The organism is Clostridium sp. M62/1 (assembly GCF_020736365.1).
Lineage (GTDB): Bacteria > Bacillota > Clostridia > Lachnospirales > Lachnospiraceae > Otoolea > Otoolea saccharolyticum_A.
This window is the reverse complement of the sequence record NZ_CP085988.1, coordinates 3,111,382-3,226,724: the sequence shown is the minus strand read 5'-3', so window position 1 is coordinate 3,226,724 and position 115,343 is coordinate 3,111,382. Positions and strand designations below refer to the sequence as shown.

General features: G+C 46.6%; 123 protein-coding genes and 1 pseudogene (2 of these 124 only partly in view). 67 read left to right on the top strand and 57 right to left on the bottom strand.

What is annotated here, in order from left to right; translation table 11 throughout:
• The 34 genes from LK436_RS15060 to LK436_RS14895 all read left to right on the top strand — a co-directional run.
• Nucleotides 1-1,314, top strand: partial view of a SpaA isopeptide-forming pilin-related protein gene (locus tag LK436_RS15060; RefSeq protein WP_008395347.1) — the end only. It extends 4,065 nt beyond the left edge of the window; 1,314 of the gene's 5,379 nt are visible here — the last part of the coding sequence; its start codon lies beyond the left edge, outside the window; the stop codon is at nt 1,312-1,314.
• Nucleotides 1,315-1,387: 73 nt separating this feature from the next.
• Nucleotides 1,388-2,383: a DUF5688 family protein gene (locus LK436_RS15055; protein ID WP_008395346.1), complete on the top strand. Its 996-nt coding sequence runs from the start codon at nt 1,388-1,390 to the stop codon at nt 2,381-2,383.
• 109 nt (nt 2,384-2,492) lie between these two features.
• Nucleotides 2,493-3,032, top strand: a complete 540-nt coding sequence (locus tag LK436_RS15050; RefSeq protein WP_004611525.1) for a JAB domain-containing protein — start codon at nt 2,493-2,495, stop codon at nt 3,030-3,032.
• Between the two features lie 4 nt (nt 3,033-3,036).
• Nucleotides 3,037-4,014: a DUF3991 and TOPRIM domain-containing protein gene (locus tag LK436_RS15045; RefSeq protein ID WP_008395344.1), complete on the top strand. Its 978-nt coding sequence runs from the start codon at nt 3,037-3,039 to the stop codon at nt 4,012-4,014.
• 393 nt (nt 4,015-4,407) lie between these two features.
• Nucleotides 4,408-4,929 (top strand): hypothetical protein, encoded by a 522-nt coding sequence (locus LK436_RS15040; protein WP_008120631.1) that lies wholly within the window; start codon nt 4,408-4,410, stop codon nt 4,927-4,929.
• 4 nt (nt 4,930-4,933) lie between these two features.
• Nucleotides 4,934-5,266 (top strand): plasmid mobilization protein, encoded by a 333-nt coding sequence (locus LK436_RS15035; RefSeq protein WP_008395341.1) that lies wholly within the window; start codon nt 4,934-4,936, stop codon nt 5,264-5,266.
• A 10-nt stretch (nt 5,267-5,276) separates the two neighbouring features.
• A complete protein-coding gene (locus LK436_RS15030; protein ID WP_008395340.1) occupies nt 5,277-6,716 on the top strand; it encodes a relaxase/mobilization nuclease domain-containing protein in 1,440 nt (479 codons plus the stop codon).
• Between the two features lie 9 nt (nt 6,717-6,725).
• Entirely contained in the window at nt 6,726-7,910 is a 1,185-nt protein-coding gene (locus tag LK436_RS15025; protein WP_008395339.1) for a hypothetical protein, read from the top strand.
• Nucleotides 7,911-7,919: 9 nt separating this feature from the next.
• Entirely contained in the window at nt 7,920-8,324 is a 405-nt protein-coding gene (locus LK436_RS15020) for a hypothetical protein (RefSeq protein ID WP_006858865.1), read from the top strand.
• Entirely contained in the window at nt 8,324-9,442 is a 1,119-nt protein-coding gene (locus LK436_RS15015; RefSeq protein WP_008395337.1) for a PcfB family protein, read from the top strand. The genes LK436_RS15020 and LK436_RS15015 overlap by 1 nt, the downstream gene beginning before the upstream one ends.
• 6 nt (nt 9,443-9,448) lie before the next feature.
• A complete protein-coding gene (locus LK436_RS15010) occupies nt 9,449-11,644 on the top strand; it encodes a VirD4-like conjugal transfer protein, CD1115 family (RefSeq protein WP_008395335.1) in 2,196 nt (731 codons plus the stop codon).
• Nucleotides 11,645-11,767: 123 nt separating this feature from the next.
• Nucleotides 11,768-12,307 carry a helix-turn-helix domain-containing protein gene (locus LK436_RS15005; RefSeq protein WP_227701393.1) on the top strand — a complete coding sequence of 180 codons (540 nt, stop codon included), beginning with the start codon at nt 11,768-11,770 and terminating at the stop codon, nt 12,305-12,307.
• 266 nt (nt 12,308-12,573) lie between these two features.
• Complete coding sequence (locus tag LK436_RS15000; protein WP_040894197.1) at nt 12,574-12,954, top strand: hypothetical protein; 381 nt, start codon at nt 12,574-12,576, stop codon at nt 12,952-12,954.
• A gap of 54 nt (nt 12,955-13,008) precedes the next feature.
• Nucleotides 13,009-13,851: a hypothetical protein gene (locus LK436_RS14995; protein WP_004611540.1), complete on the top strand. Its 843-nt coding sequence runs from the start codon at nt 13,009-13,011 to the stop codon at nt 13,849-13,851.
• Between the two features lie 12 nt (nt 13,852-13,863).
• Entirely contained in the window at nt 13,864-14,274 is a 411-nt protein-coding gene (locus LK436_RS14990) for a DUF4313 domain-containing protein (RefSeq protein WP_008395334.1), read from the top strand.
• A 12-nt stretch (nt 14,275-14,286) separates the two neighbouring features.
• Nucleotides 14,287-14,799, top strand: a complete 513-nt coding sequence (locus LK436_RS14985; RefSeq protein WP_008395331.1) for a PrgI family protein — start codon at nt 14,287-14,289, stop codon at nt 14,797-14,799.
• A gap of 90 nt (nt 14,800-14,889) precedes the next feature.
• A complete protein-coding gene (locus LK436_RS14980; RefSeq protein ID WP_008395330.1) occupies nt 14,890-17,271 on the top strand; it encodes a VirB4-like conjugal transfer ATPase, CD1110 family in 2,382 nt (793 codons plus the stop codon).
• An 84-nt stretch (nt 17,272-17,355) separates the two neighbouring features.
• Nucleotides 17,356-19,287, top strand: coding sequence for a C40 family peptidase (locus LK436_RS14975; protein ID WP_008395328.1), 1,932 nt, complete (start codon nt 17,356-17,358; stop codon nt 19,285-19,287).
• A gap of 50 nt (nt 19,288-19,337) precedes the next feature.
• Nucleotides 19,338-20,234 carry a hypothetical protein gene (locus LK436_RS14970; protein WP_008395327.1) on the top strand — a complete coding sequence of 299 codons (897 nt, stop codon included), beginning with the start codon at nt 19,338-19,340 and terminating at the stop codon, nt 20,232-20,234.
• A gap of 27 nt (nt 20,235-20,261) precedes the next feature.
• On the top strand, nt 20,262-20,480 hold the full coding sequence (locus LK436_RS14965) for a DpnD/PcfM family protein (RefSeq protein ID WP_008395326.1): 219 nt from the start codon (nt 20,262-20,264) through the stop codon (nt 20,478-20,480).
• Entirely contained in the window at nt 20,477-20,845 is a 369-nt protein-coding gene (locus LK436_RS14960) for a hypothetical protein (protein ID WP_005340528.1), read from the top strand. The genes LK436_RS14965 and LK436_RS14960 overlap by 4 nt, the downstream gene beginning before the upstream one ends.
• A gap of 798 nt (nt 20,846-21,643) precedes the next feature.
• Complete coding sequence (locus LK436_RS14955; protein WP_227910095.1) at nt 21,644-22,003, top strand: TnpV protein; 360 nt, start codon at nt 21,644-21,646, stop codon at nt 22,001-22,003.
• On the top strand, nt 21,928-28,443 hold the full coding sequence (locus LK436_RS14950) for a helicase-related protein (RefSeq protein ID WP_227910093.1): 6,516 nt from the start codon (nt 21,928-21,930) through the stop codon (nt 28,441-28,443). The genes LK436_RS14955 and LK436_RS14950 overlap by 76 nt, the downstream gene beginning before the upstream one ends.
• Before the next feature lie 13 nt (nt 28,444-28,456).
• Entirely contained in the window at nt 28,457-29,074 is a 618-nt protein-coding gene (locus tag LK436_RS14945) for a class D sortase (RefSeq protein ID WP_008395323.1), read from the top strand.
• A complete protein-coding gene (locus LK436_RS14940; RefSeq protein WP_008395321.1) occupies nt 29,067-29,465 on the top strand; it encodes a hypothetical protein in 399 nt (132 codons plus the stop codon). The genes LK436_RS14945 and LK436_RS14940 overlap by 8 nt, the downstream gene beginning before the upstream one ends.
• A 3-nt stretch (nt 29,466-29,468) precedes the next feature.
• Nucleotides 29,469-30,158, top strand: a complete 690-nt coding sequence (locus LK436_RS14935; protein ID WP_008395320.1) for a SpoVG family protein — start codon at nt 29,469-29,471, stop codon at nt 30,156-30,158.
• Nucleotides 30,159-30,218: 60 nt separating this feature from the next.
• Nucleotides 30,219-31,139, top strand: a complete 921-nt coding sequence (locus tag LK436_RS14930) for a DUF6674 family protein (RefSeq protein ID WP_008395317.1) — start codon at nt 30,219-30,221, stop codon at nt 31,137-31,139.
• Between the two features lie 179 nt (nt 31,140-31,318).
• A complete protein-coding gene (locus LK436_RS14925) occupies nt 31,319-32,284 on the top strand; it encodes a helix-turn-helix domain-containing protein (protein WP_008395316.1) in 966 nt (321 codons plus the stop codon).
• A gap of 141 nt (nt 32,285-32,425) precedes the next feature.
• The gene (locus tag LK436_RS14920) at nt 32,426-33,022 is read left to right on the top strand and encodes an MptD family putative ECF transporter S component (protein ID WP_008395315.1); all 597 of its coding nucleotides are present in this window, start codon (nt 32,426-32,428) and stop codon (nt 33,020-33,022) included.
• Nucleotides 33,022-33,774: an energy-coupling factor transporter transmembrane component T gene (locus LK436_RS14915; RefSeq protein WP_008395312.1), complete on the top strand. Its 753-nt coding sequence runs from the start codon at nt 33,022-33,024 to the stop codon at nt 33,772-33,774. Before LK436_RS14920 ends, LK436_RS14915 begins: the two co-directional genes overlap by 1 nt.
• On the top strand, nt 33,771-35,237 hold the full coding sequence (locus tag LK436_RS14910) for an ABC transporter ATP-binding protein (RefSeq protein WP_008395311.1): 1,467 nt from the start codon (nt 33,771-33,773) through the stop codon (nt 35,235-35,237). Before LK436_RS14915 ends, LK436_RS14910 begins: the two co-directional genes overlap by 4 nt.
• A gap of 126 nt (nt 35,238-35,363) precedes the next feature.
• Complete coding sequence (locus LK436_RS14905) at nt 35,364-37,148, top strand: ABC transporter ATP-binding protein (protein WP_008395310.1); 1,785 nt, start codon at nt 35,364-35,366, stop codon at nt 37,146-37,148.
• Nucleotides 37,149-38,897, top strand: coding sequence for an ABC transporter ATP-binding protein (locus tag LK436_RS14900; RefSeq protein WP_008395308.1), 1,749 nt, complete (start codon nt 37,149-37,151; stop codon nt 38,895-38,897).
• 11 nt (nt 38,898-38,908) lie between these two features.
• Nucleotides 38,909-39,277 (top strand): metal-dependent transcriptional regulator, encoded by a 369-nt coding sequence (locus LK436_RS14895; RefSeq protein ID WP_008395306.1) that lies wholly within the window; start codon nt 38,909-38,911, stop codon nt 39,275-39,277.
• A gap of 106 nt (nt 39,278-39,383) precedes the next feature.
• Here the strand turns inward: LK436_RS14895 and LK436_RS14890 are convergent, their stop codons facing one another.
• A complete protein-coding gene (locus tag LK436_RS14890) occupies nt 39,384-39,545 on the bottom strand; it encodes a hypothetical protein (protein WP_166460502.1) in 162 nt (53 codons plus the stop codon).
• Between the two features lie 218 nt (nt 39,546-39,763).
• Here LK436_RS14890 and LK436_RS14880 point away from each other — a divergent pair, with 218 nt between their 5' ends.
• Entirely contained in the window at nt 39,764-40,177 is a 414-nt protein-coding gene (locus LK436_RS14880; RefSeq protein ID WP_044930365.1) for a sigma-70 family RNA polymerase sigma factor, read from the top strand.
• 105 nt (nt 40,178-40,282) lie between these two features.
• On the opposite strand, the pseudogene LK436_RS18575 reads toward LK436_RS14880, so the two are convergent.
• Together LK436_RS18575 and LK436_RS14875 are read right to left on the bottom strand one after the other, a co-directional pair.
• Nucleotides 40,283-40,369 (bottom strand): annotated as a pseudogene (locus LK436_RS18575) (plasmid mobilization relaxosome protein MobC); the annotation flags it as partial.
• 261 nt (nt 40,370-40,630) lie between these two features.
• Entirely contained in the window at nt 40,631-41,602 is a 972-nt protein-coding gene (locus LK436_RS14875; RefSeq protein WP_008395299.1) for a helix-turn-helix transcriptional regulator, read from the bottom strand.
• Nucleotides 41,603-41,782: 180 nt separating this feature from the next.
• On the opposite strand from LK436_RS14875, the gene LK436_RS14870 reads away from it, so the two are divergent.
• The 6 genes from LK436_RS14870 to LK436_RS14845 are packed head-to-tail and all read left to right on the top strand — an operon-like array spanning nt 41,783 to nt 48,433.
• The gene (locus LK436_RS14870) at nt 41,783-42,391 is read left to right on the top strand and encodes an MptD family putative ECF transporter S component (RefSeq protein ID WP_008395298.1); all 609 of its coding nucleotides are present in this window, start codon (nt 41,783-41,785) and stop codon (nt 42,389-42,391) included.
• Nucleotides 42,388-43,113: an energy-coupling factor transporter transmembrane component T gene (locus LK436_RS14865; RefSeq protein WP_008395296.1), complete on the top strand. Its 726-nt coding sequence runs from the start codon at nt 42,388-42,390 to the stop codon at nt 43,111-43,113. The genes LK436_RS14870 and LK436_RS14865 overlap by 4 nt, the downstream gene beginning before the upstream one ends.
• Nucleotides 43,110-44,582 carry an ABC transporter ATP-binding protein gene (locus LK436_RS14860; protein ID WP_008395294.1) on the top strand — a complete coding sequence of 491 codons (1,473 nt, stop codon included), beginning with the start codon at nt 43,110-43,112 and terminating at the stop codon, nt 44,580-44,582. The genes LK436_RS14865 and LK436_RS14860 overlap by 4 nt, the downstream gene beginning before the upstream one ends.
• 4 nt (nt 44,583-44,586) lie before the next feature.
• Nucleotides 44,587-46,356 carry an ABC transporter ATP-binding protein gene (locus LK436_RS14855; protein ID WP_008395293.1) on the top strand — a complete coding sequence of 590 codons (1,770 nt, stop codon included), beginning with the start codon at nt 44,587-44,589 and terminating at the stop codon, nt 46,354-46,356.
• Nucleotides 46,343-48,052, top strand: a complete 1,710-nt coding sequence (locus tag LK436_RS14850; protein WP_008395292.1) for an ABC transporter ATP-binding protein — start codon at nt 46,343-46,345, stop codon at nt 48,050-48,052. The genes LK436_RS14855 and LK436_RS14850 overlap by 14 nt, the downstream gene beginning before the upstream one ends.
• A gap of 12 nt (nt 48,053-48,064) precedes the next feature.
• The gene (locus LK436_RS14845) at nt 48,065-48,433 is read left to right on the top strand and encodes a metal-dependent transcriptional regulator (protein WP_008395290.1); all 369 of its coding nucleotides are present in this window, start codon (nt 48,065-48,067) and stop codon (nt 48,431-48,433) included.
• A 379-nt stretch (nt 48,434-48,812) separates the two neighbouring features.
• Here LK436_RS14845 and LK436_RS14840 read toward each other — a convergent pair whose 3' ends face one another.
• Both LK436_RS14840 and LK436_RS14835 read right to left on the bottom strand, forming a co-directional pair.
• The gene (locus LK436_RS14840) at nt 48,813-49,013 is read right to left on the bottom strand and encodes a helix-turn-helix transcriptional regulator (RefSeq protein WP_008395289.1); all 201 of its coding nucleotides are present in this window, start codon (nt 49,011-49,013) and stop codon (nt 48,813-48,815) included.
• Between the two features lie 92 nt (nt 49,014-49,105).
• Nucleotides 49,106-49,840 carry a helix-turn-helix domain-containing protein gene (locus LK436_RS14835; protein WP_008395288.1) on the bottom strand — a complete coding sequence of 245 codons (735 nt, stop codon included), beginning with the start codon at nt 49,838-49,840 and terminating at the stop codon, nt 49,106-49,108.
• Between the two features lie 235 nt (nt 49,841-50,075).
• Here LK436_RS14835 and dinB point away from each other — a divergent pair, with 235 nt between their 5' ends.
• The 13 genes from dinB (at nt 50,076) to LK436_RS14770 (ending at nt 57,200) form a co-directional block, all read left to right on the top strand.
• Nucleotides 50,076-51,326 (top strand): DNA polymerase IV, encoded by a 1,251-nt coding sequence (dinB, locus tag LK436_RS14830; protein ID WP_044930364.1) that lies wholly within the window; start codon nt 50,076-50,078, stop codon nt 51,324-51,326.
• 42 nt (nt 51,327-51,368) lie between these two features.
• On the top strand, nt 51,369-51,611 hold the full coding sequence (locus LK436_RS14825; protein ID WP_008395286.1) for a LexA family protein: 243 nt from the start codon (nt 51,369-51,371) through the stop codon (nt 51,609-51,611).
• Between the two features lie 5 nt (nt 51,612-51,616).
• On the top strand, nt 51,617-51,871 hold the full coding sequence (locus LK436_RS14820) for a hypothetical protein (RefSeq protein WP_004611568.1): 255 nt from the start codon (nt 51,617-51,619) through the stop codon (nt 51,869-51,871).
• Between the two features lie 176 nt (nt 51,872-52,047).
• Nucleotides 52,048-52,251 (top strand): hypothetical protein, encoded by a 204-nt coding sequence (locus tag LK436_RS14815; protein ID WP_226801081.1) that lies wholly within the window; start codon nt 52,048-52,050, stop codon nt 52,249-52,251.
• Between the two features lie 168 nt (nt 52,252-52,419).
• Nucleotides 52,420-52,767 carry a helix-turn-helix domain-containing protein gene (locus tag LK436_RS14810; protein WP_008395283.1) on the top strand — a complete coding sequence of 116 codons (348 nt, stop codon included), beginning with the start codon at nt 52,420-52,422 and terminating at the stop codon, nt 52,765-52,767.
• A 150-nt stretch (nt 52,768-52,917) separates the two neighbouring features.
• Entirely contained in the window at nt 52,918-53,325 is a 408-nt protein-coding gene (locus LK436_RS14805) for a recombinase family protein (protein WP_008395282.1), read from the top strand.
• A gap of 204 nt (nt 53,326-53,529) precedes the next feature.
• A complete protein-coding gene (locus tag LK436_RS14800) occupies nt 53,530-53,850 on the top strand; it encodes a helix-turn-helix domain-containing protein (protein WP_008395280.1) in 321 nt (106 codons plus the stop codon).
• Nucleotides 53,851-53,860: 10 nt separating this feature from the next.
• The gene (locus tag LK436_RS14795; protein WP_008395278.1) at nt 53,861-54,232 is read left to right on the top strand and encodes a recombinase family protein; all 372 of its coding nucleotides are present in this window, start codon (nt 53,861-53,863) and stop codon (nt 54,230-54,232) included.
• A gap of 2 nt (nt 54,233-54,234) precedes the next feature.
• Nucleotides 54,235-54,672, top strand: coding sequence for a type II toxin-antitoxin system PemK/MazF family toxin (locus tag LK436_RS14790; RefSeq protein ID WP_008395276.1), 438 nt, complete (start codon nt 54,235-54,237; stop codon nt 54,670-54,672).
• Nucleotides 54,656-54,868, top strand: coding sequence for a DUF6462 family protein (locus LK436_RS14785; protein WP_004611639.1), 213 nt, complete (start codon nt 54,656-54,658; stop codon nt 54,866-54,868). The genes LK436_RS14790 and LK436_RS14785 overlap by 17 nt, the downstream gene beginning before the upstream one ends.
• A gap of 134 nt (nt 54,869-55,002) precedes the next feature.
• Nucleotides 55,003-55,179, top strand: a complete 177-nt coding sequence (locus LK436_RS14780; protein WP_004853384.1) for a DUF6290 family protein — start codon at nt 55,003-55,005, stop codon at nt 55,177-55,179.
• A gap of 32 nt (nt 55,180-55,211) precedes the next feature.
• Nucleotides 55,212-56,447, top strand: a complete 1,236-nt coding sequence (locus tag LK436_RS14775) for a tyrosine-type recombinase/integrase (RefSeq protein ID WP_008395273.1) — start codon at nt 55,212-55,214, stop codon at nt 56,445-56,447.
• Between the two features lie 276 nt (nt 56,448-56,723).
• Complete coding sequence (locus LK436_RS14770; protein WP_008395272.1) at nt 56,724-57,200, top strand: hypothetical protein; 477 nt, start codon at nt 56,724-56,726, stop codon at nt 57,198-57,200.
• Between the two features lie 128 nt (nt 57,201-57,328).
• Here LK436_RS14770 and LK436_RS14765 read toward each other — a convergent pair whose 3' ends face one another.
• Nucleotides 57,329-58,363, bottom strand: a complete 1,035-nt coding sequence (locus LK436_RS14765; protein WP_008395271.1) for a site-specific integrase — start codon at nt 58,361-58,363, stop codon at nt 57,329-57,331.
• 243 nt (nt 58,364-58,606) lie between these two features.
• On the opposite strand from LK436_RS14765, the gene LK436_RS14760 reads away from it, so the two are divergent.
• Nucleotides 58,607-59,986: a transposase gene (locus tag LK436_RS14760; RefSeq protein ID WP_008394736.1), complete on the top strand. Its 1,380-nt coding sequence runs from the start codon at nt 58,607-58,609 to the stop codon at nt 59,984-59,986.
• 207 nt (nt 59,987-60,193) lie between these two features.
• Here the strand turns inward: LK436_RS14760 and LK436_RS14755 are convergent, their stop codons facing one another.
• The 37 genes from LK436_RS14755 to LK436_RS14575 form a co-directional block, all read right to left on the bottom strand.
• On the bottom strand, nt 60,194-60,850 hold the full coding sequence (locus tag LK436_RS14755; protein WP_227910090.1) for a hypothetical protein: 657 nt from the start codon (nt 60,848-60,850) through the stop codon (nt 60,194-60,196).
• Nucleotides 60,851-60,877: 27 nt separating this feature from the next.
• Nucleotides 60,878-61,585: a DUF4313 domain-containing protein gene (locus LK436_RS14750; protein WP_008394740.1), complete on the bottom strand. Its 708-nt coding sequence runs from the start codon at nt 61,583-61,585 to the stop codon at nt 60,878-60,880.
• 128 nt (nt 61,586-61,713) lie between these two features.
• Nucleotides 61,714-62,037, bottom strand: coding sequence for a hypothetical protein (locus tag LK436_RS14745; protein ID WP_008394742.1), 324 nt, complete (start codon nt 62,035-62,037; stop codon nt 61,714-61,716).
• Complete coding sequence (locus LK436_RS14740) at nt 62,034-63,128, bottom strand: DUF4313 domain-containing protein (protein WP_008394743.1); 1,095 nt, start codon at nt 63,126-63,128, stop codon at nt 62,034-62,036. The genes LK436_RS14745 and LK436_RS14740 overlap by 4 nt, the downstream gene beginning before the upstream one ends.
• A 48-nt stretch (nt 63,129-63,176) precedes the next feature.
• Entirely contained in the window at nt 63,177-63,776 is a 600-nt protein-coding gene (locus LK436_RS14735) for a hypothetical protein (RefSeq protein ID WP_008394745.1), read from the bottom strand.
• Nucleotides 63,777-63,877: 101 nt separating this feature from the next.
• Nucleotides 63,878-65,089, bottom strand: coding sequence for an ATP-binding protein (locus LK436_RS14730; protein ID WP_006874328.1), 1,212 nt, complete (start codon nt 65,087-65,089; stop codon nt 63,878-63,880).
• A gap of 136 nt (nt 65,090-65,225) precedes the next feature.
• Nucleotides 65,226-65,717 carry a hypothetical protein gene (locus LK436_RS14725; RefSeq protein ID WP_008394747.1) on the bottom strand — a complete coding sequence of 164 codons (492 nt, stop codon included), beginning with the start codon at nt 65,715-65,717 and terminating at the stop codon, nt 65,226-65,228.
• Nucleotides 65,714-66,253, bottom strand: a complete 540-nt coding sequence (locus LK436_RS14720) for a hypothetical protein (protein WP_044930293.1) — start codon at nt 66,251-66,253, stop codon at nt 65,714-65,716. The genes LK436_RS14725 and LK436_RS14720 overlap by 4 nt, the downstream gene beginning before the upstream one ends.
• A 175-nt stretch (nt 66,254-66,428) precedes the next feature.
• Nucleotides 66,429-66,914 carry a hypothetical protein gene (locus LK436_RS14715; protein ID WP_008394749.1) on the bottom strand — a complete coding sequence of 162 codons (486 nt, stop codon included), beginning with the start codon at nt 66,912-66,914 and terminating at the stop codon, nt 66,429-66,431.
• The gene (locus LK436_RS14710) at nt 66,907-67,335 is read right to left on the bottom strand and encodes a DUF6809 family protein (RefSeq protein ID WP_008394750.1); all 429 of its coding nucleotides are present in this window, start codon (nt 67,333-67,335) and stop codon (nt 66,907-66,909) included. The genes LK436_RS14715 and LK436_RS14710 overlap by 8 nt, the downstream gene beginning before the upstream one ends.
• A gap of 35 nt (nt 67,336-67,370) precedes the next feature.
• Nucleotides 67,371-68,054 (bottom strand): YkgJ family cysteine cluster protein, encoded by a 684-nt coding sequence (locus LK436_RS14705; protein WP_227910088.1) that lies wholly within the window; start codon nt 68,052-68,054, stop codon nt 67,371-67,373.
• Between the two features lie 104 nt (nt 68,055-68,158).
• Entirely contained in the window at nt 68,159-68,404 is a 246-nt protein-coding gene (locus LK436_RS14700; protein ID WP_006874321.1) for a hypothetical protein, read from the bottom strand.
• Nucleotides 68,405-68,467: 63 nt separating this feature from the next.
• Entirely contained in the window at nt 68,468-69,007 is a 540-nt protein-coding gene (locus tag LK436_RS14695; RefSeq protein WP_008394752.1) for a hypothetical protein, read from the bottom strand.
• A 103-nt stretch (nt 69,008-69,110) separates the two neighbouring features.
• Nucleotides 69,111-69,944: a hypothetical protein gene (locus LK436_RS14690; protein WP_006874319.1), complete on the bottom strand. Its 834-nt coding sequence runs from the start codon at nt 69,942-69,944 to the stop codon at nt 69,111-69,113.
• 38 nt (nt 69,945-69,982) lie between these two features.
• Nucleotides 69,983-70,891, bottom strand: a complete 909-nt coding sequence (locus LK436_RS14685; protein WP_227910087.1) for a DUF932 domain-containing protein — start codon at nt 70,889-70,891, stop codon at nt 69,983-69,985.
• Between the two features lie 210 nt (nt 70,892-71,101).
• Nucleotides 71,102-71,917, bottom strand: a complete 816-nt coding sequence (locus LK436_RS14680; protein WP_008394754.1) for a hypothetical protein — start codon at nt 71,915-71,917, stop codon at nt 71,102-71,104.
• A gap of 115 nt (nt 71,918-72,032) precedes the next feature.
• Nucleotides 72,033-72,434, bottom strand: a complete 402-nt coding sequence (locus tag LK436_RS14675) for a single-stranded DNA-binding protein (protein WP_025529798.1) — start codon at nt 72,432-72,434, stop codon at nt 72,033-72,035.
• Nucleotides 72,435-72,727: 293 nt separating this feature from the next.
• Nucleotides 72,728-73,336, bottom strand: coding sequence for a hypothetical protein (locus LK436_RS14670; protein WP_008394758.1), 609 nt, complete (start codon nt 73,334-73,336; stop codon nt 72,728-72,730).
• 167 nt (nt 73,337-73,503) lie between these two features.
• Nucleotides 73,504-74,295, bottom strand: a complete 792-nt coding sequence (locus LK436_RS14665) for a CPBP family intramembrane glutamic endopeptidase (protein WP_008394760.1) — start codon at nt 74,293-74,295, stop codon at nt 73,504-73,506.
• A gap of 158 nt (nt 74,296-74,453) precedes the next feature.
• A complete protein-coding gene (locus tag LK436_RS14660) occupies nt 74,454-74,915 on the bottom strand; it encodes a hypothetical protein (protein WP_008394763.1) in 462 nt (153 codons plus the stop codon).
• A complete protein-coding gene (locus tag LK436_RS14655) occupies nt 74,912-75,607 on the bottom strand; it encodes a hypothetical protein (RefSeq protein ID WP_008394764.1) in 696 nt (231 codons plus the stop codon). Before LK436_RS14655 ends, LK436_RS14660 begins: the two co-directional genes overlap by 4 nt.
• Before the next feature lie 60 nt (nt 75,608-75,667).
• Nucleotides 75,668-76,249, bottom strand: a complete 582-nt coding sequence (locus tag LK436_RS14650) for a sigma-70 family RNA polymerase sigma factor (RefSeq protein WP_008394765.1) — start codon at nt 76,247-76,249, stop codon at nt 75,668-75,670.
• Nucleotides 76,250-76,265: 16 nt separating this feature from the next.
• Nucleotides 76,266-76,688 carry a zinc-finger-containing protein gene (locus tag LK436_RS14645; RefSeq protein WP_003499641.1) on the bottom strand — a complete coding sequence of 141 codons (423 nt, stop codon included), beginning with the start codon at nt 76,686-76,688 and terminating at the stop codon, nt 76,266-76,268.
• Nucleotides 76,689-76,729: 41 nt separating this feature from the next.
• Complete coding sequence (locus LK436_RS14640; protein ID WP_003499640.1) at nt 76,730-77,077, bottom strand: hypothetical protein; 348 nt, start codon at nt 77,075-77,077, stop codon at nt 76,730-76,732.
• A gap of 92 nt (nt 77,078-77,169) precedes the next feature.
• The gene (locus tag LK436_RS14635) at nt 77,170-77,391 is read right to left on the bottom strand and encodes a DUF6133 family protein (protein WP_006873414.1); all 222 of its coding nucleotides are present in this window, start codon (nt 77,389-77,391) and stop codon (nt 77,170-77,172) included.
• 60 nt (nt 77,392-77,451) lie between these two features.
• Nucleotides 77,452-77,598, bottom strand: a complete 147-nt coding sequence (locus LK436_RS14630) for a hypothetical protein (protein WP_006873413.1) — start codon at nt 77,596-77,598, stop codon at nt 77,452-77,454.
• A gap of 185 nt (nt 77,599-77,783) precedes the next feature.
• Nucleotides 77,784-78,662 carry a hypothetical protein gene (locus tag LK436_RS14625; RefSeq protein WP_008394770.1) on the bottom strand — a complete coding sequence of 293 codons (879 nt, stop codon included), beginning with the start codon at nt 78,660-78,662 and terminating at the stop codon, nt 77,784-77,786.
• The gene (locus LK436_RS14620; RefSeq protein WP_006873411.1) at nt 78,659-79,591 is read right to left on the bottom strand and encodes a type II secretion system F family protein; all 933 of its coding nucleotides are present in this window, start codon (nt 79,589-79,591) and stop codon (nt 78,659-78,661) included. The genes LK436_RS14625 and LK436_RS14620 overlap by 4 nt, the downstream gene beginning before the upstream one ends.
• Nucleotides 79,592-80,968, bottom strand: coding sequence for a CpaF/VirB11 family protein (locus LK436_RS14615; RefSeq protein WP_008394772.1), 1,377 nt, complete (start codon nt 80,966-80,968; stop codon nt 79,592-79,594).
• The gene (locus tag LK436_RS14610) at nt 80,961-81,755 is read right to left on the bottom strand and encodes a hypothetical protein (RefSeq protein WP_008394774.1); all 795 of its coding nucleotides are present in this window, start codon (nt 81,753-81,755) and stop codon (nt 80,961-80,963) included. The genes LK436_RS14615 and LK436_RS14610 overlap by 8 nt, the downstream gene beginning before the upstream one ends.
• A 27-nt stretch (nt 81,756-81,782) precedes the next feature.
• Nucleotides 81,783-82,622: a Flp pilus assembly protein CpaB gene (cpaB, locus tag LK436_RS14605; protein ID WP_003499634.1), complete on the bottom strand. Its 840-nt coding sequence runs from the start codon at nt 82,620-82,622 to the stop codon at nt 81,783-81,785.
• 12 nt (nt 82,623-82,634) lie between these two features.
• A complete protein-coding gene (locus tag LK436_RS14600; RefSeq protein ID WP_008394775.1) occupies nt 82,635-83,147 on the bottom strand; it encodes a prepilin peptidase in 513 nt (170 codons plus the stop codon).
• Nucleotides 83,119-84,816, bottom strand: coding sequence for a hypothetical protein (locus LK436_RS14595; RefSeq protein WP_008394777.1), 1,698 nt, complete (start codon nt 84,814-84,816; stop codon nt 83,119-83,121). The genes LK436_RS14600 and LK436_RS14595 overlap by 29 nt, the downstream gene beginning before the upstream one ends.
• 80 nt (nt 84,817-84,896) lie before the next feature.
• A complete protein-coding gene (locus LK436_RS14590; RefSeq protein WP_008394778.1) occupies nt 84,897-85,466 on the bottom strand; it encodes a DUF6550 family protein in 570 nt (189 codons plus the stop codon).
• 74 nt (nt 85,467-85,540) lie between these two features.
• Nucleotides 85,541-86,041, bottom strand: coding sequence for a hypothetical protein (locus LK436_RS14585; protein ID WP_008394779.1), 501 nt, complete (start codon nt 86,039-86,041; stop codon nt 85,541-85,543).
• Between the two features lie 8 nt (nt 86,042-86,049).
• Nucleotides 86,050-86,541: a DUF4320 family protein gene (locus LK436_RS14580; RefSeq protein ID WP_243863234.1), complete on the bottom strand. Its 492-nt coding sequence runs from the start codon at nt 86,539-86,541 to the stop codon at nt 86,050-86,052.
• A gap of 105 nt (nt 86,542-86,646) precedes the next feature.
• Nucleotides 86,647-87,843 carry an AAA family ATPase gene (locus tag LK436_RS14575; protein ID WP_008394782.1) on the bottom strand — a complete coding sequence of 399 codons (1,197 nt, stop codon included), beginning with the start codon at nt 87,841-87,843 and terminating at the stop codon, nt 86,647-86,649.
• A gap of 295 nt (nt 87,844-88,138) precedes the next feature.
• On the opposite strand from LK436_RS14575, the gene LK436_RS14570 reads away from it, so the two are divergent.
• Together LK436_RS14570 and LK436_RS14565 are read left to right on the top strand one after the other, a co-directional pair.
• Nucleotides 88,139-88,807, top strand: a complete 669-nt coding sequence (locus LK436_RS14570; RefSeq protein WP_008394783.1) for a DUF6088 family protein — start codon at nt 88,139-88,141, stop codon at nt 88,805-88,807.
• Nucleotides 88,788-89,741: a nucleotidyl transferase AbiEii/AbiGii toxin family protein gene (locus LK436_RS14565; protein WP_008394784.1), complete on the top strand. Its 954-nt coding sequence runs from the start codon at nt 88,788-88,790 to the stop codon at nt 89,739-89,741. The genes LK436_RS14570 and LK436_RS14565 overlap by 20 nt, the downstream gene beginning before the upstream one ends.
• A gap of 78 nt (nt 89,742-89,819) precedes the next feature.
• On the opposite strand, the gene LK436_RS14560 is transcribed toward LK436_RS14565, so the two are convergent.
• The 12 genes from LK436_RS14560 to LK436_RS14505 all read right to left on the bottom strand — a co-directional run bounded on the left by LK436_RS14560 (nt 89,820) and on the right by LK436_RS14505 (nt 104,531).
• Nucleotides 89,820-91,316, bottom strand: coding sequence for a S1 RNA-binding domain-containing protein (locus LK436_RS14560; RefSeq protein ID WP_008394785.1), 1,497 nt, complete (start codon nt 91,314-91,316; stop codon nt 89,820-89,822).
• 34 nt (nt 91,317-91,350) lie between these two features.
• A complete protein-coding gene (locus LK436_RS14555) occupies nt 91,351-93,285 on the bottom strand; it encodes a VirD4-like conjugal transfer protein, CD1115 family (protein ID WP_008394787.1) in 1,935 nt (644 codons plus the stop codon).
• Between the two features lie 17 nt (nt 93,286-93,302).
• The gene (locus LK436_RS14550; RefSeq protein ID WP_008394789.1) at nt 93,303-94,388 is read right to left on the bottom strand and encodes a hypothetical protein; all 1,086 of its coding nucleotides are present in this window, start codon (nt 94,386-94,388) and stop codon (nt 93,303-93,305) included.
• A gap of 172 nt (nt 94,389-94,560) precedes the next feature.
• Nucleotides 94,561-95,223, bottom strand: coding sequence for a DUF6100 family protein (locus LK436_RS14545; RefSeq protein ID WP_006873396.1), 663 nt, complete (start codon nt 95,221-95,223; stop codon nt 94,561-94,563).
• A complete protein-coding gene (locus LK436_RS14540; RefSeq protein WP_173700505.1) occupies nt 95,224-95,751 on the bottom strand; it encodes a DUF5697 family protein in 528 nt (175 codons plus the stop codon).
• Between the two features lie 193 nt (nt 95,752-95,944).
• Nucleotides 95,945-99,001: a VirB4 family type IV secretion system protein gene (locus LK436_RS14535; RefSeq protein ID WP_008394792.1), complete on the bottom strand. Its 3,057-nt coding sequence runs from the start codon at nt 98,999-99,001 to the stop codon at nt 95,945-95,947.
• A gap of 33 nt (nt 99,002-99,034) precedes the next feature.
• On the bottom strand, nt 99,035-100,411 hold the full coding sequence (locus tag LK436_RS14530) for a C39 family peptidase (RefSeq protein ID WP_008394793.1): 1,377 nt from the start codon (nt 100,409-100,411) through the stop codon (nt 99,035-99,037).
• Nucleotides 100,412-101,407, bottom strand: a complete 996-nt coding sequence (locus LK436_RS14525) for a hypothetical protein (RefSeq protein ID WP_008394794.1) — start codon at nt 101,405-101,407, stop codon at nt 100,412-100,414.
• Nucleotides 101,408-101,420: 13 nt separating this feature from the next.
• Nucleotides 101,421-102,131, bottom strand: coding sequence for a hypothetical protein (locus tag LK436_RS14520; protein WP_008394795.1), 711 nt, complete (start codon nt 102,129-102,131; stop codon nt 101,421-101,423).
• A gap of 40 nt (nt 102,132-102,171) precedes the next feature.
• On the bottom strand, nt 102,172-102,573 hold the full coding sequence (locus LK436_RS14515; RefSeq protein WP_173700504.1) for a fimbrial protein: 402 nt from the start codon (nt 102,571-102,573) through the stop codon (nt 102,172-102,174).
• Nucleotides 102,574-102,822: 249 nt separating this feature from the next.
• On the bottom strand, nt 102,823-103,374 hold the full coding sequence (locus LK436_RS14510) for a hypothetical protein (protein ID WP_006873388.1): 552 nt from the start codon (nt 103,372-103,374) through the stop codon (nt 102,823-102,825).
• Nucleotides 103,371-104,531: a hypothetical protein gene (locus LK436_RS14505; protein WP_008394799.1), complete on the bottom strand. Its 1,161-nt coding sequence runs from the start codon at nt 104,529-104,531 to the stop codon at nt 103,371-103,373. Before LK436_RS14505 ends, LK436_RS14510 begins: the two co-directional genes overlap by 4 nt.
• Nucleotides 104,532-104,943: 412 nt before the next feature.
• On the opposite strand from LK436_RS14505, the gene LK436_RS14500 reads away from it, so the two are divergent.
• Nucleotides 104,944-105,462 (top strand): hypothetical protein, encoded by a 519-nt coding sequence (locus LK436_RS14500; protein WP_008394801.1) that lies wholly within the window; start codon nt 104,944-104,946, stop codon nt 105,460-105,462.
• A 345-nt stretch (nt 105,463-105,807) separates the two neighbouring features.
• Here the strand turns inward: LK436_RS14500 and LK436_RS14495 are convergent, their stop codons facing one another.
• The gene (locus LK436_RS14495) at nt 105,808-106,503 is read right to left on the bottom strand and encodes a hypothetical protein (RefSeq protein WP_008394804.1); all 696 of its coding nucleotides are present in this window, start codon (nt 106,501-106,503) and stop codon (nt 105,808-105,810) included.
• A gap of 736 nt (nt 106,504-107,239) precedes the next feature.
• On the opposite strand from LK436_RS14495, the gene LK436_RS14490 reads away from it, so the two are divergent.
• A complete protein-coding gene (locus LK436_RS14490; protein ID WP_044930440.1) occupies nt 107,240-107,689 on the top strand; it encodes a hypothetical protein in 450 nt (149 codons plus the stop codon).
• Nucleotides 107,690-107,937: 248 nt separating this feature from the next.
• On the opposite strand, the gene LK436_RS14485 is transcribed toward LK436_RS14490, so the two are convergent.
• Complete coding sequence (locus LK436_RS14485; protein WP_008394806.1) at nt 107,938-108,786, bottom strand: LysR family transcriptional regulator; 849 nt, start codon at nt 108,784-108,786, stop codon at nt 107,938-107,940.
• A 193-nt stretch (nt 108,787-108,979) separates the two neighbouring features.
• On the opposite strand from LK436_RS14485, the gene LK436_RS14480 reads away from it, so the two are divergent.
• The 8 genes from LK436_RS14480 to LK436_RS18450 form a co-directional block, all read left to right on the top strand.
• Complete coding sequence (locus tag LK436_RS14480; RefSeq protein WP_008394807.1) at nt 108,980-109,768, top strand: EFR1 family ferrodoxin; 789 nt, start codon at nt 108,980-108,982, stop codon at nt 109,766-109,768.
• Complete coding sequence (locus tag LK436_RS14475) at nt 109,765-110,637, top strand: aldo/keto reductase (RefSeq protein WP_008394808.1); 873 nt, start codon at nt 109,765-109,767, stop codon at nt 110,635-110,637. Before LK436_RS14480 ends, LK436_RS14475 begins: the two co-directional genes overlap by 4 nt.
• 155 nt (nt 110,638-110,792) lie before the next feature.
• Nucleotides 110,793-111,977, top strand: coding sequence for an alpha/beta hydrolase (locus tag LK436_RS14470; RefSeq protein WP_008394809.1), 1,185 nt, complete (start codon nt 110,793-110,795; stop codon nt 111,975-111,977).
• A 172-nt stretch (nt 111,978-112,149) separates the two neighbouring features.
• Nucleotides 112,150-112,710, top strand: a complete 561-nt coding sequence (locus LK436_RS14465) for a flavin reductase family protein (RefSeq protein ID WP_021965450.1) — start codon at nt 112,150-112,152, stop codon at nt 112,708-112,710.
• A 52-nt stretch (nt 112,711-112,762) separates the two neighbouring features.
• Nucleotides 112,763-113,866: a DUF362 domain-containing protein gene (locus tag LK436_RS14460; protein ID WP_147594709.1), complete on the top strand. Its 1,104-nt coding sequence runs from the start codon at nt 112,763-112,765 to the stop codon at nt 113,864-113,866.
• Nucleotides 113,859-114,761, top strand: coding sequence for a permease (locus tag LK436_RS14455; protein ID WP_008394812.1), 903 nt, complete (start codon nt 113,859-113,861; stop codon nt 114,759-114,761). Before LK436_RS14460 ends, LK436_RS14455 begins: the two co-directional genes overlap by 8 nt.
• A gap of 128 nt (nt 114,762-114,889) precedes the next feature.
• Nucleotides 114,890-115,318, top strand: a complete 429-nt coding sequence (locus tag LK436_RS14450) for a flavodoxin (protein WP_008394813.1) — start codon at nt 114,890-114,892, stop codon at nt 115,316-115,318.
• 21 nt (nt 115,319-115,339) lie between these two features.
• A protein-coding gene (locus LK436_RS18450; RefSeq protein WP_008394814.1) for a hypothetical protein crosses the window boundary here: on the top strand, nt 115,340-115,343 show its 5' end (the start). Its footprint extends 365 nt past the window's final position; only the first 4 of its 369 coding nucleotides appear in the window; the start codon lies at nt 115,340-115,342; the stop codon falls past the right edge of the window.

The window sequence follows — 115,343 nt, the reverse complement described above, 5'->3', positions numbered from 1 at the left end:
TTTGATGTATATGCAAAGGAGGATATCGTGAGTGCAGACGGACTTGGAAGCATTTACCATAAAGCTGGGGAAAAGGTAGCAACTATCGTAACAAACGATAAGGGCATTGCCAGAATTGATGACCTTCCTCTTGGCAAGTATTATCTTGTAGAGACAAAGACATTAGATGGATTTGTGCTGGATGATACACCGATTGATGCAGACCTTTCTTATATCGACCAGAATACAAAGGTTGTATTTGCGGGAATGGATGTAACCAATGAGAGACAGAAGGTGCAGATTACTGTCACAAAGACTGATTCAGAGACGAAGAATGCTCTTGAAGGTGCAGTATTCGGCTTATTTGCGAAAGAGGATATCGTAAATAAAGATGGAAAAGTCATTGTCAAAGCAGATACACAGATTGAGAGAGGTGTTACTGGAAAGGATGGCAAAGTAACATTTACCTCTGACCTTCCGCTTGGACAGTATTATGTCAAAGAGATTGAGGCACCAAAGGGCTATGTGAAGTCTGATAAGATTTTTGATGTGGATGCTTCATATCAGGGAGATAAGGTAAAGGTTATCGAGTTTAAGGCAGCATTTGAAAATGCACCGATCAAGGTAGAAATTTCAAAGACTGATATCACAGGCAAGAAAGAATTGCCTGGAGCAAAGCTTTCGGTTATTGATGCTGATGGAAAGCTTGTTGAGAGCTGGACATCAGAGGCAGGAAAGACTCATATGATTGAGAGACTTCCTGTCGGAAAGTACACACTCAGAGAGGAATCTGCACCATATGGATATAAGGTGGCAAGTGATGTAACCTTTGAAGTAAAGGAGACAGCAGAAATCCAGAAGGTATCCATGAAAGATGAACAGGCAGTCGGTAAGATTGTCATTGAGAAAACTGACAAAGTAACCGGAAAGCCGATCGAGGGTGTTGTATTTGAAGTAAGGGATAAGGACGGAAAGGTGCTTGATACACTCACTACTGACAAGAATGGTCATGCAGAGAGCAAGGAGCTTCCTATCTGTACTTACAATGAGGATGGTTCATTTAAGGAAGATATCCATTATACAGTAGTTGAGACAAAAGCAGCTGACGGATATATCCTTGATGAAACAGCTCACGATGTAACTCTTCGATATGATGACAATGCACCGGAAGTTGTTGTAACAATACTTAAGCTTGTCAATGTACCGACAGAGCCTAAGCTTCCACAGACAGGCGACAATGCAAATCCGCTTCTTTATCTTGGAATTGGTGCACTTGCACTTATTACTGGTGTCGGAGTAGGACTTCGTGGAAGAAAGAAAAAGAATAAACAGTAACAATTAACCTTGCAGGGAATGTAAGCCAGTGACTTATGTTCCCTGCTTTTTTAGATTAAGGAGGAACCGTAATATGATGAATTACGAGATTTTTAAGGAAGTAGTAAAAGAAAAGTTTATGGATTATATGCCAGAGAAGTTCAAAGGAATGGAGCTTGTGGCAGAACCCGTGGAAAAGGTGAATGTGACTCTTGATGGCATCATCTTAAGAGAAGAAGGCAGGAACATTTCGCCTACGATTTATATCAATGACATGTATAAGAAGTATCAGGACTGTGGTGATCTTGAGGAAACACTTATGGCTGCATGTGACTTTATGGAAAGGGCATATGAGCAGGTTCCGGTTGTTGATGTGGACAGCATTATGAAGGATGCTAACGAGAAGATTGTATTCCAGCTCATCAATACAGAGCAGAATAAGACATTTTTGGAACAGGTGCCGCACAGGGAGTTCCAGGATCTTTCTATTGTGTATAAGGTAATAATCAGTGCAGATAAGGATGCGGTGCAGAGTTCAAAAATTACAAATGAATTTGCAAAAAGACTTGGAATGAGCGAGGAACAGCTCTTTAAGTGTGCAGCGGAAAACACAAGAAGACTCTTCCCACCTGTCGTTCGTAGCATGAATGACATTATGAAAGAAATGTTCGCAAGGGATGGGATGCCACAGGAGATCGCAGAGATGATGATAGCTGAGATTCCACCGGAGCAGACGATGTGGGTGATTTCCAATGAAAAGGGTATCAATGGTGCAGCATCCATGCTTTATGAGAATGAGCTTCATGAGCTGGCAGAGAGTCTAGAGAGTGACCTTTATATTCTCCCTTCGAGCGTGCATGAGGTTATTGCAGTATCTTCAGATATGGGAAGCCCTGAGATGCTTGCACAGATGGTAGTCGAGGTAAATATGCAGGAGGTGTCTTTGGACGAGAGACTTTCCAATCAGGTATATCACTATGATAAGGATTTAAGAAAACTCACCCTTGCAACTGATACACCGAACAAGAGACTTGATGGTATCGTTGCAGAACCTCCCCTTGTATATGATGCGAAGGAAAAGTCCAGATAGGAGGCAGTTATGGAGCAGGAACTTACAATGGAAGAACTCATTGCTCTCATAAACAGCCAGAAAGGTGACTTTGTTATCCGTGTCGAGTCTGGAGAGGAGGCGGTGTCTGATGCCAAAGAAGAATGACTTCAAGCTTGATGTGGTTTCGGTAAGACTTGTAAAGGATGCTCCGATTTATTCGGAGCACACCTTTAACAATCCGGCGGATATAGCTGCTGTCATGGGAGACTGTATGTGCCAGTTTGACAGGGAAGTAGTGTGTGTGGTCAATCTAAGGTCAGATTTAAAACCTATCAATGTGCATTTTGCAAGTGTTGGTTCTTTAAATGAGGCAATGGCACATCCGAGAGAGCTGTTTAAATCAAGTATCCTAAGCAATGCGGCAAGCATGATGTTAATCCATTGTCATCCATCCGGGAATGTATTCCCAAGCAAGGCAGACACGATGATGACAGACCGCATGAACAAGCTGTGTGAACTGATGGGAATACCGCTCATTGACCATATCATAGTCGGTGGAGACAATCGTGAATTTTTCAGTTTCAGGGAAAAAGGCATGATTGATAATCCTAAGATTACACTAAGCACAGATTACCGGACACTTGATATCAAGTCACCGCTTGTAGCAGAGCAGGGAAAGGCAAGGTGAAAGCATGGATGGAAGATTTACGGATGAAGAGCTTGCCATAGCAAAGAGTGTTGACCTGTGTGCAGTAGCAGAAAGCCTTGGGTATACAGTAAAGAGGATTGGCAAATACCACACTTTAAAGGAGATGGATTCCATCCGTATCTATAACAGAAGCCATTGGTACAGATGGTCAAGGCAGTTTGACAAAGGCAACAATGGCGGCTCACAGATAGATTTCTTACGGGTATTTTGTGGAATGAGTGTAAAAGAGGCTGTGTTCTGGCTTTTAGATTTCGCAGGATACAGAAGAATTGAGAAGCCTGTAAAGCAGCCTCTTGTTCATCAGGTATCGCAGAAGCAGGCAGAGGAGAGAAAGCCATTTGTCCTACCGGAACTGGCAGGAGATAATTCCTATCTTATTTCATATCTGAATCAGGAGAGAGGAATCAGCAGGACTGTCATAGATCTGTTTTTAAAAGATGGACTGATTTATGAGAGCAGGCATTACCACAATGTTGTTTTCAAAGGAAATGATAAAAATGGAGTGACAAGATTTGCAAGTATGCGGGGAGTGTTTGATAAGCAGGGCAAGCCATTCAAGTGTGATGTCACAGGAAATGATAAAAACTATGGATTTAATGTGGTAAATGTTAACAGTACAGAGCTTGTAGTATTTGAGGCTGCAATCGACCTTATGAGTTATGTCGATATCTTCGCAGATTATGAATCGAATAAGCTGGCACTTGGGATGCTTGCAGATGCACCACTTGAGACTTTTATTCGGGAACATCCGCAGATTACTTCCATCCGGTTCTGCCTTGATGGAGATGAGCCGGGGAGAAAAGCAGCAGCTGAACTTATGAGAAAGTATTATGAGCTTGGATATGAGGTAGAAGACTGTCCGCCACCTGCCGGATATAAGGATTACAACGAGTGGCTTGTAGCGGCAAAGCTTAATCTGAACAGGATGAATAAGCGAGCAGATGAACCAGTCAGGGCATGAGAAAACGGATTTTGATGTGTGGGGGCAGAAAGCGCCCCCAAAACAGCAAAGTGGGGGCAGAAAGCGCCCCCAAAATGTCAAAGTGGGGGCAAAAAGTGCCCCCACAATTTGGACACGACAAAATCCGGACGAAAGCAAAAATAAAAGTGGGGGCAGAAAGCGCCCCCAAAATAACAAAATGGGGGCAGAAAGCGCCCCCAAAGTAGCAAAGTGGGGGCAAAAAGCGCCCCCACTTTCATAAACAGAGGGTTTTAGGGAGATTTTCTCCCTAACTAGATGGCATTAGGACAGAGATGTCTCTAATGCGTATCTAGCCGTAAACCTAAGAGATTCAGACAGGCGTGTGGGTGGAAGAGATATACAAAACACGGATAAGGGAGGTGCAGGAAAGCAATGGATAAAGAACTTACAATAATCGCAGAACCAGAGGAACTTATTGCCTGGGCAGACACATTTGATATCTTACTAAACCCTTCGATAGAAGATGCTGCAATTCTGCTTAACTATATGGAAGGACATGATTATGCCATTGGCATAGATTCAGATGGGAAGATGTACAGGCAGGATGTAGCTGAGGAGAATGGTGAAATTGAACCATACCCGATAGATGATGTTATAGATATTGTCTGTGAATGGAACTATGAACTGATACTTGATGCGGAAGCACACAGGAGTGATCCAAAGGATTTTAACGACTATAACGAGTATCAGAGCAAGTATGAAAGTCTGAAAGCAGATGAAAAGAGACTGGACAGATTGTTTGATAAAACCAGTTATGGTAAGGAACTTATAGAAGTTGCTACAGAGCTTGCAGACAGGGTTATTGCCCAGTTGGGTAATAAAGAACTGGAAAAAGTTGCTGTAACAGTAGCAGAAGGAGTAAGAGAATACAGTACGGGTAAGAGAGGAAGGTGATTCTATGGCTGATAAAGTTCATTGTATAAGGAAAACACTAAGACTTATGCCACAGGAAGCGAAGGTACTTTCTGATAAGGCAAAGGCAAATGGAATGAATGAAGCCGAATATATCAGGCTTCTAATCAGTCAGAAACCAAATGATTATCCGGAAGTAAGGAAACTTCTTAAAGAGCTTATCAATGAGATAAACCGAATCGGCATTAACATCAATCAGATTGTATTTAACAGTAATGCTCAGATATATTCCAAGAAAGATAAGGAACAGCTTGTGGCATATATGAAAAAGCTGAATCAATCTGTCAGCGAGGCGGTGGTAAAGATTGGCAATCAGTAAGATACTTCACATGAAGGACAGCGGGAATTCTTTTCATGCAAGGCATTTAAAGCGGGCACTGGACTATGTAATGAATCCTGAGAAAACGCAGGGAGGAAGACTTGTGGGAGCCATAAACTGCCAGGCAGATATGGCTTTTGAACAGATGATGGATACAAAGAAGCAGTTTGGAAAAACAGACAAGCGACAGGGGTATCATATCATTCTTTCTTTCAAAGAGGATGAGGTGGAACCAGACAGGGCTTTTGAGATAACACAGAAGTTTGTAGCAGAATATCTTGGTGATGCCTATGAAGCGGTATTTGTGGTTCATGATAATACAGACCATGTTCATTCACACATTGTATTTAACAGTGTAAGCTTTGTGGATGGGAAAAAGTATCGCTACGAGAAAGGTGACTGGGCAAAGTATATCCAGCCGATTACCAATAAGCTGTGTCAGGAGTATGGTCTTTCCATTATAGATGTGGAGGATGGCAGCAAAGAGAAACAGCACGAGAATTATAAGGATTGGAGCGAATATCGTGAAGGCAGCTTTGTGTGGGCAGATATGATAAAAAGAGATCTTGATGCCTGCATTTTACAGGCAAATGATTTCAGTGGATTTCTGGAGCTGCTGTCGGAAAAAGGATATGAGGTCAAGCAGGGAAAGTATCTGGCAGTCAGACCACAGGGGATGACAAGATTCAGAAGATGTAAGACTCTTGGCGAGAATTATTCACAGGAAGCTATTGTGGAGCGTATTGCTAAGGAAGATTTATCTTTTTACCAGTCACAGAATGAGGAAAAGCAGGCAGCGATAGTAAAGTGCTATGTCAAAAGATACCGCAGGGCGAAGATGTCAGGCTTGCAGAAAAGATATTATGCAAAGCTTTACCGGATTGGAAAGCTGAAAAAGAAGCCATACAGTCAGGTATGGAAGTATAGGGATGATATCCGAAAGATGCATAAGCTGCAGGAGCAGTATCTATTTCTGGTAAGGCATAAGATTGAGAGTGCGGAAGAACTTGTGTCGGTGCTTGATAATCTGACGGATAAGAAGAAAGAAGCATCAAAGGAAAAGAGTAAGACCTATAAGGCTAAGGAAAGATTCAAAGATATTTTTGACAAGGCTGAACAGATCCGGGAGCTTGATGATGCGGAATCGTGTTATCAGGGTGGGGATACCTTCTTTGAAGATGAGCACAATGCATGGGAAAGGCTTAACACTGAACTTTTAGCACAGGGATACAGTGTGGAAGAGGTCGAGAGTCTTAGAAAGAAATATGAGAGCAAGTATGCACAGGACTGTAAGGCAGAACGGGCGGTATCAAAGGAACTTAGCCTTGGAAGATCAATATGGAAGGAACTTACGGTATCAGCTTCGGCAGAAGAGAAGCAGTATGACAAAGAAACAATAAGAGACAGAAAAGAACAGGCCGGTACGTTAGGCTGTTTTTTTAGTGGTTAGGAGGCATATATGGAAGAAAAAAGAGAGCCATTAAGTGAAATGGCGATTGAGAGAAAGATACAGATTCTTCGTAATAAGCATATGGACAGTGAGGTAATTGCTCTTGTCAAAAGCGATTATGAATATGGACTGACTGATGATGAAATTGGTCTGTATCTTAACAAAAGTTATGACATTGAGCAGATGAAGGTGTTATCAAAATGTCTGCATAAGGGTGTATCAGAAGAGTTGTTAACGCTGCTGAAAGATAGCAGGATGGCAGCACCTAAGATGCAGACAGCATTGGATTACTATGAAAAAGGTGTGCCGATTGATGCAATCAGAGAGGTAGTCCAAAAAGATGATACAGCAGTAAACATGCGCAGGATGTTTGATGTCGTATTAGATAAGCTTAATAAAGCCAAAGAGCAGGTGCCACAGGATTTAGAGTATGTGAAAAGTCTTGTAACCCAAATGGATGAAGTGGTTGAAAAGATCAATCATCAGAATGAAAGGTATGATGCCCTGAATAAGAAGCTTTCTGAAATAGAAACTTCCAAAGATGATGAGGAAGTCAGGGAGCGTCTGGTCAAGGAGAACCAGGATAAGGATGCTCTTATCAACAGTCAGCAGAATGAACTGAATAAGGCAAGCAGTACGATTGCAAGACTCAGGGATGATATTGAGAAAAAGGATAAGGAGATGAAGCGTATGGGAGACAGAATAGAGTCATTGGAAGATAAGATCATAAGTGTTGCCACAGAGAATAAGAACGAGGCAGAAAGTAAGGCAGAGCCGCAGGAAAGCCAGTCCGTACCACAGGCAGATAAAAAGATGGTTGATACAGTTGCAGTTCCGCAGAATATGCAGGCTGTGGCAAACGGGATTCCGGTCTATTATCAGATTCCGGTAGTTGATGGTACTGGAAATGTGGTGCAGAGACTTCCGATTGAGCGAAGTGTGAGAAAGAGCAGTAACAATGGAGTGGCAAGCCTTTTTGCAAGACTTTCTTTTAAGAAAAAGTCAAGAGCAGACATTGTAAAGCTGGTTGCATCGGGAGACCTTGTTCCGGCGCAGCTTGTGCAGATTAAGAGTGCAATAGAAAAGGGACTTACTGAGTCACAGCTTGTAGAGCTTATAAACAACAACATTTCAGCGGAAAAGATGAAGGAGATCATTGAGATTGCTGTGCTTGAAAACAGCATGGCAGATTAGGAGGAACTTATGAATTTAGCAGTAGTAAATGAAGCAGTAACAGAGATGAATGGTGTGGAGCATCAGTTTACAGAGGAAGAGAAAAACTTTGTTGTCCAGTTCGCATTCAGAAGTGGCAGCAAGGAAGACACGATTTCTCTTATTGAAGCTTTGGCACATTCAGCGGATAAGGCTGAGTCGGACGAGATTATGGTCACATACAGGTCTAAATATGATATGAAGCCTGCATGGGTGGAGCAGGTGGAAAACCTGCTTGTGGCACTTGAAATGTACCGTATCGAGGAGGAAAAAGCAATCAATCATTTGGCAGATATTTTGACTGCTTATGGTATTGATGTATCAGCCGAGGAAATCCGTACAACAGAGACAGAAACACTTAAAACAACAGTCAGAGAGAAAGTAGAGGTGCGATAATGGCAGAAGAGATTCAGGAAGCGGTGCAGATCATCCGTGTAGCTTATGATGGCATTGAGATTACCATGAAGGTAGGAAGCGGCGGCATTGCTGCCATGCAGAGGGCAATAGATTTCTTAAAAGGGATGCTTGATTATGAGAAGTCACTTGGCAAGACATGCATGAGAAAGCTGCTCCTAAAGGGTGGCGATTTACAGGTGTTGCAGTTTAATACCGAAGATATGAAAAAGGTCGAAAAGATGGCAAAGAAGTATGGAATACTCTATTCAATACTTCCGGACTGCAACAGGAAAGACGGACTGAGTGAGGTAATCTTTCATACAGAGGCAGTTCCCCGTGTGAATATGATGATACAGAAGCTCAAGTTTGGTAAGATTGCCACATTTGACGATTATCTGAAGAATGGAGATGAAAAGTCCCTCGGAAAGCTGATGGATTTTTTGAAGAAACAGCAGGGAAACGAGAAAAGCCACACGATAGAAGGGGATAAGGTTAATTCAGCCATTGACGGACTGATTGAGAAGGTCGGAATGTTTGCAATGGAAAAGAAAGCTATCAGTGTGGATCAGGTCAAGGAGAATTTCAGTATCAATGGTGAGCAGGCTGAAAGTGTTATCAGACAGCTTGAGACAATCGGTGTGCTTGGCGGCAAGAATGAAGATGGCACCCATACAGTAATGATGGACAAGGATGCATTTATCAATCGTGTCAGAGGTTATCAGGACCTTGCTGAGAGAATGAGGGCAGTTGCAGCATCAAAGAATGCGAACCTGTCAGATGTGACTATCAGCAAGAAGCTGATTATTGAAGAAAATGACCATGCTGTTAAGACCAGAGTTCCTGGCACATGGGGAGAAGAGGTAAGATATGTATGGCTCCGTAAGGAAAACATCATGGAGATTCATGGTGGAAAGACAATGCTTACCTTCCTTGATTCAACCAAGGATTATAAGCTTTACGATGAGCAGAATCGTGTGGTGACAACCCAGAAAGGAACCGAGCTTTATACTCACTACGACAAGGTGGAGTCATCTGTCAGGGAGCGTTACGAGAAAGTGCAGAAGCAGCAGAAAAAGACCACACAGAAGAAAACTGTTACCACAAAGAAAGCGAGGTAGCAGCCTATGCAGACAACAAAGAAAAAGCCGTCACTGATATTCATTCTTGTGGGTGCAGTGTTAGCAGGGTATCTTGGTTATCTGATAAATGGTGCGTGGACGGAAGGGATTGCCTTTAATGAATTTATGGACAGATTCAATGATATATGTGCAGTTCCCTTTGCCAACTATTACAATTCCAATACAGTAAAAGCAGTAGCCATTGCATTAGGTATCTATGCGATGGCTATTGTCATGTATTACACCAGTCAGAGAAACTATATGCCCGGCAAAGAATTTGGTACGGCAAGATTTGAAAATCCGAAGCAGGTCAACAAGATACTTGCAGATAAGGATGAAAATTTCAACCGGATACTCAGCCAGAATGTGAAGATGTCGCTGGATTTCAGGAGACTCAAGCTCAATGGAAATATACTTATCTGTGGTGGTTCCGGAGCAGGAAAGACATTTTATGAAGTAAAGCCGAATCTGATGCAGATGCCGCATAACTGTTCCTTTATCTGTACCGATCCAAAGGGAGAAATCCTTAGAAGCTGCGGGCAGATGTTAAAAAATAACGGATATAACCTGAAAGTCATTAATCTGTTAGAGATGGATAAATCAGACTGTTACAATCCATTTTCTTATATCAGAGAGGAAACAGATGTGGTCAAGCTGATTACAAACCTTATCAGCAATACGACACCAAAGGGAGCGACACCAAGTGATCCGTTCTGGGAAAAAGCGGAAGGATTGTTCTTACAGGCTATCTTTTATTATGTGTGGCTGGAGGTACAGCCGGCAAAGAGAAACTTTGAGACAGTACTTAAACTTCTTGGAGAGGCAGAGGTTACAGAGCAGGGGAAGGCATCAAAGCTCGATGTGCGTATGAAGTTTTTAGAGGAAAGTTCTCCGCTTGGAGCTAATCATCCGGCAGTCAAGCAGTACAACAAATGTATGAGAGGTGCAGGAGATACCGTCCGTTCCATTATCATCAGTGCCAACTCAAGACTTGCATTTCTTGAGAACAAGCAGGTTTTACGATTACTCTCAAAAGATGAGCTTAATCTGTCTGATATCGGCATTGGAGTAAATGGTGATGGGGAGACAAAGACAGCACTCTTTTGTGTAATCCCTGATAGTGACAAATCCTATAACTTTATTATTGGACTACTTTATACGCAGATATTTCAGGAACTGTACTATCAGGCGGACTTTAACTGTGGCGGCAGACTTCCAATTCATGTGACCTTTATGTTAGACGAATTTGCGAATGTCGCATTGCCGGATGACTACTGTTCATTGTTATCGACAATGCGAAGCAGGGAGATTTCAAGTATTATCATCATACAGAACTTTGCCCAGTTGAAGGCACTTTTTAAGGACACCTGGGAGACAATTCCAGGCAACTGCGATACTTTCATCTACCTTGGCGGCAACGAGCAGTCAACGCATAAGTACGTCTCAGAGCTGCTTGGAAAAGGTACGATTGATAAGAAGTCAAGCGGTGAGACAAAGGGCAGACAGGGAAGCTCTTCAAGGAATTATGATGTATTAGGCAGGGAACTGTTTACACCCGATGAAGTCAGAAAGTTGGATAATAAGAAGTGTATTATTTTTATCCGTGGTTTTGATCCTATCATGGATAATAAGTTCATACCATTCAATCATCCGATGTTTAACCAGACAGCAGATGGCAAGGGAGAGCCTTATGTTCATCAGATAAGGGGAGCAGATAATCTTATCGGTCCGCCATTTGAAATTTTATCGGATAAGGCAGTAAAGCATTATGAAAAGATGAAGGACAAGGGCGAGAATGTGTATATAGATTCTCTTACCTATGAGCAGTTTATGATGCTTGGTGATGCGGAGTTAAGCAGAAGATTCTCCATGCAGGATGAGGCAGAGCAGAAAGCAAAGATTGACAGGGAGCAGGCAAATGAGCTTGAGTATGTCGATGAGTCACAGAAGTCTGATACTACAGAATGTGCTAACTCTTCTAATGGAAGTGCTGGTACTAAGCCTGTAAGGAATCCTGAGAGGGAAAAGCCTAAGTGGGAGGATACAATCACAAACCGAATGCTGCACTGGTCATATACACCGGAGCAGAAAGAGGAAGTGAAGAAGGCACTTGCGGCAGGAGTTCCGAAGGCAACGATTCTTACTTACTTTTATCCGGAGGTTACTGTGGAGAAGATGAGTTCATATCGAAAGAAGCAGTAATGTTTTTAGATATATTACAGAGTATATGATATAATTTGCTCACATGGTATGCTTCAGCTTATTGGACTACTAACATGTGAGCAGTTACAAAAGACAGAAATTATTTTATATTGGAGGTACAGGATGAATACGGAAAAGACTTTTGCAGATAGATTAAAAGAGTTGCGTAATATACGAAACTATACACAGGAAGAGCTGGGTAAGATAACAAATATATCTGTTCAGAGTATACGACGTTATGAACAAGGTAGACTCAATGAAGAGCCAAGTGCGTATAATCTTTTACAACTAGCAAAGGCACTAGATGTAACACCTGAATACTTATTGATAGGAGATAATAATATGACAAGTTACACGGAGGCAATTAAGAGAGAATTGAAGCAACTTAATGACTATGGACAAATATCTGAAATTAAAGAAACCGAGTTGAATTCCACGATTTTATCACATCTTGAGATGAGTAATGATTTAGTAGATGCTGTAAAGACGGATTGGAATGCAAAAGGCATATTTAAGAGGATAGAGAAAGAGGAAGATAAACAGATTGTGGTAGACAGTTATTGTACAAGACCTTATGTACAGGATGTCATATTACGATATTGCCAGAATAGATCTATATTTAAGACAAAGTTTGCAATAATTGATGGAATGCTTTTAGAATAAAGCAAATTTGAGAGTAAATTAGCACTTTAGCCATATGGTTAAGGTGCTTTTTTTCATACCTTGAAAGGAGATGGTCACAGCAAAAACGCATCGGGGAAAGCCCGATTAACCAGTACAACAGGCATTGCCTGATTATCATAGAGTAACTATCAACAGGACAGAAAGGAATGCATATATTCCGTTCGGAAAGCTAGCCGGATTGGAATATGTGTATTCCTTTCTGGCTTTTTCCGCTTCTGTCACTTCAAAAAAGGAGATTAAACAACATGAGAAAAGAACAGGTTATTTCAACAACAAACAACAATCAGATGGAGGAGAAAGGCATGAAGAGTAGATTCATTCACTTAAAAAAGAGATTCGTTCCGGCATTATCCGGAGCACTTATGGGAGTGATGCTTATGAGCACTACCTGTTTTGCAGCAGGTACAGGTACTTCCGCAGTAACACAGCCGCTTGAGAATTTAAAGACACTTATCATTGCAGTCATTGGTGCGGTTGGTGTCATCATTCTTGCAAAGAATGTTATGGAGTTCGCACAAGCCTACCAGCAGCAGGATTCATCTACCATGAACTCTGCACTGAAAGGAATTGTAGCAGGTGTCATGATGGCTGGTATTTCAACAGTTCTGACATTCTTAGGCTTCTAAGATTGGGGAAATGCATTTCCCCTTTTAGTAAAAGGAAAGAGGTGAATAACAAGTATGGATATTTTTAAGCTTGGAGACAAGATCCTTGCACTTCTTGAGGCAGTGTTTGGGTTTTGGAACAATCAGATATCCCTGGTCTTTGCAATGCTTGGACAGTCACCGGTCAGTTTCAAGGGCGGAGGTCCCTGGGCAGTCATTGAGGGTATAGAGCCGGTCTTTGTAGCGGTCGGCTCTTCCCTCGTTGTGCTGTTCTTTGTTATCGGTTTCTGCTCGGAAAGCATAGATGTAAAAGATGAGATGAGGTTTGAGTCTATATTTCGTATGCTTATCCGACTGGGACTTGCAGAATGGTTTGTTGCAAATAATGTCACGATTATGAAAGCGTTTTTTACTTCCATAGGAAATCTGGTGGGACTTATATCTGCGGGGACAACGACGCAGCTTGCCATTGACAGTACACAGGCAGACATCATTAAGGGACTCGGATTTGGTGAGAGTCTGGTAATGCTGATACTTACAGCTTTGCTTGCAATCATCATTATTATCTGTGGATTCTTTATCATTTACACAGTGTATTTCAGGTTCTTAAAGATACTGATTATTGTGCCGCTTGGTGCGATTGCATGCTCCACAATGGCAGGAAACAGAATGGTCAGTCATACAATGGCTACCTACTGCAAATATTTTCTTTCGTGTGTATTCGAGGCAGTAACGATGGCACTTGCAATTGTGGTATGTAATGCATTTATCAATGCAGGACTTCCGGCATTTACAGGAAGTTATGCTGACTGGGCACAGACGCTTATATATCTGTGCGAAATGACATTTACGATAGCAATGACTGTTGGAAGCGTGAAGGGTGCACAGACACTTACAAGCAAGGCATTTGGATTATAGAAGGAGGCAGAAATGGATAATGAAAAGAAACAGGTTACTTATAATTCAAGCATAACCGGAGAAACGCAGGTGACATTTGATATCCAGCAGTATATGAATAATAGGGCAATGTTTATTGGTCTTATGTGTAATGAAGATGGATATGAGGAACCTTTTGGTGATGTGACAGTGAATTTATCTGTTGCAGCACCGAATTATTGTGGATATCTGAATGTAAATGACATGCCGGATATAGAGAAGTTTATCACAGACAATGATTTGGGTGAGTTTACAGGATTCACACAGAGAAGCGGTTTCTGCGAATATCCGCTTTATCTGTTCAATGTAGACAAGTTAAGAGAACTCTGTCCGGATGGAATGTCAATGTATGAGGCAAATATTGGAATGGTACGAAAGCCGGAAACAAAGGATTTAGCAAGATAGGAGGAATGAACAGTGGTTATTGAGATTAACAAGGATATTGACCGCTATCAGGAATCAGTGGCAATGGGACTTACAGCAAGACAGCTTATATTTTCCATTGCCAGTGTAGCAGTTGGCGGAGGTCTTGTACTTCTTCTTTATAAGTATATTGGACTGACAGGAGCAGCTTATGTTGCCATTCCATGTGTAGCACCGATTGCCCTTGGTGGATTCTATTCCTTTAATGGCATGAATTTCTACGAGTATATGGGAAAGAAGCTGCATTTTATGTTTGGCAACAGGGTGCTTACCTATGTATCAACAGAGGGAGAGCCTGCAATAAAGCAGTTAGAAGCAGAGCAGAATGAACAGGTAAAGAAGAAAGGCAGAAAGGCTGAACCGAAGACTGTAACAGCTGATTCGGCTGTAAAGAAGCAGGAGGAGTTTGAAGCGATGAAGAAAAAGACAAGAAATATGCTGCTTGGTCTTGTTGCAGTAATTGTTGTAGCAGTAGCAGGCATTGCAGCATATAAGGCGATGCATTAGATAAAAAGTATCTGACCGCAAGGTCGGGAACACAGCCCGCAGGGTGAAGTTCCCGGCGGGCTTTCATTATAAGAAAGCGAGGTTAGAGACATGGGTTTATTTACAGACGGATTTAAGTTATTAAAGAAAGCGAGTGAGCCTTTGTATAAGACACCTAAATCCATTCAGGAAACCATAGAGATTATGGCGGTGGCTGAAAACGGCATTTTTGAAGTAAGCAAAAATAAGTATTCCAAATGCTACCGCTTTCAGGACATCAATTACACGACAGCAACCGAGGATGAGCAGATCGGTATTTTCGAGAGATACTGCAAGTTCTTAAATTCGCTGGACTGTAATTATAAGATTACGATCAACAATAAGAACAAAAACATGGATGAACTCCGTGACAAGGTTCTGATTGCTGAGAAAAATGATGGTTTCAATAATTACAGAAGAATTTACAATGACATCATTGAAGAGAAGATTATTGCGGGCAGACAGGGGATTGAGCAGGAGAGATACCTGACAATCACGATTGAGAGAAAGAACTTCGAGGAGGCAAAGGCACAGTTTGCAACCCTTGAGGCAACGATACACAAGGCTTTCATTGAGCTTGGTGCGGAGATTGTACCACTTAATGGCAATGAGAGACTGAAAGTGCTCTATGACTATTATCATCTTGGAGATGAGGGCAGCTTTGATTTTGATATCAAAAAGGCAAAGAAGGTCGGGGCAGATTTTAGAAATGACCTGTGCAATGGGATGGTGAAATATTTCCCGGACCATTTTGAGGATGAGAGTAAATTCTGCAAGGCACTTTTCATCAAAAAGTATCCGAGCAGTTTGTCAGACAGATTCATCAATGAGATTACTTCCCTTCCGGTTCATTCCATCACGAGCATTGATGTGGTGCCTGTTCCCAAGGATCTGACAACAAAGGTGCTTCAGAAGAAATACCTTGGTATTGAGTCGGATATCATTAAGCAGCAGAGAGTCCGTAATAAGAATAACGATTTTTCTACGGAAATCTCATATGCCAAGAGAACGGAGAAAAAGGAGATTGAGGAAATCATGGATGATGTCCGTGAGAATGACCAGTGCCTTTTCTTTGTAGGAGTAACCATTATTCTTATGGCAGAAAGCAAGAAGGAGCTTGAGAGTGTATGTGAGACAGTAGAGACTATCGGAAAGCGTAACAGCTGCACGATTGACACACACTACTTAAAGCAGAGGGAGGCACTCAACACAGCACTTCCGATTGGTGTGAGACAGGTGGAGACAATGCGTACCCTTCTTACCCAGTCACTTGCGGTGCTTATGCCATTTAATGTGCAGGAATTAAATGACAGCACAGGGAACTATTATGGTATCAATCAGATCAGCAAGAATGTGAATATCGGTAACAGAAAGAAGCTCATCAACGGAAATGGATTCGTATTCGGAGTGCCTGGTTCCGGTAAATCGTTCTTCTGTAAGATGGAAATGGGCAGCGTATTCTTGTCGGGTGATGATGAGATAATCGTCATAGATCCAATGAACGAATACTTTGATATTGCCGAGACTTATGGCGGAACTGTAGTAAATATGTCTACCTACACGGATAACTATGTGAATCCGCTGGAGATGGATGTATGGAGCCTTGATCCGAATGATTCCAAGGGAATGGTAAGAGAAAAGGGCGAGTTTATGCTTGGACTTTGTGAGCAGTGTATCGGGGACAGCTTAAATTCAAGACAGAAGTCAATCATTGATCGTTGTGTGAGAAAGCTGTATATCGACATTGCAAGGAGCAAAGAGAAGTATATCCCGGTGATGAGTGATTTTTACGATATCCTTATGGCACAGCCGGAGGATGAGGCAAAGGACATTGCATTGTCTTTGGAGCTTTTCGTAAATGGTTCACTTAATATCTTCAATCATCAGACAAATGTGGATGTGGATAACAGATTCACAGTATATGGCATCAGGGACTTAGGTACGGAGCTTAGTCCTATCACAATGCTTGTTATGATGGAGTCCATTCAGAACAGAATTGTTGAGAATGGTAAGCGAGGCAAGGCAACATGGCTCTATATTGATGAGTTTCACGTATTACTTAATTCTGAGTATTCTGCAAAATATCTGCAGCAGCTTTGGAAGAAAGTAAGAAAGCAGGGAGGTCTTTGTACCGGTATCACGCAGAATGTAGTCGATCTGTTGCAGAATTACACAGCAACAACAATGCTTGCAAACTCAGAGTTCGTGGCACTTTTAAAGCAGGCAAACACGGACAGTTCCAAGATGGCGGAGGTTATCGGAGTATCAGAGGCACAGCTTAGATTTGTAACTAATACTGCATCAGGAATGGGACTTATCAAGTGTGGCTCAGTGGTAATTCCTTTTGATAATCAGATCAGTAAGGATACAGACCTCTACAGACTGTATAACACCAATATTCATGAGAAAATTGCAGAACAGAAGAAGCGTGAAATGCAGAATAATGTCGAATAATGTTGATAGAGGTCGCAATTTGCGACCTCAAAGTATAGCCATCCGGGAAGCTGGGTGGCTGTTTTGCATTTTGAGTGAAAGAAGGTGAGAACATTGAAGATAAAGAAAGTGGATGACAAGCCAATGGTCATTCACACCAAGGAGAAAGCCAAGATTCATGCCCACGAACCAAAGGGTGCCAAGATAAAAGGCAGCAACATCTACACAGTAGAGAGAGGTCCTAAAACTATCGGTGCAAAGGTATCTGATGATAAAAAGAAGTCCTATCGCAAGAGCACCATTCATCAGTCAGAGCCGAAGAATAAGGGATTATCAAGATTCAAGCGAAACCTTAAAGAATCAAACATTTCCATCAAGACCAAGAACACCAATCTTCACATAGCAGGAAGAACCAGTGCACTTGCAGCCGGGGCAGTAACAGAGCAGGTAGAAGGTGGGCAGGAGGTATCGCAGGCAGCATATCTTGCATATGAATCAAGCCGACCTGTTACCGGAACTGCTTCTAAGGGTGCAGCACTTTTCAGGAAAAAGGCGGCAGCCGAGGCAAAGAAGCGTATCAAGAAGGTAGAGGCAGGAAAGAAGCTGGCAAAAAAGACAGCAAAGAAAGCTGCCAAAGATACAGCCAAGGAGGTAGCTAAAGAGACGGCAAAAGAAACAGCCAAGACAACTGCCAAGGTTGCAACAAAAACTGCGACAAAGGCAGCTACTACAGCGGCAGGAACAGCAGTTGCACCGGGAGTTGGCACGGCAATCGGCATGGCAGCCGGATATGCTGCAGGTGTGTCCATAGAGGTCAAGGATGAAAAGATGACCAACCGGAGCAGGAAGATAAAATTCTTTCTGGATAAGATGAAAGCACAGGAGAATCAGACGGATAGTGTGGCAAAGCTGGTAAAGGATCTGATTGTGCGAAAAGCGATTACCTGGATAAAGGCAGCTGCACCGATTATCGGATTGGTGCTTTTATTACTTGTTCTTGTAGTTGCCATGATTGCGGTTCCGGTTATAGCGGTGATAGCAATCCTTTACAATTCTCCATTTGCTTTATTCCTGCCACCACTTGAATCAGGAGATACCGTGCAGACAGTAACGAGTGCCTATGTGCAGGAGTTTAACCAGGATGTGAACACGAAAGTGAATGAGCATACCGGATATGACCTTGGAGAGCTTGTATATGTGGACTATGAAGGTATGGAAGAAAACCCAAGCAATTACTATGACATCATGGCAGTCTATATGGTCAAGCATGGTGTCGGAGATACTGCAACAGTCATGAATGACATTTCAAAAGGCTGGCTGCAGGCAGTTGTAAATGATATGTGTTCATACACCACAAGCACCGGAACAAAGGATGTGGAAGAAACGGATGCAGACGGCAATGTGACTACTGTCACGAAGTCTGTTCTGTATGTGAATGTCACACTGAAATCGTACAGAGATATGATTTCGGTCTATGGATTTAATTCTGATCAGGTGGAAATGCTTGAGCAGATCATGAGTCCGGAGTTTATGGGACAGCTTGGATATGCCGGAAGCGGAAGTGGCGGCGGAGGCGGAAGTCCGGGAGTAAGCTCCATGACTGAGGATGAAATCAATGCCATCCTTAGTGGAATTACAGACAGCAGGCAGAAAACAGTCTGCTCCTATGCACTTCACAGAGTTGGCTTCCCTTATAGTCAGGATTTAAGAGACAGCGGTAACTATTATGACTGCAGCTCCTTAGCCTATTATTCATGGAAGGATGCAGGCGTGGATATTAGTTTCGGCGGTGCAACCACAGCGGCAGCGGAGGCACAGGGACTGGATGAAGCCGGAAAGACAGTCTCCTTTGATGAGTTACAGCCGGGAGACCTTATCTTCTACAGTTTTACAAGCAACGGAAGATATAAGAACATCAGCCATGTGGCAGTATATGTCGGAAATGGCAAGGTGGTAGAGGCACTTAATGAAAGTCTTGGTGTGGTCTACAGGGATGTGGCAAGCACAGGAAAGATTGTTGTGATAGGAAGACCATAACAGGAAATTTGCAGAGAGGGCATAGTCCCTCTCTGAGACTGGAGGTAAGAATGGATTTAAAAGATATGATATTGGTAACAGAAAACGACAGGGGAACAGAGATAAATATGCTGATGACTCTGGATGATTATAAGAGTTTTATAGCAATTGATGACATGTCAGAGCTTGCAGACCATCTGTTGCAGCTTGGAAGGACACTTGGTGAAGCAGATAACTTCACAGAGTATTACAGGGCAGCAAATGTAACTGTATCTGCGAGATTCTGTCTGGATGATATTCAGCTGGGACATTTTCTTCAGGGGTTTTATAACGATTCCAAAAAATTTCGGTTTGATAAAGAAGCCAGTTCTTCTGAATGTGTTGCAAAGCTTAAGGAGATTGGAATGACCGATAAGGGCTGGGTGGATGATTTTAACCTGCATTATGAAATGGAGAACCGCTCATTTGAAAGGGGACAGACATTTCATAACTTCAATGACCATGATTACATGGTGCTTGAAGCATTATCACCAAGAAATCTTGTGGTGATGGATATGAAGTCAGGTTCCCTTACAATCGCCCTTGGTGCGACAGAGTATAAGCGTTATCCCAAGGATGAGAAGCCTACAAAGGACAATACCACAATCGGGGTATCGTGGGAGCATGGGATTTATCTTGGTTCCACACTCTCAACCACGAATTTCAAGGCATACAAGAGGGAGTATGGCACACCGGAAAAGATAGAGGATATCTATGATTACAGGGCAAAGCTAAAGCAGAAGTTCTATTTTTATCAGGATATGTCAAAGGATGATGATGTACCAAAGAAGCTGCAGAATGACTTCCTTCACCAGATGTATGAGGATTTCGGAACGATTGAAGAAGACTGTTTTTACGACAGGCTGGAAGATGGAAAGTACGATGAAGGCTTTAAGGAAAGACAGGTAAAGGAAGAAAAGAGCCGATGATGAGATTTTTACAGGAGGCGATATCATATGGAGCAGGAATTTGATGTTGAGATAAAGGAAGTGCTTTCACGAGTACAGAAAGTAAAGGCAGAGTCGCTTGATGATGCCATCAATAAGGCAATGGATATGTATTATGCAGAGCAGATAGTCCTTGGAGCAGAGGACATGAAGGGAGTTGATTTTGCGCCTATCAGCGAAGGTCAGCGCCCTTCTTCATTAAAAGAAAACGGAGGAAGAGCAAGATGAAAAGTGATTCAACAACAGTAATTAAGAACATGGAGTTTTTAGTAAAGGAACTTCATAAGGAGTGGGACAGATCGGGTGCTTCTAAGGCATCCGTTATTATTTCCCTTGAGGAAGTAGATGGTATCAATGATAAGTTAAAAGAGATTATCTATCAGACACAGAAGTCAGTCGATGAGGATGAGCTGACCTTTAAACAGAGCATTGCAAAGTCCAAGGAGTGCTATGTGATTCTTCGTGTGGTGCGTAAGATTGCAAAGAAAAAGGATAAATGCGAAAAACAGGCAATCGACAATGAATTTGCAATCGAGCTGGATAAGGATGAGTTAAAGCTATTTAAGGGATTGTTTGCAGAAATGTTTAAGTAGAGGAGGACAAAGGTATGGGCGTTGATATGAAGGTCAAAGCGATATACGATTCTGAAATTGGTAACATCACCAGATCAGAAAAGAACTGGAAGGATGTGTTAAAGGTCGCAGGTCAGTTATACCGCTATGAATTTGACAATATCGTTATGGTAACAGCTCAGAGACCTCCGGAAAAAAGCACACTCATGGCAGATTATGATACCTGGAAAAAGGTGGGAAGATATGTAAAGCGTGGTGCGAAAGGCTGCGCTATCTTCCCGTCGAGGGCGCTGAATCCACGCATGAGGTATATCTTTGATATCAGTGATACCGGAGGGAAGAATGTCAAACTGACATGGGACCTTGAGGGAGAAAATCTTAAGGATTATGTGGATTTTCTTGTGTCAGAAGGTCAGATTGAGCAATACGATAACAGCGACAGGGAGTCTCTAAAAAATATATTAAAACAGTTTACAGGAACAGATGTTTGGCTTATAATAAAAGAAGAGTTCGGAGACCGAATGACCGAGCTTATGCAGCTATCAGGTAGTGTGATAAAGGAAGAAAGTAAGAAACGCAATGGCTTACAGCAGGAAATGGACATGGAGCAGCTTGTATATGCAAGTGTCATGTATGCTGTAGGGACGAGATGCGGATTTGACTTATCTGTGCAAGAACAGGATTTTAGTCAGATCGTAAATATCAAAGACGAAGAGATCATTTACCGTCTTGGTTCCATTGTATGCGATGTCTCCTGTAGTGTTCTTAGAGAATTTAGTCGTAACTTAAAGGCAATCGAGAGCGAAAGGAGAATTGGATATGTTAGAAGAAATGACTTACAAGGAAGTGGACGGACTGCTTTATCCGCAGATAGAGATGCCGGACGAGACGGAGAATCTCACGAAGCTGGGCAAATACGGAAGGATGGCGATGAACTATCTCAAAGAGAACGAGCCGGCAAGATACAAGACGCTGATGAGATTCGGGAAGATGTACGAGAAGATGTCAGCGGTAGAGGAGGAAGCGAATCAGCTGTACGACCAGTTAGAGATGCAGTATCTGGCGAAGCACAAGCCACAGGATCCGTCATCGACAATGGAGATGTGGAAGATAAGAGAGCAGGCGAAGATGCAGGCAGAGGAAGTGGTACTGAATCAGATAGTGATGCGATTCCACTAGAATCAGATGATACAGAACTGAATAGGGAACTTGATGAAATCAATTCATTGGGTGTCAGTAAGGAAGCCGAATATACACAGGCTTCCTTTTTTTTCGACCAGAATGGGCAGGCAAGCATTGGCACCATTCATACTGAGGACGAAAACAATAATCAGTTTATGCGTCAGTTCGAGCAGGACAGAAAAGCTGCATTAGCAGGTAAATACAATTACCTGAATCCCAAAAAGTCTGCAACAGTACCAGGTGAGTATATCAAACAGGTGCTTATGAGAGGTACAGGTTTTATCGGTGGTAAGGGCAGGGTATGCAAGATTTTTGAAACAGAGATTGATGCAGGAACCAGAGCAAAGCGTATCAAAGCAGAATATGGTCAGGGAGGTGCAGGCTGGCCGGTTGACGGACTGGGACTGCACGGATATGACACATTTCATGGGAACGGACTGCGTTTTCAGTGGCGAGATGAGGATGGAGAGGTTGAAGGATATGTTTCATGGAAAGATATCGAAAAAGAGCTTGGTGTCCTTATTCTTACAGGGGAATACCAGCCTGAGACACCTCGTATTGATGAGCTTGCGATGGACGGACTCCGTGAGGATGATGAGGTCATTGATGCCGAATACCGGGAAGTGGAACCGGAAGGGGCAGAATCAGAGATTGATGATTATGCAATACCGGATGAGCCGGAGAGCTATGCTTCTAACCGAACTGTAAAAGTAGCAAATTCGCATGAAGATGTACATGAGGAAAGTAATGAAGCATATGTATCTGCATATGGCATGACACCACAGGAAACTGCTGATGAAGACCGCATGATAACACAGGCAGAATATGGTGCAGAGATAGAAGCTGAAACAACTGAAAAAGATCCATCAGAGCTTCAGTATATTACACCGATTGATTATGCCAAGCGTATTGCAGAGCTTGATGAAGACCTGCGTGATGCGGCGGAGATTCTTGTAACAGATTGCAGCTGCTACACTCCGTTTAGGGCATTCCTTATGGATGTGGTGCAGTCTGATTTTGCATTTATGCCCAATAAACTTGACCTTATCAGGGATATTGCATTAGGGACAGATAATGCAGAAAGAAAAGCATATTCCAACAATAAGTATGGTCTTGTGGAGTACTCAATCAGAAGCGGATATGTGAAGATCAGCTATAAGAACAGGAATGGTGTGCGTAAGGAAGGTGCTATCGACTGGCGTGAGTTATATGAAATCTTATCCTATATGGTAAAACAGCCATTTTACTGTGGAGAAGACCAGAAAAAGTATTATCAGGAGACAAAGCAGAAAGCTGACAGGGATAAGATGAATCCGGTCTATAAGAGATTCTTTGATATCGAGGATAGTGTAAAAGCCAATCGTCTTGAAACCAGGGAAAGAGCAATAGCGAATGGCTGGGAAACCAAGATTGATGAGAATGGACATGTGGTTTCAGATGATGCAGCACAGAAAAAATACAACTTCCACTATAATCTCTGGGAAATGGAAAAAGGCGGTGCTAAGACCAGATACCAGTGGAATATGGATGCAATCCGCACTTTAAAGCAGATTGAATCAGAAAACAGGCTTGCCACACCGGAGGAACAGAAAGTTTTGTCGAAGTTTGTCGGCTGGGGCGGACTGTCACAGGCATTTGACGAGGAAAACGCAGGCTGGAACAAACAGTATGCAGAGCTGAAAGAACTTTTATCTGATGAGGAATACAGTGCTGCAAGGGCAACAGTAAACAATGCCTTTTACACTTCACCGGAGATTGCCATGTGCATAAATTCGGCACTTGTCCAGTTTGGTTTCAGAGGCGGCAATGTATTAGAGCCATCTATGGGTATCGGTAACTTCTTTGGGAGTATGCCGGCACCTATGCAGAGAAGTAAGCTGTATGGGGTGGAGCTTGACAGCATTTCAGGAAGAATTGCAAAGCAGCTTTATCAGAATGCCAATATCAGCATCACAGGATTTGAGAATACCACTTATCCGGATAACTTCTTTGATGTGGTTGTCGGAAATGTGCCATTTGGTGATTATAAGGTTTTTGATCCAAAGTACAACAAGTATAACTTCCGTATCCACGATTATTTTCTGGCAAAAGCACTTGACCAGGTAAGACCGGGAGGAATGGTTGCTGTAATTACCACAAAGGGAACACTTGATAAGGCAAATCCTACTATCCGAAAGTATATGGCTGAAAGGGCAGAGCTTGTGGGAGCGATAAGACTTCCGAATACTGCATTTAAAGACAATGCAGGAACCGAAGTGACAGCAGATATCCTGTTTTTGCAGAAGAGGGAGAGAAAGATTGATATTGAGCCTGACTGGGTACACCTTGGTGTGACCGAGAACGGAATTGCAGTCAACTCTTATTTTGCAGAGCATCCGGAGATGATGCTTGGATCTATGGAATTTGATACAAGGATTTACGGACAGGACAGCAGATATACAGTCTGTGTGAATGATGATGAGAACTTCAATATGTATGAAGCATTAAACAAAGCTATCGGTAATATCAAAGCACAGATGACAGATTTTGAGAGAGTGGCAGATGAGGCGGAGCAGACGGAGGAAGTTATCCCGGCTGATCCGGATGTGAGAAACTACACTTACACATTTTTTGAAGGAAAACTCTATTACAGGGAAAATTCTGAGATGGTAAGAAAAGAGGTATCACAGACTGCCGAGGAGCGAATCAGAAGCCTTGATGAAATCAGACAGATAACAAGAGAGCTGATTGATATTCAGATGGATGGCTGCAGTGAGGAGGAGCTTTCTGATAAGCAGAGACTTCTTAATGTGAAATACGATGCCTTTATAAAGCAGTATGGAGCCATTACTTCAAAAGCAAACAGAATAGCTTTCAGGGATGACAGCGATTACCCGCTTCTTTGCAGCCTTGAGGAAGTAAATGAAGACGGGGAGGTGAAAAAAGCGGATATGTTTTATAAGCAGACGATTAAGGCAAAGACTGTCATAGACAGGGTAGAGACCGCTGTGGAAGCATTAAATGTATCCGTCAATGAATTTGGATATGTAAATCTTGCCTATATGCTCTCTATCTATGAGCCGGATATTACAAATGCAAAGGAAGAGCTTGCTGAAAAGTCCGGGCAGACAGCTGATGAGATAACATTTAGTGATGATGCTTTGGCACAGCTTAGAAGGGCAGTTCTTGTGGAAGAGCTGGACGGACTGATTTTCCTTAATCCCGACCGCTACAACGAGAATAATCCGGACATCGGCTGGGAGACAGCAGACGAGTATCTTTCCGGAAATGTGAGAGACAAGCTTCGTGTAGCAAAAGCTATGGCGGCTGATACAGACAATCCACAGGCAGAAAGATTTGCAGGCAATGTGGCAGCACTTGAAAAGGTGCAGCCGGAATGGATTGAAGCTTCAGATATTGATGTAAAGATTGGTACGACATGGATTGAACCGCTTGATTATGAGCAGTTTATCTATGAACTTCTCAATACACCAAGACGTGCAAGAGCAGTCAGAAGTCAGTTTTACAATACAGGCATTCAGGTACACTTAAATAAGATGAGCATGGAATGGTTCATCGAGAATAAGAGCATGGATAAGCATTCAGTGGCAGCTACTAAGACCTATGGTACAAGCCGCATGGATGCTTATTCTATTTTTGAGGATACGCTGAATCTTAAAACTGTAACAGTAAGGGACAGGATTGATGACGGTGATGGCAAATATCATTACGAAGTCAATAAGAATGAGACAATGCTTGCAAGGGAAAAACAGAACATGATCAAGGAAAAGTTCAAGGAATGGCTGTTTTCAGAGCCGGAACGCAGACAGAAATATGTGGAGTATTATAACGAGACATTCAATAATATCCGCCTGCGTGAGTATGACGGAAGCCACTTACAGTTTCCGGGAATGAATCCGGCGATTGAGCTAAAGCCACATCAGAAGAATGCGGTGGCTAGAATCCTTCTTGGAGGAAACACCCTGTTGGCACACTGTGTCGGTGCCGGAAAGTCCTTTGAGATGATGGCTGCCTGCATGGAGCAGAAGAGACTTGGACTTGCCAATAAAACGATTATGGTTGTTCCAAAGCCGCTTATCGGGCAGACTGCATCAGAGTTTTTAAGGCTTTATCCGTCAGCCAATATCTTAGTTGCCACAGAGCGTGATTTTGAAAAGAGCCGCAGAAAGCAGTTTGTATCAAGGATTGCAACAGGTGACTATGACTGCATTATCATGTCCCACTCGCAGTTTGAGAAAATCCCGATCTCAGCAGAGAGAAAGGAAAGAATGCTCAATGAGCAGATAGATGAAATCAGCTATGCGATTGATGAGATGAAAGAGCGTAATGGAGAGCGTTGGACTGTAAAACAGATGGAAAGCCAGAAGAAAAAGCTGGAGGAGCAGCTTAAATCACTATCTGATGAAAGCAGAAAGGATGACCTTATTACCTTTGAGGAGCTGGGGGTAGATTCTATCATGGTAGACGAAGCACATAATTTTAAGAACCTTGCGATTTTTTCCAAGATGAACAATGTGTCAGGTATCAGCAGCAGTGGAGCAAAGAAGTCAACGGATATGCAGCTTAAATGCCAGTACCTATCAGAGATAAATGATGGCAGGGGCATTGTGTTTGCTACAGGTACACCTATATCCAATACCATGTGTGAGATGTATGTCATGCAGCTTTACTTACAGAAAGCGGCACTTGAAGAGATGGGGATTTATCACTTTGATTCATGGGCAGCGAACTTTGGTGAAGTGACAACAGCACTGGAGCTTACTGTAGAGGGAAGCGGATTCCGTTTTAAGAGCAGATTCAATAAGTTTACGAATCTGCCGGAGCTTATGAATATCTTCCGTGAGGTAGCAGATGTGCAGACAGCAGACATGCTTGACCTTGATGTGCCGGCTCTCCGTGGCGGCAAGCCTATTATTGTGGAGTCGGAGCCTGACTGGTATGTGAAGCAGGTCATGGAAGACTTTGTTGTGAGGGCAGAGCGTATCAGAGGCGGTGGAGTTGATCCAAGCGTGGATAACTTCCTAAAGATTACCCATGAGGCAAGACTATTAGGAACAGATGCCAGACTGATTGATAAGGATGCACCGAACAATCCGGACGGAAAACTCAATAAGGTAGCAGAAAATGTGTGGAAAGAATACGAGAAAGGAAATGCCAACGGTCATATAGGCTGCCAGCTTATTTTTTCGGATATCGGCACACCGGGACCGGATAAGGACTTTACCATCTACGATTATCTGAAGGAAACACTTATCCAGTATGGTATTCCGGCAGATGAGATAGCATTTATTCATGATGCCAAAACGGATGCACAGAGGGACGCACTTTTTAAGGAGATGAGGACAGGTAAAAAGAAAGTTCTTATCGGTTCAACGGACAAGTGTGGAACAGGTGTCAATGTGCAGACACACCTTGTAGCAATGCATCATGTGGACTGTCCTTGGAAGCCAAGCTCCATTGAACAGAGGGAAGGACGAGGCATCAGGCAGGGCAACGAAAATGAAGAGGTGGCTATCTACAGATATGTCACAAAAGGAACCTTTGATGCATACAACTGGTCACTTGTCGAGAATAAGCAGCGTTTTATCAGTCAGGTTATGACAAGCAAGGCTGTAAGCCGAAGCTGCGAGGATATCGACGAGGCTACACTTTCCTATGCAGAGATCAAGGCGGTTGCTACAGGTAATCCTCTGATCAAGGAAAAGATGGAGATTGACAATGATGTCCAGAGATTAAAGCTCTTAAAGGCATCCTATGACAATCAGAGATATGGCTTGCAGGATAACTTTATGATCAAGTATCCGAAGCTGATTAAGACAGCAACAGAAAAGCTTGCCAATGTCCGTGAGGATGTAAAGGCAAGGGATAAAGAGCTGATTGATAATCCGGAATTTGCCATTACTATAGGCAAAGCAACTTATACTGAGCGTGTGGATGGCGGAACGATGATGCTTGAAGCAATCAGCAAATGCAAGACCGGAGAGACAACTGCAATTGGTAAATTCCATGGATTTGAGCTGCTTGTGGAAAAGAACTTCCTTGACATCAATTATATGGTGCTTCGTGGAAAGACAGAGTATAAAGTAGAGCTTTCCACCAGTCCGGTCGGCAGTATGGTGAAGCTTGAAAACCTGTTCAATGGACTCCATGAGAACATTGATTTCTTAGAAAAGAAGATTGAGCAGTACCAGAATGACCTTGAAGCATCAAAGACTGAGTATGATAAGCCATTTGCATACAGCACGGAGCTGGAAGAAAAGCTGGCAAGACAGTGTGAACTGAATGCCCAGCTTGACCTTGAGAACGCAAAGGCTGTGGATGCAGACCTGAGCGGACCGGAGGAAGAAAGAGAAGCAGATGACAGGATGGAAGCTGCAGCAATTGTAGCTGAGGATAAAGGCACTTATTCAGCCGACAGAGAGGGCAGAACACGATAGGAGAGTGAATAATATGAGCATAAGAAAAGTGGTCGCAGGACTACTGATTACAGCAGGGATTGCCATTATGGCAGTCCCTTTTTTCTGGAGGGCAACCGGAGAAAAACAGACAGAACAGCTCATAAGTGAATTTGAGCAGACATTGGAGGATGATTACGATGAAGAAACAGATGTGGAGGAAGAGCAAACCTCCATTAGTGAAGAGGATGAAGCCATTCTTAAAGAAGGCGGTGTTATCGGCATCATTGAGATACCGGGGTTAGATATCAGGTATCCGGTAATGGAAGGAACCACAAGTAAAGTGCTTAATGCAGGGATTGGTCATATAGAAGAGACTGCAGGAATCGGTGAGAGTGGCAACTGTGTATTGTGCGGTCACAATGGCAGCAGATATGGCACATTTTTTACACCACTAAGTCAGATATCCATAGGTGATGAAGTGATGATAACCGACAAAAAGGGACAGGAGCATATCTATGAGGTAACAGAGACAGAGGTAGTAAATCCGTATGATAACAGCATCAAGACACAGGGAGATGAAAAAGAATTAACTCTTTTTACCTGTTCCCAGAAAGGAACCATGCGTTTTGTGGTCAGGTGCATTTATAAGGAGGCGGTTATGGATGAATAAGAGATACCGGTTAGCTGAGATAGAAGAGGCAGTATCGGAAATGGAAGAGTTAATTGACATCGAGGATGATATTGCAGAGATTGATGATGACTTTCAGATAGTTGTAAGCGGCTGGTCTGTGTATGTCGAAAGTCTGAATCTGACACTCAGACAGGGAATAGCCTGTGTATGGGATGCAGAGGAAGGATTATTTATGCCTGATTTTGATGTGACCATCGTGTATGAGGGGAACATTGAAACACAGGAGTGGCTCTACTACGAGCAGGACGGAATGGTTGTTACACTTGGCAACTGGCTTAATGGCAGATTGTCTTGTGAACAGATAGAACAGCTTTGGTGTGAGCTTATCATACCGGAGCAAAACAAAGAACAAAAAGAAAGCGAGGAATAGCATATGAAGTATTCAATTAAGGTAAACGAAGTAAGAGCAAAAGAGGGCAGCAATATCAAAGGATTTGCAACAGTGGTATTTGGTGATTCATTTAAGATTACCAATATTGCAATCCTTGAGAATAAGGACAAGGGAGAGCTTTTTGTTTCAATGCCTAGATACCGCTCCAATGAGCGTGATGAAAGCAATGGTGTGATCTATAAGGATGTGTGCAATCCTATCACAGCAGAGTTTCGTGAGGAACTCTATACCAATATCCTTGATGCCTATGCAAGAATCAGGGAACCGGAGAAAGAGGAGACACAGAAGCAGGACAGAACACGTGAAATGCCTGAGTTTTCCGTAACTGTGACACCTTATGAGAGGGAAGGCAGTAACATCAAAGGACTTGCCCGTATTTACTTTGAAAACAGTTTCATCGTAAATAACATCAATATCGTGCAGGGCAAAGAGAAAATCTTTGTATCAATGCCTTCTTATAAGACAAAGCAGGTGGACGAGCAGGGCAAGCCAATCTATCAGGATGTCTGTTATCCGGTCACAAAGGATTTCAGGGAAAAACTCTACAATGAGATTATCTCTGAATATGAGAAAGCAAAGGATAAGAGCAACGAAAAGGCAAGAGAGAGTGCAGAGAAACATCATGGCAATCCCGATAAAGAGAAGGACAAAGAGGCGACGCCCTTTCGATAATCAGTAATCAGAGTACAGGGGCGGCCAAGGCTGCCCCATTTACAGAATGGAGGAAACAGAATGGATATGGAAGCAGGAAAAACACTTACCAATGAGGAGGTTATAAGGGAACTTCTCGAATTACTAAAGAAAAATGCCATGAAAGAGCAGGCAAACGATGTATTTGAGATATGCAGCTATGTGGACGGACTGGAGAAAAAGATTGATTCCATGACGGAAGAACTCACCAACATGCAGAACCAGATCAAAGAAATGCAGGAAGATACACTTGTCAATAATGCAAAAAAGGTATTGTCGGAAGCACAGGAGCGACTTAATACCAGATGTGAGCAGATAAAGTCACAGGTATTAGAAGTGAAAGAACAGGTCAAATCTACTGCTAAGGGCATAGTCGAAGAAGCAAAGGAAAAGGGAAGAGCTGCATTATACAGGGTATCTGAGTTCTTAGGAATTAAGAAAAGATTTCTGGATATTCGAGAGAATGTAAGAGGTGCAATCAAGACCACAGATACGGATATAGCAAAGACAGCACTTCTTGCAAAAGGATTTCGTGAAGCAGGGCAGACAGTAGCCAATGCATTCCGTACTTTTGCTGACAAACCGGAGGTGGATTACTCACGGAAAGAACAGAAACATCCCATTACAAAGGCGGTGCTTGCACCTATGAAAGCAGTGAAAAAGATACTTGTATCAATGGAGCTACATCTTGATGCTTCGATTGATAAGCTGGATAATCTGGATATGAATGTGCAACTTGATAAGGAAAAGCATATGGAGAATGTGAAGGAGCAGGAACAGACAGAGCCTGAGAGGACAGAGGCTGAGCGAGTAGAAGCAGAGATTGTATATTCACCGATGGTCGCTGAACCACAGGAGTATCAGTATAATGCAGATGCATTTGAAAATTATTTGAGAGATAATGCTGCAAATGATAATAAGAACAAAGAAATAATAATGCAAAAGGATAAAAATGTACGATGAGTAGGCATAATTCGTAAATTAATTGCCACTACGTTTTTGAAATAGCATTGAAGTGGTATCTACGATGTTTTGATGTGAAATGGATTCTGCGGTATACACAAGGAATACAAATTGACTTTTCCAGGTTGGTGTTGTAAACTATGATTAGCATTGACTAACCATAAGGAGGGCGCTCATACATGACAAATCAATACATGAATAATCTTTATCGTGATCTGCTCTCTAATTCACCGCAGACGATCACCATAGATATTCCGGCAGACATGGGAACCGGTCAGATTTCGCAGATCGTCACGAAACAGGGAGCAGTTGTTTCAGACTGGAGAATGAATTACTTTTCGGATATGAACGTGCAGGGAGTGAGCAGTGAAGAATACATACAAATGCTGTTCTGCTTCAATGACGGTGTTTCCTGGAATATTGCAGACAACCGGCAAAGTGCCAGCATACAAAAGGGTGAATCCTGTATTTATCGCGGCCACGGGAAAATGGAATATCTGTGCTATTCTAAAAAGAGCGATTTCCTTTTCAAAAATGTGAAAATACCTCTATCCTATTTCTATAAGATTCTGAATGACTACTTTGAGGCTGGTGAGATCGAGGTCTATCGGAAAAAATTATTGGACGGCATATCAAAGGTGAATATCACGCCCTATATGGAACACATTTTTGCGGAGCTGCAAGACTTCACGCAATATCGTGGCGGGTTGGGATACCTGTTTCTGGAAAGCAAGGTCTTTGAGCTGCTATCGGTATATTTGAGCGAGGTCCTGGAGCTGAGTATTCTCGCGTCAACCTACGTTGCAATTTCCAGAAGTGACCGGGATTCCATCATAGAGGCAAAGCGAATTATTGACAGCCAGCTTGCCCTGGCTCCGAGCTGCGAGGAATTGGCGCGGCAGGTCAATATCAGCACTTCAAAATTGACGAAGGGCTTTTCCTCCCTGTTCGGAACATCGGTTCATGCGTATGTCATCGACCAGCGGTTAGAAAAGGCGGCAAGCCTGCTGTTAGAAAGTAATTTGAATGTCAGCCAGGTGGCTATACTGGTGGGATATTCAAAAGCGAGCAATTTCGCAGCGGCGTTCAAAAGGAAATACGGAGTGAATCCGAAAAACTATAAAGCAGAAGCTACGATTGGATAAACGCAAAAATACTGATTTTGGGTAGAATAAAATTGGTTTTGGGTTGGAATCGTGGGTGCAAATTGTTATTATATGTGGTGTGGTTAGAAGAAGCTAACCACACCACATTTTCATTTTCTCAGAGATAAGGAGGATACTGGTATGAGTTCCCAGAAAAAAAGTTCCCGGCTTGAGGGAAAAGATTTAATTACTATCGGCATCTACACCGTCATCTATGTTGTGATTGTTATGCTGGTGGCGATGCTTGGCTTCATCCCCATTTTTATTCCGCTGATGGCGGTGCTGTGCCCTTTGATTGGCGGCATCCCCTATATGCTGTATGTTACAAAGGCTAAAAAATTCGGGATGACTGCAATCATGGGTTTCCTGATTGGCCTAATCATGGTGTTCTTCGGCAACGGCTATCTTACCATGGTAACTGGTCTCGTTGGCGGCCTGTTGGCCGACGTGATCCTGAAAAAGGCGGACTACAAAAGTGCAAAGAGTACAGTTCTTTCCTGCGGTGTGTTCAGCATCTGGGTGTTTGGCAACTTTGCTCCCATTTTCCTGAACCGTGAAAGCTATATGGTAATGTTGACTGAAGGATACGGCACTGAATATGCAGCTACCCTTAATACATATATGCCTATGTGGATTGCGCCTATTCTGCTGGTTGCCTGCTTTGTGTTTGGCCTTGTCGGAGGTATGATTGGGAAAGCCATTTGCAAAAAGCACTTCCAGCGTGCCGGTATTGCATAATGGCGCGGGAAATTCTGCTCAGCAAAAAAACAGAACAAGGGTTACGGCTCGATCCGCGTACAAAACTGTTGCTCATCTTCATCATAAGCATTTTTGTCATGGGCGGAACAGGCGGAGAAGCTATGGGGCTGATCCGCCTTGCTCTTTGTACGGTTCCGGCTATATTGCTGCTTACCTCGAAGCAATGTGTAAAAGCTGTGGGCTATATTGCTGTGTTTTCTGCTTTTTATGCTGTTCAAATTTATGTTTTGCCGCACCTTACGGGGATATTGAATTTCCTCGTTCTGTTTACAACCGGATTCTTCTGCCGAATCCTTCCCAGTGTTGCGATTGCTGCCTATGCAGTGAAAACAACAACGGTCAGTGAATTGATTTCCGGCATGGAAAGAATCCATATGCCTAAAGAAGTGACGATCCCCTTAACGGTCATGTTCCGCTTCTTTCCAACTGTCTTTCAGGAGTCAGAAGCAATCAGTGACGCTATGAAAATGCGTGGGATTAAACTTGGAGGGAAAAAATCTTCAAAAATATTGGAGTATAAGCTGATCCCGATGATTACCTGCTCCGTGAAAATCGGTGAGGAACTTTCCGCTGCGGCAATTACCCGTGGCCTCGGCGCTCCTGTCAAACGCACAAACATTTGCCAGCTTAAATTCAATTTTGCCGATGTGGTTCTGATCTTGTTTTGTTGCTTTGTAGTGTTTTGGGCGATTGCTTCCCCGATAATTTCCGCAGGAGGGATTTTGCCATGATAGATTTTCAAAATGTTTCTTTTTCTTATGGTGAAGAATCCAGCGGCGGAGGGATTAGAAATGTCAATCTCACCATAAACACAGGGGAATTTGTTTTACTCACGGGAGAATCCGGCTGTGGGAAAACAACGATTACCCGTTTGGTAAACGGGCTGGTGCCTCATTATTACGAGGGCAATTTAGAGGGCGATGTCCTTCTGGACGGAAAAAGCGTATCAGATACGCCGCTTTATGAATTGGCTGCTATGGTGGGATCTGTATTCCAGAATCCCAAAAGTCAGTTTTTCAACGTGGATACGGATAGTGAATTAGCCTTTGCTTGTGAAAATTTAGGCTATCCTCAGGAGGATATCCTGAAAAGGATTGACCGGACAGTTTCCGATTATCATATTGAAGATTTGATGGGGCGAAGAGTGTTTGCTCTGTCCGGAGGCGAAAAGCAAAAAATAGCCTGTGCTTCATCAAGTGTATTGCTGCCGGGAATTATGGTCCTGGACGAACCATCTTCTAATTTGGATATGGCTGCTATTGATGACCTGCGGCAGGTCCTGAGCCTCTGGAAAAAGCAGGGCAAAACAATTCTGATTGCAGAACACCGCCTCTACTACCTTCACGATCTTGCAGATCGTGTGCTGTATGTAAAAGATGGGGAGATTGAACGGGAATACACGCCTGCTAAATTTGACAGCTTATCGGATGGCACTCGAAAAGAAATGGGGCTGCGGCCGTTTTCTCTCTCGAAGTTGAAGCCTGCGAATCAGTATCAGGCGCATACAGCTAAACATATGGAATTTCAAAATTTTTGCTTTGCGTATAAAAAGCGGGAACCGGAAAGCCTCCATATTCCGAGTGCAGAACTGCCTGTTGGAGAAACGATTGCCATTATCGGTCTGAATGGCGCTGGAAAATCTACTCTGGCCCGCTGTATTTGCGGACTGGAAAAGAAGTGTGGCTTTTTGCAGGTTGACGGGAAAACCCTTGATTGGAAAGCCCGGCTCAAACATTGCTACATGGTAATGCAGGATACCAGCCATCAGCTATTTACCGAAAGCGTGGCGGATGAAGTGCTTCTGAGCATGGACAATAAGGATGAAACTGTTGTGGATAAAATCCTTAAACAGTTTGATCTGCTGGAATATAAAGACAGGCACCCGCTTTCTCTTTCTGGCGGGCAAAAACAGCGGGTAGCGATTGCGTCTGCCATTGTGAGTAACCGGGAGATCATTGTGTTTGACGAACCAACAAGCGGGCTTGATCTCAAACATATGCGGGAAGTTGCGCGGAGTTTGAAGTCACTCGCGGATCAGGGCAAAACGCTTCTTGTTATTACGCATGATCCGGAGTTGGTGATGGCGGGATGTTCGTATGTAGTCCATATGGAAAAAGGGCAAGTAAAAGAAAGCTATCCATTGGACGAATCCGGCAGTAAAAAGGTTTTGGATTTTTTCCGAATCCGCCAGTGAATTTTAGAAATTATGAATGTCAGGGCCGCCTTGACTGGACAGAAAGATAATGATAAGAGGCCGCTTTACTTTGGCGGCCTCTTGTTTTTGAAGCACAGACAGTACGGCTCAATATAAGGAGGGCTTATGTTCAAAAAAATCTTTGAGTACGCAGGGCCATATAAGAAAAATATGTATGTGGCCACGGTTGTCGTACTGGTCAGCGTTCTTATGGGCATCCTGCCTTTTGTGCTGGCCTATCAGGTCATTTCGCCATTGGTTATTGGCGATTCTGTTGAAACAGAATTTGTTTTATTGCGTGTTATAGGGGTTTTGATCTGTCTTGTTTTGCAGGCGTTTTTTTATGGATGGGGATTATCAATTTCTCATAAAGCAGCATATAACACATTGTTCCGGCTGCGGGTATCTCTGCAAAAGAAGTTTGAGAAACTTCCCCTTGGCATTGTGGAGGAAAAAGGGACAGGGACAATCAAAAAGCTGTTTGTCGATGATGTGGACAGCTTGGAATTGCTCCTTGCTCATTCAGTCCCGGAGGGTATCGCAAATTTACTGATCCCGCTGGTGATTTATGTTGCTATGTTTTGTGCGGACTGGAAACTGGCTCTTATGTCTTTGGCCTCTATCCCGATCAGCCTGCTCTCCATGGTCATTATGTACTCTGTTGGAATGAAGCGCATGGGTCCCTACTATCAGTCTGCACAGAAAATGAACAACACGATCATTGAGTACATCAATGGTATGGAGGTTGTCAAGGTTTTCAACCGGGAGAGTGAATCTTACGAGAACTTCCGCAAGGATGTAACGGACTATCGGGATTATACCTTGGCATGGTATAAGGCCGCCTGGCCCTGGATGGCGATATACGGAAGTCTACTGCCCTGCACTGTTATTCTGACTTTGCCTCTTGGGGCATGGTTTGTTCTCTGTGGCATAAGCACTTTACCCGATTTGATTTTAGTCCTCTGCCTTTCCCTCAGCATTGGGATTCCTCTCCTGAAAGCACTGGGCTTTATGGAGACGATTCCGAATCTGAATTATAAGATCACGGCACTTGAACAGATGTTAAATGCGGCACCGCTGCAAGCTGCTGAGGATGATTTCCACGGACAGGATTTTAACATTTCTTACGATCATGTTTCCTTTGCGTATCAGACGACACAGCCTGGCCCAGATGGGAAACCGATAATAGCGGAAAACGAAGTCCTCCACGATATTACTCTTGTGGCAAAAGCAGGACAAAAAACTGCCCTGGTTGGTGAATCCGGTTCTGGCAAGAGCACCCTTGCAAAACTGTTGATCCACTACTATGACCCGCAGAAAGGGAGCATTTCCATTGGCGGGCAGAAACTTTGTGATATGAGCCTGGAGGCATTGAACAGCCGCATTTCCTATGTGGCTCAGGATCAGTACCTGTTTAACACCTCCCTGCTGGAAAATATCCGTCTTGGACGTTTGGATGCTACCGATGAGGAAGTAATGCAGGCGGCGAAGAAAGCCCAGTGTATGGAGTTTCTGGAAAAGCTACCGCAAGGTATTCACTCCATGGCGGGCGATGCGGGGAAAATGCTTTCCGGGGGGCAGCGCCAGCGAATTTCCCTGGCGCGGGCAATATTGAAGGATGCCCCGATTGTAGTGCTTGACGAGGCCACGGCCTATGCTGATCCAGAAAATGAGGAAAAAATGGAGGCTGCTATTGCGGAGCTGGTGGAGGGAAAAACCTTGGTAGTTATCGCTCACAAACTTCCCGCTATAATGAACGCAGATCAAATATGCGTTATGGATCACGGAAAGATGGTGGCAACCGGAAAACATCAGGAGCTGATTCAAGCTTGCCCAGAATACCAAAAGTTGTGGAAAGCGGCTCAGGACAGCGCCGAGTGGAAAGTATCTACTGCAAAGGAGGGAAGATAAATGTTTGCATTGATTTCAAGAATCCTGAACCTCTCCGGGAGGTATAAAAGCCGTATTCAGGCTGCATTTCTATGTGCATTTGTCGAGTCCATTCTCTCCAAAATGCCGATCTTCATGGCGTTTATTGTCTTGGCCGGGTTTGCTGATAATACGCTGACTGGAAAGACCTGTCTGTTTGTCGGACTTGGATTATTAGCTGTTGTAGTGGTTCAGACAGTGGTTCACTATTTGAGCGACCGTCTGCAAAGTGCCGCTGGATTTATGATCTTTGCTGATAAACGGATGGAGTTGGGAAATCATTTAAGAAAAATGCCGATGGGTTACTTTACATCGGGGAATATTGGCAAAATCAGCTCTGTTCTCAGTACGGATATGGTATTCATTGAGGAAGTTTCTATGAGTACCATTGGCAACATGATGAGCTATATGCTGTCTACTTTGGTTTTAGTTGTTTTTATGTTCGTACTGGATTGGAGACTTGGGCTGATTGCGGTAATCATTACCTTGCTGGCATCACTGGTTGCAAAATATATGAATAAGGTTTCCTTCAAGGAGGCTGTCGGGCGTCAAAACCAAAGCGAGAATTTGACGGATGCGGTCTTGTCTTTTGCTGAAGGAATTGGGGTTATCAAAAGTTACAATCTGCTCGGAGAAAAATCTGACGAATTAACGGAAAACTTCAAAAAATCAAGGGATGTCAATACGAAGTTTGAGCAGAAAATGACACCGTGGACCACTGGCTTAAACATTCTCTATGGCGTGGGTATTGCCGCTATCTTCGGTTTATCCGTTTTTTTACATCAGGAAGGCGTACTCTCCCTGGCTTATCTTTTGGGCGTGCTGCTGTTTGTCTTTGATCTCTTTGGACCTCTGAAAGCTCTTTATGGAGAAGCAACCCGACTGACCGTGATGAATGCCGCATTAGACCGCATTGAAGCTGTTTTGGACGAGCCCGAACTTCCCGATAACGGAAATCAACATATTCTGTCACAGGCACAGCCGGATCAGCCAGAAGTACAATTTAGCGATGTGGGCTTCGCCTATCAGGACAAGGAAGTCCTGCACAACATCAGCTTCTCTATGCAGAAGAATACCATGACCGCACTTGTGGGACCGTCTGGCGGTGGCAAATCCACGATTGCGAACCTTCTGGCGCGGCTGTGGGATGTGAAATCCGGCAAAGTGACAATCCGCGGTACAGATATTCGGGATATACCTCTCGCCGAACTGATGGAACAGATCAGCATGGTTTTCCAAAGGGTGTACTTGTTCCAGGATACCATTTACAACAATATCAGCATGGGTAAACCGGACGCTACCGAGGAAGAAGTCTATGAGGCTGCAAAAAAAGCCCGCTGCTATGATTTTATCATGGCGCTGCCAGATGGATTCCAGACAGTCATCGGTGAAGGCGGCGCTACTCTGTCCGGCGGCGAAAAGCAAAGAATCTCTATCGCCCGATGCATTTTGAAGGACGCACCGATTGTCATTCTGGATGAAGCGACTGCAAGTGTTGATACCGATAATGAAAGCTATATCCAGGAGGCAATCAATGAGCTGGTAAAGGGTAAAACATTACTTGTGATTGCACACCGCCTGAATACCATCCGTCAGGCAGATCAGATTTTGGTGATCTCTGATGGACGGATCAGCGAACAGGGAACCCATGACGAGCTTATGGCAAAAGCCGGGATTTATCAGGATTTTGTAAATATCCGTAAAAAGGCTTCCGGCTGGAGCCTTGCATAAAGGAGGAACCGATGAAGATTCATGCGTCCGGGGAGGATTATCTGGAGGCTGTGCTGATTCTTCAAAAGAAGCAGGGCATGGTCCGCTCCATTGATCTTGCTCGGCACATGGGCTTTTCAAAGCCGAGTATCAGTCATGCGGTGGGCGTTCTGCGGGATGGCGGCTTTCTGACAATGGACGAGGATGGATTTCTCCACCTGACCGATATAGGCCGGGAGGTGGCAGAGAAAATCTATGAACGCCATCAATTCTTTACGGAGCAGCTTGTGGCTGCTGGCGTAGACAGAGAAACGGCGGAGCAGGACGCTTGCCGGATAGAACATGTAATCAGTGATACATCCTTTCAGAAGTTAAAGGAAAAAATGCGGGGAACCGATTAGCGCACACCGGCTCCGCTCTGCATAATAAGTTATCTGCCCCGTCCGGGGAAAGAAAAAAACCGTTGACTGGGGCAGATAATTTCGTGCGCTATTTTAAAGTTTGAACTCAATCGGCGGTTTTGAAGGACAATTTCAGAGCCGCCGTTTCTTTGCGTTTACACAAACTAATGACGACTTGCAGGGACACGGTAGCCGCTTGGAGGTTAATTTGCCGTGTCTTTTTTGCTTTTTCAAAGCTCCCATGATCTACATTAATTAAAAAAAGCATTGCCCCTCCTCCGGGCAAGTATAGCATTGCATCGGCATTATCGTTCCATGTGATTCAGCATAATAATGACTGTTCTTGTTGCGCCAGTTTCCCATTGTGTGGAGCTGGCGCTTTTTGCTGTCGATTTTTCGGGAAAGTTCCCGAAGTACGTCGCTGCCGTTCCCCACCTCCATTCGATTCACCCGTCAATCACCCGTGAATCGAAATGGAGGTACATAATGAAGAAAATTAACCTTCGGGAGCTTTATCCTGATGTTTATACAACAGACTTTTTTGTAGATGTGACAGAGGAAGTAATGGAGACTATTCGAGCAGCTGAACGTGCGGAGGCTGCGTATGAGCGAAAGATGTATCGTTATAAAGCACAGTATTCTCTGGATTGCGAGAATGGCATTGAAAATGCGGTGCTGTTGAAGCCGCAGACACCGGAGATGCTTCTGGAGGAAAAACAGTTTCAGGAGCAGGTCTATGCCGCTGTGATGAAGCTGCCGGAGAAACAGGCAAAGCGAATTTATGCCCGATACTATCTGGGAATGACGGTAAATGAAATTGCCGAAGTAGAAGGTGTAGATTCAAGCCGTGTTCGAGACAGTATCCGCCGTGGCTTAAAGCAGCTCGGAAAATATTTTTGATAAAGTTTCATTTGATGCGCCTGTTTTTTGCTTTTTTTGTCAGTGTTAATAAGAAGGACAAGTTTTCCTCCTTCATCAAGTACATTGACAATCGAATAGGGAGGCTAGCAGTTTTATCCGCTCATCTATGAGCCGTTTTTTATTCTCTGTGACATAAAAATTCATCTGGATATTCCGTTTCCGGTTCGCCATGCGCTGCCTCCATTCTTCATAAGAGTTTGAGATTATCTCAACAAACATTTTTCATTTTCGGTCAAGAGATCTGAAAATACGAAAAATCGCAAGCGGGTACTCGCTTGCTGTGCTTGTTATCAAGCCTTACCTTCTATTTTTCTCTCTACTAATACTACAATTTGGAAAGGGGAAAATGGCTATATCCGTAAAGAAAAGCAGAAAAATGCCACGACTGAAACTCCGTTGTAGAGTGATCTGTCGTGGCATTACATTGTGAATTTATTTTTGCTGAGCCATTTTCCGATATTCAATCGGCAGGAGGCCTGTACTCTTGCGAAATAATTCCGCAAACCGGCTAGAAGTAGAGTAACCGATCATTTCCGCAATCTGTCCCATTGTGAAATCCGTATCGATCAGCAAATGCTCTGCCTGGCTCATGCGGCGCTGTTGAATGTACTCTGTGATCGTGCAGCCTTGCAGCTGCTTAAAAGATGTTTTCAGCTTAGTGGTTCCCATACAGGCGATTTTTGCAAGACGTTCTAATGGAATATCAAAAGCATAGTGGTCATTGAGATAAGCAATCACATTTTTCAGTTGCGCCACATCCTGCTCGGACAAACGTTTCTCTTTACGGGACAGAATTTTTTTCTGTTCTTCCACGACAAGAGATACGGCCTCGGCTACTTTCGCTTCATAGAATAATCCTGCGGCAATCCCATCCCCACGGTAGACCTTTACTTCATGGAGCAATTTAGCCATAGCTGGGAAATCTGTTGTCTGATCGATCTGCCGGAAAGCTGCAAGCGGGCTGATATAATCCCCTGGATATTGCTTTTGGAGATAATCCTCATAGTATGCCGGCATGACTTCGATACCGATGGAACGGATGGGGATTTTTTTGTGGATCAGCGCCTTGTATGGCTTATAACCGCCGATAAAGGCTTTAATACATCCGGCAGACATCCGCCGATAGGGATTTAATTCCTCCCCGGAGATAGATTCATACTGGGTAATGCTTAAGGCTTCTGGCAGGTTAAATTCCATGAAGAAATCTTCGTGAAAATAGAAATCGTGGATTTTAATGTCGTACAGGTCTTTTTTCGCATAGACCCAGTAAAGGCCTTCCCCAAATTCAGGCGATAACCGCCAGCATTGTCCGGCAGAATTGAAGCGGTTATTGCTATCTACCGGGATAAAATGGTTATCTGTTAAAAGCGGTTCATAGTAATCCGCAATAATGCTATTGTTCAAATGACGGCCTCCTTTGAAACGATTGGACGGAGCTTTGCAATGAAAGGACGAAGATGCCCTGAACGTATTGCAGACCGCCCGGAAAGTTAGTATCATATAGACCGTGGTTAGCAGCAACTAATCATAATATAACAGATTTCAGGCGGTAGGTCAACCGTTCTTGAAGCAGGAGGAAAAAATATGAGTAATCAAGTAAATGCAAAGGCAGGATTGTCCGTCAAGGACTTAGTAACAACAGGGATTTTCACCGCACTTTTGTTCGTATTCATCATGGTGGGTGGCGTCTTTTTTGCTACCAACCCGATGCTGACCTTTTTCATGCCCGCCGGGAGTGCTCTGCTTGCCGGGCCGGTTTATCTGCTGATGATCGCAAAAGTACATAAGCGCTGGAGTATCACGATCATGGGCGTTATCATGGCCATCATCTGGTTTGTCACCGGTATGCACTGGGCGTTTGCGCTGGGCTATCTCATTATGGCCGTCGTAGCGGATTTTGTCGCCGGTACAAAGCAGTACAAGAGCAAGAAAATCAACAGCCTGTCCTATATCCTTTTCTCCCTGGGCGGAACAGGATCGTACCTTGTTTTCTTCGCTGATCCCCAGGGCTGGGCACAGACCATGTTGGGAAATGGAACCGAGCAAAGCTATATCGACACCATGCAGGCGACCGCAAACGCGGGAATCTTTATCGCCATGTTTGCCGCTCTCCTTGTAACAGCTTCTATCAGTGCATTTGTGGGCTGCAAAATGCTGAAGAAGCAGTTTGAAAAAGCAGGTATTACAGCATGATGGGTAACACCGTCCAGAAAGGGCTTTGGCTTGACCCGCGGGCCAAGCTCTTTCTTATTTTAATGTGCGTACTGTGTTCCATGTTCGCACCTTCCCTTTCGTATCAGTTTGCACTTGTCCTGCTGATTGCTGTATTGGGAGTGCTTTGCGGAAAGTGGAAATATTCCATAAAAGGGGTCTGCTTTTATGCCGTGGTCTGTGTACTGACGGTCTGGATCATGGCGGCCATGACGGGGACGCTACGGACCATGTTTGTTGCGTTCCTTGGACTGTACCATAAAGTTTATGCTTGTGGGATGCTGGCAGGGATTGTCCTGTCCACAACGAAAGTCAGCGAGTTTTTATCTGCCATGAACCACATCCATGCCCCGAAAAAATTTGTCATCACATTTGCGGTCATGCTGCGCTATATTCCAACTATCCAGGAGGACTGGCATTTTGTTAAGGACGCCATGCGGATGCGGGATGTATCGCCCTCCCTGGGCGGATTCCTTTCCCATCCGGGGATGACGGTAGAGTGTATTTATGTGCCGCTGATGATGATGGCCTCCAAAGCAGCGGACGAGCTTTCCATTGCCTCTGTTACTCGCGGGATTGAGAATCCCAATCCCCGGACCTGCCTTGTCCAGATAAAATGCGGGATTGCAGATTGGATGGCGATGTTGATTGCTGTTGCTTTCTTTATTTTTGAATTATGTATGCGGGGAGGTGTGACCGGGTGATTGAATTTGAAAATGTATCATTTTCTTATGAAGGACAGGAGCATGGCGGTCTGCATGGAATCAGCCTTAAAATTGCAGACGGGGAATGTGTCTTGTTCTGTGGCTGTAGCGGGTGTGGAAAAACAACGGTCACAAGGCTGGTAAACGGCCTGATTCCACAATTTTACCAGGGAGAACTTCAAGGGCGTGTGCTGGTGGACGGACAGGAAATCAGCAACCTGCCCATGTATCAGATCGCCGCAAAGGTGGGCTCCGTCTTTCAGAATCCCCGGACGCAGTTTTTCAATGTGGATACGGACAGTGAGATTGCGTTTGGAATTGAAAATGAAGCCAGGCCGGTAAAGGAACTGGAGGAACGGGTAGAACAGACAACAAAAGATTTGCATATTGAAAAGCTACGGAACCGCAATATTTTTGAATTGTCTGGTGGGGAGAAACAGAAAATCGCGTTTGCGTCTGTCTATGCCATGAACCCGGAAATCTATCTGCTGGACGAACCATCCTCGAATCTGGACATGGCTTCCATCCAGGAATTGAAAGAACATCTGCGGCTGATAAAAAGCCAGGGGAAAACCATTTTGATTGCGGAGCACAGACTCTATTATCTGATGGAGCTGGCAGATCGCATTGTTTATCTGGAAGATGGAGAAATAGCAAGGATTTTCACGCCGGAGGAATTTCTCCGGCTGCCCGAAACCGAACGGGAACACATGGGGCTGCGGGCGGTTGATCTGGCAAGGGTGCTCCCTCCGGCCAGTCATCCGCCTATTTCCTCTCCCACATTAGCACTCCATGATGTTACTCTGCGCTATAAAAAACGGACGATTCTACACCAGATTGCTCTTTCTGCGGCAAAGGGGGAAGTCATTGGGGTGGTCGGTCATAATGGAGCCGGAAAGACCACGTTTTCCCGCGCCCTGTGTGGGCTTCATAAAGACTGTGAAGGCGCGTTCCTTTGGGACGACCAGCCGATGGAACACAAGGCGAGGTTGAAACGCTCTTATATGGTTATGCAGGATGTGAACTATGAATTGTTTGCGGAGAGTGTGGGGGCAGAATGTTCCTTCGGAATCCGAAACCCGGATCAAGATTTAGTAGAGGAAACCATGAAGGAATTGGGGCTTACAGCCTACCGGGAACGCCATCCCAACACGCTTTCCGGTGGACAGAAGCAACGTGTGGCTGTGGCAGTCAGCATGATCTGTGGAAAAGATTTGCTGGTGTTCGATGAACCCACCAGCGGACTGGACTTTGACAGCATGGCGCAGGTGGCAGGTCTGATAAAACGGTTATCCGAACAGGGGAAAATCATTTTTATTGTCACCCACGATTTTGAATTTGTCTGCCGTACCTGCTCCCGTGTCCTGCATTTTGATGAAGGGGAAATGCCGGATGACATCCCTGTTGTGATGGATTCCCTTCAAAAGCTCCGGGAACTGTTCTCTGTTTCAGAGAGAAAGGAGATGTGAAGTGATGAAACAGAAAAAAGAAAACAGGATTGCACTGCTGCTTCAATGGGCCGGTGAGCAAAAAATCTGGCTGCTGCTGGCAATCCTGCTGGCCATGGCAAGCGGCCTGTGTATCATTGTCCCGTATATCGGGATTTATCGCCTGATGGATGCCGCTTTCCAGCATATCTGCACAAAAGAGCTTGTCGTACAGACGGTAATGATGATCTCCGTTTCTGTGACCCTGCGCTTTGTTTTATTCGGGTGTTCCGGTGTGGCGGCCCATAAAGGTGCTTACGGTGCTTTGTTCAAGGTGCGCTGCATGGTGGCGGAACATCTGGCAAAAGTCCCCCTTGGTACATTGAATGAGCGGCGGACCGGGGATATTAAAACGGTTCTGAATGAAGATATTGAAAAGCTGGAGTTGTTTTTAGCCCATAACCTTCCAGACCTTGTGTGCTATATGGTAGGGCCGGTAGCAATTTTCATTTATTTGATGACAGTAAATATCCCATTGGCACTGGTTTCCCTGGTGCCGTTGATTTTGGCCGTTGTGGTAATGGGGGTTATGTTTCGGAATACGGACGGTTTGATGGACCGGGCGAACCGATCCATTACAACACTCAATTCCGTTATGATCGAGTATATCAGCGGCATGAAACTGATTAAAGCGTACAACATGGGGAGCAAATCGTTCCAGAAATTTTCCGGTGCGATCCAGGAAGAGAATGCCATGTGGAATGAAACCTCCCGGAGAATGGGGCCTCCTTATGCAACCTTTGTGGTTCTGATTGAATGTGGGATGCTGCTGATGGTTCCCTTGGGCGGGATGTTCTTTCTGAAAGGCTCCCTGGCGGCCAGTGCATTTTTGCTGTTCGTCTATGTCGGCTCCATGTATCTGACGGAGATCCGGCCTTTACAGGAATTGGGGACAAACTTTGCGAATGTCCTGGGCGCCATTACCAAAACGAAAGAAATATTGGACGTTCCTGTTTATGAAGGTGGAATGGACTTCCCGGAAAACCATGATATTGAGCTTAAGAATGTACGTTTTTCCTACGATGGGAAAACGGATGTCCTGCAAGGCGTCAACCTCAAGATCAGGGATGGGGAACGCATGGCACTTGTTGGACAGTCCGGCGCGGGCAAGAGTACCGTGATTGAACTGATCTCCCGGTTTTATGATGTGCAGGAGGGGGAGGTGCTGATCGGCGGGATCAACGTGAATGAACTGAACTACGATACCATCCTGAAGAATATTGCCATTGTATTTCAAAAGACATTCCTTACCCGTGACAGTGTACTGGAAAATATCCGCATGGGTTCAGACGCCAGCCTGGAGGAAGTACGGGCTGCCGCCAGGGAGGCGCAGATTGATGACTTCATCATGTCGCTGCCGGATGGTTATGACACAAAGGTAGGCAGCTTCGGCTCCCGTTTCTCCGGTGGGGAAAAACAGCGGATTGCTATTGCAAGGGCGATCTTGAAAAATGCTCCCATCCTGATTCTGGACGAAGCGACAAGCGCCTCTGACCCGGAAAATCAGATGGAAATTGATAAGGCCATTCAGAACCTCTGCAAAGGCAGGACGGTCATTGTGGTAGCGCACAGGCTGAGCGCCTTGAAAATGTGCGACCGTGTGGCGGTGGTAGAGAATCATACGATCACCAGCGTCGGTACCCATGAGGAAGTGCGGAAAGAGAACGCTTATTATCGGAAAGCATGGGAGGACTACGAAACAGCGAGGGGAATTACTTATCAACTGGAAGGAGGCGGGCAGAATGAATCCAAATAACGTATGGAAGAAGAACCGGGAGTTTTATATTGGCGTTGCCGGGACTGTCCTGGAGGGACTGTTCTCTGGTAGCCTGTTTATGCTGCTTTATTCCGTCATGCGGTTTTTATGGGACGGTCAGTTTGATATGAACCGTGTACTGGTCCTGACAGGTGTTATTGCACTTATCTTTCTGCTCCGTATTTTGATATACAGCTATGGCTATACCAAAGCACAGATCGGCGGCGCAAAAGTCAGTAAAAATATCCGCTTGTTTATGGGCGACCATCTCAAGCGTATCCCGCTTTCCCGGTTTACACAAGGGCAGACAGGCGATTATATCAACACCATTACCAGTGATGTAAATAACTATGAAAAAATTCTGACCCATAAGATCGGGGACATTGCAAAGAGCTTTGCCCTGTCGCTGATGTTGATTGTTTTTGTGATGACGATCTACTTTCCAGCCGGGCTGATCCTTCTGATTGCCGACCTGCTTTTGATCCCCGGATTGTGGCTTTCTTTCCGGCAGGTAGCGAAGTATGGCAAAGAGAAGAACGATATTTGTGCAGAGAATGTCAGCAGCATTGTGGAGTATGTATCCGGTATCCAGACTTTCCGGGCCTATGGCGTTGGCGGTCTGAAAAACAAAACCGTGATTCATGCCATGCAGGAGTTTAGCAGGATCAGCTTTGTGTATGAAGCCAAGGTTCTCCCGATAGGTGCGGGATTTGGTATTTTGAGCTGGCTGTCCTGCCCGGTTGTGATCTGGACGGCCTATGGCCCCTGGGCAGCCGGAACTTTAGATACCGTGTCCTATCTTTTGATTTGTATGCTGCCTTTGTTCTGTGCGAAGCTGGCAAATTCCATTTTTGTAGACCTCACCAGCTATAAGAATCTGATGATCTCGAAAAATAAAATCATGGCTGTGATGAAGGAACCGGAAGAAACCGGCAGCATGGAGCCGCTACAGGCAGCCTCCCATGAGATTGTATTTGACCATGTGAACTTTTCTTATGTTCCTGGGGAACCGGTGTTAAAACAGGCTTCCTTTACTGTGCCGGATCAGAAGCTGACCGCCATTGTGGGGGATTCCGGCTCCGGCAAGTCTACCATCCTGAACCTGATTGCAAAATACTATGAAGTATCTGGCGGCACGATTTCCATAGGAGGCAGACCGATCAATCATATAGCTGCGGAACGGGTATTAGACCAGATTTCTATGGTGGACCAGGATGTGTTCCTGTTTGATGATACAGTGCGGGAGAATATCCGCCATGCCCGTCCGGATGCTACGGACGCAGAAATTGAAGTGGCCTGCCGAGAGGCAAACTGTGACGGCTTTATCCGCAAGATGGAGAGGGGTTATGATACGCCGATTGGGGAAAATGGAAATCTCCTGTCCGGCGGCGAACGCCAGCGCCTTTCCATAGCACGTGCCATTTTGAAAAACAGCCCGATCCTGCTGCTTGACGAGGCGACGGCCTCCCTAGACATTGAGAATGAATTGGCGGTAAAGCAGGCGATTGCGAATCTACTGAAAGAGAAAAAAACCGTGGTGATGATCGCACATACCCTATCCATCGTAAAAAATGCCGATCAGATTCTGGTGGTTTCCGATGGTCGGATCACCGAAGCTGGTACACACGAAGAATTGTTAGCAAAGGATGGAAAGTACGCTGCCATGTGGAACGCAGAACAGCAGCTTTCCGCCTAAAAGGAGGCTACGATGAAGATTCATGCGTCCGGGGAGGATTATCTGGAGGCTGTGCTGATACTCCAAAAGAAGCAAGGCATGGTCCGCTCCATTGACCTTGCCCGGTACATGGGCTTTAGCAAACCGAGTATCAGCCATGCGGTAGGCGTTTTGAAAAATGGAGGTTTTCTGACCGTGGATGATGATGGGTTCCTTCATCTGACCGTCATAGGTCGGGAGATTGCCGAGAAAATCTATGAACGCCATTTGTTTTTTATGGAGCAGTTTATCGCTGTTGGCGTCGATCAGGAAACAGCGGAACAAGACGCCTGCCGGATTGAACACGCCATCAGTGATACATCTTTCCGAAAGCTGAAGGAGAAAGTACAAGGAACCGATTAGCGCACATCGGCTCCGCTCTGCTCTGCATAATAAGTTATCTGCCCCGTCCGGGGAAAGAAAAAAACCGTTGACTGGGGCAGATAATTTCGTGCGCTCATTTTAGAAATGTGATGCTCTATCGGCGGTTTTGAAAGATCAGGGCGCCGTTTCTTTTGCCCTCAAAGGGAATGACGTGCTGACGCTGGCGGATACGGCGGTTTACTGGAGGGAGCCGCTATGATACAACCTGACCGCAGACAAATTCTGACGATGTTTGCACTATCGTTAAAAAAGTCAGACCGCCCAACAGGAACAGTCTGACGACGATTGCGAAAATCGTCGCTTTTTAAAATTTATGTTGAAAGTAGATAGTAATAGAGCTGGGTATCATGTGCCCAGCTCAATCTTCTACATGGAAGACATCTTCCACCATCATATTAAAGTATTTTGAAATCCGCAGCATAAACTCTGCGGATGGGGTGCTTTCCCCACGTTCTATTCGACCGATGGTTTTGGTACAGTATCCGGTAGCTTCAGCAAGTTCATCCTGGTAGATGCCACGCTGCTCACGGATTTCTTTGATATTGTTGACAACCGCCATAAAAATTCCTTCTTTCAGATTCTGATTTCTTAGTGTTAATTATGCAAGAACATGTGTCCAATAAAAAGGACTTGCATTAATTGGCACTGGTCTTATTTGTAACTCTTAGCAATATCAGCAGGATTACATTTTCCGAGAACCTTACCAAATATATCTAAACGATCATCTTCTCCGACGGGGATAGGTGCATACTTTTCATTAAGTGAGATAAGGAAGATTCCGTCTTTATCGTTTTGCAATTTCTTGATGTAGGCTTCTCCGTTTAGAGCGAAGATGCCGATTTCTCCATTAGCAACAGATTCCTGTTGTAATACCCATGCAATCTGACCATCAGAAAACTCAGGCTCCATACTGTCGCCACTGATACGGACACCAAAAGTAGTATCTTCCGGTAAGATAGATTCATCTATACATACAGTCTCTTTTGGTCCGTCTACAAGGAAGTTACCGGTTCCGGCTGATACAGCATTTTCAAAAATATCAATGCTTCGGAATGGAATTATCTTAGCAGTCTGCTTTTCATACATTCCGGATGCGTGGAGCAGATGGATGTAATCCATAGCCTTTTCTCTGCCTTCATCAGTAAGAGAAGAGAGTGGATCTGCAGGATTTACTCCAAAATATGCTTCATACATATTAGTAATACCAAGGATTCTACACACCTTGTAAAATATGGTAACGCTTGGTTCAGCAAGATTTCTTTCCCAGTTAGATATAGCTTTGTAGGAAATGGTAACACCTTCCTTAGCTAATTCATCAGCGAGATCCTGCTGGAGCAAGCCTTTCTTTTTTCTATATGATGAAATGATTTCTCCGATTGAGTACATACATACGCCTCTTTTCTTTCATTTTGTTGATTTCTAATGTCTCTTTTCACTCCATAGTATATAGCAACAGTACCAATTATTCAAGCTAAAAATCCAATATAATGAGAAAAAGGACACATGTGTCCGTTGACAGTCGATTATTCTTAGAGTTATACTATGCCCTGTAAGAAACATTACTCATATACTTGGACTAAAGGTTATGGTAGAGACTGATTAAATACAGGAGGTTATGCAGATGGGAGACAGGGTAATACTTCATTCGGATATCAACTGTTGTTATGCTTCGATTGAACATCTGCATCATCCTGAGCTTGCAGGAAAGCCATTGGCAGTAGGCGGTGACCCGGAGGCAAGACATGGGATTGTCTTAACAGCTGACTATATTGCCAAGAAGTACGGTGTGAAAACAGGAATGGCACTCTGGCAGGCAAAGCAAGTCTGTCCGGACATAACATTTGTTTCACCAAGAATGGACTTATATCTTCGGTTCTCAAGGATGGCGCATGAGATATATGCAGAATATACGGACAGACAGGAGCCATATGGGATTGATGAATGCTGGCTTGATGTGACAGGGAGCAGTTCCCTTAAAGGGGATGGATTGCTTATTGCACAGGAAATCAGCAGGAGAATGAAGTCAGAGCTTGGCATCACAGTGAGTGTTGGTGTTTCTTTCAATAAGATATTTGCAAAGCTTGGTTCAGATTATAAGAAGCCTGATGCAATCACAACTATGTATAAGAGTGAGTTTAAGCAGAAGGCATGGTCACTTCCGGTGGCAGATCTTCTATACATTGGAAAAAGTACGAACAGAAAGCTTGCATTATTTGGTATCAAAACCATAGGTGATCTTGCAAGGGCAGATGAAGATGTGCTTAACAGTCACCTTGGGAAGATGGGCAGTATCTTATGGTCGTTTGCTAATGGCTATGATGATTCACCTGTCAAGTTGGAGAATACCCACTCTCCAATCAAATCGGTGGGAAACAGCACAACGACACCAAAGGATTTAGTATGCGATGAGGATGTAAAGATTGTTCTTTATATTCTGGCTGAGAGTGTTGCAGCAAGACTTCGTGAGAATGGATTTCGGTGCAGAGTGGTTGAGATAAGTGTTAGGGATAATGAGTTATTCTCTTTTACCCGTCAGAAAAAGATTAACCATGCAACGAATATCACCGGAGAGATAGCGGCATATGCTTATCAGATATTTAAGGAAAACTATAACTGGAGCAAACCAATCCGTAGTGTTGGTGTCAGAGGTGCAGATCTGGTAACAGATAATTATTGGGAGCAGATAGATTTGTTCTCAAGTGTGGAGAAGCGTGAAAAGCAGATGAAGATGGATTCAGCGGTGGATGAGATACGCAGAAGATTTGGATTTTACAGTATCCAGAGGGGACTCATGTACCGGGACAGGATTCTGTCGGCAGTCAATGCAAAAGAAGAACACACAGTACATCCACATGGGTACTTTTCAAGTTAGCAACGAGAAGTGCCAATAGAGTAAAAAAGAGGGAGGCGGAACATGGGCGAAACAGCAAGAATTGATCTGGTAGACAGGGCACCATTGACAGAGAAGCAGCAGAATGTGTATGAAAGCATTATGCAATATCAGCGTGTGAATGGCTATGCTCCTACTATCAGGGAGATATGCAAGATGGTAGGGGTGGCATCGACTTCAAGTGTTTATGCACATCTGAAAATATTAGAAGAAAAAGGCTATATAGCAAGGAAGATGGATGCTTCCAGAGCAATAGCAATCTTGTAAGGAAGGTGATTACATTGAGCAATAAGGTATATGTTGATGTACTTGCAGAGTTTTCAAAGGACGGACTGCTCATTCCCAAAGAGATAACATGGGAAGATGGCAGAAAGTATGAGATTACACGAGTAAAAGACAAGCGCAGAGCAGCCAGTACAAGGGCTGGTGGAGTTGGAGAGCGTTATACCTGTGTGGTAGATGGAAAGGAAATATTCCTTTTCTATGAAGATAACAATATGTGGTTTATGGAAAGAGCCGGAGCCTGATGTGATTGTGTGCTGACAGCACACAATATGTCAGTTGGCTTTAGATCAGCAAAGCCGGGGAATGTGCAGACATTCATCGGAACTCCCGGCAAAAGGCTTGCAAAGGTGATTTCCCTTTCCTTTACGAGTACAGAATTGTAAATTGATGATTTTGTATGAATAAGGAGCGAACTGAATTGAACAAAGAAAATGTTATAGAAATTAGATGTAAAAAATGCAACAAGTTAATGATGGAATATTTTGTATGCGGTGATGATTCCGCTGTAGCACTTCAGAATATTGGAATTAAGTGTGACAGATGCAAGCGAGTGATGATACTCAAGAAGTATTCCGAGGGAATGATGAAGGAACATTCTGAGAATGGAACTTTCAGAATATAACGATTGAAAATTAAATTATAGCCCACCTGATAAGGGCACATCAAAAGATGGAAGCACCAGAGACGCAGGGGAAACGAACAGTATTTATGATACTGGTTTCCTCGTGCGTCTTTTTGTGCTGTAAAGGTAATCCGACTTGTTCGTTTCCAAGGGCGGCAAGGAGGATTTATGAGCAGTAAAGCACAGACAAGAGAAAAGGATTATGAGAGAGGAATACGAATTGCTGATAGAAGAAAGGAGATAGGATTATCACAGGATGAGTTAGCTCATAGAGTAGGTATAGGCAGACAAGCATTATCTGCGATTGAAAATGGTGGAGATTTTAAGACACAGACATTAGATAATCTAGCAATCGTACTTGGTGTATCTGTTGATTTCATAATGTATGGAAAGAATGAAGAAAAGTCGGAACTATTATCTGAGGCAATGGATGTTCTTTCAGATATGGATGAATTGCAGATAAGACAGTGTCTTGCAATGATGAAAGCAATGAAAAGCGTGTCAGTTGAAAAGTGATTGTCGTGTTTACACGACATAATTGTCGCCTGTACACGGTCGGCAATTAAGGTGTGGCAGATTACAATATACTTGTGCTTGAGATACAGCACACCACGAGAGTGGAGGCGCCAAAACTCTCCAATACGAAATCGTAAAGGAGATAACAAAATGAAAAAAAGAGATTTTAACTTAGTAGGAAACGAAGGTACAGATAATCAGGAGCTTGCAAAGGGTATTGCATTTGTAAAGTCACGCAGAGCGGAACTCAATGTAGTCCAGATGGTTGAAAGTATGCGTGATCAGGCAATACCTAATGGAGTAATAATAAATGATGCGTATTGTGATCGCTCAATGACAAGGGACTATGACAGAGAAGCACTGAATGCTTTCTTTGCAACACTTAAAGAGGAAGATTTTGAGGTTGTAGTAGTCAGAAGCCTGAATGAGATCACCGATGACATTTATGATCTGGAGGAATTTGTGAAGACCATCACAGATATGGGCATATGGCTCTATTCTCTTGAAGTCGGTCCAGTGCCAATTACTGTATCTCATGCAGAGGACTTTGGATGCTAACGGAGTCCTTTGGTAGATCGACAACAGAAAATCATTCCGGTCGGGACAAACAAGTCCCGGCTGTGAAGGATTGCAGATTTACACAGACTGCATTCGGAACAGTTGTACATGATTCAAGTGGGAAGTGGCTTGGTCAGTATGAAACAGAAGATGCGGCGGTAGAGATGCTTAGAGAAATGGCACGGGACAATGGAGGGTACGACGATGAAATATGAAGGATATAAAATTGGTCCGGTGATTCGTGATATCCGTAAGGACAAAGGACTTCTCATTGAAGAGGTTGCCGCTAAAACCGGAATAAGTGTTTCGACGCTTGGACAGGTGGAGCAAGGAGGAAGAAACTTGAGCATGAAAAACCTGTATATGCTTATGGAAGTTTATGAAACAGATGCAAATACCTTACTTGCAATAGAATGTACACCGGATTCATTAGATTCGAGACTTAAGCAGTTACCTGCAGATAAGCAGGATTATTTGAAAAAGACATTTGATTTTATGATAGAGCAGGCTTTGAAGTCAGCATAGGAGGCAGAAAATGAGAAGAAAGATTAAAAAGATGGATTGCATAGAATATCTTTCAGTGCAGGCTCCACTAGAAAAAGTAAATATGCTTGAAGACAAGCAGAGCAAATATATACATGAATTTGTAAAGAGAAAAGAATATTCAATCGTTGGAAAGATGAGACGCAATGGCTTTTCGCAGAGTGATGTTGATCGCCAGTGGAATCAGATTGTGAATATGATCCGCAAAAAGCAAATCAGTGGAGTAGTTGTTGCGAATATGGCAGCTATATCCAGCAGTGTCGCAGATGCTTATTTTAAGGTAGGACTGGTTATTGAAGCAGGCGGCATTGTGGTGACTGTAGATGAGGGCAGATTGGATATGCACATCAAGAAGGGAGCATAGATATGAGCAGACGAACAGAAAAAAGAAAGTATGGTAAATATAATAAATTTGATGTCGTGTATGCGGATTTTGGGAAAAACCCACATGGCATTCAGGGCGGAATCAGACCAGGAATAATTATTTCATGTGATGCAAGCAATCATGATGGTGCACCGCAGGTGTCAGTAGTCCCTTTGAGCAGTAAGTTAAAGGATATTCCGGTACATGTGATTTTAAATCCGAAGGATGTGAGTGGATTTGGATTAAGTAAGATCTCTGATTTTATGCCTGAAGATGCACAGACAATTTCAAAAGGCTGCATTAGAGCAAAAAGTGGAACTGTCATTGAGGATTCAGGCGTGAGAGAAGAAATAGACAGAGCATTGATACGACAGTTTGATCTGTTACCTGTAGCTCGCAAAATGGTAATGGAGGAGTTAGCAAATGGACAGCAGAACTAAAAAGACTAATAATAAAAGATTTGTTAGATATTCAGAAGGAGCAGAGATGTATTCAATGAGTGTGTCAAAGTTTATGCAGTTAGCGAAGGATGCAAAGGCATGTTATAAAGTGAATCAGCTGGTGTTGGTTAATCTGGATATTATTGACGAATATCTTGAAACTTTCCACATTGTAGATGACGAGTTTTATAAGTAATTATGAGAAATGACGCATTAGTATAGAAGAAATACAAACAAGTATGGAGAAAAATGAGCCAAAAGAGAAAAAATGTATTGACTTTCGGTCAGACCAAAAGTATAATATGATTAAGATATGAAGGAGGCATACAGATGGCTAGAACTGGAAGACCAAAAGCAGAGAAACCTTTTGATCATAAGGTGACTGTTAAATTCAAAGAAGAGGAATACCAGATAATGGTTGAGTATGCTGAGACTCATAATCTATCCATTTCGCAATTGATTAGAATGGGTGTTGAATTACAAATGAAGCAGCAGGCTAATCAGTAGAACAGGCTCTTTTCTCCGGAAAGGAGAGAATAATGGCTTGTAGAAAAGATGGTAAAGGCAGAGTATTAAGAAAGGGTGAGGGTTACAGAAAAGGCGACGGAAGATACTCATATGTATATATTGATCCATTAGGCAAGAAAAGAACCATTTATGCAAAGTCTTTGGTAAAACTTCGAGAAAGAGAAGAACAGTTACAAAAAGACCAGTTGGATGGACTTGATATCTATGTCGCAGGAAAGGCTGATGTAAACTTTTTGTTTGACAGGTACATATCAACTAAAACAGAATTGCGCAGCACTACTTACAGTAATTATTTGTATACATGGAATCATTTTATTCGTGATACATTTGGCAAGAAGAAAGTAAGAGATGTGAAATACTCAGACGTGTTGTTCTTTTATACAGACTTGATTAATAATCAGGGATTACAGATTAATACGCTTGAGACAATTAACACAGTATTAAGACCTACATTTCAGCTTGCTGTCAGAGATGATATCATAAGGAAGAATCCGGTAGACGGAGCATACTGTGAAGTAAAAAAGCGTAATGGTGGTGTCAGAAAAACAAGGCGAGCGTTGACTGTGGATCAGCAGAGAAAATTCATGGAGTATGTAGCAAAGAATCCGTTCTTTTATCACTGGTATCCATTTTTTGTATTTTTGTTAGGAACTGGATGCAGAATAGGAGAAGCAATCGGAGTACGCTGGGATGATATTGATTTGGAGAATCGAATCATTGATATCAATCATAGCTTAACCTATTACCAGAGAGCGGATGATTCATATAAATGTGAGTTTAGAGTATCTTTGCCAAAGACGGAAGCTGGTAATCGTAGAATACCTATGATGCAGCAGGTATATGATGTGCTTCAGGAAGAATATGAGAGACAGAAGCAGGAAGGCTTTTGTGTTGAGAATGTGGATGGGATGACCAATTTTGTATTTACAAACCGATTTGGGATGCCACATAACCCAGCAGCAGTAAACCGGGCAATCAAGAGAATTGTGGATACACATAATTCAGAAGAAGAGGTAACTGCTAAAAAGGAGAAGAGAGAACCTGTTATGATTCCAAGATTCTCCTGCCATATCTTTAGACATACGTTTGCATCAAGATTTTGCGAGAATGAAACCAACATCAAAGTAATTCAAGAGGTAATGGGACATGCTGATGTATCAACTACCATGAACATATATGCAGAAGCAAACCCAGATGTTACCAAATCAGTAATTGAGAAATTATCAAAAAATATGGATATTTTTTAGAAAAGAGTCCTGCGATTGAACTCTTTGAAGATTGAAAAATATACCTATTCATACTGTGGCAAATATGTTATACTTGCTAAGTATTGTTGTGTTTGACACAGCAGTACATGCATAAAATAAAAAGACGTATTTTAAGGCGAATGACATCTTTTGGACGCACAAAAGTCAAAAAAACGTCCAAGAGTATCCAAGTATATAGAATCCGGGAAAGCCCATTTTCCAAGGGTTTACAAGGATATACAAGAGTTAGCTTAGCAATCAAAAAAATTCCCCACAATGAAGACCCTGGACCCAAAGAAGGCTGAAAACAAAGCCGAAAAAGCAGCGGTAAATGGTTCTGCAGAGGCTGCAACCGTGTCCGCGCCAAGCGTACAGATTGATCTTTCCAAGGTGAAAATCGAGCCTTTGTTTGCAGATGATGTAGACTTTGAGACATTCAGCAAGTCTGATTTCAGAGTGGTTAAGATCGAAGCCTGTGAGGCAGTGCCGAAGTCCAAGAAGCTCCTGAAATTCACACTGAATGACGGAACAGACCGGAAACGCACCATTTTAAGCGGTATTCACGAGTATTACGAGCCGGAAGAGCTGGTTGGGAAGACCTGTGTGGCAATCACAAACCTGCCGCCGAGAAAGATGATGGGTATTGATTCCGAGGGTATGTTGATTTCCGCAGTGTACGAGTATGACGGACGGGAAGGCTTAAATCTTTTGATGCTGGATGACAGTATTCCGGCAGGAGCAAAGCTGTACTAAAGAGGTCATTTACTACAAAAAATCGCGTTACTACAACTTTTCTACAACTTTTGCGTGAGACCCTACGAAACCGGATGAAGCAATATGAAAGGCGGATCTGCTTATAAAATGCAGATTCGCCTTTCTTTTTACATCAGCTTCATGTTCACACTAATGTTTTTTGCCTTCTCCTGCATATTCTCTTGTGTGATATGGGTGTAGATGTCCATTGTGGTAGAGAAATCGGCATGCCCCATGACTTGCTGAATGAATTTAACATCGTTGGTGCTTTCGCAGAGCCGGGTACAGAAGGTGTGCCGCAAGTTGTGAACACTAAAATGAGGGAGCAAATCCGGTTCACGGTCTTCCAGTTCAGCCTGATCCATTTCCTCCATGTTGTAAGTTACGCTGATTCTCTCAATCGCCCGATTGATATTGTGGGCGCTCATGAATGAGCCGGTTCGGTTGCGGAAAACAAAACCGTGAACTCCTCCTAACACCAGTTGATCGTCTGGATACAATGCGTCGATGGTTTCAATCTGGAGGCGAAGCTGCTCGGCCACCTCTGGATAGAGGATAGGGATAATTCGTGTACCGCTCTCAGTTTTGGGAGTGGTAATGTGAAATCCGGCTTTTCCGTCAATGACCCGGTAGATTAAGTTGTGGTTGACGGAGATTGTGTTTTCGCTCAAGTTAATATCGCTTTTGGTAATGCCGGTACATTCTGCTACACGCATTCCTGTTCCAAGGAGCACAGTCATGATGGGGAGCCAATGGCTGTATGTAGGGGACTTGGCAATAAAACGCAGGAAATTCTGCTGTTGCGTTTTAGTGAGTGCGATCCGCCGTTTAGGTTTTGGAGCGCTGCCATCCGTCTTGAGCTTGCGGTAAATGCCCTTGCTGGGATTTTTGCGGATGTAATCGTCGTCCACGGCCATTTCAAGCGTAGGGTGAACAATGGTGTTGATGCTCTCCAGTGAGTTGATAGCAAAGCCGTGTTTCAGCAGTTTGGTATAAAACGCGAGAATATCACTTCTGTGGATTTGTGGCAGAGGCATGTTAGCGAAAGGCTCTTCTTTCACATAGAAGTCCCACAGGTAAAGATAATTTGCTCTGGTAGAGGGCTTCAGTTTGATGTTGTTATTCATGTAGACCTTGAACATATCATTCAGGGTAAGCTTCATGGCTTCCTGAGTACGGATGCCATCATCCTTATCTTTGTTGATCTGCTTTTCTTTGACACGAAGACTTGCGAGATCGGAGTCGTAAAGATATTTCTTTTTAGTGCCTAACTAAAACTTCCCACACCATATTGGTGCGTTGATCCTTGAAAATTCAATATTTCAGCCAATAAAAAAAGCATAAATCTGTTCCGTTTGGTATAATGGAATTGACTAGAAACCATCTTTACAAAGGAGATTTATGCCATGTCCAGTATACCACAAAACTATTTCGTTGAGAACGACTTAATTGACTGTGTTCAGAGATTTTTTTCCAAACATCATGTTGGCAGGCTCCTTGCCAGATGTAATGGAATGAAGGAAAAAGGTGTTTCATCTGTTTCCCTGCTTCGTTATAAACTCAGCAACATTTTTGTCGGAAGAAGTATGTATATGCAGCAGCGGACTGGCTCTTTTAAGGAGGCGTTTTCCAAGAACACTTTCTACCGTTTCCTTAATTCTTCAAAAACAAACTGGCTTCGTTTTACTTCTCTTCTTGCAGCTGATATTGTCAATCATGACATTCGTGATCTGACAGATCCGGAAAGAAAAAATGTCTTTATCATTGATGACAGCCTTTTCAACCGTACCAGCTGTAAGAAAACGGAACTGGGATCAAAAGTTTTTGACCACACGGATATGCATTTCAAAAAGGGCTTCAGGATGCTTACTTTAAGCTGGAGTGATGGAAACACACTGATCCCTGTAAACAGCTGCCTGTTAGCGTCTGCAAAGAATACAAATATCATCGGCCCGGTAAAGGACTTTGACAACAGAACCCTTGCAGGAAAAAGACGTGCGCTAGCCCAAACAAAAGCACCAGAGGCAATGATGACTTTACTGAATACAGCCCTCAGTGCAGGGCTGAAAGCGGATTATGTCCTGTTTGATTCCTGGTTTTCCAATCCAGCACAGGTCACAGCCATCCATGCAAAAGGCATGGATGTGATTGCCATGATTAAGAAAAGTAGCCGGATCAAATATTCGTACGGTGGTGAACAGCTGAATATCAAAGAAATCTATTCCCGGAACAAAAAGCGCCGTGGCAGATCAAAGTATCTGCTTTCTGTTGATGTTATGGTAGGAAAGGCGAATCCAATTCCGGCGAAAATCGTATGCGTAAGGAACAAGGCAAACCGCAAGGACTGGCTTGCTTTTATCTGTACAGCTACAACACTTTCCGAGGAAGAGATTATCCGTATTTATGGAAAGCGCTGGCAGATCGAGGTCTTTTTCAAAACCTGCAAATCCATGCTGAATCTGGTTGGAGAATGCCACAGTTTATCTTATGATGCACTGACAGCCCATGTGGCGATCGTGTTTACCCGATATATGTTACTTGCAATGGAGCAGCGCCAAAATGAAGATCAGAGAACGCTTGGTGAACTGTTCTTCTTCCTTGTTGATGAAATGGCAGACATTACTTTCAACAGGTCACTTTGCATCCTGATGGAAGCCTTGATGGCAAGTCTTCAGGGAATCTTTAAACTAAGCGATGAGCAACTGAATGCTTTTACCGCTGATTTTGAAGCAAGATTGCCGGAATATCTGAGAAAAGCACTCCATTTGGAAGCTGCAGCGGCATAAATCGCTATTTTGTTAGCTGAAATATTGAATTTTCAAGGAACGAATCCCATTTTAGGTATGGGAAGTTTTAGTTTATAATTATATAGCAGGTTGACTTTTGCAACAAGATTTTATAAGTGTACATAAAAATAAATAACTATTTCATAGAGAAAAATGCACCGAATACAGAGTCGATAGGCATACTGTATCCGGTGCGTTGCAGACTTTTTAACCTTTCAGATAGTAATGTACATACACATTATAATCTCGACGCCTGGTAATCAGCCGCAGCCAGATATAAAAGTGAGCAGTTTCCGAATACAAATTGAATTCGGTGGGCTCGCTGGTGGGCTGGGCGTACCCTCGGCAGAACCGTGTCAGGGTGTCCAAATTCCGAAACTCCGGCAGTTGGAATAGCGCATCCTGGAAAGCATCAATTTCACGGGCAACTTCCAGAACAGGCGTATCCTTTTGGCACTGATGCCAGGTGGTCCACCATTTCCATCCATCATAATCAGAACGGGAATAGGCTATCTCGCTGGCAGGACGGGAGCCTTGCTGAAACAGATCTTCAAAGGCGCAGGAAGTAGTCAGTAGCGGATCTTCAAAATTGGTCTGCTGCTGGCTCAAACCGTTTTTGACAGCTGCCCATTCTGTTAGAGGGAGTGGGCAACGGTTGGCATCACGCAGGGCTTCATCCATACCGCACGCCTCGCAGATATGGACATCTGCATAGCGGCTCAGGGCGTTGATGACCAGCCTGCGGTCCAGCGTCTGACCACACCGAAGACACAGGGATGGTTGCTCTGCCTCTGGGGTAAACAGCAGTTTGTCCTGCTGCCATACGGTTTCCAACAGGGATTTGGGATAGATACGGATCTTCAATGATGATGTCCTCCTATTTTATTGTCTTTAATATTCGTACCGTTTCCTCCGGTCTTCAGACCAGGGAGGGTAGACACGCAATTCTTCCTGAAACATGGCCATCAGCTCGGTTGCCATGTCCTCTTTACGCCGATAGATGCGCTGCTTCTCTGTACCATCTGCATAGAGGATGGTAGTTTGGAGTGCGGGACCTTTCTGCGTGAAGATGAATTTGCGGCCATGAGAAGGGTCAAATGCCTCGATCCAGAGGGGCAGGGTGGAGGAACTCCCATCCAGACACCGCCAGCCGCTGTAATCGGTGTAGCTGAATCCGTTGATTTCTCGCGCCAGTCTTCGCAGGGCAAGATACAGCCGCTCAAAGCGGCGCCCCAGTTCGCCTTTCTGCCGCCGGATGTAGAGGGTATGCCCCTCATGGTCCAGGGCGTCCAGTTCTTTGCCATTAAACAGGTATTCAGGGTAAAGGCAGCCATCCGATTCAAGAATTTGCCCGGTAGGTTCCGCAAGGTGATTGTCTGACAGCCAGACTGGAAAAAGTCCGTCTGCGGCTTTTATATTGATGAAAGCGCAGTGGTCGGGCCGGATTCCGGTTAAGTTGGTGGTAAGGGTTTCCCAAAAAATCAGGATGCCGTGATCCTTTTCATAAAGCTTGATGGCGAGATTGCCGTTGGGATATGTACTGATTTTCAAAGTCAGCTGGGATCGGTGTTCGCCCAGTGTAAATACGAGAGTATTCATAAGCGTTTTCCTCCAAAGAAGCACCGGACGCCTGCAAAAATGCAGATTGCCGGTGCTTCTTAGTGTGTGTTCCGGACAAGGAAACCGGAGCAGGGAGAGGAATGCAGTTCCTCTCTGGTCATCGTCAGCTACACAGCCAAAGTTTTTGACTCGAACTGATAGCGCAGAACCTGAGCCAGTTTTGTCCTGTTTTCACAAGTAATGCGATAGGTAGGGCCATAGTTGTGCCGCTGTTCATCCATCCTTCGAATGGAAATGCTAAATCGGGGGCCCTCCTGAGTGATCCACAGACGCCTGCCCGTGGCAGCATCTTCAGCAATAATCCATAAAGGGCACTGCATGGTCATGTAGGTCTGGGGGTAAGCACGCCAGCCGCTGCGGTCATGGTAACAGAAACCGGGGGTAGTCTGCCGCCTTTCATTCAGTACATCATAAACTGCCTTATATTTCATGCGCTGCACCGCCTTTCAAAGTTTTTCAGGTAGCCTGCATACCCTTCCGGGTCCAGCTCCTGCAGCCGGTTGGCACGAAAACGATATTCGGGATAGGTGCAGAACCCACTCTGCATGGTGCGGCCGGTTGGGATAGCCAGACCATGTCGTATGAGCCAAGTGGGAAATTCCGAATCGGCATTGGTGTCGATAAAGGCATGGTCTTTTTGCCGTTGGCCGGGCAGGTTGACGGTGAGAGTCGCCCAGGGTTCCGGGTCGCCGCTTTCCCATGTCACCATTTGTATGGCAAGGTTTCCATTCAGGTAGGAAGTCACCTGCAGCTGGATGGGGTGCGTGGCGCCAAATTTCTTGTAAGGCAAGGTAACAGGTGCCGCATCGATATCCGGTTCTTCGTCCGCCACGCCCAGTTCCCAACTAAGGGACAAAATCTGGCTCTGACTCAGCGTGCGGGCATATTTCTTTGCGTATTTTGGCTTGAAGAGCAGGGCGCCGTCCTGCAGGAGCAGTTTTCCTTCTTTTTGGTCCTGGATACAGCGCAGGCCATGCAGACGGGGCTTTGCGCGCTCCACCGCATCGTGGATCTTCGGATGGTCAAACCATATGGAATACTGTACGGCTACATGGAGATGGGGATGCTCCTGAAAGCGTGAGCATAGGAGCTCCAGCACCTGTTGACAGACTTTTCTTCGTTTCTCCAGCGTCTGACGCTCGTTAAAGGTCAGCGTGAAATATGAGAAATCCCGTTCGGATGCGTCTGCGGCACTGTTAAAGGGATTACACCAGAAGTACAGATCCCATCGGTCGCTGCCATAGGACACAGGGATATTTTCGTCATACTGGTAGCAGACAAAGTGCTGTGCGATGGCTTCCATGACGGGTTTCATTGCTGCGCTGCTCTCCAAACTTGCCTGACGGATATACTGTTCCCATTCTTCGCGGGTGTGGCTGTCATAAAACTGTTTGTTGGCTGCGGCCTCTGCTTCGGTGCATAGGGATTGCAGGCGCAGGGAGTGGACGTCTTCTTTGGCATAGCCTTTTTCAAACCATCTGGTATCAATATTCATATGGGAACGATCTTCGTGGATTTTCATTTTGCATCCTCCTTGTGTATAGTTGCTGCATTTTTTGACGCAGTGTGGTCATTGGTCTTTCCAGTCATAGAGCAGTAGGTCATGTCCGGAAGATTTGGCTTCGGCTCTTTTGTCCCGGAAACGGTAGTTGGTAAACGCAAAGCCGGTGGGCTTGTGGGTATAGCGGATAGCCAGAATGTGGAACTGACTATTTAGCCATTCGGCTGAGTCTACTGCTTCCTCAGCGGTGTTCTCAACATCGGTGGCAAAGAGCCAGTTTTCCCAGTACCAACCATGCCCAACCGTTTCTCTGGCATCCGGCAGGGAAAGCAGTTTTTCCCTCAGTGCTTCATGATCCTGCAGGTGCGGATGCTGTGTATGAACGGACTGCACCAGCGACTGCCGGAATTGGTAGAAAGGCACGAAGGGTTTCTTGCCTTCAAAGTTACCATTGCCATCCAGTGCACAGACTACACCATTTGCAATCACTTCAAAGATAAGGTCTTCCCGGATGAGACTGCCATTTTCATGCCAGTCCGGTGTAGAGCTGTACCATGCGCCGCTTTCGGTATCCCGGTTGTAGTAGCGTATCGGTTCTGCAATGGTGCAGAATACATCTATACAGAATCCGGGATCTTCAAACAGAAAAGATATTTGTCGTTTTATCATCAGGTGTTTCCTCCTAAATGAAAAAAGGACCGGCAGGCCGCTAAATGCAGTCTGTCGATCCTTTCGGTTATAAGCCGCAGGTAATGCGGCAGGGTTCCTCGTTAAATCAAAGAGATAGGCACGATCAGATTGTTCTGATCAAAAGCGCCCAACTGGTCAGCCATGCACAGGATAGCACCAGTGCCGCGCTGCAGTGGGGACTTGTCGATCAGGTCAAATACCTTCGTCAATTTCTTTGGCGGCGAGGCCATCTTTTTGATCTCGATGGGAAACAGTTTTCCGTCCCGCTCCAGGATCAGGTCGATTTCTCTGGCATCCTTATCCCGGTAGTAGTACAGGAAAGGCTCCTGACCGGCGTTCTGATAGGTCTTGATGATTTCCGCTACGGTATAGTTTTCCAGCAGTGCGCCGCTCATGGCTCCTTCCATGGCTGTCTCCGGACTGCTCCAACGGGTCAGGTAGCAGACAATGCCGGAGTCGTAGAAGTAGAGCTTGGGTGTGGATACGGTGCGTTTGAGGACATTATTGGAATAGGGCTCCAATAAAAAGATGATCCCCAGCGCCTCCAGAACATGAAGCCAGTTTTTGGCTGTGGTCTGGTCGATCTCCGCATCATCGGCAATGCCCTTGTAATTGACCTGCTGGGAAGTCCTGGCGGCGACAGAACGCAGGAACCGCAAAAACTTCAAGCTGTCAATGTCATTGGATAGCCGCCGCACATCCCGTTCCATGTAAGTGTCAATGTAACTGGAATAGAAGATGGAGGCATTGGAATAGGTTCCTGTGACCAGAGCAGGCATCCCGCCCTGATGGATACGCTGAAAGACCTCTGGCGTGTTCAGCATTTGGCGTCCGTTCTGCCGTTCGGACAAAAGAGGCAGCTCCAGGCTGAACGGTGGTTCAGGAGGCCGTTTCATGATCTCACTCTGGGAAAGCGGTGAGAGGTGGAGCAGAGCCACCCGGCCTGCCAGAGATTCCTGTACGCCCTCCATCATCTTGAAAAGCTGAGAACCCGTCAGCCAGAAATCGCCGGGCTGATGGCGTTCATCTACCATGATTTTGATATATGGGAACAGTTCCGGTGCGTATTGCACTTCGTCAATGAGCAGCGGCGGCTGATACAGCTGAAAGAACATCTTTGGGTCCGTCTTGGCGAGTTCCCGCAGCGTCAGATCATCCAAAGAGACCTTTTTGCGCCCCTTGCCCTCGACCTCTATCAAATGTTCCAGCATGGTAGTTTTTCCAACCTGCCTTGGGCCGGTAAGCAGAAGCACAGGATACTGTTCATTCAGCTCCATCACCGGTTTCTCCATGTGTCGGGTGATATACACAGGCGTTCCTCCTTTCTTGATTTCGGCTGATATATTATTATATACCTATTTTAGCCGAAAAAATCTGATTTTGCAAGTAGGCAGTCTGCAAAGTAAATTTCAGTAGCGATTTTAAGGGTCATTCCTGCGCAGCGGAGGGGTTGATCATTTCCTTCAGACTGGCGATATACTGCCTCCATGCCTGCCTGGATTCCTCAGCACGCTTCAACTCGGCAAGCTGTTCTTCCGGAGACAGGGCTTCAAACTCGCATTGGCGGCAGTCTCTATCAATATCCTGAAAGATACGGTTCAGGATGGAGAGAGCCAGTTCTGTAACAGTGGGGCTGTGTTCATCAAGTGCCCTGCGACCTTGACGGAACAATTCCAGATAGTGCTCATACTGCTGTTCACTGATGAATTCCCAGCCGTAGGCTTCCTGGATGTCGCTTTCGCTATGGTATTGCATGGCCGCTTCAAATTCTGCCTCGCGGTCTGCGGCTTCCTTTTCGATGTGCCGCCTGAGCTTGGCGCGGATGCGCTCCAAGTCTTTGAGCAAAAGCGTACAGGCTTTGGCCTCCATGAGATAACCGTGAGCCTCGCTGTTTAGATATCGTTGGGATGTTTCTTTCATGCGGCAGATTCCTCCTTGGATTTGGATTGGACAAAGAGCAGGAACCCTTTGCTGGTATCCTCCAGGAGTTGCCATGTACCATCCCTCCAGACGCAGGCGGTTGCATCGTTGTAGATTTCTGGCGTTTTGGGCGGGTCATCAAAGCATTCCGGCGTCACATAAAGGCACATATGCCCCATATAGAAGGGCTGCAGAGCTGCTTCTATCTCTTTGCGCAGGGCAAGGGCGAGTGATTCGATCTCGTCAATATCCTGACGCTGGAAGGCAGCATCTGAGATCTGTTTGAGCCGCTTGGTTTGCTTCACAGCTGCATCAATATAGGGTACGGCCTCATCAAAGTATTTGTGTTTGATCCGCATACCATCGAATACCAGAAAGCGGGTATAAGCGGTAGCGGCTTTACAGATGTCTTGCCGCAGGGCATCAAATGGTTTTTTGTATTTGGTTTTCAGCACCTCCATGGATACGACCTGCAGGTTGCGCCGCAGGGTTTCCAGATGGTTCACTAAAGTGGTGCGTAGTTCATCTCGTTCCATAGGCATCCTCCGTGGGTAGCTTCCGGGCGGTTATCCGCGCCGGAAGTGGCGGCAGTGCTTATGCACATTGGCGTGGGTAAACGCAAAATTCTTGCAAGCCAGCAATCGGTTCCGTTCTCTGGGGGATTGTCGGGCAACGCTTGCATGATACTTTTTAACAGGTGTTTTTATAGGGTTATTCGAGTTCAGGTTCCCAAGGGGTATCTTCCTCATAAGGCGCAGCCTCCTTTTCATTGTCAGCGGACTTGCCGGCAGCCCGTACCGTCAGTAGAAGGGCATCTTCCCCGACATCGTTGCTGTGGGACTTTCTGGCGCGTTTCTTTTTGCATTTTTCCACCGCTTTGTCATAGTCGTAGCCGATACCAGCTTGCAGTTTATCCGCAATTTTACGCAGTTTTTCTGCATGGTACTCGTAGGTAGCACGATGGAATCCAGTCAGCTCCCACTGATCGCACACCGATTCCAGAAGCCGGACATAGTCCCGCAGTGCATTGACCGTTTTGTAGATATCGCCATAGCAGGTAGTAAAGGTATGAACGCCATCAAGATCCCGAAAGCAAAAAATCAGTTCTTCCCCTAAAAACTGTTCCAGTTGGACTGATTGTGCGATCATTGGCCGAAAAGCTTCCTGGGGCAGTTTGGGCAGTCTGTTCTCATCCATTATTATCCTCCCCATGTTCCGGTACTGGCGGTTGTGGGCCTAAGCCTGCCGCAAACATCTGCACAGCGGTACGGTAACCAGAGGCGTATGCCTGCTCCAATACAGCAGAATTGCGACATTGTACCGCAGTCTGATACTGTTCAAAAGCGATGGACGCCTCGTTGGAGAGCAGCGGAAGCAGAGCTTTTTCTTTCTGATGTACTGCTTGGTTAAAAGGTGCGAGGCGTTTATCGGGCTTGAACACATCTGCTTCATATTCGCCATAATAGAGCGAAGTGAGAAAGCGTGGGTCTGCCGGAAAGGATATAGCAGATGGTGCAGGGCGAGAAAGCGCCGCCGCAATATCTTTGAGTGTGTTGATCAGTGCAGGGAGCTGAACATTAAAAAATCTTTGCCCCATTGCTGTTTCGTGTAAATTCATAAAATAAGGCCCCCTTTCTAAAAGCCATTTGCCTTTTACTGTTCCCTGACAATCCGGTGCAGGTCTGCTAACAGATGCCGGTTATTCTGCTCATACTGAGGCTGAAAAGGCTGGTCTAAATCAAAATTGTAATAGCGGTAGTAGAGCACCTTGAATACAATGCCTGGCCACATGGCAGGATCAATGGCGCGCATCAGTTTGCCCAGTTCGGTAGCGATCTCATATTCCCGCTTTACATATTCTTTGTCTTCCCGCTTGAAATTCTGATACAGCCAGTCCTTGACGGATACCCGGCCGCCGGTAAAGTGGCTCTGGTGTCGGTCCAGACACAGGCAGTATTCAAAATCGCGGCCACGCTCCCCTGGACCTACGGTAAGAGGATAGATACGGCAGGTACGGGTACGGGCAGGGTAGACAGAACAGCGCCCATCCGTAAGGAAGATGCAGGAGCCGTTAGGGGCTTTTGTCTTGAGCATATAGATAGGGAAGCCTTCCTCAGTCAGTGGTTCTGGTTCGCAGTAACGGAACAGGAAATCCTCTATTCCTTCGATGGGCTCACCTTTTGTTCGGAGATAGCGAGCCAGACGGTAGGCGTCCAGACTTTCCACCATTACACAGCCTTCGATATTGCGGCAGCACGCCCCGCATTGACGGCAGGAAAAGGTGAACTGGTCTTTGGGGCGGACTGATTGGATATCATTCATGATTTCTTCGTTCATTTTGTTCCTCCATAAAAAGAGCCGTGACGGAATGGTATCCGCCACGGCCAGAACTTGTGGAATAGTCAGCGTGAGCCGGCTGTTCCAATCCATTTACAGCCCCTTCACGCACATGCGGCCAATCTCACAGGGAGCGGACTGACAGCCGCCAGCGGAAAAGGGGACATGGAGAGATGGTAGTGGGAGTTCTGCGTTTCAAAACGGACGCAATCCTCCGACTCCTCCAGAATCGCCACCACACGCGAAGTATGGTAGATGTTTCCTCCGGCGTGCAGAATCGCACCCCGTCCAACAGACAGTGGACGCAGCAGAGAACCATTCAAAACGATCTGTTTCTTTTCTTTCTTCATTCGGTTTGACCTCCAATCTTTTTGAAAATGTGGATGTAAGGGTATTTCTTATCTGTAATGGGTTCATCCATAGCAAATATCCAGCAGCACATCATGGACTTCAGCCAGCAACTCTTTAATGCGCCGCATAGGAACCTTCTGGGTGCGGGCAATCTCACGGATGCCATAGCCGCCCTGTTTCAGATGCACAATATCCATTTGCTGCTTAGAGACTCTGCCGGCCAGCTCGTGGAGAAGAAGATCCATTTCCAACTGCTGCATGATTGGGTCATGGGCAGGAATGGTATCTTCTAAAGGCGCACCATCGGGATATAACCCGACATGAATACTGAGAACCTCCATATTGCGTTTGCGGCGAGTTTGGTATCGATTGTAATTAGATAAAGCCCCCTGCATTGATTTCCAGCTGATTGTGGCGAAGGAGTATTTCTGAAGCTTGGGCTCGTTGAAATAGCGATACACTGCTCGGAGATAGCCAAAAATGATCACATCGTAAAACTCATCTTCCGGCAGACGGTTTTCATTTAAAAACTTGTAGACTAGACCATGATGATCGGCGGCAAATGCCTGCTGTTCTTTGTTTAATGGTACTTCACATAACATAGTGGTTTCCTCCTTAAATAAAAAAAGAGGGATACCTCCGGTGTGTTAGACCGAAGGCATCCCTTTGTTTATGTGTCATGTGGCACAAACCACATCAAGATACTTATGCAGGCAGCTGTTCGCAGTCACCATTGATCTGGCTGACAGTATAGTGACCATCTGCCGGCTCGTTGGTCATGGCGCCAGGCTCGATTACATAATCGCAGCCGGTGTCGCGCTGCTCCTCAGTGATTTCGGCACGCTGCTGGAGCAGGAGTTTGATCTGCTCCTTAAAACTGTTGGCGTAAGCCCGGATCTGAGCCAGCTCCTCGCCCTGGAAATCCTGCAGCAGTTTGAAGGTAGCAACACTGTAGTCATTGGTGCCGTTGTTCTCACGCTTGAGACCAATCTGCACGATACTGCCGTAAGTGGCGCGGCGGCGGAGCATGAAGGCCCGGTTCAGAAATTCCTTGAAGGGCTTGATGCTGGTAGGAGGCAGATTTACCTGCAGAGGCATGTATTCACCACTGCGAAGCAGGTAGAGCACACGCATATTTTTACAGGCTTTTCCCTTGCTGCCATCAGGTGCAGAACCAAAGCGGTTCATCACGCAGGCAGCACAGGCGCCTCCGGGAGTGCCGATGCCAACCTTGCCATCCACAGAAGAACAAAGCGGCGTGGTATCGTCGTCATATTCGCTGCCAGCCGGCCAGTAGGCGCAGGTGGCGTGGTTATGCAGAATAACGCCTACCAGATTCTTTTCATAGTCGGGATTGTCCGGATCATCGGACGGCATCTCAAACTGGAGTGTGCCGCCGGCGGGAATCTTGACACGCTGAAAACTCATCTGCAGACCATCGGCGTCCTCAGCCAGTTCCTCGGCGCTGAAATCGCCTTCGATCATAGTGGGGAGCATGAATTTTTCCTGTTTCATCAAATCGCTGTTCTGATTATACATAGTGGTTCCTCCTTAAAAACTGTGATGGTTGCAGATGGTCAGGCGGCCATCTGATTGATACGGTTCCACTGCTGTCGGGGCATGGACAGGATATTGTATCCGATCCCCTCCAGGGCAGTGGCGCGGTCATAGCTGTCCACATCCTGACTAAAGCGTGTTACGGCATTGGATAGCCCATAGAGGGTCAGATCCTTGCCTTCAATCAGACGCTGCAGAACGCCGGTGCTTTCTTCCTCGGTGATATTGAAATCCTTGCTTGCCAGACGGACAACGCCGGGAATATCAGTGGTATTCATCTGAACGGTTGTGGCTTCACGCATCATGCCAACTACCCGTGTAAACCGCGTTTCATCCACGGCGGCCATCACGGTATCTTTGATCTTCATGGCAAATGCGTGGTCATCAGCGGCCAATGTCTCCTGTGAGAACAGTTGAAAGTTTTCATCTGCCTCATTGACCCGGCCGATGTGAGTGCGGCGAGTCTGGGCATCGTTGACGACCATGCCGTTACTGCATACCAGCCGATAGACCAAAGGCTGGATGTTGACGGAACCCAGTCCAACTTCGCTATTGCTGATGATAACGCCGGACTGTACGATGTCACCGGGTACAACTTCGGCTTCAAGCCGCTTGTTGACTACCTTGATGTACATACGGCTGTCCGTGATCTGGCAGCTTTCAAAATAGGCGTCCTCCATTTGCTGAATGACAGGGAGGACGATTTCTGCAATGTCCAGATTGTCAATGCGGCGATAGCGGTTGCTCAAAAACGCCCGTACAGTGCCATCCAGAGTGCGGACCATACGCTGGGTCGGTTCCCGCTGGAACCAGGAATTCACATTCTCCGCCAGCAGTTCTGGATAATCGGAAAGCATACGGTCATAGTAAGCAGCCGGAATCTTCAGATGTGTGCCGATCTGCCGATGGGCGATCTGGTTAATCTCCAATGGCTCTACCAGTGGGTCATCGTGGTCATCAAAGGTATGGAGATAAAGTTGAGAACCAAAAGGTTCTACTTGAAGCCGTCTGGTATCAAGCAAATAGTCTTGCTTGAGTTTGGATTGGCGTTCAATCTGCTGTGCCATTTCCACGATGGTAAGTCCTGATTTCATTCGTCAAGTTCACTCCTTTCTCTTCGCTCCTTGGCGTCAGAAGCATTACCAGGACACCTGAATGCCCTGGGCAGTGACTTCTGCGGCCAGACCATTGCTTTCCAGTACCTCTGCCAGACGGGGCCAGTAGACCTTCTGGGGAAAGTTGTTCAGATGCTCCTGAGAAACAGCATCTTCGCCCTGCTCAATGCAGATATCACCGTCTTCCCGAAGCGTCAGTTTGCTGTGCCCACGGGAATTAAGGTCGGAGATCAGTGTTTCCAGTACAGAGCGTCCCTGTGTTTCATACCAGATACGGGGATCAACGGGCTGCCTGTTCGGAGGTGTTGTATCATCCTCACCGGTTTCTCCGCCGACCTTGGATAGCGGAACGATCTTGACCATATCGCATTTGATATTGGCGTTCTGATCCAGTGTCACATCAGCGTGATCAAACTCGTCAATGCCAAAAACACGGATGCGGCCGGTACCGCCATTGCGGATCAGCTGCTCCGGCTGCTTTTCACACCACTCGAAGGTGGCTTGCGGATAAGCGGAGCGCAGATATGCCAGAATACGATGGTTGGTGTGGCGAACCAGCAGGTCATCGGAGCTGGTGCTGCCCAGGTCAGGAATTTCAAAATTTCTTGTTTGGATGCCTTCTGCATGGAGTTGTCTGGTGCGCTGCTGACGCTGGCGATGCCGTTTAGCCTGCTGCATATAGGGGAGAAGCAGGATCAAAACTACCCACAGTCCCCAGAGAGTGAAAACGCCCAGAAGCAGCCAGACTTGCCAGGGCCCGCGTACCAGAGCCATAATTGCGATGACCGCACCAATCAGGATCGTGATGCTGCCACTCAAAAGTCCTCTGTCATTATTCATGTTTGATACCATCCTTTTTCTGAATTTGTTGGAAAACAAAAAAAGAGGGACCGCACCAAGCTTTCAGTTTCATTCTGAAAAACTTGATACGGTCCCTCTTGGGCGCCGAAGTAAACTACTCCGGCAGGGATTCACGGTCACCGTCCAATACCTCTGTGGGAGGCGGTGCGGGTTCCGCAGTAATGTCCGGGTCATTCTCCTGTCTGTTCGCTGTGGCGGGCTGTTTGGGGAGGAAACCAAAGTCATTTAGACTGACCTTCAGTTTCTTTTCCAATTTACCGTCCTTCATGCGAACATCTACCAGCCGCTGTGAGCCGGCAAGCCAGATCATACTGCCTTTTTTGACCTTGAATTGCATGAGCCGGGTGACATCTGCATCCCAGGCCCATACCTGATAGAACTGCGTCCAGTTTTTGGTGCGTTCCATCAGATCAAAGCATACATAGCTTTGTTTGGACTGGCTTTCTTTGGGTACGAGGTCGTTCATGACGCGCCCGAACACAAAAATCTGTGCCATAACACTCCTTTCTGCCATTGGCATTATTATCTATATAAAAAAGTGCCAGCAGTTTTTCGGCCCTAAAAGGGCGCAAAAAATCACTGACACTTGCATACAAACTTAACAGCGTGTGCAATGCAGGCTTTTGGCCTACGGTACAGATCAAAAAGACCTGTATTCCCAAATGGGATACGCACAAAAATCAATTACAAGTTCAGTATAGCACTGGATCTTGTGTCTGTCAAGATATAAAACACTATATATAGATTTATTGCCAGTGACAAGCACGATATGTAGTAGTTGAAAAGGTCTTACTCTGTAAGATGGTTCATAACACGGTAGTAGTCATCCAAAAGGTAGAATTGAGTCTTTGTTGGGGATGCCGTTTGATAGTCAAAGGTCAGACCGTATAGGCTGCCGGTGCCATCTACTCCCAGAGGACCAAACCAGCAGGACATTGTATGGCCGTTGAAATACCATAGCTGCAGGTCATTATATTCCGATTCGGTAACGAGTCCTTTGCGTGCCAGCCGAAGGGCCTCATCTTCACTGATCAAAGGATGAGACAGAAAATGGCGGTAGAGATCATCGGACATACCAAGCGCCTGCTGGTAGGTAAGCGGGTTGGGATTGTCCAGCCACCAGCGGGTCAGCGCTTCAAAGTCATGGATGACTGGGTGGGGCGTAAGGCTGCGGAATTGTTTTAGAAAAGCGGTTACCGTTTCCGGATCGGCTGGAGCTGGTACGGGTATTTCCTGCACACAGTTATTGAGAAAGGCAAACGCGATTTTCTCATCGGTTTTGTCCTCCAGCATCAGTCCGAAGCGTGACAAAGGAGCGAGCAGGAAATGCTCCAGCGCAAAGTTTTCTTCCAGAAAGCGATAGACTTTGTATTGTTCAATGGTGTGGGGCTTATACATGGGAAACCCTCCTTTCTTTTATCTACCTAATAAATAGGGACGGAAGGAATGTATTCTGCAAAATATAAGGAAAATGAAATGCTCCCTTTATGGGAGACAGTGAAAATAAACTGTCATCATAAAAGGAGCATTTCAAAACAACTTCATGATTGTTGGTTTGTGACTTCTTATGCAATATTCTTCTTTTTCTTTGCCATAATAAATCCAATTATCATAATCACATTCAAAACAAATACTACAACACTGCCTTCAATTTTATAAATTCCACCAGATAGCAGTTGATTGCCACCGAATGTCATATTAAACAAATGTGGATAGTCCTCTGCAAGTGATACTCCTCCCAAAATAATCGCTCCTACACTATTCCAGAGAAAATGAACGATTATAGGGGCAATTAAAGAATTTGTATATTCCAAAACTGCTGTCATAAACAAACTCATTGTCAAAACATTCAAAACAGGGAGAGTTCCTGCTTCAAAAGCACCTCCATGTGCAAAAGTAAACAGCATGGTAGACACAACAGTTGCCGCAACTACATTGTAGTTTCTCTTTATCATCTGATATAGATAACCACGAACCAACATTTCCTGCATAATTGTGTTGATAAAGGCTGATAGTATCCAGAGCCAGAGCATAGAAATATGATTAGTACCTTCTATCCGTGCAGACCCGGTAAAAAGCAAAATACCGACAGATATACCTAACCAACTTAGTCCAACTGTCCCTCCTAATACACTGCTATAGACGGGGCGCTGTGTGAGATGTAACTTGGTTTTTTTACGATCTACAAACCAAAAAATGACGGTCATAATAACAATCGCCAAAAACGGTATTAGTTCTGCAAAAAACCTCCACAACGCTGTATTGTCAATATCAGGAATCGGTATAACTGATACGAAAATTGCCCATCCAATAAAGAAAATGATAGATTTTAATGATACTTCTATTAGTTTTTTCATATCTCTAAAACTCCTTGATGCTAATTTACATAAAGTACATTATACATCACTTTGTCAAGGAGTTGAATCCTTTTTGTAAAATGATTGCAATATAAATAGATTTCTGTTCCCTCAAAAAACATTAGGGGGATGTCAGTCATATCTTTCAGTTCCGCTTTCTACGGCTCGCTGATTGCTTCATAGCCCAAAAAGCTGTTCGTTGAAAGTGCGGCATCCAGATAGTCATTTCCAACGGTAGGTCGTGCCCCTTTCTGAAAGTAAAATCGGTAGGGTTCGCCTATTTTAAGCCGGGCCGATTTACTGAGAAGCAGTGTGATCTCTACGCCATGGCTGTCTATCAGATGTACTTTGCGGTAGCGGCGGAGCATAGGTGTACTGATACCGGCGCAGATGCCTTCCACTACTTCGTAGTTCTTATGTGCCGCAGTCACCCAGATTCCTCTACAGGATATAAGACAGGCGCAGAGTACGATAATTCCCAATGCCAGCAGGATATGATCTTTAGTCGCCACGCAGATGATGACGCTGATTCCCGCACTGGCGATTCCGGCCAGCAGAGTGAGCAGAAACTTTCTCTGCAATACAGTGGGAAAAAGAGTCCATTGTTCCATCATGCTCATACCCTCTCAAAGATAATCTGCTGCCGCAGATAAAGATTGGCAACGGCTAATGTCACCGGCTTGCTGCTCTGGCTGATTTTGACCATGCTGGCAATGTTGTCACTGGTGGTCGTTTCATCGCCGTAGAGGGAATCCAAAAGCGCACATTCATTGGGGAGACGGGAAATATTTTTATCTATGCACTTGATGATCTCAGCAGTGGAGAGCAGGGCTTGTCCGGCAAGGCGCATGACCAGAGCTTCGTATTTGGTGCGTTTCTCTTTCTGGAACAGTTTCCGCGCGGCGGATACCGGAACATGTGCCAGCAGCGTCAGCTTGACAAAAGAGGCGAGCCGGAGGAAGAACGGTCCGCTGGTTGGGATAATGCTGAGCGAGCCAAGCAGGTCATACAGAGCATCGTATTCTGTTTCACCACTGCCGGATACCAGAAGGCCACGGGTCAGCAGGCGGTTTGTACAGTCTTCCCAAGACCGCTCGGTACAGTAACCGGATGCGGTGGATAGCTTTTCGTATTCTTGTGCGATGTCATCCCAGCGCAGGATTCTCCAGTTGAGCATGCTCCAAATCACCATTTCCTGCATATCGACCATGTACTCTTGACCGCCTAACAGGATGATTGGACAACTGCGGTTGCAGCCGTTTGTCCTTCTCTCAAACCGGCCGACCGCAGTGTATAGGGTTTTGATTGCCATATTTCGATACCTCCTTTTTATACATATCCCTTACTGATATTGATGCTGATTTTCAACAAATCAAAGCAGGCAGGTCAAAAAGTCAGGGTCATTGCGAAGTTTTTCCAGAGAACGGGAAATCCAGGCACCCACATGGGAAGGAGGGACTTGATAGAGGGCGGCGATGTCTGTAATGCGCATTCCCTGGACCTTCAGCGCCAGCGCTTCGATGCCAAGTCTGGCAACGCCCTGATAGTTCTGTTTGCTGGCTTCCAGCAGATCAAGGGTCTCCAGACGAGAAAGATGGGAGTCAAAATGGTCGTCTGGCTGGTCTATCTGTTCTCCATCTGCAGCCAGTTCGCCCTGTTCTCCGATGATCAGCCGGCTGATGTGCCGTCCCTGGCTACAGATTTTGCGGCAGTAGGAGAGGATTCCGTTTTTCACAACCTTTTTGGCGTAGGTTGAAAACTGTGCCTGTCCGGCATGGTAGGTAAAGGCGGCCTTGCAGAGCCACAGGCACCCTTCCTGAAACAGATCTCCATACTCCAGACCACAGATGCCGGGATTCACATGAATGTTGTTGACAATGACCCAGTGAACGATGGACAGGTTTTTTTCTACCAGTGTCTGCTGGTCTTTGGTAAGCTTAAAGTTTTGCTTCATCCGGCTTCACCTCCGTTCAGGCAGCACGCCCGGATGTGTACGCCGGAGCCTGCTGACAGAGGGAAATGACTTGCTCGCACATATATTCGGAAAACTGGCCGATGTGGGTCTGGTGTGCATCCAGTCCCAGCTTGGCTTGCAGCCAGATATAGACTTCCCATTTTTCCATATGGCAGTCCTGCTGCAGTTTTTTTAGGGCACGATGGGCTAGAATGCGTTTGTGGCGCAGATCGCCATTCGCCAGTGTCCCCATGGGGAGCAATGTGCGCTCATGAGCACTGACATAGGCATTGCAGGCCGGCCATCTGTCGCAGACATACAGGAATTTTCCTCTGGTCTGTGGAGTAGATCCATACACAAGGCTTGCAGGCCGAAGAGAAGCGTGAGCATGACAATAAGGACATTTGATTTGCTTTTGTTTCAATAAAATCACCTCCATTACGCGCCGATGACGGCGGCATTGCGTCTTAACAGGCAGAATCATCCGAAGTAGGTATCCCGGTCTGGGCATAGCTGTAAAAACGGACATACATGGTCCGAAGAGGTATGCCATTCCAGAAACTTGGTATAAGCAGTCCGAAACGAGCGGCACTCCAGAATTGCAGAGCATTCTTCGGGGTCCACTGCTTCTCCACTCAGCTTCCGCACTGTCTGAACGGACAGAAAGATCGGCTGACAGCCTGCGTCTGCTGCCATCAGGAATCCCTCACAAGATGCCTGCCGGATCATTGGACAAAGTGAACCGCTGCAGCGGATGAACAGGGCGTTACGCCAGTTACCCCGGACTGCCTGCAGAAAGGAATAGAACTGACACGGTTTTTGATTCATGCTTTCACCTCCGTTACAGTACATTTGCATTTCTAAAAATAAAAAAAGGAGCCAGCTGCAGAAGTTCTGCAAACTGGCCCCTGATTTGGTGCTTAGGAGAACAGACTTTCAATCTCCTGGGTGATGCGGGGGATGACCGTATCATTGAAGATGAGGGTCAGAGCCGCCAGGAGCAGCGCACCCAAAACTACGGCGATAATGATTTTGACGGCGTCCGAAATGTAAAAATCGCCGCGCTGATTGGACAATGCCATACGGCCGCGGTTGAGCAGATAGTTGGCTTTGGTATAGATATGGGTCGTGAATTTTCTCATGGGTAACCTCCTGTTATATGTTTGATGATTGAGTGGATGGTATATCAAGTCCACCGTCTGTTAAGCGCGGCGGATAGGCTTGATCAGATTGTTTTTGTTGGAACGGGGCCGGTTCGGATATGCTTTAGGCCGCTGGAACAGCAAGCAACGAAAGCGGCGTTTTTTGGTGCCGGTATCATTCGGCGGATAAAATTTCTTTTTGGGCATAGGCATTCTCCTGTAAAAAATGGAGCCGGGCTGATGAAACAGTCCGGCTCAGTCCAGATGAAAAAGAATGGTGTGCCTGCCGCTATGGAAAATCGCTTGGGTACAAACGCTCACCTCCCTGTGTATCTGTCTTCCATATGAGGAGCAGGTATGAAAACGCCCGGAAATACCGTGGCGGATGCCGATTAGCCAAAGAATGCCCCGAGCGAACTCATAACCTCGGTACAGAGCACCACCAGATAGATGATCATAATGCAAATCAGCATCATCATAGAGTAACGCTGGATCTTTTTGGGACGTTTGGCAGCTTCCTTTTTCAGATTGTTCTGCTCGATCTGGCGCATATCGAAGGTAATCATTTTGAAGTACATCCGCTGGTCATCACCGCGCAGGACACCAATCAGGCCACGGATCACATCGGACAGCATGGGGCTGCCAATGCGGGTTTCAAATCGAATGAGGGCATTTTCATAGTTGCCGGTCTTCATATCAGCAATGGTCTGATCCAGCTCGGCGCCGAAGTCTTTCCCAGCCACACGGCGGTAGGAAGTCAGAATTTTAAGTACATCCCTGTCATTTTCAAGGCTCTGGCCGACGGTCAAAGCAAATCGGGGAATCTCGCCCTCAATCAGTTTGCGGCGTTTTTTAACAAAATCAAAGGCTGCATAGTAGGTTGAAAACCACAGCGCCACTGCAAGACCGATCAAAATAGGCACCAGCAGCGGAATAAGAAGTGCCATGGGGATGGCACACAGGCCAACTGCCCCTGCAGTTACCCAGGCTCTGGCTGTATAGACCTCCGGGGTAAGCTGCAGACCTGCAATGTCCAGAGCGCGTTGTACCTTATTGCGCTTGAGCCGGTCCAGCCGCAAATAAGGGGCGATCCAACCGGCGATTTTTGTCACATAGACATCAAGCAGCTTTTCGTTTTTGGTGCCCTGCTGTTTGCGGGAGAGCATCATCATTTGTGAGGTCTTCTTGGTCGGGATGTCCACAAAGGCGCAGGTCAGGTTGTAGACAGCAAAACTGAAGAAGATGATGGCGATGAGCGCCAGAAAAGTCATACGCTATCACCTCCATATTCGATGGGCTTGCTCAGTTTCATGATCTGGGTCAGCGCAAATAGGATGATGGCTGCGCAGATCGCCAGTGCAATTTTGCCCGGTGTGGTGAAGATAAGGGTGTGGAACCAATCCTCATTCAAGAAATAGAGCAGCGGCACATTGGCGATAACCAGAAATATCATGGTGATGGCTTCACGCCGCGGCCCTTGCATCATTGCCTCAAGTTCCGACTGCACCACACGCACATCGGAGAATTTCTGGTTGATGGTAGGAAGGGTATTCTTCATACTGCGGTCGGACTGGCACTGGATGAGGGTGCCGCACCATTCATGGAAGACCCGGTTGGGAATCTTCATCTTCAGGCTGTTGATAGCACTGGTGATGTTGGCGTTGATCAATTCCGCTTCATAAACGAAGGCTTCAAAGTTGGCTTTTACCGGCTCATTGATATAGGGCAGGTTTTCCTTGACAGAACGGATCAGATCCTCGGTGCGCAGGTAGGAAGTCGTGATGATGGAAATAGCGGTTTCCAGTTCTTCATTCAGGTGCTTTTTATAGCTGGCGGCAGTGCTGCGCAGATACCAGATCGGTATAAGAGAAAAACCGATACCCAGAATGGGCACCATGTACACATTCCCAATCAAAAGAGCCAGCACAGCCCCCACAGCGAACAGAATCAGGGACAGTCGTTTTATTGCCTCATAGCGGTCCGCCCGTCCGGTACCCTTCAAGATCTGTTTCAGTTCGTAATCCTGATTAAAAAAGCCCTTGGCTGGTGTGCCCAGAAGAACATTCAGTTCATCCGACAAGGTGGCGGATTTTCGCTGGGAGCGGAAGAGGGCGTCGATAAAATCACCCGGCTTCACACCAAACAGAGCCAAAAGCCCAGCACTGAGCAGGATAAAACAGATAAGATAGATCCATTGCAATTAACCCACCTCCTTTGGCGGCTGCATGAATTCTTCCAATTCCTTGTTGGAAATGCCATTGTCCAGCAGCCTTTTCTTCAAGGAATCGGAGATCAAGCCAATTTTTTTATGGTGCCCTACCACACGGGTTTCACCACGGTCATCAGTTACATTGTCCTCCACTTCATATTTGTATAGGGAATGGGCGATCAGCCGCCCGTCCTGGTAGTCCTCGCCCTCGATGATCTCCATGATCTTACGGGAACGGTCCTCCAGCTGCTTGGTAAAGACGATGATGGGATACGCCTCTACCATGATCTGCATGAGGATGGAGTCATCCATGTTGTACTTGCGTTTGGCAAGGGTCATCATCCTGCGGTAAGTACTGTTGCAGGAATTGGAGTGGATGGTGGTACATACGGTATGGCCGGTGCGGGAACTTTCGGCTGCGGACAAGCTTTCTGCTGCTGACCGCATTTCACCCACGCCGATGACATCCGGATGCTTACGCAGCACCCGCTCCAGAAGAAAATCCTGATTGATGTTCAACGCAGGGTTCTCGCTGGGGCGGGTCAGCAGATGTACTACGGAATTAAGGATATTGCCCTGCGCATCCCGCTTGACCAGATCAAATTCGCGGCTGCCTTCTTCAATGGTAATAAGGCGCCGGTTATTGGGCACATTGGACAGCAGCCAGGCCATGATCGTGGTCTTGCCGGAGCCGGTGGAGCCGGCAATGCAGACAGACACCCCATATCGAATACAGGCAGTCAGAAAGTGAAGCATTTCAGCGGTGGCACTGCCGGAGTTCAGCAGTTTTTCTTCACTGACGGTCTGCTGATTGACAATACGGATGGAGGCATTGACGCCTACATCTGCATCCACAATGGGAGTTTTGTCCACCGAAATACGGATGTTCTTGTCCAGAAATCCCACAATGCTGGGCATAGTATCATCAATGACCATGCCGCAGGCGTTGAGCATTCGGCGGATCACATCGATGGCGTGCTGGGGCGAACTGAATTTATCAGGGATCTTGATACTGCGCCCACTGGATTCGATCACTTCAATGTCGTTGTAGGCGTTGATGTTGACCTCCTCAACACCGGGCTTATAGATCCATTTCTTCAAAAAGGAGTAGCCGGCCATGTCTTCATAGAGCTTGGAACACAGTTCTTTTGTAGAGAGCCCGTCAAGGGCATATTTGCGTTTGACAATGTAGTGTTCCATCAGTTCTTTCAGCAGGCTTGTGGCACGCTCTGCATTGCCTTCCCCAGCTTCGGCAATGGTGGAGGCATGGTTTTCGGCAAAATACCGCTGTACATCCTCCAGTATCTGGTCATAGGTCAGCTCCTGATTGGCGGCCGGTGTGAAGAATATATCATTCAAATTACTCATCGGCATCCTCCTCACATTCATACGCCACATCCTCCTCTGACTGCTCGGCCAGTTCCATTTGCTCCAGAATTTCCAGTACCTTGTTCAGTGAAGCAGTGTATTTGGGGTTACAGTAGGTGATAGCCTTGAACATACCGCCTTCGGTAGCACAGCGGTCGATCTCCTTACTGTAGGGAAGCAGGCCGTCAAACCCGCCAATGATATAGCCCATTTCATCCAAGGCGTGGAAGGGACGGGCCAGACCGGCGAATGTCATATGCTCAGAAAACCGGAAGCGCTCGTCCACAAGCAGAGGCTGATGGGCTTTCAGGTAGTTGATGCCCTTTAGGTCCGGGGTGAGGATACGGATGACCACATCGCCGGCTTCAATGGCGGCGGGAGTGAACACATTGGTCATGCTGGTGCTGCAGTCCAGAATGACGAAATCTACCAGTTTGGCGGCAGCATGAATGAGCTGCAGTACCATGGTATATTTGACCTCCGGGTAGCTCAGCGGGTTTTCTCCTGCCGCATAGCCCATCATCCCAATGAAGGGATAGTTTTTCAGCACTGTCACATGACTGGCAACCAGAGATGTATCAATCTCCACACTGCTCAAAACCTGGCCGATAGAGGTATTGGTCTGGATGATCTGCTCCGGCAGCCAGACCGGCAGCATAGGGACATTCATATCGGCATTGATAATGATGGCTTTCCGCTTGTCCCGGGTCAGGGCTTTTGCCAGAATACAGCAGAACATGGATTTGCCGCTGCCGGGGCTTCCCCAGACGGTGATAACTTTACCCATAACGAAGATCCTCCTTCCTTGATTTGATTATTCTGCCGAGGGTGCAGTTTCATTAGTGGATTGTGCAGACTCTGCAGTTTCCGTTTCCTGGGGTTCACTTTCAACATCAGAATTTTCCGCATCTGCAGCTTCTTCCTCAATCAAAGTTTCGGGGAAGTAGATTTCCTGCAGAGTCTTATCCTGCTCGGCAAGCAGCTCATCTGCCAGTTTGTCATTGTTGCGGGAGATAAGAGCCACATGAGCTACGCCGTCATTTTCAAGACCGGTAATGATCTTCGCCTGTTCAGGGCTTGCCAGCACAGTGATGGTGGCTGACTGCTGCTTTTCTTCATCCTCCGTGGGCTCCTTGGCATTATCCACATTGATGCCGTCTGAGTCGGTGACGGACAATACTTTGACAAAACGCAGTTCCGGTACTTCGGCGGCCGTATCAAGAAAGTGGTAAATACGGATGATGTCACCGGGCTGAAGCTTGTCAGAGAGGCCGGAAGCAAGTGTTTTGACGGTCAGCGAGATAGCAACCTTACCGGAAGGGATGCTGTTGAGCGCCACATCGGACGAAACCGGTACAGAGCTGATCTTGCTGGTAAGGATATAGTCACCCACAGCCAAGTCGGCGGTAGCGTAAAGACCATTTACATCGGAGAGCTGATGGGCGATGTTGGAGGGGAGGTTATAGCCGCCTACCTCAACCACCTCGGCATTTTCTGACGAGATTTGCTCGCCTTTCAATACCGGCTGGGTGATACGGACGATTTCCTCTTTTCCATTGGTCTGACGGGCGATGGTTGGAAGTGCCACAAAGGCGATAACTGCCGCCAACAGCAGAGAGAGGATCCCGAAGATGAATCGGTTATTCAGTTTCATAAGCGTTGTCTCCTATCTTAAAAATAGTTGGGCCAGGGTCGCTGTACAGCAGCCACAGGCGAGAAATGGCAGGAACGGGATAGCAAGGGGCTGCCCAGTTCGATAAAGCCGCCTGAGAAGAAAGATCACAGGCATTGCGGTAACAGCGGCAGTCAGAAAGACCAGCGCCATGCCGGAAGGACCATAGACCAGCCCTAATATCCCGCAGAACTTGATATCCCCGCCGCCCAGACCAGTGCTGTTTGTTGCCAGTGCAGCTGCCAATGGAATACAAAAGCCGAGCAGGGCACCTACCAGGGCATGGGTAGCGACCGGCCAGAGGAAGAGCGGCGGGAGCCCGTGATTTAACAGGAAATACCCCTGCAGGACCGGCGCCAGGGCAGCTAAGGGGATAAAAAAGACGAGTGCCCGGTCAGGCACCCGTCTGTAAAGCACATCGTAGACAGCAAAGCCGGCCACCACAAAAAATATGGTAAGCAGGTAAGCTGTCCAGAGGTTATTCTCGATTGGTATACCAGTCATCATAAAGGCTCCCTTGGATTGAAACATAGTCATTTAGGTTGATGGATAACATGCCGTCAGGAGTCCAGGTATCCCACACCTGTGTATAGATGGTGTAGTCGGTGGCATCGGGGAACCACAGCGGTGTGAAATGCACTGTCCGGTCATAGGTGGAAAACTCGTTGGGCTTGAAGATGAATTTTGCACTTTGGCCGCCGGAACGCTGCAGAAGCCGCAGATAGGTCTGATACTGGAACTCAGGAAATACGGAAAAAGCAGTTTGGGGATAAGTAATGTGGCTGGTCGGGGCATCTGTGGACAGCGTTGCCCGCACTTCGGTTTTAACGCCGTACCCGCTTTTCATTGTCTTGCCGGATGCTGTGGGTACAATATCGTCTGGCATTAGAGACATCTCGCCGCTGATGGAAGCGGAGTAGCCCGTATATTCGTATTCCCAATACCCTTCATCAACCCAGTGCCCGCCATCTTCACCGTGGTCGCACCATACCCATACAGGCACCCAGTAGCAGCTCCAGACGCCCCAGTTGGCAGTGAGCTTCTGCGTTTCATTGGGCAGGGGCGGCACAGAGTAGCCGGGATTGGTGTCGGTTGCCACAGGGTCAGGCGGAATGTGCTCATTCAGATCCACGATCTTTGCAACAAAGGTATCCTGAGCGGTATAGGCGCCGCTGACAGATACCGTAATGGTCACGGTCTGCGGGGTGGAGGGGGTATGCCATTTGACCCAGACTACCTGACTGTCACCGGCTGGGATCACTATATCATTGACTCGGTAGGTGGTGCCGAGGATATGGAAGGTAACCGATGCCGGATTATCCGGCGTCAGATCCTGATCTGTCCGCAGTGTGACGGCGGTAATCACATCCGTATCTACTCGGTATTCTACATCAGGGGCCTGAATTTCTCCTTCCGGCGGAGCTTCATCAAACCAGACAATACCAACGCCGAGGGTGCTGATGATGTCGGAATTGTTCTGCTTTCCAGTGGTGCTGCCTGTCCAGGCGGAGATGCCAAGGTCGCTGAATTCCAGGAACATTGACAGCGGCAGATTTTTATGGGTAAGTGAGGTCATGGTTTTTCGCAGATTGCCGCCGGACATCTGATCATACAGGCCGGCTTCAGTAGCTGTCATACAGTAATACTGGCCGTTGTGCGTGAAATAGGCAATGGGCTCGATCAGCAGCTTGTACTCGCCGGCAATCATCCGCTCATAATCGACTCCGGCTGCCTGAGCGACCATCATGCACGCATATTCAGAACAGAAATACCGTTTGATGGCTTCGATGTTGCTCTGCCCCTTGCTGCTGACGATTGTGGGCATAGATTGTGCAGGTCTGATGCAGGAATAGGCAACGCCGGACTGAAGGGAGAGGCCGGCGCCGCCCAGGTATTGCAGTTTGTTGACTTTGCCAAAGTGGAGAAGACTGGTCTTCTGCGTCCGGTTTGAAAAGTCCAGTGGAGAAGATACGGCAGTTCCGCTGGATGCGTCAACAACAGTAATGCGGACACCATCATTGCCTGAATTCCAGAAGTTGCTGCTTGTGCCGTGACCCATGCTGCCACCGCCGCCATCTATGTTTCCGTTTCCGCCCGTTGCAAAGGCAGAGGAGGGGAATAGACAGAAAACAAAGGCAAAGCAGCATAGGAAGGCGAGAAGTCGTTTCAAATACATCACGCTCCATTCCTTTTGAAAATAAGAAGGCCGCCACAATCCTGTGACGGCCAAGTAGTGCCATATTCAGTTGTAGTAAATCAGCCCATATTGCCGACCTGTTTGTTCAGATCTCCATCGCTGTCACCGGTGGACTGCTGTACATTGCCGGGAACAACCCAGCCAAACACCGGATCATATACAGCTCCATTTCCGTTGCTGGAGCCTGGAACCGGCTCATTGCTGGGCGGCGCTTGCTCGGCGGGCGGGGCAGTAACCTCCGGAACTGACGGGTCGGGATTGACGGTATGCTCCTGACCAGGATCTTTGATTTCGGTCTTACCTTCCGGCACCGGAGGAGGCGTTTCTTCAAACTTTTCAGTATCGGTGAAGTCGATCACAACCTCATCCTCCGTTTGGGAGGTTACTTTGGGATATTCTTCTTCGGCATCTGTGGACTGGCCGGGAGCATAAGCATCTGCTCCATTATCACCATCTGTCTGTGTGCCACCATCTGACCAATCGCCGGTGACGCTGCTGGGTGGGGATTCATCCGGTCTAAAATCTCCGGTACGGTCGCGGCTTACGAACCAGCAGACACCCAGAATAGTGACGCAGAGGAGAGCCAGCGAGGAAACAATAAAGCCTTTGGATTGGAAAAACTTCTTCATATTTTACATACACTCCTTTTTTGCTGTTATATAAAGCCTATACGGTAGAATGTGCTGGGCTTTCAACAGTATTGTTAGAATTTTGTGTTGTGGTAGCCTGTCAGCTCTACCCGTTGGGTGATAGCCGGATAACTGTGGCCGAACATCCGCACATAAAACTCCACGTCACAGTAAAAGATGTACTCAACCCGTCCATCTTCTACATTGAACTCCAGGCTGATGTCGGAAACCTTGTAATCCTCCGTTGAAAGCGGAATCTTGGAGTCCAGGCCGCCTGCCACTGTAGCCTCCAGCATGTCGGTATAGTCACTGCTGGAGTAAAGGGTATTTAGGTACTCTTCAAAGTTAGTTTCACGCTGGGAACGGTAGGTATCTGCATAAATCGTGCCGCTAAGGTTATTTAACTCCATTTTAGCGCCGTTGCGGATGTTGATACAGGTGATCCGTATGGAAGCGTACAGGAGCAGGAAGGAAATCAGCATCACGATGCCTACCACAAAAAAGCAGGCGAAAAAGGTGATCTCGCCCCGTTCGTTTCGCAGCGGCTGTTTCAGTCGCAGGAATATGCGTTTCATAGGTCACCTCACTTCCAGTAGTGCTCACTGACGCCGCTGCCGCGGGCAACCACTGTAATGTTTACCAGGTCAAAATTCCAGAACCCGCCCAGTTTAGCATCTCCCTCGATAGTAATGAAGAAGGGGGTGCCCAACTGGATGGCATTTGTCATACCGGATGGCCTGGGTGATGTATAGGTAGCGTCAATGGAGTAGGAAATATTTTCGGCTCCCTCGATCTGAGAACTCAAAAATTCAAACAGTTCATCGGTCTCACTGTTGACGCCGCCGGAAAGCTGGATCTGTTTGACCATCTGATCGGCGGCATGGTCAAGTTCCTGCTTGGTGGAAATGATGCTGAACAGGTCAATAATGAAGGCCAGCAGCAGGACAGCGATGAAGATAAAGACCACCGTACTGAAATAGTTGGCCTCGCCCCGCTCGTTGTTCAGCACCCTCCGGGCTTTTTGAAAGAGAATAGAAACCACCACCTTTACTGAAATTGAAAACAGCCACTCCAAACCGGAGCGGCTGCTATGCAAAGTTTTGACTGTACCAAGTATAACAGATATGGATTTACGGCGAAAGGGCAGGACTGTGCCAATGTAGAGACAATTTTGTGCCAATTACAGCCCACCCTTAATAAAAGGAATCGCACCATAACGGCCGATCAAATACCCCTTCTCAATTTTGGTATCTTTGCGGATAGAAAAAGATTGGAGGGAAAACAAATCGGTAGCAGCGGTCAGTTCATCTTTTTCGGTGAACCAGATCTGATCTCTCCTCAGCACATCCAAGTCAAGAAGATTGGTGTTGTGTGATGTGAAAATCAACTGGCCTCCATTTGGATTGAACTCCACGCTGTTAAAAAGCGAGACCAGATGCTTTGTCAGGAGGGGATGCAGATGAGCGTCCAGTTCGTCTACTATAAGGAGTGTTCCTTCATCCAGCACCTTTTTTACCACACCAATCAGTTTGAAATAACTGTTGGTGCCATCGGATTCCTCTGCCATATTCAGTGTGTAGGAAGAAGTATTTCCCTCTGTGTCTTGTACCGTGTGAATGGCCTCAATATTGGTGAAAATATCGCCCTGCTGAGAAGTGGTGGGTTCTAAATCACGCATTTGAAGGGACTGTATACCAAAATCTGCGCCACGCAACATAGAGGCGATCATATGCCGGTAGCCATCGTCTTTGAGCTGTTCTGCTTCAAGTTCATAAGCATCTGCAGCAGAATGTTTCGTGATGATCCGGCAGGAAGCAAACCACTCCAGAACAGGAATTACCTTGGAATAGCTCCAGTTTGATGCAACAGACAGATAGAGCTTGTTAGGTGAAGTACGATTTTTGAGCATGCTTTGTTCATCGACATCAACAGTAAAACGAAAATCGTTTGTGTTTTGCCGCTCAAAAATGATCGCCTGCCTGCCATTGGGATAGTAATATAGGTATTCTTCAATAACAACTTTGTCTGTTACCGAAAAGCCATACGCGTATCGGATGCCATTTGCGGTGAAGATGACCTCAAAGCTGCTGGGGCGGACGGGTGTTTCACGGTCAAACTTGAAAGGCGAACGTTCGATGGCTTTGTGGAGCTGCTGGTTATGCGAAGTCAGCACATAATTTACCATGAACCAGAATGCATGAAGGACATTGGACTTCCCGGAAGCGTTGGCTCCGTAAATTCCGGCAGACTTCAAATACCGTTTGCTTCCATTCACAATCAGATGCTTCGGATGCTCTTTATCCTTACTGGCAAGCAGGGATAATACGACACTGCCTTTGATAGAGAGAAAGTTCTCTGCACGAAACTGAATCAGCATAAAATTGCCTCCTAAATCCTCGATTATATATATTATAACTGTATTTTCGTGAAAAATAAACGCATATAGAAGATAAAATTATGTATTGGGAAGTTTAGAAAGAGACGCATATACTGATAGTATGTGCTAAAGGGGGCAACAGCGACAAAACTAACTGAAAATGAGAAGCTGGTCTTGGAGTATATCTGTTTTTCTTCCTCCCATTGACTGCAACAAGAAAAAGTGTTATTATGAATACATAAAATGAAGGAAAAATGAGTATTATAATAACAAGCGCAACAGAAAGGAGATCTGTATGGAAAAGATAAAGTACCGGGATTTGATCATGCAGTATCTGACTGCTCTGGAGCCAGATCAAACAATTACAACCGAACAAGTCGCAGAGTATGTGGCGGAACGGCTTTTACTTGATACAGCGATGGTAAAAAAGACAGTCAATGTAAATATGGCTCGGCTTGAAAAAGAGGGGCAGATTATGCGCCTAACCAAAGGAATTTACTGCAGGAGAGTAAAAACAGCATTTGGATATTATACTCCAGATAAAGAAACACTTTTTTGTAAGCAGTTACTTCGGAAAGAAAACGAGATAATTGGATATGAAACAGGGTTGTCTGCATTAAATCGTATTGGTCTTGTTTCTCAAATGCCAAAAAGGAGATGCATTGCAACCAACCTGCATACAAAACGAATTCCCGAAGGAATGCAGATTGAGATTCGGAAACCGCCTATTGTAGTTAATTCTGGAAATTTTCGATATCTGCAAATTTTGGATGCAATCAGAGAACTGGATATGGCGCCAGTAGATACTGCAAAGCCGATTGATGTGGTAAGAGCTACTGTTGAGGAATTTACATTGAAAACTGAGATGTTGATTCTGATGGCCAGAAAATATTATGGGCAAAAAACTTTGCTTCGGACCATAGACATTTTGTTGGAGGGTAGTTATGAAACTGCACGAGGATAAATTTGCTTTTTTGAATATTATCAATTTAATCCATGAGGATAGTAGCATTCGGGCTGATATTTTGGAGAAGGACTATTATGTTACGCTACTGTTGAGGGAGTTGGCAGGGAAACAGGTAACATTACCAGCCTATTTTAAAGGTGGAACAGCCCTGTATAAAGCACAGAAAAGTATCCGCCGGTTTTCAGAGGATATTGACTTGACGGTGTGCATCGATAATTGCAGTAACAGCCAGGCTAAGAAACGGCTGGAGATGGCAACAAAGAAATATCAGGCCTTGCCACGCACATCCAGAAAGGATCTCGAAGATGATCGGAAAGGTAGTATCACAACTGTCTATGATTACACTCCACTTGTAGGCATTGACACGGATGATCCGCTCCAACGGTTTGGATATGTCAAAGTAGAAGGTACATCTTTTACTGTCAGCGAGCCTTTTACACCACTTGAAATTGAACCGATACTTTACACCTATGCCACCGAAGAACAGCGAAATATTCTTCGGTCACAATATGATGTTGTCCCTTTTATGATTAACACGATTCGGTTAGAGAGGATTTTTGCCGACAAGATTTTTGCTGCTGAATTCTATTATGAGCGTAAGATGTATTTTGATGTGGCAAAACATCTTTACGATGTCAGTGTCATGTTCGACTTAAAGCAGATTCAGGAAATGATTCAAAATCAGCAGATATTCCTTGAGATGCTGGGATATAAAAGGCTGGAAGAGACCCGAAGAACAGGCAGTGATCTGGCGGAAAAGAAGTTTTCTGATTTTCAGTTGCTCAGAGGGTTTTCTGATAATGAAGCACTTCGTAAGGACTATCAGAATATGCAACGTAACTATGTTTTTGCGGAAGAAGATACACTGTCTTTTGATTTTGTGGTAGAGCAGTGGAAGAAACTCGGAGAGGTATTGCTTGCGCTTGAGTAAGTGCAATATGAAACAAAACTGTGGACAAAAATTAGCCAGGGGAGCAGTGGTTTATCTGCTCCCCTGGCATTGTTTTGCTTACAGGTTCTGACGGATGATCCGAGTGATAATACCTACGGCCACACCCCGCTCCATATCCAGACGGGTGACGGCAAAAGATACATCGTCCTTTTTGCCGGGCATCCGGTAGTCATAGCAGGAATGGGCTACCGCATTGACACCATTGGAGAGACGCACATAGACAACGCCCTTGTGGACATCTGTGACACGGCCGGCATACTTGCCCTGGATACGGCACTTCTGCAGGTTGTCCCTGTCGGTGTTCTCGGAAATACTCTTGATGTCAGCCTTGATGCCCAAGTCCTCCAGACTGTTGCGCCGCACGCTGAGAATACGGACCAGCACCTCGTCGCCTACGGAAAAACGCTCATGGGCGTCACCAATCCAGTCCCAGGCAAGGTCACGGGCAAGAATGGAGGTTTCAACGCCGAAAACTTCCACGCGCACAACCTTTTCGGCCACTGCAATCACACGCGCCTGGACGATGCGGCCCTCATAGACACGGTACATACCGGCAGCATCCGTATCCAGATAAAAAATCTGGCGTTTGCGCAGCATGGCCTCCTTGCGGCTGGCAACTACGCTGCGGGTTTTGGAGTCGATACCACGCACGATGAAGTCAATGTCAGCGCCGAGCATGTTGCCAAGAATCTTATTTTGGCGCAGCATAAGGTCGGCGTATTCCTGACCGGAAGGGCTGCGGCCCAGATTGATCATCATTTCCTTGATAGGGATAATGACACGGAACCCCTTGTAATCCACAACTGCCACCGTCTTGCGGTTGTCCAGCTGTTCAATGCCTCCCAGCTTGCCGGTGATGATCTTGCGGGTGCGGTAGGCATTATGAATTTCATGCCAGATTACATCATCACGGTCTTCGGCAGTCTCGACATCATCCCGGTTGCGGATAGTAAGGACGGGGGCCTCGCTGCGCTGGGGGCGGGGCTGGCGCTGGGGAGGAGAAGGAGTAGGGGCAGGAGCGGCAGCTTCTTCCACGACAGGAACATCAGGCTCCACAGCAGGTTCCTCCGTATCAAGAATAGAGTCGGCTGTATCCGCCGACTCTGTTGTTTCGGCAGGGACTTCCTCTGTGACAGTTTCTTCAGGAGCAGCAGCTTCTTTCTTCTTTCGGCTGGTACGCTTGGGCTTGGGAGATGCAGGGGGTTCCTGCACAGCGTCGGCGTTATCTTCGTAAACATCAGGCGGCTGCACATCAAAGTTTTCCGGCATATCAGTGGGAGCAGCGCTTTGATCGTCTGTTTCAGCAGGCGTATCTCCGAACATTTCCTCCTCGGTGAGTTCAGGAAGGGGATCTTCAGCCATATCTTCGGTAGAGGTGTCCTCCAGGGGCTGATCCATCTGCCCCAGCAGTTCGTTCAAATCCAGACTATTGCCAGTATCAGCAGGAAGGGATTCAGGTTGAGCAGTATCGGCCGGCAGAGTTTCGCCTTCCGACATAACGGTTTCGGTAACAGGAGCCTCCTGTTCCAGAAGTTCTTTTTTCTTGGTTGCCATAGATTAAAACCTCCTATGAATTTGATAGTTTTGTTTAAGACAGGATGGAATCCTTGTCTGTGGTGATAATGCCTTCCGGCGTACCGGCAGATTTGGGGGCCGGAGCCTCTTTGGGTGATTTATCCGTGGGGGATGCCGGTTTGGTGGCTTTGCGCTTTGCCGGCTTCTTTGCTGCAGGAGCCGGTTTCGGCGCGGGCTGCGGTGTTTTGGCGGCTTCTTCTTCCAAGCGGCGCCATTCCGGTACATGGGCAGATGCTTTGCAGGAACGCAGGTACTTGGCTTCCGGGTGTTTGGAGTAATCCATTTTGTCTACCTGCAGAACCTTCTTGCCACGGATGATGATGAGCGCCTGATCCAGCGGGAGCCGCAGGACTTCATCAGGAGTAAGTACAGGGCGTTTTCCAACACCAGAGGTCTCACGAAACTCCGGTGTATAGTTGGAGATACGCCAGGTGCCCAGCTGTTTGGACTTACTGGATACTGCTACGGAGGCAAGCCCTGTCCTGGCAGAAATAAATTCGGCAGTAAGCTGGTCTGTACAGCCTAAAAACAACTGCGCGTCACAGTTTCCAATGATCTCCTGCCACAAATTCTGCGGGTATCGGTTCTGCAATCCTGCGAGATTTTGGAACACACAGGACATGGAGATATTCCGGGAGCGTATTACGCTGAGCCGGCGGGAGAGGTCGGGGATCGTGCCGCACGCTGTCAGTTCTTCCCCAAGGATATGGACAGGCACAGGCAGTTTGCCGCCCTCGCAGTTGTGGTCTGCATATCGCACCAGTTTGATGAAGCAGAAAGATAGAAACAGCGAGGCCAGAAAATCAAAGGTGCTGTCCTGGTCGCTGGTAACGAGGAAGTAGGCACAGGGCTGCTGACCCGGAAGCTCCAGATCAATCTCATTCTTAGCGGTAATTTTTTTGATCAGCTCAGACTGGAATACCTGCAGGCGGCTGCCCAGACCGATAATCACGCCGCTTCGCACTGTGTCACTGGCCTGCTTGAACAGGCTATAGGGTGCTTTGGCAGGGTGCGTGGAAGGAAGGGCTTCGAATAATGTATCAAGCTGGGATTCCCCATTGAGGGTCAGCAGCCGGTAGACTTCGCCAATGTTGCGGTTTTCTTCCGCATAGCCTTGATCCACATACAGCACCAAAGCCTTGAGCAGATTCATCTCGCAGGCATCCCAGAAATGGTCGCTCTTGCCGTTGTTCGTGGTGTTCTTGATGATGACATCTACAAAAAGCTGGGCCATTAGTTCCTGTCCCTCAACTTCGGCAAGACAACACCAGGAATCTGAGTTTTCAGGCGAAACCAGGTTGAATACCTTGACACAATAGCCCCGGCTGCGGAGAAATTCGCTTGACTTCTCGTACAATTCCGATTTGGGATCGCAGATGATCAGCGATTCTCCGGCACCATTTTCGCCTCGGACAGTGGCCTGAAGGATACGGTTCATACAAAACGAACGGGTTTTCATGGAACCACTGGCGCCGTAGACTGCCAGATTGCTGTTGATTCTGGTATCTTCCGGTATGCAGACTGCTTTGCCATCCAGCATACCCAGTACAACACCCTTGTGTTTGCGCAGATCGGGCACCAGATCCAGTACGCCGGACATTTCTTTGCGGGACATCCAGCCGGAGGTGCCATAAGTGCCTTTGGCGGAGTAGGAGAAATTGCGGTCTTCATCATACTCACCGGTATCACCATATCCCATGCGCATGACCATGATGAGCAGCACTGCTAACAAGCCAATGCAGATCAAAATGCCATACACGCCATAAGGCGGTCGGAGCACAGAGGAAAGGCAGAGAAGGAAGTCGGGCGAAGCGGCCAGCGGTGAAGTACCATCGCCGGGAATACCGCCGCCCTGTTTCCAGGTTGCATAGTTACCCAAAAGCTGTGCCAGAAAGCCGCCTGCGTATAGAATTGCAAGAATGGCAAAGGGCGCTGCAATCAGGCTCACGATCAGTTTTTTCTTGTTTATGGGAATAACCTCCCCTCGAATTTTGTGAAATCAATGGTCTGGAAGCGCACCCGGGAACCACAGTAGCTGCGAAGTACCTCTGCCTGGAAGTCAAAACAGATCAGTGTGCCTGGGCGCTCGGATAGTTCGAGGGAGGTGTTGAAGCGTGCGATACGGGGCAGATCGCAGAAATAGCCAAACAGGACTGGTGAGCCATCCGGTGAAACGCCGTCATGCTCAATAGCCAGTCCGGGCTGCCTCGCAGTAAGACCTTGGAGCAGAATGCGGTCCAGCTCCGCAGTTTTCACAGGGTCGCACAGCAGTGCAAGTATCACCTCCCCCTGATGGTTGTTGGTAAGATAAAGAAAATGCTCATAGCTGCTATCCAGCATGAAGAAATCATGTTTGCGTCCTCCGGTGCTGGTCAAAATCTGGTAAGCCAGATCCATGCTGTTGCCCAGAATCAGTCCATGAACATCCTCATGGCGAAACTGTGGGGCCAGGCGCTGTTGGCAGATTACGCTCCAAATCAATGCCTTGACCCGCATTTCCGATTTGTAGCGCCACTTCATCAGGGCGCTGCTGCTGTTGTAGGTCACGAAGATGCCGGAGGGCGCAAGGAGTATTCCAGTGGAGCGGGAACTGCGGATCTTCGTGGTGTCGATCCCCATTTCTTTCACTTCTCTGGAACTGAAAAAAGCAGGATAGACAATCCTGCCGCCAGCGTAACCATCCGGCGCAAAAATTGCCGGTTTTTCATCCCGATACACACATACACCCGCATTATCCATGGTCACATAGGTTTCTGCCAGGCGGTGTAGCCGGAGTCTTCGGTCAATTTCGCATTTCAAACGGTTGGTGTCGGTGTCTCCTGTCAGGTAGCTGGCAAACCTGTCCGGCCGGCTTTCCAGCAGAGTGGCTTTGGCTCGCGGCCCCAGACGGTAGCCGCGCAGTTTATCCCGGTAATAGGTACGCAGCAGCCCGTCTTTTTTCAGTGCAGTGACAACAGACTCCAGATAATATGGACTGCCGGGAAGTCTGTTAAGCTGGTCTGTGGGGAACTCGCCGGAGATGGCAGTCAGAGAGAGAAGCCTGTACGCCATCGTGTCTGGCTGTGGGAATTTCCCAAGTGATCACCTCCTTGTGGTGTGTGGCTTTTACCGAGACTGCAAGGAACTTCGGTAAAAATCCGTGGTGTAACGACAGAAAAAAGCCCCGAAATCCGGGGCTAAATACGATGTTGCGGCAGGTCGGACAAGCAATGGCTGAAAATGCTCAAAAATCCGAGATGGATTTTAGGGTGTTTTCATGCTCAGCAAGCCAGGCGGGAAACCGCTTTTTTTCCATGACACTGATTCTGGTACAGTCCTTTTCGCCCAGCGCAGCGGTGTTGTAGGCATCGCAGAGCAGGCCGGTATCGTCAGCCATGACGAAGGTGGAGAGGACATCCAGAAGCTGCTTTTCTTCCAGATTGTCGTAGTCACGGATACGCCGGGTGGGAAGGCACTGGTCATAAACCTGCGTAAAGCACACCACACAATCGCTGAAGCGGGGCATGGGATGCTCTTTGGCGTATTGCTCCAATGAGAAGTAGAACGGGTCGAGCAGAAACTCAGTGTTTTGCCTCTGCTTGCGTTTTGGGAGCAGACCAGGCAGGGTGACCTCCAGTACACCGTCCTCATAGACAACCTCAATTCCGTGTACAATACCGGCGGATGTCAGGTAATCGCCTTTGCGGATGGTGGTGCTGGAATATATCAAATGCCGCAGCCTGCAGGCAATTTTCTCTGCCCGCAGGGCGGCATCAGTGGATAAGACTTCATAGTTGTCCGGATAGCGCTGAATATCCGTGGTATCCATCGCGTAAAGAGCATTGCTCAAACGGGATATATCATCAAGAATGCTTCCGATCCGGTGTGAGATGATTTTTCGTTCCAATCAAGTTCCTCCTGTTTTCTTAAAGTAATGCACCTGGCCCGCTGCATCCACGGTGCAGAAACCGGAAATGCCAGGGCAGTCAATGCGGCGAATGTCTTCCGGATTATCGACCAAAATGATGCGGCGTCCACCGCTGCGGTCATCCCGAAGCGCATGGTTGATCAGGGCCTCCTGGCCGGAAGCTGCGTAGACGATTTCGTATAGTTCACCGTTTGCAAAGAAGATAAGCTTGACCGGAAAATCACCGGGAGCATGGTATTCCACCTGCCCGATAAAATCCAAGAGTACCCAGGCAGCCCGTATCAGGGAGTTGTCTGATTTTGCTGCCCAACCAGACGGAAAGTAACCGCCTGTATCAGTTTGAAAAATACGGCCCTGCTTTTGCAGATGGGAGAGCAGGGTCTTGATGATTTCTTCTTTGCCAGGGTGAAAGCAAAGAAGCTGCTGCATATTGAGACCGGGATACATCGTGACGATCCGCAGCAGAGCCGCAGCTTCATTTCCATAGATTTCAGCCCTGGTCTTCATGGGTATCACCTCCAATGGCGTAATATAGGCGTATTCAAGACGCATTAAAATAGGAAGGAAAGCCAGTCAGTGTAAGCCAAAAGATGATCTGGTTGGCAAAACTGGCTTTTAGGCGTAATACAGACGCAAAGCAGACGCATAGCGGCGTCTGGCAGGAAAGTTGCACATGGGAATCACCTCGCTTTTCAAATTGTTATATCTGCTGTTCGGCAGATGTGGATTGTTCACGGCGTTTTCGCTCTACGATTTCACGCAGCTCGCGGCGGTCGGTAGTAATCAGATCCTTTTCCAGAGGGCTGGCTTTGAATTCCACCATAATATTGTTGTTATTGGTAGAAATCAGACCGTGACCTCTTTCAAAGTGAGTGATCTCCATTGTTTCAGCATCGGACAGGTGCAGGGCTTCCTGTACCCGCTGGGCTTCGTCGTCCTCCAGATTCAGAATGATCTTGGTCTTGGAGTTGTTGATGATGCCCTTACCAAATCTGCCGCCGTCAAGGTCAAAGAAATCGGCAAGATCCTGGCTTGCAAAAATCGAGGCGCCGCCGTAACCGCGTATGGTTTTGGCAATTTCCAAAAGGAAATCGCCAGCCAATCTTACACCAGCAGCACCGGCACCGGATAGAAGCTGCCAGCACTCGTCGATGAAGATGGCTTTTTCTTCTGTACGGTCGGCTTTGGCTCTGTCCCAAACAAAGTCCAGCGCCACAAACATACCTACGGTGAGCAGGTCTCCGGTGAGGGAGGAAATATCCAAAACAGTGTACTTGTTGTCGAGCCGAACATTGGTCTGCTTATTGAAGGTGCTGGCGCTGCCGTTTACCAGACGGTTTAGGATGTGGGCCATGCGCATCGTTTCCTTGGAGGTTTTCAAAATTTCGTACAGGTCACCAAGCACCGGCATTTCACGGTACTGGCCGGGCTGTGCAGGGTCTTCCAAAGAGGCGTTATCATGAGTGATGCCTTTTGTGTTATAGGTACGAACAAGGGCTTCGTCCAAAAGCTGTCGTTCTTCGTGAGACATATCGGGGATCAGCAGACTGAAAAATATGTGGAGCTGCTGGATCTTTGCTGCAAGCTCAGATAACTGGATGCCTGGACCGTCCAGAATTTCATTCACCGAGCGGTCTACCCGCCGAATCTCCATAACATTGATGCAGTGGGGACTGGCCGGTGAAATCTGGATAAAGGAGCCGCCCACATTGGAGCAGGCGCGATGGAATTCATGGCCTTTTAGGGGCGCAACAATGAAAATGGGGATATTTTTCCGCCTCATTCGCAGCGCCATCAACTGCATGGTAAAAGTTTTGCCGGCTCCGCTCGTGCCAAGGATCGACATATTGGCGTTCTTATAGACCGCAGAATTGAAGATGTCCACGATAATAAGGGAGCTGTTGTACTTGTTGACGCCCAGCAGGATACCGTTATCATCACACATCTCATAGGAGGTAAAGGGATAACAGCTTGCCGCACCGCCTGTCAGCAGGTTGCGTTTACCGCGCTCATACAGTTTCTTTTCCATTGCCACCAATGGAAGGGCAGATAAAAACGCCTGTTCCTCCCGAAAATGGCAGGTGCAGGCGTTCATGTCTTGTGAGAGCAGGAGCTTTTTCATTTCGCTGACCTTCCATTCCAAGTCTTCCTCGTTGGAGGCAGTAATGGTAATCAGCAGATTCAAGTAGTAGAAGTCCTCGTTGTTGGCAAGGCCCTCTTTGAGAAAGTACCCGCTTCGGATAGCGCCATCAATGTCATCAAAGTCGGTGTTGGTGTCGCTGGCGTCCTTGATTTTGGAACGGTTGATACGCAGCTGCTGTCCGACTTTCTGGATGATGGTTTCTTTGGGCTGACGGGAGAGGAACATATCCATATCGATCCCGTCACCGGCATTGACGATAAGACTGAGCCAGCCGGCTGGAACCTGCGTTTTGTAGCCATCAGAGGGCACCAGCAAATAAGCATAATACAGACCGTCAATGCAGATATGGTGACCATGCGTGAAGTCAATGCTTTTTGGCGCACAGAATTCGGTGGCAGGGATATGGTCGATCTCACTGTCGCGCCCTTTGGCAAGGTACTCAGCCACAACCTCCTGTGCCCGGACGGAGAGCGGCTTTACAGCACTTTCATTTCTGCAGAGCAGGTTATAGAGGACATCTACGGTAAACTCATCCCAGTTTTCCGGAACGATGACCTCGTTACCGCACTGACGGAGGTAGTTGGTAGCAGTATGGACTGCACTTTGCAGGGCATTGATTGCCTCGCCTTCTTCATCAGAGCGCTTGGTGTTGCTCCACGGCTCATATTCAAAAATCAGGAAGAAACGTCGGGTAATTGCCTCACGGGAACCGATCTGCTGAACGAACTGGAGGTAGTCTTCCTGCATGAGCAGACACTGTTCATTGGTCTCCTGTTCCATCTCCTTCCGAACGGTATCCAGATGGCGGTTGATCTCTGCCCGACGTGTCAGTACTTTGATTTGCAGCTTGATGGGGCTGATTTTCAAGTAGGATACAAAGGAATAGATGATGTTCCGCTGTTCCTGGGCGCTGCGCAGCATAAAATTGATGGGTACTACCTCGACGACCTTGACATAGCGGTGGTCCTTCGTGTAGATGATGCCGTTTTCAATTTTGGAAATCGGCAGATAATCTGCTACCGGGTTAAGGCAGGCGGGCTTCGGCTCCTGAGTGCGGATAGGGCGTTTTACTTTGCGCTCCTTGGAGACCTTCTTTTTTTGCTTGGCGGCTTTCTTCTCCTTGGCAGGCTTCTGCTTTTTCACAGGACGGAGTTTTTGGCGGATCTCGTAGCCACGAACTTCATCAAACTCCGCTGGGAAATCCTCTCTGCCGGAGCGCCGTGACCGTCTGGGAGCCTTGTCGGGCTTGTGTACCTTCTTTTTAATATGCTTGCCGCCATGCTCTGCCGCCGGAACCGCATCTTCTGCGCTGTTACCGCCTATAATGCGGCGGTTTCGCAGGTACTTTATGAAAATCAGCAGAAAAGAGGAAAGGCTCTCACCGGAAATTCCGATAAGCGCCACCAATGCTGCTGGCAGTGCGGTCAGGCACAAAGCGATGATACGGGCAGTCAGGCTAAGAGGGAGCAATGAAAAAACCGGCACACCAATGGCAAATGCCAGGATGCCGGCTTCAATCACATTTCGGGCTTTGAACATACCACCGAAGAAGGTGCCTGACTCGATGAAATTCGGTGGTATTATGTAGGTATCTCGGTCGATTTTATGATTCATGATTAACCTCGTTTCCGAAGCCGGGCGGGCACATCAGCCGATAATCCAGAACGGACCGCCAGCTCCAGCGCGCCGGCTGGCCTCATTTAAGATAATGGACAGATCCCAGAGCTGTTCGCTCCGTGTGTAACTGGCAGGGTCAGCCACCATGATCTTGCCGTCTTTTACGCCACGCAGGACAATGAAGTGACCGGATGAGGTAAAGTGGCCTTCAGACATGATTGCTACTACCAGTTTACCATTAGCCAGTGCGTCTGTGATGCGCTGTGGTTCCGCAGTGGTACAGCCGGAAACCGGAAGCCCCCATTCCCCAGCGGCGGCAGGTATCAGTGCATGGTAAGAACCACTGCTTTTACACCAGTAGCCGTTGTTGTAAGACCACTCGGCCATCTCCACAGGGTCAACCATATCGTCTGTCAGAGAGGACACCACGATTGCCATAGCGGTAGGGCCGCAGCCATAACCGCCAATATTGTCCGTGCCATAGGCTTTACCGGCATAGCGTTCATCCAGCTGATTGTAGTAAACAACAGGTGTGATCCCATCGGTGAAAGTAACATCGCCCAGAGAGGTGATGCTGTTTCCGGTCCACGCTTCCAGATTCTGCAGCAGACCATCGCCCAAGAACAGGCTTAGGTTGGAGGCATAATCGGCTGCAAGCTCCTTTTGGTCATCGGTAAGCTGGAATACAACATCAGAAAAATAGGACTCACCGTTGTAACGGACAGTATAGACCATCCATGTTTCTGACTCTGTTGTTTCTTCCTCAGTCTCCGGATCGGTCACGGTGCTCTCACGAATCTCTTGCTTGCTGGTGTAGGAATATAGATGCTGCTTGTTTTCCCGCAGGGTGGCGGCAAGGTCATTTAGAGAAATGCTTTCAAAATCCTTGTCTTTGGCTGCACAATACTGAGAGATAAACAGGTTGGCGTTATAAATAGGCCCGCCGGAATAAGCATTTTTGACCTCCATATGGTCGGCTCCCGATGCCGCAAAGTCAGCTTCGATCCGGGCAAGTACATCATCCAGTGCCTCGCCCAAGATGCCGTTGAGGGTAAAGGTGATCTCGTTGGCGTTCTCAATAATCGCTGTTTCGCTATTCAAAATCGGAATTTCGGGGTCAGATGGCGAAAAGGCATTGGTCAGTCCGCCGAAAATAAGACCGGGGAGCATGAGAACAAATAATACCGGCAGCATAAGCAGGGCAATGACTGCCACAATGATTTTTCCGATATGCTTCCGGCCTGCCCACACTGCGCCTGCAACTGCACCGTAAGGACCGCCTGCGGCAGCGCCTTTGGCAGCGGAGGAAATAGCTTTTCCGGTTTTGATTGCGCCGCGGATGGTATGCGCTGCGGAGGCGCCGGTCTCCACAGCTTCGGAAAAACCGCTTTTTTGATCTTCTGGCATTTATATCTTGTCCTTTCTCCTCGGGGCTGGAGGCAGTTTTTTGACAATGGATTCGTTGAAGGCGATAGAACCGTCAGGAGCCATATAGGGCGATTTGTCAACAGCATCCACAGCGTACTGCTTATACCATGCTGTGCCATCCACGGCATGAACGGTGGTGTACTGGCCTTCCGGGGCAACATATTGGTCTGCGTGGTACATACCAAAGGAGATGCCTTCGGGATGTTCCGCAGTCACTTCTGTGCCGGTGATGCGGCCGCCGCCGATTTCGACATTCTGGAAGGTCGGAACATTTTCAGCTCCGGATTCCAGTGCCGCATATCCCATGTAAGAGTGCAGGGCTTCGGCGGCTTTTTCACCGGAAATGGAACCCATCTGGCTGATACTGCCCGTGGCTACGCTGCCGATTACATTGTTGGCAAAATTGCCGCCCTTACTGACGGAAGAAGCGTACATATGGCCGCCGATCCCTCCGGCTGCAGCATCGCCTAAAAGACTGCCAAGACCGGAAGGCTTGGAGCCGGGAGTTGTGGTGGCTGTTTTGATGGCGCTGTTTGTGACTTTTCGGCTCACCACTCCAGCAAGACCGCCGCTGGCAAACCCTGCTCCAAAGCCGCCGCTGCCTTTACCACCGTTTGTGTTGACATTGGTGGAACTGTTGTTTCTCCCGTCGCCAAAGTGGTGACTGGAAAAGTTCTTGATGCCGCCGATGCCTCTGGCAGCAATCATAGCCTCAGCCAGCATGCTGCCGCCGGTATGTCCTACATTGACACCAAGACTGGAGAGGAAGGAATCGATTTTCTGGCCGACTTTGAGAAAGCCGATAGCACAGAGAAACCAGATAAACACATTGCCGGAAACGGCTTCTTTTCCCACAGCGTCTACCTGAGCCTGCACATCGCTTTCGGAGATAGCGGCAAAAGCCGGCTGGCAGAGCAGGCAGGAGAGAATTGCGACTGTAAAGGCCGCAAACAAAAATTTTTTGAGTTTCTTCAAGGATAAGACCTCCTTACAACGAAAGCGGGTTCGCAAGGAAGGACCCCACCATGCTTGTGAACAGGCGCAGGCACCAGGCGTTCATGACCAATAGGAAAATTTGACCGCCAAGCATCCGGCACCAGGATTTCCAGATGTTTGCTGTGGTCTGGCTGGCGCCCATAGAAAAAGCAACAGGAGCCGTGTAGACCAGTACACCGAGCAGCACATACCGTTCGGCTGCCTCGAACAGAAGTTTTAGGTAGTTCCAGGCCAGGATGAGAACCAAAATCAAGGTAATCAGTGCCACAGCCCCATTGGCACACACACCGATGATGACCAGCATCACGGAATTGAAGTCTGCAAAGCTTAATGCAGGAAGGTCGGACTCCATGATCCAGTGGTAGGGGGTGCCGCCGATGGTAAGAACAATATTGACGATTTCATCTGAAAAGAGCGTCAGCAGGATAAAAATAATGGAACGGATACTCAGCTTTACCGGGTCTTCTGCTTCCACACCTGCGCCAAGACCGAAGTTTTTGAATAACTGCCAGACCCAGTTGAGCAGGATGATCCCGATTGCCAGAGCCACGAAAACAGAGTACATAGTCTCTGCTGCGGGAAAATAACGCAGAAATACAGCCATATCACAGCCCAGCGCACCCAAAACCGATGTGGTCACCAGATCAAGACCGGCCATTACCTGTTCTGCGATCCATTCCACTATGCCGTCTAAAATGCCCATAAATGCAAGCCTCCTTTCCGGCGAGCAGTCAGACGGTCAATCAGCCTGTCCATTGTCCGCCACTAAAGAGCGGCGTCACATACGCCATGATAAAGCCCAAGCCATTGAGGATAGCCCAGGTGATACAGATTCGTTTGAGCCAGGCGCGGCTTTCATCCACCGTCCGTCCGGAACGGGAGAAGTTCATGAGCAGCAAGGCTACCGAAGCAGTGACGATGGCGGCGATAGTGGAGATGGCAAGGATTTGGGTGTATACATCCTGCATGATCTCTTTGGCCTTGGTCCATACATCTGTTGCCGCATAAGCCGGCTGGCAGAATATCATGGACATCATCACACACAGGAAGGCGCTGTAAGCCACTTTGGGCAGCGAAAGCCTGCGCTTGGACTGGGTATCCGGCTCCTGAAGCTGCGGAGTTTGAGGGGTTTTCGTTTTCTTCAATTTGCGATCCTCCAATTCTGAATGATTTTTTGATGCTCAATAGGGAACAGAAAACCCACACCTGTCAAAACAAATGTGGGCTTTCAAATGGCCGGGCGGCCATCTGGGCAGCAAAAAAGCACCCTGATGAAAGGTGCCGTTACTGTCCTGTTCGGTTTTGGGTGCAAGTTTGAGCATATTCAGTTTAACACATCGGTATTTACACTGAAAGAGCAGAACCATGCCAATTTTGTTCCCGAATTGTGCCAATTATTTGCCCGATTGTCCGGAAGATGATTTTGGCTCTGGGAAGAACTGCTCCAGCATGTCTAAACTGTCCTTGGAGGTATAGCCCCAAAGGACGGAACTGAGGGCTTCAATGGCTTCCCGGCGTTTGCGGTAGTAGGTTCTGAAACTGATGTCACGAATATGCGGTCGCAGGGTCTCGATGATTTCCTCAACATTTTTGAGCTGCTGCGGCGAGAGGAAGGAGTAGTACAGCAGCCAGTAATATGCCTCACCATTTTTGTGCTTGGTACGCAGCAATTCGATTGCGGAATCCAGCAGCTTGAGCATTTTGTGGCTGCGTTCAATGCACTTGGCATGATGCTCGATGTCGCTTCCGGCCAAATCAGCGCCAGCCAGATAGACCGAATCCAGAAAATCCTCAATGGAGGTACCATACTCGATCTCAAACTTGGTGCGGACATGCTGGACAGAAAGCTCCAGGCTCCACACAACATCCCGGTATTTTTTCAGCAGTTTCCAGGTATCATGGTACAGGGGATTATCAGCAACATCAGGTTCAACAAATTTTCTCATTTCAGGTTCCTCCTATTTTCGTGCTCCTCAGAGGGAGTGAGTGTAAGTTCAAAAGTGGCGATTGAAGTATTTGTGCCGCAGAGGATGGTCAGACCAAAGTGGACTGTAGATTTCCCTCGCGCACGCGGAATCAACTCTTCCCAGCAGTCGTCCGATAAGGGATATAACTTATAGCGGGAGAGTGGGCAAGAAAAGCAGGAAATCCCTTGCGTAGATAGGATGTCAGCCATCTTGCGGAGTATCGTTTCAATGTGCGATTTTGAAACGCTGGAAAGTGCATCCGAAACAATGACCTCATGCTCAGAGATAGAATGGCTCTCTTCGGTTTCAGCAGTTTCCGGAAGCTCCAGATGAATGTTTAAGGTCATGGCAACTTCCTCCTTGTCGATTAAAACATCGGAAATCTCAAACATGGTGGACAGGTAGTTCTGCAGGTAGATCACGCTTCCATACCGGCCGGGAAACGACATGATAGAGATATACCCAAGACCGTCCAGCTTTTTCAGTATCCGGCATACGGTAGCGCGTGACAGCCCCCAGCGGCAGGAAAGCTCGGTATAACTGACCAACGGGTTTCCTGTACCATTGCGAAAGTAGGCTACCGGACCGACCTCTGACCCCTGCACCTGCGTATCGTTGTAGACAGCGGATACCCACAGATCCAGAACGATGTCCATTTCAGAGCAGCGGGCAGAGCTGACCAGTTCCAGGGCAACAGAGACTGGCAGGAAGAAAAAACCGGTATCCTTTTGGCAGGGGGCATTGTACTCCAGTGCGGAATTGTGGCGGGCCCAGTGGAGGATTTTATATTTGACTACGTTGCCACGGCCCAGCAGTGTATAGGAAATCAAGTGCTGCTTCTGAAGGGTATCCAGCATGGACAGTGCCTGCCGATGAAAGCGGGTGCGGAACCAGCAAGACAGCTCCTTGACGGTGCAGACCCATTCGCCGGGGGAGACTGTATAACTGATCCCGTCAATACGGCGGTATGAGGTGCGGAAGTTTGCATAGCTGCAAAGTACAGTAAAATGAAAAAGGCCGGAGCCTCCGTTTATGCGGATGCTCCGGTCGTTGATCAGTTTGTGGATGAACTCACGATAAATCCGGCATCGTGGGTAATCTACCACTTGTTTGATTTGAAGTTGGTATTCTGGCATAGTGAACCTCCTAGTTTTTTATGCAGACAAGTAGTTCGCTGAAAAATGTTGACTTGAATAACTGATGGGGGTATACTCATATTTGTATGAGCTGCAAATAAGCAGTTTGTGCATTGCTGGTTTCCGCAGTTTTAGCATTGATACCTTATAATATAGGCTAAAAGCGATAAAGAAACAGTATCAGGGATGTTCTTCATGGCTCTACAATGTGCCAGTCCTTTTCATGGAAAATTTATCCAATTTTTGACATTTTGGAGCTGACACACTTTTTCACAAAAAAATATGCCTACAAACAACTACAATTTTTATACAACTTTTCGAGTGAAGCGGACGGTCAAATAGGACACAGGACGAATGATAAATAGTTTCAAAAACCCAGCAATTATGCGGATTTTGCGCACTACGGAGCGGCATGGGGCGGGATGGAGAGAGCAAAATTTTATTCCCGACCATGAAGTCACTGGATGCAAAGAAAGGCGAGGGCAGGACAGTGCAGGCGGCAGAAGCCCAGGCACCTTCCGCATTTGCCGGCGTATCTGCAGCTCAGCCGCAGCTTGACCTTTCCAAGGTTAAGATTGAGCCGTTATTTGAGGATTTCGTGGACTTTGAGACCTTCGCAAAGTCTGATTTCAGGGTAGTGAAGATTGAGGCCTGCGAGGCAGTTCCCAAGTCAAAGAAGCTCCTGAAGTTCACTCTGAATGACGGAACAGAGCGCAGACGCACAATCTTAAGCGGAATTCATGAGTACTATGAGCCGGAGGAGCTGGTTGGAAAGACCTGCGTGGCCATCACCAACCTGCCTGCCAGAAAGATGATGGGCATTGACTCCGAGGGAATGCTGATTTCCGCTGTGTATGAGTATGACGGACATGAGGGACTGAATCTTCTGATGCTGGACGACGTGATTCCGGCAGGTGCGAAGCTGTACTAAAGCGGCTGAAAACAATCGTTTTCGTTCCCAAATATAACTGTGCTATAAGGGTACGATAAATTTAAGCGGTCAGAGAACACTAATCAGAGATTTTAAATTAGATACAGAATAATATCAAACTGTATTAAGGACGGAATAGGACACTTTTCTAAAAAACGTTAGAGAGGTGTCCTTTTTCATTTATCATTATCAATTAAAGGAAAGCAGGCGCTGAGCCAAAGGTGCACTTTCCGGTTCATATAGATGAGTTCCTGTAATATGTGAAGTTTTCCGGAAAGATAAAACTGCCAGCAGGAAAGGCCTGCTGACAGTGAAAGAAAACGATATGGTAATGGTGTTTTAAATCTATTCACCCAAAGATATTTCGATGTAAGCGCCGTCGCCGTAGGGATCGGCCAGGACTAAGGTTTTGCTGCCGGAAGCAAAGAAATAGGATTTTTCATAGGTTTCTGTCGGTTCGCCGAACAACTGAGTCAGTGTTTTTGCGTATTCTTTGATATCAGACTGTCCTAAGCTGATAACTGCCTGTTCCAGAATATTGGAACCTTCCTGATATAAGTTGAAGGTCAGGGAGACGTTTGCATTTTCCCCCAGGATCGAGAGTGCGTAGGTACGATCCAGAATAAGTCCTGCTTCGTTCCTCACTTCCTCTCCCTGACCCAGGAGTGCAGTTACTTCAGAGTCCGATTTTCCCACCATATCCGTCAGGCTCTTCAAATCCACGTTGGATTGAGAAACTGTCTTACTTTCTGTCTGAGCAGCCGCTGTAGCTGCTGCGGCTGTGGTCTGCACAACAGCCTTCGTGGCTGCAGCAGTAGTCTGCTGGACTGCCTTTGCAGCTGCCGAAGCGGTTGTTTCGGGGCTTACCTCTGAAGCTGTCTGCGCGGCTGTTTCCTGAACCGCCTCCATAGCTGCCTCGCTGCTTGTTTCTTCAACCGCAGCGGTTTCTGCAAATGCAGCAGTTGTTTCCTGTGGGCTGCTGCTGCAGCCGGATAAAGCCAGAAGGCAGAGAGAGAGTACTAAATAATTGCGTAATTTCATATATCCTCCTATGTAATAGATTTGCACATACCTGTTATGGTATGGTGTGCTTTTATTAATTCCGCACCTGGGTATTAATTTCTTGATAAGCTACATATAGCTGAATATTCTTTTGACCTGGTGATATGGTCATTCGATTGGTTCCTTATAGCCTCCTTCCGTTGATAAATTGTCTTGCAGGAACTGTACCGATACGCAAAAACCGGCTGTCTTCAATATCCTGTTAAAGACGGAAATCCTGAAAAAGCAAAACATTTTGTTGATTGTCGAATACTTCGTGTAATGTGATTACTGATTCTCTATCTGCAAATGCTTAACAGGTTTCGACAGTATATCATAGGGCTATTAAAAAGAAAAGACAACATGCTCGGTTTTAAGAATTCTTAAGAAATATCTTAATTTTGCTTTAGAATATTCAGGATGCATAATGGCTATAGTCTACTAACCTATTTACTTCATTTATGCTAAGACGCCTGAGAATACTTCGTCATGCTTTTCCGGGAAATCTGTTCTTGTCTCCCGATTTACCCATGCCGTCCAGAATGGGAATGAGGGACTCTCATCCCTCTGTCAAATTGTATTCTACTTTTTGGCATAATTCGAGGGTATTCTTCCCGGAGAATAAGCCGTTTGGCTGCAATTGTTTGGGAGAGTTGCAACCTCGCTTTCTGCAGTTGAATTGCGCATGGCTTTTAAGTATAATGAAATCAGAAAATTGGTATGGGGAGAGATATATATGCATGAACTTTGTGGTACAAACTGCTGCAGCAGGTGCAGCCGCCGGGAGGAATGCGGCAGCTGTCAGAATGTAAAGGGGCATCCTTTTGGCGGAAATTGTATTGTCGCCGAATGTATCGAGCAAGGCGGAAAAGATGAATTTCTGCGTTTCAAGGAGAACCTGATTTCAGAGATTAACGGGCTTGGAATCAGAGGGGTTGAGGTAAACGACCTCAATCTGTTAAACGGATTCTTTGTGAATCTGGAATATCCTCTTGCAAACGGGAAAACAGTAAAATTGCTGAAAGATAACAACGTTTATTTAGGAAATCAAATTGAAATATCCGGCAAGGAAAGGTGTTATGGAGTTGTTGCCGATAGAAATTACATTCTTGTGTGCGAATATGGCTGCAACGGAGCAGAGCCGGAGATTATTTTATATAAAAAGCGTGAAAGCAGAATTTGTTAAGAATTATACAAAACTAGCGAAATCTTTTGTAAGGATCGATATAAAAAATACCGTTTTATGGGAGGGAGGCCGTCATTGGCTGAACAGATTCTCCCTCCGGTTACGGCAGCTTAAAAAGTATTTCCAGATGAGGACCTTTAGCTTCCCTGCCATCCCCGAAAGAGAGCTCCAGTTCCTTCCATCTTTCAAACAAAGCGTCATGAAGCCCCAACAGTTAGCAGCAGTCTGGCAACCGGCAATGCAGCAGTTTAAACTGTCTTCAGGGAGGAAAACAGGCTATGAAATTCCTTCCGCTCCTCTTTCCTGCAGACCAGATAATAGGTCACAGCCGCCTCCGGATCCGAGATAGGCACATGAATGCGGTTTGTATCGGCCTCGATATACTTTTCTGCCAGGTCGGAGGTGAAGGCAGGCAGGGAGGAAGCTTTGAGCAGTTCGCTGAAATTAAAGCGGTCATCCTGAGTCAGAAAACGTGAGTCCGGCATCTTTTCTGTCCGCACGAAATTCCAGAAACCAATGTCTGACATTAAAAGCATATTTTCTCCGTTCATTTCCGCAAACGACAGACCCTTTCTCCTTCCGAAACGGTGGCCTCTGGGCAGGGCAAACATCAGGGATTCCCTGCCGCACTCTCTGGCAAAAAGCTGAGGATCTTCCGGTGACTTCTGCAGCACAGCCAGATGATACGTATGGTTTCTGAGTCCCTCCAAGAGCACTTCTTCATCCGCCATTTCCGTCTGAATTGTCATGTGAGGATACTGGTTATAAATAAACGGGGTAAGAATCCATATGGGGGCGGGAGAGCAGACTCCAATAGTGAGGGTACGGTTTTTGCGGTCGAACTCTCGTATCTTCACGGGGAGGGAATCGGCATCATCCATAATCTTCTGAATCAGCTGCAGCGCATACTTCCCGTTTTCATTGAGCTCCAGCCGGTTTTTTGTGCGGGTAAACAGTGTAACTCCCAGTTCTTCCTCCAGCTTTTTCATATTTCTGCTCAGCGCCGGCTGGGAGAGATGCAGCAGTTTTGCCGCATCAGACAGTGTTCCGCAGCCGGCAAAGGCTGCAAACTGGCGCAATTCATAAAGTTCGATCATAAACCCCTCCTTCAGTATAAATTTAATTTATAGTCTTATACGCCATTGGCATTGTACTTTTTCCTATTAAAAGACTATTATCTGTGTGAAAAGAGAAAAAACTTCAAGACACGTTTTTAAATGATTAACTGTAATTATAGCATGAAGCAGATTCTCCTGCAAATCAATTCAGAACGGAGGGATACAAGGCAATATGGTTTTCTACTTTACCGCAACTGGAAACAGTCTTTATGTGGCCAAGCAGCTGGAACCCCGTCCGGTCAGCATTGCCCAGGCAGTCCATGACAGTGAAAAGGTCTACCGGGCAGAGAGGATAGGAATCGTGTGTCCGGTATTCGGCCATGAAATGCCGGAGCTGGTAAAGGAGTTTTTGAAGGCTTCCCGCTTTGAGACAGAGTATTTCTATATTTTGCTCACCTATGGCTGTCTTCACGGAGGCGCTTCCGAGCTGGCAGAGAAATTTGTCCGGACCCAGGGTATTCAGCCTGCTTATATCAATGTGATTCTGATGGTCGATAATTTCCTGCCTGCCTTTGATATGGATGAGGAGCGGATGACTGACAAACAGGTGGATGTGCAGCTGGGACGGATCAAAAAGGACATTGCAGAGAAAATACACCTTATTTCCCCTGTGACAGAGAAAGATCGGGCCATACACCAGGCCTATCTTGATTTTGCCGCAAAAACACCGCCTGATGCCCTCTCCCATATGTATCAGATTACAGACGAGTGCATCGGATGCGGAATCTGCCAGAAGGTATGTCCAAAGGGATGTTTTCATCTGGAGGGACAGAAAAGCATCTGGGAGCCAGCGGGCTGCATCAGCTGCATGGCCTGCATCCATGCCTGCCCCATGGCGGCCATCCATCTGACCATGCCGGAAAAGAATCCGAAAGCCAGATACCGCAATGAAAATATCAGTATCTGCGAGATTATTGACGCCAACAACCAAATGAATCAGGAAATGAATAGGAGGAAATGAACATGGAATTTTTAACACTGAACACAGGAGCAAAGATGCCTTTGGAGGGCTTTGGCGTATTCCAGATTCCCGACGCAGCCCAGTGTGAGGAGGTTATATACAATGCAGTCAAAACGGGCTATCACCTTCTGGACACCGCTGCCGCCTATATGAACGAAGAGGCGGTTGGAAAAGGAGTGGCCAGAGCCATCGCGGATGGTCTCGTTACAAGAGAGGAGCTGTTTATCACCACCAAGGTATGGGTTCAGGACCAGAAAACAGAGGAGACTGCTTACGAGGCTGTTAAGGCTTCCCTGGCAAAGTTAAATATGTCTTATGTGGATCTTATTTTGCTTCACCAGCCTATGGGAGATTACTTTGCCGCTTACCGCGGAATCGAAAAAGCCTATAAGGACGGCCTGACAAAGGCCATCGGCGTGGCAAACTTCTATCCGGCCATCCTTGCCAATCTCTGCGAGAATGTGGAGGTGATTCCGGCGGTTAATCAGGTGGAACTCCACCCCTTCTTTGTCCAGAAAGAAGCTCTGGAAAATATGAAGGCATATGGGGTGATTCCTCAGGCATGGGGCCCCTTAGCTGAAGGAAAGCATGGAATCTTCACAGACCCGGAGCTTACAAAGATCGGGGAGAAATATGGCAAGAGCGCAGCTCAGGTAGTGCTTCGCTGGAATGCTCAGCGCGGTGTTTCCATTATCCCTAAGTCGGTACATGTGGAGCGGATGGAGCAGAATATCGATATCTGGGATTTCCAGCTGACCGATGAGGAGATGGAACAGATCGCCTCCAAAGATCTGGGGCACAGCGAGATTGTAAACCATGATAATCCGGCTTTTGTGAAAATGCTCTGCGGGATGAAGATTCACGAGTAGAAGGAGAGCAGCGTTTATTCCATAAAAATGAGCAATAAGCGAAAAAGCAGGGAAGTGAAAAAAGCAGGGGGAGGAAAGGCTTCCCCCATGGCTTTAAGCCGAAGGCGGCTGTAAAGTGATAGAAATGAATTCTAACGAGGAGGTTTCAGCTGACGATGAGAAAACAGGGATGGAAACGGATGGCGGCTGTTATGGCGGCAATGATGCTCATGACTGGCTGCGCCAATAGCGGCACCACGGCTGCGACGGCTGCGGCAACAGCGGCTGCAGAAGAAACAGCGGCAGAGACGGATGCCAGGGCTGCAGACGGAGAGGAAGATACTTCAGAGGAGATGGCAGCCGTTCCGGAAGGAGCGCTGGTGATCGCCAGGCAGGGTATGTTCTCCTCCGGAGGTACTGTGACAGAGCCGGTGGAAGGGGAGTTTGATGAGACAACCAACTGGCTGGACTTAACAAGAGCGGGAAATACGGCTCATGTGGACCACGCCAATGTGCTCTATCAGATTCCGGCCAATGGCAACGGAAATCCGATTGTCTACCTTCATGGATATGGACAGTCCAGGATGGGGTGGATGACCACTCCTGATGGAAGAGAGGGATGGTCAGATATTTTCCTGAAAAACGGTCACAGCGCTTTTCTGGTAGACCAGCCAAGACGCGGTGAGGCAGGTTCCACAGCGGCCATGACTGCGGATAATATCGATACCTGGTCAGAGGATTCCAAGGAATACATGCCGGGCGACCAGGCGTGGTACACCCACTTCAGAATCGGCCGGGTTGCGCCGGAGCGGTATGAGGGCTCTCAGTTCCCGGAGGGAGAGGAAGCTCAGAATCAGTTTTTCCGTCAGATGACACCCAATACGGGTTCTTACGATGAGGCAGTAGATGCCGCAGCTTTAGGGGAAGTGATGAATGATGTGTATGAGATGACAGGAGACAAGGCCATCTACATTACTCATTCCCAGGGCGGCAGAGTTGGCTGGTCTACGCCAATGGAGCATGTCTCTGCGATTGTTGCCATCGAGCCGGGCGGAACGCCGGAAATCGGTTCTGAAACCTATCAGAAGCTTCTGGATGCGAAGATTCCGATTGTCATTTATCTTGGAGACTATATTGATAATGGCCCGCAGGATATCCAGTCAACCGGTTTCTGGAAAGACGTAAAAGACGCTGCATTTGAATTTGCCGAGGCATATAATGCAGACGGCGGTGACTGCACCGTTGTAGATTTGCCTAAGGAGGGCATTACCGGAAACAGCCATTTTATGTTCCAGGAGATGAATAATCAGGAGATCGCGGAACATATAGAAAGCTGGCTGGCAGAGAGAGGATTAAATTAATCTGCAATTCATTCATATCTGCAGCCGCTGGCGGACGAAAAATACTTTCAGAAGGGCCTATACCGGACACCGCCTGGCAGAGGTCCTTCTGCTCTCTTACAAGCGGCCAAACAGACGGAGCCTTAAGATACGGCGTTTAAAATAATCTGATAATATGCAGGAGGAGAACATTATGTCAGCAAGAAAAAATTTCGGAGCAAAACCATTTTTATTTCCACAGCCGGTTCTGATTATCGGAACCTATGATGAAAACGGAAAAGCAAATGCCATGAATGCTGCATGGGGCGGCATTGTGGGCGCAGATGAGATTATGATTGATCTTTCTCATCACAAAACTACAGAGAATCTGATGAAAACAAAGGCCTTTACGGTGAGCGCGGCAGATGCAGAGCATGTGGTGGCCTGCGATTATGTGGGAATTGTGTCCGGCAGTACTGAACCCAACAAAATGGAAAAAGCAGGATTCACCACCACAAAAAGTGAGTTTGTCAATGCGCCGATCATCAATGAACTTCCGGTTACGCTGGAATGTGAACTGGTGGATGTGATCGGTGGAAGCAAATACCTGGGCCGGATCAAAAATGTCAGTGTAGATGAGAGGGTACTTGGAGAAGATGGAGAAATCAGCCTGGATCTCTTCTTCCCGATTACCTACGACACAGTACATCATGGATATTACAGGCTTGGGGAACGGGTAGGAAATGCCTTCCAGGACGGCGGAAAGCTGAAGTAATACGCGCCCCGGGGATTCAAAACGACAGTGTGCACTCGAAAAAGGAGGCAAAATGAGAAACAGATTTTTATACGGGACTATGGGAGTGGCTGTAATTTCTGCATTGCTGTCCGGGTGTGGAAGTAGCGCACAGAAAAACAGCTCAGCTCAGACAGAAACAGTACAGGAGATTTCAGCAGAATCCGAGGCTGAAACTGCGGCAGCCAAAACTGCCGGAGAGGAAAGTATTATCACCAACGGCGGAGAGACGATCGCACTTTCTTCCCTGGAGCATCAGACGGAAGATTCTGAATCGGCAGTCTACTATACCTCAGAAATCAGCCCGCAGGCCATGCTGGATTCCTATGCAGCTCTTGGCGAGGGGCTCACCGGAGAACATATCGCAGTGAAGCTCTCCACGGGTGAGCCGCCTGCCAGCAATTACCTGGATCCGGATTTAATCGCAGATCTGGTGCATCAGGTGAACGGAACCATTGTGGAAAATAACACAGCCTACGGCGGTCAGAGAGCCAGCACCGCCATGCATTACCAGGTGGCGGAGGATCACGGTTTTACCGCCATCGCCGATTTTGTGGTTCTGGATGAAAATGGTTCTGTGAGCCTTCCGGTGGAGGGCGGGACACGTCTTTCGGAAAACCTGGTGGGAGCCCATTTTCCGGAGTACGACGGCTATCTGGTTCTGTCCCACTTTAAGGGTCACGCTATGGCCGGTTTTGGAGGAGCCATTAAAAATATTTCCATCGGGCTGGGCTCCCAGGAGGGAAAATGCCTGATCCACACAGCGGGTGAGAGCCGTACCAGCCCCTGGGGCGGTGAGCAGGATCCCTTTACGGAGAGCATGGCCGAGGCTGGAAAATCCGTGGTGGATGCCCTGGCTGGAAATATTCTTTATATCAGCGTCATGAATCACCTGTCGGTGGACTGTGACTGCAATGGAAATCCGGCAGAACCGGATATGCACGATATCGGAATACTGGCCTCAGCCGATCCGGTGGCCCTGGACCAGGCGTGCGTAGATCTGGTCTATGCTTCTAAAGACGATACCGCTTCCCTGATTGAGAGAATGGAGTCCCGCAATGCCATTCACGTCCTGGAACACGGAGAGGAAATAGGCCTGGGAAGCAGAAGCTACCGACTGGTAAATATTGATGATTGAGTCTCTTCATCGTGAATTTGTCTACCTCTGGTATTACTTTGACATACAGTTCAGACAGATTTTCGGATACTGGGTGCTGGGGATTTTCCTCGGCTCCTGTGTATCCGTCTTTTTGAAGGACAAAATTCACGGTTTTTTTCGGGCTATGGGAGCCAGCAGACTGGGGCTTGCGGGAATTGTGCCTGCCAGTCTGCTGGGAATCGCCTCCCCTCTCTGCATGTATGGGACAATCCCTCTGGCTGCCTCCTTTTCCAGAAGCGGAATGCGCGATGAATGGCTGGCGTCCTTCATGATGTGTTCCATTCTTCTGAATCCGCAGCTGATCGTTTACAGCACGGCACTTGGGACCACTGCCCTTATAGTCCGGATTGTATCCTGCTTCTTCTGCGGAATCGCTGCCGGCCTTCTGCTCCATCTCTTCTTCAGAGGGAAAGCCTTCTTTAAGTTCGATGGTTTTGACGAGCCCCCCAGTCATGACACCGATCCCAATCTGTTTTTGCGGCTGGCAAAGAATATCGGGAGAAATATTCGGGCCACCGGCCAGTATTTTCTCTTTGGTATTTTTCTTTCCGCAGTTTTTCAGCGCTATGTACCGGAAGATTTCATGACAGCCTTTTTTGGCGGGAACGAAGCGTTCGGCGTTTTGATGGCGGCGACGATAGGGGTGCCGTTATATGCCTGCGGAGGCGGTATGATCCCTCTTTTGCAGGCGTGGCTTGCCGACGGGATGAGCATGGGGAGCGCCGCAGCATTTATGATTACAGGTCCATCTACAAAGATTACCAATCTCGGAGCGTTAAAAATTGTCCTGGGCGCGAAAAACTTTGTCCTTTACCTTGTTTTTGTTATGGCATTTTCTTTTATTACCGGTTTGACTGTAAATCTGGTGGTATAACAGGGTATCGATAATAAGTAAAAATGAAAGGAAGCAGTAAACGCTGAAGCGAAAAATAGCTGCTGCCGCAGCGCTCTTACTGGTACTTGGGCTCACAGCCTGCACATCTGATACGTCAGACAGCTCAAATGCAGGCAGCAACCGGCGCAGATCTGTTCTCGATTCAGACGTCGGTGGATTATCCCGGAGATATTGATGAATTAATCGACTATGCCTCTTCTGAGCAGGAAGAAGATGTGAGGCCGGAACTGACCTCTCACATTGAGAATCTGGATGATTATGACACGGTTTTTATTGGCTATCCCCTGTGGTGGTATGATCTTCCCCAGGTGATGGACAGCTTCTTTGATGAATATGATTTCTCGGGAAAAACACTCATTCCCTTTGATGTTCATAATGGCAGCCGGCTTTCTGATACTGTGGAAACCATTCAGGAATTAGAACCGGATGCCCGGGTTATCACAGATGGTTTTGCCATAAGTCAAAGCACTGTGGCAGAGGAGACTGAGAGTGTGGCAGAAGAAGTGAGCAGCTGGCTTCAGGGACTTCGGAACTAATTTTAGGCGAGAGGGCGGAACATGA

Coding starts and splice junctions, on each gene's coding strand:
- LK436_RS15055 (WP_008395346.1), top strand. CDS start 1,388: ATGATGAATTACGAGATTTTTAAGGAAGTAGTAAAAGAAAAGTTTATG.
- LK436_RS15050 (WP_004611525.1), top strand. CDS start 2,493: ATGCCAAAGAAGAATGACTTCAAGCTTGATGTGGTTTCGGTAAGACTT.
- LK436_RS15045 (WP_008395344.1), top strand. CDS start 3,037: ATGGATGGAAGATTTACGGATGAAGAGCTTGCCATAGCAAAGAGTGTT.
- LK436_RS15040 (WP_008120631.1), top strand. CDS start 4,408: ATGGATAAAGAACTTACAATAATCGCAGAACCAGAGGAACTTATTGCC.
- LK436_RS15035 (WP_008395341.1), top strand. CDS start 4,934: ATGGCTGATAAAGTTCATTGTATAAGGAAAACACTAAGACTTATGCCA.
- LK436_RS15030 (WP_008395340.1), top strand. CDS start 5,277: ATGAAGGACAGCGGGAATTCTTTTCATGCAAGGCATTTAAAGCGGGCA.
- LK436_RS15025 (WP_008395339.1), top strand. CDS start 6,726: ATGGAAGAAAAAAGAGAGCCATTAAGTGAAATGGCGATTGAGAGAAAG.
- LK436_RS15020 (WP_006858865.1), top strand. CDS start 7,920: ATGAATTTAGCAGTAGTAAATGAAGCAGTAACAGAGATGAATGGTGTG.
- LK436_RS15015 (WP_008395337.1), top strand. CDS start 8,324: ATGGCAGAAGAGATTCAGGAAGCGGTGCAGATCATCCGTGTAGCTTAT.
- LK436_RS15010 (WP_008395335.1), top strand. CDS start 9,449: ATGCAGACAACAAAGAAAAAGCCGTCACTGATATTCATTCTTGTGGGT.
- LK436_RS15005 (WP_227701393.1), top strand. CDS start 11,768: ATGAATACGGAAAAGACTTTTGCAGATAGATTAAAAGAGTTGCGTAAT.
- LK436_RS15000 (WP_040894197.1), top strand. CDS start 12,574: ATGAGAAAAGAACAGGTTATTTCAACAACAAACAACAATCAGATGGAG.
- LK436_RS14995 (WP_004611540.1), top strand. CDS start 13,009: ATGGATATTTTTAAGCTTGGAGACAAGATCCTTGCACTTCTTGAGGCA.
- LK436_RS14990 (WP_008395334.1), top strand. CDS start 13,864: ATGGATAATGAAAAGAAACAGGTTACTTATAATTCAAGCATAACCGGA.
- LK436_RS14980 (WP_008395330.1), top strand. CDS start 14,890: ATGGGTTTATTTACAGACGGATTTAAGTTATTAAAGAAAGCGAGTGAG.
- LK436_RS14970 (WP_008395327.1), top strand. CDS start 19,338: ATGGATTTAAAAGATATGATATTGGTAACAGAAAACGACAGGGGAACA.
- LK436_RS14965 (WP_008395326.1), top strand. CDS start 20,262: ATGGAGCAGGAATTTGATGTTGAGATAAAGGAAGTGCTTTCACGAGTA.
- LK436_RS14960 (WP_005340528.1), top strand. CDS start 20,477: ATGAAAAGTGATTCAACAACAGTAATTAAGAACATGGAGTTTTTAGTA.
- LK436_RS14955 (WP_227910095.1), top strand. CDS start 21,644: ATGTTAGAAGAAATGACTTACAAGGAAGTGGACGGACTGCTTTATCCG.
- LK436_RS14945 (WP_008395323.1), top strand. CDS start 28,457: ATGAGCATAAGAAAAGTGGTCGCAGGACTACTGATTACAGCAGGGATT.
- LK436_RS14940 (WP_008395321.1), top strand. CDS start 29,067: ATGAATAAGAGATACCGGTTAGCTGAGATAGAAGAGGCAGTATCGGAA.
- LK436_RS14935 (WP_008395320.1), top strand. CDS start 29,469: ATGAAGTATTCAATTAAGGTAAACGAAGTAAGAGCAAAAGAGGGCAGC.
- LK436_RS14930 (WP_008395317.1), top strand. CDS start 30,219: ATGGATATGGAAGCAGGAAAAACACTTACCAATGAGGAGGTTATAAGG.
- LK436_RS14925 (WP_008395316.1), top strand. CDS start 31,319: ATGACAAATCAATACATGAATAATCTTTATCGTGATCTGCTCTCTAAT.
- LK436_RS14920 (WP_008395315.1), top strand. CDS start 32,426: ATGAGTTCCCAGAAAAAAAGTTCCCGGCTTGAGGGAAAAGATTTAATT.
- LK436_RS14915 (WP_008395312.1), top strand. CDS start 33,022: ATGGCGCGGGAAATTCTGCTCAGCAAAAAAACAGAACAAGGGTTACGG.
- LK436_RS14910 (WP_008395311.1), top strand. CDS start 33,771: ATGATAGATTTTCAAAATGTTTCTTTTTCTTATGGTGAAGAATCCAGC.
- LK436_RS14905 (WP_008395310.1), top strand. CDS start 35,364: ATGTTCAAAAAAATCTTTGAGTACGCAGGGCCATATAAGAAAAATATG.
- LK436_RS14900 (WP_008395308.1), top strand. CDS start 37,149: ATGTTTGCATTGATTTCAAGAATCCTGAACCTCTCCGGGAGGTATAAA.
- LK436_RS14895 (WP_008395306.1), top strand. CDS start 38,909: ATGAAGATTCATGCGTCCGGGGAGGATTATCTGGAGGCTGTGCTGATT.
- LK436_RS14890 (WP_166460502.1), bottom strand. CDS start 39,545: ATGCTTTTTTTAATTAATGTAGATCATGGGAGCTTTGAAAAAGCAAAA.
- LK436_RS14880 (WP_044930365.1), top strand. CDS start 39,764: ATGAAGAAAATTAACCTTCGGGAGCTTTATCCTGATGTTTATACAACA.
- LK436_RS14870 (WP_008395298.1), top strand. CDS start 41,783: ATGAGTAATCAAGTAAATGCAAAGGCAGGATTGTCCGTCAAGGACTTA.
- LK436_RS14865 (WP_008395296.1), top strand. CDS start 42,388: ATGATGGGTAACACCGTCCAGAAAGGGCTTTGGCTTGACCCGCGGGCC.
- LK436_RS14855 (WP_008395293.1), top strand. CDS start 44,587: ATGAAACAGAAAAAAGAAAACAGGATTGCACTGCTGCTTCAATGGGCC.
- LK436_RS14850 (WP_008395292.1), top strand. CDS start 46,343: ATGAATCCAAATAACGTATGGAAGAAGAACCGGGAGTTTTATATTGGC.
- LK436_RS14845 (WP_008395290.1), top strand. CDS start 48,065: ATGAAGATTCATGCGTCCGGGGAGGATTATCTGGAGGCTGTGCTGATA.
- LK436_RS14840 (WP_008395289.1), bottom strand. CDS start 49,013: ATGGCGGTTGTCAACAATATCAAAGAAATCCGTGAGCAGCGTGGCATC.
- LK436_RS14835 (WP_008395288.1), bottom strand. CDS start 49,840: ATGTACTCAATCGGAGAAATCATTTCATCATATAGAAAAAAGAAAGGC.
- dinB (WP_044930364.1), top strand. CDS start 50,076: ATGGGAGACAGGGTAATACTTCATTCGGATATCAACTGTTGTTATGCT.
- LK436_RS14825 (WP_008395286.1), top strand. CDS start 51,369: ATGGGCGAAACAGCAAGAATTGATCTGGTAGACAGGGCACCATTGACA.
- LK436_RS14810 (WP_008395283.1), top strand. CDS start 52,420: ATGAGCAGTAAAGCACAGACAAGAGAAAAGGATTATGAGAGAGGAATA.
- LK436_RS14805 (WP_008395282.1), top strand. CDS start 52,918: ATGAAAAAAAGAGATTTTAACTTAGTAGGAAACGAAGGTACAGATAAT.
- LK436_RS14800 (WP_008395280.1), top strand. CDS start 53,530: ATGAAATATGAAGGATATAAAATTGGTCCGGTGATTCGTGATATCCGT.
- LK436_RS14795 (WP_008395278.1), top strand. CDS start 53,861: ATGAGAAGAAAGATTAAAAAGATGGATTGCATAGAATATCTTTCAGTG.
- LK436_RS14790 (WP_008395276.1), top strand. CDS start 54,235: ATGAGCAGACGAACAGAAAAAAGAAAGTATGGTAAATATAATAAATTT.
- LK436_RS14785 (WP_004611639.1), top strand. CDS start 54,656: ATGGACAGCAGAACTAAAAAGACTAATAATAAAAGATTTGTTAGATAT.
- LK436_RS14780 (WP_004853384.1), top strand. CDS start 55,003: ATGGCTAGAACTGGAAGACCAAAAGCAGAGAAACCTTTTGATCATAAG.
- LK436_RS14775 (WP_008395273.1), top strand. CDS start 55,212: ATGGCTTGTAGAAAAGATGGTAAAGGCAGAGTATTAAGAAAGGGTGAG.
- LK436_RS14770 (WP_008395272.1), top strand. CDS start 56,724: ATGAAGACCCTGGACCCAAAGAAGGCTGAAAACAAAGCCGAAAAAGCA.
- LK436_RS14765 (WP_008395271.1), bottom strand. CDS start 58,363: ATGAAGCTTACCCTGAATGATATGTTCAAGGTCTACATGAATAACAAC.
- LK436_RS14760 (WP_008394736.1), top strand. CDS start 58,607: ATGTCCAGTATACCACAAAACTATTTCGTTGAGAACGACTTAATTGAC.
- LK436_RS14750 (WP_008394740.1), bottom strand. CDS start 61,585: ATGAATACTCTCGTATTTACACTGGGCGAACACCGATCCCAGCTGACT.
- LK436_RS14745 (WP_008394742.1), bottom strand. CDS start 62,037: ATGAAATATAAGGCAGTTTATGATGTACTGAATGAAAGGCGGCAGACT.
- LK436_RS14740 (WP_008394743.1), bottom strand. CDS start 63,128: ATGAAAATCCACGAAGATCGTTCCCATATGAATATTGATACCAGATGG.
- LK436_RS14735 (WP_008394745.1), bottom strand. CDS start 63,776: ATGATAAAACGACAAATATCTTTTCTGTTTGAAGATCCCGGATTCTGT.
- LK436_RS14730 (WP_006874328.1), bottom strand. CDS start 65,089: ATGGAGAAACCGGTGATGGAGCTGAATGAACAGTATCCTGTGCTTCTG.
- LK436_RS14725 (WP_008394747.1), bottom strand. CDS start 65,717: ATGAAAGAAACATCCCAACGATATCTAAACAGCGAGGCTCACGGTTAT.
- LK436_RS14720 (WP_044930293.1), bottom strand. CDS start 66,253: ATGGAACGAGATGAACTACGCACCACTTTAGTGAACCATCTGGAAACC.
- LK436_RS14715 (WP_008394749.1), bottom strand. CDS start 66,914: ATGGATGAGAACAGACTGCCCAAACTGCCCCAGGAAGCTTTTCGGCCA.
- LK436_RS14710 (WP_008394750.1), bottom strand. CDS start 67,335: ATGAATTTACACGAAACAGCAATGGGGCAAAGATTTTTTAATGTTCAG.
- LK436_RS14705 (WP_227910088.1), bottom strand. CDS start 68,054: ATGAACGAAGAAATCATGAATGATATCCAATCAGTCCGCCCCAAAGAC.
- LK436_RS14700 (WP_006874321.1), bottom strand. CDS start 68,404: ATGAAGAAAGAAAAGAAACAGATCGTTTTGAATGGTTCTCTGCTGCGT.
- LK436_RS14695 (WP_008394752.1), bottom strand. CDS start 69,007: ATGTTATGTGAAGTACCATTAAACAAAGAACAGCAGGCATTTGCCGCC.
- LK436_RS14690 (WP_006874319.1), bottom strand. CDS start 69,944: ATGTATAATCAGAACAGCGATTTGATGAAACAGGAAAAATTCATGCTC.
- LK436_RS14680 (WP_008394754.1), bottom strand. CDS start 71,917: ATGAATAATGACAGAGGACTTTTGAGTGGCAGCATCACGATCCTGATT.
- LK436_RS14675 (WP_025529798.1), bottom strand. CDS start 72,434: ATGGCACAGATTTTTGTGTTCGGGCGCGTCATGAACGACCTCGTACCC.
- LK436_RS14670 (WP_008394758.1), bottom strand. CDS start 73,336: ATGTATAAGCCCCACACCATTGAACAATACAAAGTCTATCGCTTTCTG.
- LK436_RS14665 (WP_008394760.1), bottom strand. CDS start 74,295: ATGAAAAAACTAATAGAAGTATCATTAAAATCTATCATTTTCTTTATT.
- LK436_RS14660 (WP_008394763.1), bottom strand. CDS start 74,915: ATGAGCATGATGGAACAATGGACTCTTTTTCCCACTGTATTGCAGAGA.
- LK436_RS14655 (WP_008394764.1), bottom strand. CDS start 75,607: ATGGCAATCAAAACCCTATACACTGCGGTCGGCCGGTTTGAGAGAAGG.
- LK436_RS14650 (WP_008394765.1), bottom strand. CDS start 76,249: ATGAAGCAAAACTTTAAGCTTACCAAAGACCAGCAGACACTGGTAGAA.
- LK436_RS14645 (WP_003499641.1), bottom strand. CDS start 76,688: ATGGAGGTGATTTTATTGAAACAAAAGCAAATCAAATGTCCTTATTGT.
- LK436_RS14640 (WP_003499640.1), bottom strand. CDS start 77,077: ATGAATCAAAAACCGTGTCAGTTCTATTCCTTTCTGCAGGCAGTCCGG.
- LK436_RS14635 (WP_006873414.1), bottom strand. CDS start 77,391: ATGAGAAAATTCACGACCCATATCTATACCAAAGCCAACTATCTGCTC.
- LK436_RS14630 (WP_006873413.1), bottom strand. CDS start 77,598: ATGCCCAAAAAGAAATTTTATCCGCCGAATGATACCGGCACCAAAAAA.
- LK436_RS14625 (WP_008394770.1), bottom strand. CDS start 78,662: ATGACTTTTCTGGCGCTCATCGCCATCATCTTCTTCAGTTTTGCTGTC.
- LK436_RS14615 (WP_008394772.1), bottom strand. CDS start 80,968: ATGAGTAATTTGAATGATATATTCTTCACACCGGCCGCCAATCAGGAG.
- LK436_RS14610 (WP_008394774.1), bottom strand. CDS start 81,755: ATGGGTAAAGTTATCACCGTCTGGGGAAGCCCCGGCAGCGGCAAATCC.
- cpaB (WP_003499634.1), bottom strand. CDS start 82,622: ATGAAACTGAATAACCGATTCATCTTCGGGATCCTCTCTCTGCTGTTG.
- LK436_RS14600 (WP_008394775.1), bottom strand. CDS start 83,147: ATGATGACTGGTATACCAATCGAGAATAACCTCTGGACAGCTTACCTG.
- LK436_RS14595 (WP_008394777.1), bottom strand. CDS start 84,816: ATGTATTTGAAACGACTTCTCGCCTTCCTATGCTGCTTTGCCTTTGTT.
- LK436_RS14590 (WP_008394778.1), bottom strand. CDS start 85,466: ATGAAGAAGTTTTTCCAATCCAAAGGCTTTATTGTTTCCTCGCTGGCT.
- LK436_RS14585 (WP_008394779.1), bottom strand. CDS start 86,041: ATGAAACGCATATTCCTGCGACTGAAACAGCCGCTGCGAAACGAACGG.
- LK436_RS14575 (WP_008394782.1), bottom strand. CDS start 87,843: ATGCTGATTCAGTTTCGTGCAGAGAACTTTCTCTCTATCAAAGGCAGT.
- LK436_RS14570 (WP_008394783.1), top strand. CDS start 88,139: ATGGAAAAGATAAAGTACCGGGATTTGATCATGCAGTATCTGACTGCT.
- LK436_RS14565 (WP_008394784.1), top strand. CDS start 88,788: ATGAAACTGCACGAGGATAAATTTGCTTTTTTGAATATTATCAATTTA.
- LK436_RS14560 (WP_008394785.1), bottom strand. CDS start 91,316: ATGGCAACCAAGAAAAAAGAACTTCTGGAACAGGAGGCTCCTGTTACC.
- LK436_RS14550 (WP_008394789.1), bottom strand. CDS start 94,388: ATGGCGTACAGGCTTCTCTCTCTGACTGCCATCTCCGGCGAGTTCCCC.
- LK436_RS14540 (WP_173700505.1), bottom strand. CDS start 95,751: ATGAAGACCAGGGCTGAAATCTATGGAAATGAAGCTGCGGCTCTGCTG.
- LK436_RS14535 (WP_008394792.1), bottom strand. CDS start 99,001: ATGAATCATAAAATCGACCGAGATACCTACATAATACCACCGAATTTC.
- LK436_RS14530 (WP_008394793.1), bottom strand. CDS start 100,411: ATGCCAGAAGATCAAAAAAGCGGTTTTTCCGAAGCTGTGGAGACCGGC.
- LK436_RS14520 (WP_008394795.1), bottom strand. CDS start 102,131: ATGGGCATTTTAGACGGCATAGTGGAATGGATCGCAGAACAGGTAATG.
- LK436_RS14510 (WP_006873388.1), bottom strand. CDS start 103,374: ATGAGAAAATTTGTTGAACCTGATGTTGCTGATAATCCCCTGTACCAT.
- LK436_RS14505 (WP_008394799.1), bottom strand. CDS start 104,531: ATGCCAGAATACCAACTTCAAATCAAACAAGTGGTAGATTACCCACGA.
- LK436_RS14500 (WP_008394801.1), top strand. CDS start 104,944: ATGGGGCGGGATGGAGAGAGCAAAATTTTATTCCCGACCATGAAGTCA.
- LK436_RS14495 (WP_008394804.1), bottom strand. CDS start 106,503: ATGAAATTACGCAATTATTTAGTACTCTCTCTCTGCCTTCTGGCTTTA.
- LK436_RS14490 (WP_044930440.1), top strand. CDS start 107,240: ATGCATGAACTTTGTGGTACAAACTGCTGCAGCAGGTGCAGCCGCCGG.
- LK436_RS14485 (WP_008394806.1), bottom strand. CDS start 108,786: ATGATCGAACTTTATGAATTGCGCCAGTTTGCAGCCTTTGCCGGCTGC.
- LK436_RS14480 (WP_008394807.1), top strand. CDS start 108,980: ATGGTTTTCTACTTTACCGCAACTGGAAACAGTCTTTATGTGGCCAAG.
- LK436_RS14475 (WP_008394808.1), top strand. CDS start 109,765: ATGAACATGGAATTTTTAACACTGAACACAGGAGCAAAGATGCCTTTG.
- LK436_RS14470 (WP_008394809.1), top strand. CDS start 110,793: ATGAGAAAACAGGGATGGAAACGGATGGCGGCTGTTATGGCGGCAATG.
- LK436_RS14465 (WP_021965450.1), top strand. CDS start 112,150: ATGTCAGCAAGAAAAAATTTCGGAGCAAAACCATTTTTATTTCCACAG.
- LK436_RS14460 (WP_147594709.1), top strand. CDS start 112,763: ATGAGAAACAGATTTTTATACGGGACTATGGGAGTGGCTGTAATTTCT.
- LK436_RS14455 (WP_008394812.1), top strand. CDS start 113,859: ATGATTGAGTCTCTTCATCGTGAATTTGTCTACCTCTGGTATTACTTT.
- LK436_RS14450 (WP_008394813.1), top strand. CDS start 114,890: ATGCAGGCAGCAACCGGCGCAGATCTGTTCTCGATTCAGACGTCGGTG.